At 71.4% G+C, this 111,119-nt stretch carries 102 protein-coding genes, 4 pseudogenes and 1 riboswitch (1 of these 107 cut by a window edge); of the genes and pseudogenes, 58 read left to right on the top strand and 48 right to left on the bottom strand.

From position 1 onward, the window contains the following. The 4 genes and pseudogenes from IF54_RS44065 to IF54_RS0119015 form a co-directional block, all read left to right on the top strand. Positions 1-97, top strand: a pseudogene (locus IF54_RS44065) (MBL fold metallo-hydrolase); the annotation flags it as partial. After that, positions 88-337, top strand: a pseudogene (locus IF54_RS39660) (nuclear transport factor 2 family protein). The pseudogenes IF54_RS44065 and IF54_RS39660, both read left to right, overlap by 10 nt. A 35-nt stretch (positions 338-372) precedes the next feature. Beyond that, the gene (locus IF54_RS0119020) at positions 373-753 is read left to right on the top strand and encodes a nuclear transport factor 2 family protein (protein ID WP_030320165.1); all 381 of its coding nucleotides are present in this window, start codon (positions 373-375) and stop codon (positions 751-753) included. 68 nt (positions 754-821) lie between these two features. Next, positions 822-1,973: an ABC transporter substrate-binding protein gene (locus tag IF54_RS0119015; protein ID WP_030320164.1), complete on the top strand. Its 1,152-nt coding sequence runs from the start codon at positions 822-824 to the stop codon at positions 1,971-1,973. 449 nt (positions 1,974-2,422) lie between these two features. On the opposite strand, the gene IF54_RS0119010 is transcribed toward IF54_RS0119015, so the two are convergent. Together IF54_RS0119010 and IF54_RS0119005 are read right to left on the bottom strand one after the other, a co-directional pair. Continuing rightward, a complete protein-coding gene (locus tag IF54_RS0119010; RefSeq protein ID WP_030320163.1) occupies positions 2,423-4,945 on the bottom strand; it encodes an FtsX-like permease family protein in 2,523 nt (840 codons plus the stop codon). Next, positions 4,939-5,682, bottom strand: coding sequence for an ABC transporter ATP-binding protein (locus IF54_RS0119005; RefSeq protein ID WP_030320162.1), 744 nt, complete (start codon positions 5,680-5,682; stop codon positions 4,939-4,941). Before IF54_RS0119005 ends, IF54_RS0119010 begins: the two co-directional genes overlap by 7 nt. Positions 5,683-5,962: 280 nt before the next feature. Here IF54_RS0119005 and IF54_RS0119000 point away from each other — a divergent pair, with 280 nt between their 5' ends. From IF54_RS0119000 to IF54_RS41265, 5 genes and pseudogenes are all read left to right on the top strand, one after another. Beyond that, positions 5,963-7,240 carry a sensor histidine kinase gene (locus tag IF54_RS0119000; RefSeq protein ID WP_030320159.1) on the top strand — a complete coding sequence of 426 codons (1,278 nt, stop codon included), beginning with the start codon at positions 5,963-5,965 and terminating at the stop codon, positions 7,238-7,240. A gap of 17 nt (positions 7,241-7,257) precedes the next feature. Beyond that, positions 7,258-7,872 carry a response regulator transcription factor gene (locus tag IF54_RS0118995; RefSeq protein ID WP_234439009.1) on the top strand — a complete coding sequence of 205 codons (615 nt, stop codon included), beginning with the start codon at positions 7,258-7,260 and terminating at the stop codon, positions 7,870-7,872. 256 nt (positions 7,873-8,128) lie between these two features. Next, positions 8,129-9,610: a DUF2252 domain-containing protein gene (locus IF54_RS0118990; protein ID WP_078852031.1), complete on the top strand. Its 1,482-nt coding sequence runs from the start codon at positions 8,129-8,131 to the stop codon at positions 9,608-9,610. Positions 9,611-9,787: 177 nt separating this feature from the next. Beyond that, positions 9,788-10,603 carry a J domain-containing protein gene (locus tag IF54_RS0118985; RefSeq protein ID WP_030320151.1) on the top strand — a complete coding sequence of 272 codons (816 nt, stop codon included), beginning with the start codon at positions 9,788-9,790 and terminating at the stop codon, positions 10,601-10,603. Positions 10,604-10,659: 56 nt separating this feature from the next. Continuing rightward, a pseudogene (locus IF54_RS41265) lies at positions 10,660-10,980 on the top strand (rhodanese-like domain-containing protein); the annotation flags it as partial. A gap of 213 nt (positions 10,981-11,193) precedes the next feature. On the opposite strand, the gene IF54_RS0118980 reads toward IF54_RS41265, so the two are convergent. Continuing rightward, entirely contained in the window at positions 11,194-12,342 is a 1,149-nt protein-coding gene (locus IF54_RS0118980) for an acyl-CoA dehydrogenase family protein (protein ID WP_030320148.1), read from the bottom strand. Between the two features lie 359 nt (positions 12,343-12,701). Here IF54_RS0118980 and IF54_RS0118975 point away from each other — a divergent pair, with 359 nt between their 5' ends. The 3 genes from IF54_RS0118975 to IF54_RS0118965 are packed head-to-tail and all read left to right on the top strand — an operon-like array spanning position 12,702 to position 15,666. Then, positions 12,702-13,535, top strand: coding sequence for a DUF5819 family protein (locus IF54_RS0118975; RefSeq protein ID WP_030320146.1), 834 nt, complete (start codon positions 12,702-12,704; stop codon positions 13,533-13,535). Then, a complete protein-coding gene (locus tag IF54_RS0118970) occupies positions 13,532-14,914 on the top strand; it encodes an HTTM domain-containing protein (protein ID WP_030320144.1) in 1,383 nt (460 codons plus the stop codon). Before IF54_RS0118975 ends, IF54_RS0118970 begins: the two co-directional genes overlap by 4 nt. After that, positions 14,911-15,666, top strand: coding sequence for a TrmH family RNA methyltransferase (locus tag IF54_RS0118965; RefSeq protein WP_030320143.1), 756 nt, complete (start codon positions 14,911-14,913; stop codon positions 15,664-15,666). The genes IF54_RS0118970 and IF54_RS0118965 overlap by 4 nt, the downstream gene beginning before the upstream one ends. A 28-nt stretch (positions 15,667-15,694) precedes the next feature. Here the strand turns inward: IF54_RS0118965 and paaN are convergent, their stop codons facing one another. Further along, a complete protein-coding gene (gene paaN, locus IF54_RS0118960) occupies positions 15,695-17,386 on the bottom strand; it encodes a phenylacetic acid degradation protein PaaN (protein ID WP_030320142.1) in 1,692 nt (563 codons plus the stop codon). A gap of 159 nt (positions 17,387-17,545) precedes the next feature. Between paaN and IF54_RS0118955 the strand changes: the two genes are divergently transcribed. Genes IF54_RS0118955 through IF54_RS0118945 form a run of 3 tightly spaced genes read left to right on the top strand, consistent with a single transcriptional unit; the run spans position 17,546 to position 20,035 of the window. Further along, positions 17,546-19,063 (top strand): 3-hydroxyacyl-CoA dehydrogenase, encoded by a 1,518-nt coding sequence (locus IF54_RS0118955; RefSeq protein WP_030320141.1) that lies wholly within the window; start codon positions 17,546-17,548, stop codon positions 19,061-19,063. Continuing rightward, positions 19,060-19,650: a TetR/AcrR family transcriptional regulator gene (locus IF54_RS0118950; protein WP_030320139.1), complete on the top strand. Its 591-nt coding sequence runs from the start codon at positions 19,060-19,062 to the stop codon at positions 19,648-19,650. The genes IF54_RS0118955 and IF54_RS0118950 overlap by 4 nt, the downstream gene beginning before the upstream one ends. Before the next feature lie 4 nt (positions 19,651-19,654). Further along, positions 19,655-20,035 (top strand): SMI1/KNR4 family protein, encoded by a 381-nt coding sequence (locus IF54_RS0118945; RefSeq protein ID WP_030320133.1) that lies wholly within the window; start codon positions 19,655-19,657, stop codon positions 20,033-20,035. A 3-nt stretch (positions 20,036-20,038) separates the two neighbouring features. Here the strand turns inward: IF54_RS0118945 and IF54_RS0118940 are convergent, their stop codons facing one another. Then, positions 20,039-20,524 carry an Lrp/AsnC family transcriptional regulator gene (locus IF54_RS0118940; RefSeq protein WP_020134256.1) on the bottom strand — a complete coding sequence of 162 codons (486 nt, stop codon included), beginning with the start codon at positions 20,522-20,524 and terminating at the stop codon, positions 20,039-20,041. Between the two features lie 190 nt (positions 20,525-20,714). Here IF54_RS0118940 and pdhA (IF54_RS0118935) point away from each other — a divergent pair, with 190 nt between their 5' ends. The 6 genes from pdhA (IF54_RS0118935) (at position 20,715) to IF54_RS0118910 (ending at position 27,849) form a co-directional block, all read left to right on the top strand. Then, positions 20,715-21,860, top strand: coding sequence for a pyruvate dehydrogenase (acetyl-transferring) E1 component subunit alpha (gene pdhA / locus IF54_RS0118935; RefSeq protein ID WP_030320131.1), 1,146 nt, complete (start codon positions 20,715-20,717; stop codon positions 21,858-21,860). Further along, positions 21,857-22,861, top strand: coding sequence for an alpha-ketoacid dehydrogenase subunit beta (locus IF54_RS0118930; RefSeq protein WP_030320129.1), 1,005 nt, complete (start codon positions 21,857-21,859; stop codon positions 22,859-22,861). The genes pdhA (IF54_RS0118935) and IF54_RS0118930 overlap by 4 nt, the downstream gene beginning before the upstream one ends. Then, a complete protein-coding gene (locus IF54_RS0118925) occupies positions 22,861-24,225 on the top strand; it encodes a dihydrolipoamide acetyltransferase family protein (RefSeq protein ID WP_030320128.1) in 1,365 nt (454 codons plus the stop codon). The genes IF54_RS0118930 and IF54_RS0118925 overlap by 1 nt, the downstream gene beginning before the upstream one ends. Before the next feature lie 152 nt (positions 24,226-24,377). After that, positions 24,378-25,325 carry an NTP transferase domain-containing protein gene (locus IF54_RS0118920; protein ID WP_030320127.1) on the top strand — a complete coding sequence of 316 codons (948 nt, stop codon included), beginning with the start codon at positions 24,378-24,380 and terminating at the stop codon, positions 25,323-25,325. Beyond that, complete coding sequence (locus tag IF54_RS0118915) at positions 25,322-26,746, top strand: molybdopterin molybdotransferase MoeA (protein ID WP_030320126.1); 1,425 nt, start codon at positions 25,322-25,324, stop codon at positions 26,744-26,746. Before IF54_RS0118920 ends, IF54_RS0118915 begins: the two co-directional genes overlap by 4 nt. Then, positions 26,743-27,849, top strand: a complete 1,107-nt coding sequence (locus IF54_RS0118910) for a potassium channel family protein (RefSeq protein WP_030320124.1) — start codon at positions 26,743-26,745, stop codon at positions 27,847-27,849. Before IF54_RS0118915 ends, IF54_RS0118910 begins: the two co-directional genes overlap by 4 nt. A gap of 26 nt (positions 27,850-27,875) precedes the next feature. Here the strand turns inward: IF54_RS0118910 and IF54_RS0118905 are convergent, their stop codons facing one another. Next, positions 27,876-28,733 (bottom strand): ABC transporter permease, encoded by an 858-nt coding sequence (locus IF54_RS0118905; protein ID WP_030320122.1) that lies wholly within the window; start codon positions 28,731-28,733, stop codon positions 27,876-27,878. Then, positions 28,730-29,728, bottom strand: coding sequence for an ATP-binding cassette domain-containing protein (locus tag IF54_RS0118900; protein ID WP_030320121.1), 999 nt, complete (start codon positions 29,726-29,728; stop codon positions 28,730-28,732). The genes IF54_RS0118905 and IF54_RS0118900 overlap by 4 nt, the downstream gene beginning before the upstream one ends. A 195-nt stretch (positions 29,729-29,923) precedes the next feature. Between IF54_RS0118900 and IF54_RS0118895 the strand changes: the two genes are divergently transcribed. Then, positions 29,924-30,904, top strand: coding sequence for an NAD(P)H-quinone oxidoreductase (locus IF54_RS0118895; RefSeq protein WP_030320120.1), 981 nt, complete (start codon positions 29,924-29,926; stop codon positions 30,902-30,904). A gap of 115 nt (positions 30,905-31,019) precedes the next feature. Here IF54_RS0118895 and IF54_RS0118890 read toward each other — a convergent pair whose 3' ends face one another. Then, the gene (locus IF54_RS0118890; RefSeq protein ID WP_030320118.1) at positions 31,020-31,721 is read right to left on the bottom strand and encodes a hypothetical protein; all 702 of its coding nucleotides are present in this window, start codon (positions 31,719-31,721) and stop codon (positions 31,020-31,022) included. A gap of 136 nt (positions 31,722-31,857) precedes the next feature. On the opposite strand from IF54_RS0118890, the gene IF54_RS0118885 reads away from it, so the two are divergent. Then, entirely contained in the window at positions 31,858-32,400 is a 543-nt protein-coding gene (locus IF54_RS0118885; protein WP_030320117.1) for a bacterial proteasome activator family protein, read from the top strand. Between the two features lie 398 nt (positions 32,401-32,798). Further along, positions 32,799-34,367: a protein kinase domain-containing protein gene (locus IF54_RS0118880; RefSeq protein WP_030320115.1), complete on the top strand. Its 1,569-nt coding sequence runs from the start codon at positions 32,799-32,801 to the stop codon at positions 34,365-34,367. A 103-nt stretch (positions 34,368-34,470) separates the two neighbouring features. Here the strand turns inward: IF54_RS0118880 and IF54_RS0118875 are convergent, their stop codons facing one another. Then, on the bottom strand, positions 34,471-35,490 hold the full coding sequence (locus IF54_RS0118875; RefSeq protein WP_030320109.1) for a phosphotransferase: 1,020 nt from the start codon (positions 35,488-35,490) through the stop codon (positions 34,471-34,473). A gap of 499 nt (positions 35,491-35,989) precedes the next feature. Between IF54_RS0118875 and pdhA (IF54_RS0118870) the strand changes: the two genes are divergently transcribed. From pdhA (IF54_RS0118870) to IF54_RS0118860, 3 genes are read left to right on the top strand one after another with little or no spacing between them, the layout of a single operon-like run. Next, on the top strand, positions 35,990-37,138 hold the full coding sequence (gene pdhA, locus IF54_RS0118870; RefSeq protein ID WP_030320107.1) for a pyruvate dehydrogenase (acetyl-transferring) E1 component subunit alpha: 1,149 nt from the start codon (positions 35,990-35,992) through the stop codon (positions 37,136-37,138). A gap of 2 nt (positions 37,139-37,140) precedes the next feature. Beyond that, entirely contained in the window at positions 37,141-38,121 is a 981-nt protein-coding gene (locus tag IF54_RS0118865) for an alpha-ketoacid dehydrogenase subunit beta (RefSeq protein WP_030320104.1), read from the top strand. 10 nt (positions 38,122-38,131) lie between these two features. After that, complete coding sequence (locus IF54_RS0118860) at positions 38,132-39,574, top strand: dihydrolipoamide acetyltransferase family protein (RefSeq protein WP_030320102.1); 1,443 nt, start codon at positions 38,132-38,134, stop codon at positions 39,572-39,574. Between the two features lie 93 nt (positions 39,575-39,667). On the opposite strand, the gene IF54_RS0118855 is transcribed toward IF54_RS0118860, so the two are convergent. Both IF54_RS0118855 and IF54_RS0118850 read right to left on the bottom strand, forming a co-directional pair. Then, on the bottom strand, positions 39,668-40,645 hold the full coding sequence (locus tag IF54_RS0118855; protein ID WP_030320100.1) for a Bro-N domain-containing protein: 978 nt from the start codon (positions 40,643-40,645) through the stop codon (positions 39,668-39,670). A 167-nt stretch (positions 40,646-40,812) separates the two neighbouring features. Then, positions 40,813-41,649, bottom strand: a complete 837-nt coding sequence (locus tag IF54_RS0118850) for a D-alanyl-D-alanine carboxypeptidase family protein (RefSeq protein WP_234021575.1) — start codon at positions 41,647-41,649, stop codon at positions 40,813-40,815. A 279-nt stretch (positions 41,650-41,928) separates the two neighbouring features. Here IF54_RS0118850 and IF54_RS0118845 point away from each other — a divergent pair, with 279 nt between their 5' ends. Next, positions 41,929-42,579, top strand: coding sequence for a GntR family transcriptional regulator (locus IF54_RS0118845; RefSeq protein ID WP_030320095.1), 651 nt, complete (start codon positions 41,929-41,931; stop codon positions 42,577-42,579). Then, positions 42,576-43,874, top strand: coding sequence for an MFS transporter (locus IF54_RS0118840; RefSeq protein WP_030320091.1), 1,299 nt, complete (start codon positions 42,576-42,578; stop codon positions 43,872-43,874). The genes IF54_RS0118845 and IF54_RS0118840 overlap by 4 nt, the downstream gene beginning before the upstream one ends. 5 nt (positions 43,875-43,879) lie before the next feature. Here IF54_RS0118840 and IF54_RS0118835 read toward each other — a convergent pair whose 3' ends face one another. Together IF54_RS0118835 and IF54_RS0118830 are read right to left on the bottom strand one after the other, a co-directional pair. After that, the gene (locus IF54_RS0118835; RefSeq protein WP_030320089.1) at positions 43,880-44,659 is read right to left on the bottom strand and encodes an SAM-dependent methyltransferase; all 780 of its coding nucleotides are present in this window, start codon (positions 44,657-44,659) and stop codon (positions 43,880-43,882) included. Between the two features lie 78 nt (positions 44,660-44,737). Then, positions 44,738-45,562, bottom strand: a complete 825-nt coding sequence (locus tag IF54_RS0118830; RefSeq protein ID WP_030320087.1) for a maleylpyruvate isomerase family mycothiol-dependent enzyme — start codon at positions 45,560-45,562, stop codon at positions 44,738-44,740. Positions 45,563-45,744: 182 nt separating this feature from the next. Between IF54_RS0118830 and IF54_RS0118825 the strand changes: the two genes are divergently transcribed. After that, positions 45,745-46,518: a carbon-nitrogen family hydrolase gene (locus IF54_RS0118825; protein WP_030320086.1), complete on the top strand. Its 774-nt coding sequence runs from the start codon at positions 45,745-45,747 to the stop codon at positions 46,516-46,518. A 33-nt stretch (positions 46,519-46,551) separates the two neighbouring features. Here the strand turns inward: IF54_RS0118825 and IF54_RS0118820 are convergent, their stop codons facing one another. The 8 genes and pseudogenes from IF54_RS0118820 to IF54_RS0118785 all read right to left on the bottom strand — a co-directional run bounded on the left by IF54_RS0118820 (position 46,552) and on the right by IF54_RS0118785 (position 53,862). Further along, positions 46,552-47,049, bottom strand: a complete 498-nt coding sequence (locus tag IF54_RS0118820) for an LURP-one-related/scramblase family protein (RefSeq protein WP_030320085.1) — start codon at positions 47,047-47,049, stop codon at positions 46,552-46,554. After that, positions 47,046-47,376 (bottom strand): annotated as a pseudogene (locus IF54_RS43425) (AraC family transcriptional regulator); the annotation flags it as partial. The pseudogene IF54_RS43425 and the gene IF54_RS0118820, both read right to left, overlap by 4 nt. A 182-nt stretch (positions 47,377-47,558) precedes the next feature. Further along, positions 47,559-47,717: a hypothetical protein gene (locus IF54_RS43030; RefSeq protein ID WP_162952070.1), complete on the bottom strand. Its 159-nt coding sequence runs from the start codon at positions 47,715-47,717 to the stop codon at positions 47,559-47,561. An 18-nt stretch (positions 47,718-47,735) separates the two neighbouring features. After that, positions 47,736-48,776 (bottom strand): glycosyltransferase family 2 protein, encoded by a 1,041-nt coding sequence (locus IF54_RS0118805; protein WP_030320082.1) that lies wholly within the window; start codon positions 48,774-48,776, stop codon positions 47,736-47,738. Positions 48,777-49,073: 297 nt separating this feature from the next. Further along, positions 49,074-49,322: a DUF6458 family protein gene (locus tag IF54_RS0118800; protein ID WP_020134285.1), complete on the bottom strand. Its 249-nt coding sequence runs from the start codon at positions 49,320-49,322 to the stop codon at positions 49,074-49,076. Between the two features lie 88 nt (positions 49,323-49,410). Next, positions 49,411-50,703, bottom strand: a complete 1,293-nt coding sequence (locus IF54_RS0118795; RefSeq protein WP_030320081.1) for a M18 family aminopeptidase — start codon at positions 50,701-50,703, stop codon at positions 49,411-49,413. A 348-nt stretch (positions 50,704-51,051) separates the two neighbouring features. Continuing rightward, entirely contained in the window at positions 51,052-52,878 is a 1,827-nt protein-coding gene (locus tag IF54_RS0118790; RefSeq protein ID WP_030320080.1) for an acyl-CoA dehydrogenase, read from the bottom strand. A gap of 129 nt (positions 52,879-53,007) precedes the next feature. Then, positions 53,008-53,862 carry an intradiol ring-cleavage dioxygenase gene (locus IF54_RS0118785; protein ID WP_030320079.1) on the bottom strand — a complete coding sequence of 285 codons (855 nt, stop codon included), beginning with the start codon at positions 53,860-53,862 and terminating at the stop codon, positions 53,008-53,010. A gap of 119 nt (positions 53,863-53,981) precedes the next feature. Between IF54_RS0118785 and IF54_RS0118780 the strand changes: the two genes are divergently transcribed. Then, a complete protein-coding gene (locus IF54_RS0118780; protein WP_030320077.1) occupies positions 53,982-54,458 on the top strand; it encodes an SseB family protein in 477 nt (158 codons plus the stop codon). Positions 54,459-54,468: 10 nt separating this feature from the next. Here IF54_RS0118780 and IF54_RS0118775 read toward each other — a convergent pair whose 3' ends face one another. Then, a complete protein-coding gene (locus IF54_RS0118775; protein ID WP_030320075.1) occupies positions 54,469-55,206 on the bottom strand; it encodes a TetR/AcrR family transcriptional regulator C-terminal domain-containing protein in 738 nt (245 codons plus the stop codon). Positions 55,207-55,386: 180 nt separating this feature from the next. Here IF54_RS0118775 and IF54_RS0118770 point away from each other — a divergent pair, with 180 nt between their 5' ends. Next, positions 55,387-56,886 carry an MFS transporter gene (locus tag IF54_RS0118770; protein WP_030320073.1) on the top strand — a complete coding sequence of 500 codons (1,500 nt, stop codon included), beginning with the start codon at positions 55,387-55,389 and terminating at the stop codon, positions 56,884-56,886. Positions 56,887-57,006: 120 nt separating this feature from the next. Then, a complete protein-coding gene (locus IF54_RS0118765; protein ID WP_030320071.1) occupies positions 57,007-57,978 on the top strand; it encodes a pirin family protein in 972 nt (323 codons plus the stop codon). Positions 57,979-58,121: 143 nt separating this feature from the next. On the opposite strand, the gene IF54_RS0118760 is transcribed toward IF54_RS0118765, so the two are convergent. Next, on the bottom strand, positions 58,122-60,281 hold the full coding sequence (locus tag IF54_RS0118760) for a SpoIIE family protein phosphatase (RefSeq protein WP_030320069.1): 2,160 nt from the start codon (positions 60,279-60,281) through the stop codon (positions 58,122-58,124). A gap of 156 nt (positions 60,282-60,437) precedes the next feature. On the opposite strand from IF54_RS0118760, the gene aspS reads away from it, so the two are divergent. Beyond that, positions 60,438-62,201 (top strand): aspartate--tRNA ligase, encoded by a 1,764-nt coding sequence (gene aspS / locus IF54_RS0118755; protein WP_030320067.1) that lies wholly within the window; start codon positions 60,438-60,440, stop codon positions 62,199-62,201. Positions 62,202-62,360: 159 nt separating this feature from the next. Next, positions 62,361-63,338 carry a dioxygenase gene (locus IF54_RS0118750; RefSeq protein WP_030320061.1) on the top strand — a complete coding sequence of 326 codons (978 nt, stop codon included), beginning with the start codon at positions 62,361-62,363 and terminating at the stop codon, positions 63,336-63,338. 65 nt (positions 63,339-63,403) lie between these two features. Here IF54_RS0118750 and IF54_RS0118745 read toward each other — a convergent pair whose 3' ends face one another. From IF54_RS0118745 to IF54_RS0118735, 3 genes are all read right to left on the bottom strand, one after another. Further along, the gene (locus IF54_RS0118745) at positions 63,404-63,880 is read right to left on the bottom strand and encodes a hypothetical protein (protein WP_030320059.1); all 477 of its coding nucleotides are present in this window, start codon (positions 63,878-63,880) and stop codon (positions 63,404-63,406) included. Between the two features lie 85 nt (positions 63,881-63,965). Then, positions 63,966-65,681 carry a methionine--tRNA ligase gene (gene metG / locus IF54_RS0118740; RefSeq protein WP_030320058.1) on the bottom strand — a complete coding sequence of 572 codons (1,716 nt, stop codon included), beginning with the start codon at positions 65,679-65,681 and terminating at the stop codon, positions 63,966-63,968. A 152-nt stretch (positions 65,682-65,833) separates the two neighbouring features. After that, a complete protein-coding gene (locus IF54_RS0118735) occupies positions 65,834-67,525 on the bottom strand; it encodes a VWA domain-containing protein (protein ID WP_030320056.1) in 1,692 nt (563 codons plus the stop codon). A 271-nt stretch (positions 67,526-67,796) separates the two neighbouring features. Between IF54_RS0118735 and IF54_RS0118730 the strand changes: the two genes are divergently transcribed. Then, complete coding sequence (locus IF54_RS0118730) at positions 67,797-69,836, top strand: PhoX family protein (RefSeq protein ID WP_030320054.1); 2,040 nt, start codon at positions 67,797-67,799, stop codon at positions 69,834-69,836. Positions 69,837-69,850: 14 nt separating this feature from the next. On the opposite strand, the gene IF54_RS0118725 is transcribed toward IF54_RS0118730, so the two are convergent. Beyond that, the gene (locus IF54_RS0118725; protein ID WP_030320051.1) at positions 69,851-70,807 is read right to left on the bottom strand and encodes a LysR family transcriptional regulator; all 957 of its coding nucleotides are present in this window, start codon (positions 70,805-70,807) and stop codon (positions 69,851-69,853) included. Between the two features lie 150 nt (positions 70,808-70,957). Here IF54_RS0118725 and snpA point away from each other — a divergent pair, with 150 nt between their 5' ends. Beyond that, positions 70,958-71,620 (top strand): snapalysin, encoded by a 663-nt coding sequence (gene snpA / locus IF54_RS0118720; protein WP_030320049.1) that lies wholly within the window; start codon positions 70,958-70,960, stop codon positions 71,618-71,620. Between the two features lie 123 nt (positions 71,621-71,743). On the opposite strand, the gene IF54_RS0118715 is transcribed toward snpA, so the two are convergent. From IF54_RS0118715 to IF54_RS0118705, 3 genes are read right to left on the bottom strand one after another with little or no spacing between them, the layout of a single operon-like run. Continuing rightward, positions 71,744-73,669 (bottom strand): FUSC family protein, encoded by a 1,926-nt coding sequence (locus IF54_RS0118715; RefSeq protein ID WP_030320047.1) that lies wholly within the window; start codon positions 73,667-73,669, stop codon positions 71,744-71,746. 45 nt (positions 73,670-73,714) lie between these two features. Then, a complete protein-coding gene (locus IF54_RS0118710) occupies positions 73,715-74,662 on the bottom strand; it encodes an endonuclease/exonuclease/phosphatase family protein (RefSeq protein ID WP_030320044.1) in 948 nt (315 codons plus the stop codon). Between the two features lie 10 nt (positions 74,663-74,672). Continuing rightward, positions 74,673-75,428, bottom strand: coding sequence for an alpha/beta fold hydrolase (locus IF54_RS0118705; RefSeq protein WP_030320043.1), 756 nt, complete (start codon positions 75,426-75,428; stop codon positions 74,673-74,675). Between the two features lie 82 nt (positions 75,429-75,510). Here IF54_RS0118705 and IF54_RS0118700 point away from each other — a divergent pair, with 82 nt between their 5' ends. Further along, positions 75,511-76,839: a PLP-dependent aminotransferase family protein gene (locus IF54_RS0118700; RefSeq protein WP_030320041.1), complete on the top strand. Its 1,329-nt coding sequence runs from the start codon at positions 75,511-75,513 to the stop codon at positions 76,837-76,839. Here IF54_RS0118700 and IF54_RS0118695 read toward each other — a convergent pair. Further along, on the bottom strand, positions 76,748-77,575 hold the full coding sequence (locus IF54_RS0118695; protein ID WP_030320039.1) for a hypothetical protein: 828 nt from the start codon (positions 77,573-77,575) through the stop codon (positions 76,748-76,750). The genes IF54_RS0118700 and IF54_RS0118695 overlap by 92 nt on opposite strands. 177 nt (positions 77,576-77,752) lie before the next feature. Between IF54_RS0118695 and IF54_RS0118690 the strand changes: the two genes are divergently transcribed. Continuing rightward, complete coding sequence (locus IF54_RS0118690) at positions 77,753-78,274, top strand: SH3 domain-containing protein (RefSeq protein ID WP_030320038.1); 522 nt, start codon at positions 77,753-77,755, stop codon at positions 78,272-78,274. A gap of 83 nt (positions 78,275-78,357) precedes the next feature. On the opposite strand, the gene IF54_RS0118685 is transcribed toward IF54_RS0118690, so the two are convergent. Next, positions 78,358-78,786 carry a hypothetical protein gene (locus tag IF54_RS0118685; protein WP_030320035.1) on the bottom strand — a complete coding sequence of 143 codons (429 nt, stop codon included), beginning with the start codon at positions 78,784-78,786 and terminating at the stop codon, positions 78,358-78,360. A 168-nt stretch (positions 78,787-78,954) separates the two neighbouring features. Here IF54_RS0118685 and IF54_RS0118680 point away from each other — a divergent pair, with 168 nt between their 5' ends. Next, entirely contained in the window at positions 78,955-80,505 is a 1,551-nt protein-coding gene (locus IF54_RS0118680; RefSeq protein WP_030320034.1) for a hypothetical protein, read from the top strand. Here the strand turns inward: IF54_RS0118680 and IF54_RS0118675 are convergent. After that, positions 80,502-81,737 carry an amidohydrolase gene (locus tag IF54_RS0118675; RefSeq protein WP_030320032.1) on the bottom strand — a complete coding sequence of 412 codons (1,236 nt, stop codon included), beginning with the start codon at positions 81,735-81,737 and terminating at the stop codon, positions 80,502-80,504. The genes IF54_RS0118680 and IF54_RS0118675 overlap by 4 nt on opposite strands. A 134-nt stretch (positions 81,738-81,871) precedes the next feature. Here IF54_RS0118675 and IF54_RS0118670 point away from each other — a divergent pair, with 134 nt between their 5' ends. Next, positions 81,872-82,423 carry a tellurite resistance TerB family protein gene (locus IF54_RS0118670; RefSeq protein ID WP_030320030.1) on the top strand — a complete coding sequence of 184 codons (552 nt, stop codon included), beginning with the start codon at positions 81,872-81,874 and terminating at the stop codon, positions 82,421-82,423. 90 nt (positions 82,424-82,513) lie between these two features. Here the strand turns inward: IF54_RS0118670 and IF54_RS0118665 are convergent, their stop codons facing one another. Further along, complete coding sequence (locus tag IF54_RS0118665; RefSeq protein ID WP_030320028.1) at positions 82,514-82,711, bottom strand: hypothetical protein; 198 nt, start codon at positions 82,709-82,711, stop codon at positions 82,514-82,516. 123 nt (positions 82,712-82,834) lie between these two features. Here IF54_RS0118665 and IF54_RS0118660 point away from each other — a divergent pair, with 123 nt between their 5' ends. Further along, on the top strand, positions 82,835-84,181 hold the full coding sequence (locus IF54_RS0118660; protein ID WP_030320025.1) for a helix-turn-helix domain-containing protein: 1,347 nt from the start codon (positions 82,835-82,837) through the stop codon (positions 84,179-84,181). A 683-nt stretch (positions 84,182-84,864) separates the two neighbouring features. Here the strand turns inward: IF54_RS0118660 and IF54_RS0118655 are convergent. Together IF54_RS0118655 and IF54_RS0118650 are read right to left on the bottom strand one after the other, a co-directional pair. After that, positions 84,865-85,641: a hypothetical protein gene (locus IF54_RS0118655; protein WP_030320023.1), complete on the bottom strand. Its 777-nt coding sequence runs from the start codon at positions 85,639-85,641 to the stop codon at positions 84,865-84,867. Positions 85,642-85,963: 322 nt separating this feature from the next. Beyond that, the gene (locus tag IF54_RS0118650) at positions 85,964-86,401 is read right to left on the bottom strand and encodes a DUF6578 domain-containing protein (RefSeq protein WP_030320018.1); all 438 of its coding nucleotides are present in this window, start codon (positions 86,399-86,401) and stop codon (positions 85,964-85,966) included. A gap of 91 nt (positions 86,402-86,492) precedes the next feature. On the opposite strand from IF54_RS0118650, the gene IF54_RS0118645 reads away from it, so the two are divergent. Together IF54_RS0118645 and IF54_RS42715 are read left to right on the top strand one after the other, a co-directional pair. Next, complete coding sequence (locus tag IF54_RS0118645; protein ID WP_030320017.1) at positions 86,493-86,759, top strand: DUF6959 family protein; 267 nt, start codon at positions 86,493-86,495, stop codon at positions 86,757-86,759. Between the two features lie 373 nt (positions 86,760-87,132). Then, positions 87,133-89,472, top strand: a complete 2,340-nt coding sequence (locus IF54_RS42715) for a hypothetical protein (RefSeq protein WP_159002154.1) — start codon at positions 87,133-87,135, stop codon at positions 89,470-89,472. Positions 89,473-89,691: 219 nt separating this feature from the next. Here the strand turns inward: IF54_RS42715 and IF54_RS43415 are convergent, their stop codons facing one another. Together IF54_RS43415 and IF54_RS0118630 are read right to left on the bottom strand one after the other, a co-directional pair. Continuing rightward, positions 89,692-89,877, bottom strand: coding sequence for a methyltransferase domain-containing protein (locus IF54_RS43415; protein WP_234439008.1), 186 nt, complete (start codon positions 89,875-89,877; stop codon positions 89,692-89,694). Positions 89,878-90,187: 310 nt separating this feature from the next. Next, the gene (locus tag IF54_RS0118630) at positions 90,188-90,649 is read right to left on the bottom strand and encodes a hypothetical protein (protein WP_420790387.1); all 462 of its coding nucleotides are present in this window, start codon (positions 90,647-90,649) and stop codon (positions 90,188-90,190) included. A 171-nt stretch (positions 90,650-90,820) separates the two neighbouring features. Here IF54_RS0118630 and IF54_RS0118625 point away from each other — a divergent pair, with 171 nt between their 5' ends. Continuing rightward, entirely contained in the window at positions 90,821-92,077 is a 1,257-nt protein-coding gene (locus IF54_RS0118625; protein ID WP_030320010.1) for a sensor histidine kinase, read from the top strand. Next, the gene (locus IF54_RS0118620) at positions 92,065-92,715 is read left to right on the top strand and encodes a response regulator transcription factor (RefSeq protein WP_030320009.1); all 651 of its coding nucleotides are present in this window, start codon (positions 92,065-92,067) and stop codon (positions 92,713-92,715) included. The genes IF54_RS0118625 and IF54_RS0118620 overlap by 13 nt, the downstream gene beginning before the upstream one ends. A gap of 126 nt (positions 92,716-92,841) precedes the next feature. Here IF54_RS0118620 and IF54_RS0118615 read toward each other — a convergent pair whose 3' ends face one another. Further along, positions 92,842-93,735, bottom strand: coding sequence for a MerR family transcriptional regulator (locus IF54_RS0118615; RefSeq protein WP_030320008.1), 894 nt, complete (start codon positions 93,733-93,735; stop codon positions 92,842-92,844). A 97-nt stretch (positions 93,736-93,832) separates the two neighbouring features. Between IF54_RS0118615 and IF54_RS0118610 the strand changes: the two genes are divergently transcribed. From IF54_RS0118610 to IF54_RS0118600, 3 genes are all read left to right on the top strand, one after another. Continuing rightward, complete coding sequence (locus IF54_RS0118610) at positions 93,833-94,390, top strand: hypothetical protein (RefSeq protein ID WP_159002152.1); 558 nt, start codon at positions 93,833-93,835, stop codon at positions 94,388-94,390. Between the two features lie 240 nt (positions 94,391-94,630). After that, positions 94,631-95,866, top strand: coding sequence for a threonine--tRNA ligase (gene thrS, locus IF54_RS0118605; protein ID WP_030319999.1), 1,236 nt, complete (start codon positions 94,631-94,633; stop codon positions 95,864-95,866). Between the two features lie 67 nt (positions 95,867-95,933). Then, positions 95,934-96,896: a nucleoside hydrolase gene (locus tag IF54_RS0118600; protein WP_030319998.1), complete on the top strand. Its 963-nt coding sequence runs from the start codon at positions 95,934-95,936 to the stop codon at positions 96,894-96,896. 28 nt (positions 96,897-96,924) lie between these two features. On the opposite strand, the gene IF54_RS0118595 is transcribed toward IF54_RS0118600, so the two are convergent. Then, complete coding sequence (locus tag IF54_RS0118595) at positions 96,925-98,049, bottom strand: HoxN/HupN/NixA family nickel/cobalt transporter (protein WP_030319997.1); 1,125 nt, start codon at positions 98,047-98,049, stop codon at positions 96,925-96,927. A gap of 26 nt (positions 98,050-98,075) precedes the next feature. Next, a riboswitch (cobalamin riboswitch) is annotated at positions 98,076-98,265 on the bottom strand. 81 nt (positions 98,266-98,346) lie between these two features. On the opposite strand from IF54_RS0118595, the gene IF54_RS0118590 reads away from it, so the two are divergent. After that, on the top strand, positions 98,347-98,694 hold the full coding sequence (locus IF54_RS0118590; RefSeq protein ID WP_020134325.1) for an ArsR/SmtB family transcription factor: 348 nt from the start codon (positions 98,347-98,349) through the stop codon (positions 98,692-98,694). 59 nt (positions 98,695-98,753) lie between these two features. Here IF54_RS0118590 and IF54_RS0118585 read toward each other — a convergent pair whose 3' ends face one another. From IF54_RS0118585 to IF54_RS0118575, 3 genes are all read right to left on the bottom strand, one after another. Then, a complete protein-coding gene (locus IF54_RS0118585) occupies positions 98,754-98,972 on the bottom strand; it encodes a hypothetical protein (protein WP_030319995.1) in 219 nt (72 codons plus the stop codon). A 44-nt stretch (positions 98,973-99,016) separates the two neighbouring features. Beyond that, positions 99,017-99,232, bottom strand: coding sequence for a hypothetical protein (locus tag IF54_RS0118580; protein WP_030319992.1), 216 nt, complete (start codon positions 99,230-99,232; stop codon positions 99,017-99,019). 121 nt (positions 99,233-99,353) lie between these two features. Beyond that, positions 99,354-100,298 carry an LAETG motif-containing sortase-dependent surface protein gene (locus tag IF54_RS0118575; protein WP_030319990.1) on the bottom strand — a complete coding sequence of 315 codons (945 nt, stop codon included), beginning with the start codon at positions 100,296-100,298 and terminating at the stop codon, positions 99,354-99,356. Between the two features lie 308 nt (positions 100,299-100,606). Here IF54_RS0118575 and IF54_RS0118570 point away from each other — a divergent pair, with 308 nt between their 5' ends. Then, positions 100,607-102,274, top strand: coding sequence for a glycoside hydrolase family 13 protein (locus IF54_RS0118570; RefSeq protein WP_030319988.1), 1,668 nt, complete (start codon positions 100,607-100,609; stop codon positions 102,272-102,274). Here IF54_RS0118570 and IF54_RS0118565 read toward each other — a convergent pair. Next, a complete protein-coding gene (locus tag IF54_RS0118565; protein WP_030319986.1) occupies positions 102,271-103,035 on the bottom strand; it encodes a DUF4142 domain-containing protein in 765 nt (254 codons plus the stop codon). The genes IF54_RS0118570 and IF54_RS0118565 overlap by 4 nt on opposite strands. Before the next feature lie 212 nt (positions 103,036-103,247). Between IF54_RS0118565 and IF54_RS0118560 the strand changes: the two genes are divergently transcribed. Beyond that, positions 103,248-103,922 (top strand): DUF6445 family protein, encoded by a 675-nt coding sequence (locus IF54_RS0118560; RefSeq protein ID WP_030319984.1) that lies wholly within the window; start codon positions 103,248-103,250, stop codon positions 103,920-103,922. Between the two features lie 50 nt (positions 103,923-103,972). Here the strand turns inward: IF54_RS0118560 and IF54_RS0118555 are convergent, their stop codons facing one another. After that, the gene (locus IF54_RS0118555; protein ID WP_030319982.1) at positions 103,973-104,461 is read right to left on the bottom strand and encodes a hypothetical protein; all 489 of its coding nucleotides are present in this window, start codon (positions 104,459-104,461) and stop codon (positions 103,973-103,975) included. A gap of 149 nt (positions 104,462-104,610) precedes the next feature. Here IF54_RS0118555 and IF54_RS0118550 point away from each other — a divergent pair, with 149 nt between their 5' ends. Next, positions 104,611-105,093 (top strand): DUF7144 family membrane protein, encoded by a 483-nt coding sequence (locus tag IF54_RS0118550; protein WP_030319980.1) that lies wholly within the window; start codon positions 104,611-104,613, stop codon positions 105,091-105,093. 143 nt (positions 105,094-105,236) lie between these two features. On the opposite strand, the gene IF54_RS0118545 is transcribed toward IF54_RS0118550, so the two are convergent. Then, complete coding sequence (locus tag IF54_RS0118545; RefSeq protein WP_030319977.1) at positions 105,237-105,608, bottom strand: DUF6479 family protein; 372 nt, start codon at positions 105,606-105,608, stop codon at positions 105,237-105,239. A gap of 157 nt (positions 105,609-105,765) precedes the next feature. Between IF54_RS0118545 and IF54_RS0118540 the strand changes: the two genes are divergently transcribed. Further along, a complete protein-coding gene (locus IF54_RS0118540) occupies positions 105,766-106,416 on the top strand; it encodes a DUF4328 domain-containing protein (protein WP_030319975.1) in 651 nt (216 codons plus the stop codon). Between the two features lie 110 nt (positions 106,417-106,526). Next, the gene (locus IF54_RS0118535; protein WP_030319972.1) at positions 106,527-107,621 is read left to right on the top strand and encodes a sugar ABC transporter substrate-binding protein; all 1,095 of its coding nucleotides are present in this window, start codon (positions 106,527-106,529) and stop codon (positions 107,619-107,621) included. A 7-nt stretch (positions 107,622-107,628) separates the two neighbouring features. On the opposite strand, the gene IF54_RS43025 is transcribed toward IF54_RS0118535, so the two are convergent. After that, complete coding sequence (locus IF54_RS43025; RefSeq protein WP_199821222.1) at positions 107,629-107,787, bottom strand: hypothetical protein; 159 nt, start codon at positions 107,785-107,787, stop codon at positions 107,629-107,631. Between the two features lie 199 nt (positions 107,788-107,986). Between IF54_RS43025 and IF54_RS0118525 the strand changes: the two genes are divergently transcribed. From IF54_RS0118525 to IF54_RS0118515, 3 genes are all read left to right on the top strand, one after another. Then, positions 107,987-109,189 carry a sensor histidine kinase gene (locus tag IF54_RS0118525; protein WP_030319970.1) on the top strand — a complete coding sequence of 401 codons (1,203 nt, stop codon included), beginning with the start codon at positions 107,987-107,989 and terminating at the stop codon, positions 109,187-109,189. A gap of 111 nt (positions 109,190-109,300) precedes the next feature. Further along, complete coding sequence (locus tag IF54_RS0118520) at positions 109,301-109,960, top strand: response regulator transcription factor (RefSeq protein WP_030319968.1); 660 nt, start codon at positions 109,301-109,303, stop codon at positions 109,958-109,960. 106 nt (positions 109,961-110,066) lie between these two features. Next, positions 110,067-110,969 (top strand): CPBP family intramembrane glutamic endopeptidase, encoded by a 903-nt coding sequence (locus tag IF54_RS0118515; RefSeq protein ID WP_037820185.1) that lies wholly within the window; start codon positions 110,067-110,069, stop codon positions 110,967-110,969. 33 nt (positions 110,970-111,002) lie between these two features. Here the strand turns inward: IF54_RS0118515 and IF54_RS0118510 are convergent, their stop codons facing one another. Further along, on the bottom strand, positions 111,003-111,119 hold the 3' portion of the coding sequence (locus IF54_RS0118510; protein ID WP_030319963.1) for a hypothetical protein. Its footprint extends 243 nt past the window's final position; the window shows 117 of its 360 coding nt (coding positions 244-360); the start codon falls outside the window, past its right edge; it ends in the stop codon at positions 111,003-111,005.

Here is a 111,119-nt window from a genome sequence, read left to right as displayed (position 1 = left end):
GAACGACGCCCTGGTCAAGCGGTACCCGGACAACGGCATGCTGATCGCCGCCCAGATCGGCTCGAAGGTCGCCAAGGGCGAGATGAAGTGGGGCTGACCGTGAGCGAGTTCGACTCGTCGACGGCTCCCGCCGACGTCGTCCGCCGCCAGTACCTGGCCTCCGCCGCCGGCGACCTGGACGCCCTGCGCGCCACCCTCGCCCCCGACGTGGAGTGGACGGAGCGGCAAAGCCATCGACGTGCGCGTGGCCCACCACTTCGTCGTACGGGGCGGACTCATCGTCCGCTTCGAACAGTTCGTCGACACCGCACTCGTCCGCGAGGCCATGAACGACTGATTCGTACCGCACCCACCGTGAGCCAGGAGACAGACATGTCCGCTGCGGACAACAAGGCACTCGTGACCGCCTTCTACGAGCAGGCATTCAACGACTACCAGCCCGAGGCCGCCGCCACCGCACACCTCGGCGAGAGCTACACCCAGCACAACCCCGAGGCGCAGGACGGCCCGGCAGCCTTCGTCGGCTATGTGCACTGGCTGCGCGGGCAGTTCCCCGACCTGCGCCTGGACATCAAGCGTGTGATCGCCGAAGGGGACTTGGTGGTCACCCACAGCAACCTGCACCTCAAGCCCGGCGACCGGGGCATGGCCGTCGCGGACTTCTGGCGCGTCGCCGACGGAAAGATCGTCGAGCACTGGGACGTGATCCAGGAGGTGCCCGAGAAGAGCGCCAACGACAACACCATGTTCTGACCCCCCCCCACAGCAGCACCACACGGACAACCGAACAGAACAGAACGGACAGAGAGGCTCCCCCCACCATGACCAGCCTTCCCAGCCGACGCCGCCTGCTTGCCACCGGAGCGGGCGCCGCTCTCGGTCTCGGTGTCGCCGCTGCTTCCGTCACCCCCGCTCAGGCCGCCACCGGCCAGGCTTCTGCGGGCCGCGTGGCGACGGGCGGCGCCGAGGAGAAGCGCACTCTTGACGAGCTCTACCAGGCAGCCCTCGCGGAGGGCGGCAAGCTCGTGCTCTACGCCGGTGGTGACATCTCCAGCCAGGCGGACGGGATCCGCAACGGCTTCAAGAGCCGGTTCCCGGGCATCGACCTGACGGTGGTCGTCGACTACAGCAAGTATCACGACGTCCGCGTCGACAACCAGTTCGCGACCGACACCCTGATACCCGACGTCGTACAGCTCCAGACCGTGCAGGACTTCGTGCGCTGGAAGGAGCAGGGCCGCCTGCTCGCCTACAAGCCGGCCGGCTTCTCCAAGCTCTACGCTCCCTTCAAGGACCCGCACGGCGCGTGGGTCGCCGTCCAGGTCAGTGCCTTCAGCTACATGTACGGTCCCGCCGCGGTCGGCTCCGACATCCCCAGCGGTCCGCTCGACCTGGCCGACGCCCGCTGGAAGGGGAAGATCGCCTCCTCCTACCCGCACGACGACGACGCGGTCCTCTACCTCTACACCCTCTACGTGGAGAAGTACGGCTGGGACTGGCTCGCTCGACTGGCCACCCAGGACCTTCAGTTCGCCCGCGGCAGCTACACCCCGAGCGCGGCCGTCACCAGCGGCCAGAAGGCCATCGGCATCGGCGGCTCCGGTGCGCCGCTGTCCACCGGGCCGGTCAAGTGGGTGCTGCCCGAGGAGGCGCCGTTCATGTCCTGGGGACAGCGGGCCGCGATCCTCAAGCAGGCCAAGAACCCCACCGCCGCCAAGCTGTACCTGAACTGGCGGCTCTCCGTCGAGCAGCAGAAGGCCGCCACCAACGGCTGGTCGGTCCGCACCGATGTCACCCCGCCGACCGGGCTGAAGCCCGTCTGGGAGTACCCCAACGGCAACCTCGACGGCTTCCCCAAGTTCATGGCCGACCGCGCGGCGATCGAGCGCTGGAAGCAGACCTTCGCCCTGTACTTCGGTGAGGTGAAGGGCGACCCCTCACCGGGCTGGCTCGGCCTGCACCCCGGAGCCTGACCGCCGACCGGTGCCGCCCGGCCCCGCCTCCCCGCGCGATGGGCCGGCGGCCCGGCAATTCCTGGCCTCCCTACAGGCGACGGACAGACTCAGCGACTCGGGCCCGGCCGACGCTCCTCCCGGGGCCGGTGGGCCGGTGGGCCGGTGGGCCGATGGGCCGGTTCTGGTCGGCGTCGGCGGCAAGGCGGTCAGGAAGGCTGGGCGGCTCCTGCCGTAGTCGTCGGCCTGGGTAGGGGGAAAATCGGCCCGAGAGCGCGGGAACGATCTCCGTGGGTGCTGGTGTATGCCCTGACCAGCCCATTCCGTCGGTTCCCCACCAGGAAGCCCTTCAGGTCCTGGACCCGAGGAGCTTCTTGTTGTGCCTGTTCGGGGGCTGGGTGGCGGTGGGGGTCACGGTGTGAGGTCCCTCACGGGCGGGCTGCTCTTGAGCGCCGGGGCCGGTCAGGGGGTCAGTCGCGCATGCCGGCCAGTTCCACCGCCCGGCGCCGCATGGCCAGCGCGGCGGGGGCGAGGGAGCACACCACCGCGAGTACGGCGCACGCGCCCACGCTCGCTCCCAGTTCCGCCCACGGCAGCCGCACCGGGCTTCGCACCGACAGCAGACCCAGTGCGCTCCACAGGCCCGCCAGATTGAGCCCGGTGACCAGGAGTCCGAGCACTCCGCCGACGGCGACGACCATGAGTGCCTCCCCGGCGACCAGCCTCAGCACCTGCCACCGGGTGGCCCCGGCCAGCCGCAGGAGGGCCAGGTCGCGCACCCGGTCGGCGGTCGCCATGACCATGGTGTTGGCCAGGGAGATCCCGGTGTAGAGCAGGGCGATGCCGAGGACCAGGGCGAAGCCGTAGCGAGTGGTTCGGTCGGTCCCGGTCCCTGCCCTGGCCCCGGTCCCGGGGTAACTGGCCTGTATCCACTGGTCCTTGGTGAAGACGTGTCCGCCTGCCTTCGTCAGCGCGGCGGCCACGGCGGCCGGGTCGGCGCCCTCGGCGAGCGAGACGTCCACCCGGTCGACGCTCGCGCCGGGGGCGTTGGCGGGGGTGACCCAGACTCCGTTGTTGCCGGTGCCGGTCGTCATCACCGCGGCGATCCGCAGCGACTTCTTCGTGCCGTTCCCGAGCCACACGTCCACGCGCTGCCCGACGGTGTGCTTCTCCCACTCCTCGTTGACGATGATCGAGTCGTCGTCGAGGTCGCTCACCTTCCCGGCGGCCAGCGGCAGACGGACGGTCCTCGCCAGCGGTCCCGCGTCGGCCCCGCGGGCCTCGGACTTGATGAGGGCGACACCGTCCTCCAGGACGTACACGGCACTCGACGAGGTGGCCGAGACCTCGGCGCCCCCGACCGCTTGGAGCTGCTTCACGGTGGCCGTGTCGAACCCGGCGCCCCCGGACGGGGTGACGACGAACGAGGCGGCCGTCTGCTCGCGGGTCTCGGTGGCCCTGGCCGCGTTCAGGGTGGCCGTGGCGCCCAGCAGCGAGCCCGCGAGAGCGACGGTGACCAGGACGGGCGCGGCGACGGCGGCCGTACGGCGGATGCCCGTGGCCGCGTTCTCCCGCACCAGCATCCCGCCCGCACCGGGCAGTTGGGCAGGCAGCCAGGCGATCAGCCGGGTGAGCGGACGGACCAGGACCGGCGCGAGCAGCGCGACCGCGGTGATCAGCAGCATGGGACGGCTGACGTAGGTCTTGCGGTGCAGCAGCTCGCCCGGGTCGGAGAAGAGGGCCAGACCCAGCGTCACGGCCGCGGTCAGCAGCAGGCCCGCCCCGAACAGACGGCGGCCCCACGTCATCGCCTCGGTGTCCGCGGACGCCTCACGCAGCGCCTGGGTGGGCCCGGTGCGGCCGGCCCGCCAGGACGCGGCGATCACGCCGAGCAGCGCGACGAGCAGCCCGGTCCAGAACGCCAAGTGGTACGGCCAGGTGACGTCGCCGATGGTGAACCAGGCGGGTGCGAGGCCGCCGTCGACGACCCGGGCGGCGAGCTTCGGGGCGCCGTACGCACCAAGCACACAGCCCGCCGCCGACGCCGTCACACCGACCGTCAGGGCCTCCGCGAACACCATCCTCCGGACCTGGCCGGGCGTGGCCCCCGCGGTGCGCAGCAGGCCGAACTCCCGGCGCCGCTGGGCTACCGCGAAGGCGAACGTGGACGCCACCACGAACACGGACACGAAGGCGGTGACCCCGCCCGCGGTGCCGAACAGGGCGTTCATCGCGGTGAGTGCCTCGCGGTCGCGGTCCGGGTCGGCGTCGGCGAGCCGGCGGTCGGTGCCGGTGAGGACCTGGAGATCCTGGGGGCCCTGGAGGTCCCGGGGGTTTTGGAGGTCCCGGGGGTTTTGGAGGAGGTCTTGGCCGCCTACGGCCGCGCGCACGTCCGCCGGGTCCGCCTTCACCACCAGCTGGATGCTCCTCGGCGACAGTTCGGCGGCGCGGGCGTCGGTGTAGAAGACGGCGTTCTCGAAGCCGCGCGAGGCGAGGGTGCCGACGACCGTCACGGTTCCCCGGTCGGTCTCGACCCGCTGACCCGGCCGCGCCCAGCCGCCCGTGACGACGACCTCGTCGGCGGCTCGGGGAGCACGGCCCGCGCCGATCGCGTACGGGGCGAAGGCGGCCGTGGACCAGGGGTGGCCGACCAGGTCGCCGGGGCCCGTCGCCGCCCGCACGGCGAACGCCCGGTCCTCGACGACGGTGCCGAGCCGCCGCAGCTTCGCCACGGTCGCCCCGGGGATCGCGCGCGGGTGGACGAGTTTCTGGGTGCGGTCGCCGATCGGGGTCGGTACGGACAGGGTGTCCTGCCCCCGGACGACGACCGGCGCCGCTGCGAACCGCTCAGGCTGCCGCTCGGGCGCGTTGAGGGAGGAGGCGAGGGCCAGGCCCATCACGGCGAGCAGGGCGACACCCAGCGAGAGCGCGACGAAGCTGCCGACGAAGGTGACCCAGCGGGTGCGCAGGGTGTGCAGGGCGACCCTCAGCACGGCACGGCCTCCAGCCTGGTCATACGGGCCGCGATGGCGTCCGCGCTCGCGCCGGGCAGCTCGCCGTTGACGCGGCCGTCGACGAGGAAGATCACGCGGTCCGCACAGGAGGCGGCCACCGGATCGTGGGTGACCATGATGATCGTCTGCCCCTCGCGATCGACCATGGCGCGAAGCAAAGTCAGCACCTCACGGCTGGTCCGCGAGTCCAGGGCGCCGGTCGGCTCGTCGGCGAACAGGACGTCGGGGCGGGTGATCAGGGCACGGGCCAGGGCGACGCGCTGCTGCTGGCCACCGGACAGCTCGGTCGGCCGGTGCCGGGCACGGTCGCCTAGACCGACCTGCCGGAGCACCTCACGGACCCGGGACTTCGCGACCCGCTTGCCGGCCAGCCGCACCGGCAGGGCGACGTTCTGCTCGGCGGTCAGCGCGGGCAGCAGGTTGAACGCCTGGAACACGAACCCGATGCGCTCGCGCCGCAGCAGCGTCAGCCTGGTCTCGCTGAGTCCGGTCAGCTCGGTGCCGCCCACCGTGACCGAACCGGAGGTGGGGCGGTCCAGGCCCGCGGCGCACTGGAGGAGGGTCGACTTGCCGGAGCCGGAGGGGCCCATCACGGCGGTGAAGGTGCCGCGCGGGAAGGAGAGGGAGACCTGGTCGAGGGCGGTGACGGCGCTGTCGCCCGCCTTGTGGCTCCTGCTGACGGAGCGCAGCCGGACGGCATGGTCGTTGTGGTTCATCTGTCCCCACTTGGTGGCGGAATGGTCGGGGCGGGCGTAGTCGTGGCGGCCTCGTCCGTGGGCATGGCTGGTGCGGGTGATCGGGGCGGCCATGGCCGGTGCGGGACGGGCTGATCCGTGGCTCCACGAAACCGCGCTGGGCTACCGCCACGCAGTGCGGCAGGGGCGAGAGTCGGGGTAGGGCAGGGCCTACCCCCGGCCCGCCCCCTGGCCCCATGGCCCAGGCACCGACCGCCCTCCTACGGTGATGCGCATGCACCCTCGCAACGTGTGGCGGGCCATGTCCCGGCCGGGCTTCCTGCTGTCGGCCTGGCCGTGGCTCGCGGCCGGATATCTGCTGAGCGGCGCGGTCGCCGGCGTCCTCGCCCTGGTCGGCCTGGTGACGCTGGCAGCAGTCGGCGGTGTGCTGGCCGTGATCCTGGTCGGGCTGCCACTGCTGCTCGTGCTCGCGCTCGTCGGCCTCCCGGTGGGCCGGGTCGAGCGGCGCAGGCTGCGCCTGGTCGACCGGGACCCGGTGCCCGACCCCCACCGGGTACCGGCCGCCCCGGGACTGCGTCCATGGCTCAGGACCCGGCTCAGGGAGCAGATCACCTGGCGCGAACTCGCGTACACCGTGCTGCTCGCGGCCCTGCTGTGGCCGCTGGACGCCCTGGTGGTCACGGTCGCGCTGCTCGTTCCCCTCTCCATGGCCGTCACCCCGCTCCTCATGGCCACGATCGGGGACGGCCACGAGACGAAGGTGCTCAAGCAGTGGACGGTCACCACCTGGCCGACCGCGTTCGGGGTCGCCGTCCTCGGTGTGCTGCTGCTGGCACTCGGCGCCTACGCCCTGGGCGCCGCGGCCGTCGCCCGGGCCGGACTGACCCGGCTGCTGATCGCCGACCGGGACGACCTGGTCGCCCGGGTGGTCGAACTGAGCCGTTCCCGGGTGCGGTTGGTGGACGCCTTCGAGGCGGAGCGCCGGCGCATCGAACGCGACCTGCACGACGGCGCCCAGCAACGCCTGGTCGCCCTGACGATGACCCTCGGTCTGGCCCGCCTCGACGCCCCGCCGGGAGCGCTCGCCGACCAGCTCGCCAAGGCCCACGGCGAGGCGGGCCAGGCCCTCGCCGCACTCCGCGAGCTCATCCACGGCATCCATCCGAAGGTCCTCGCGGACTACGGCATCGAGGCCGCCGTCGCCGATGCGGCGGACCGTTCCGTGGTCCCGGTGGACGTGGACCTCCGCCTTCCGGGACGGTTCGACCAGGCGGTGGAGGCGGCTGCCTACTTCGTGGTCTGCGAGGCCCTCGCCAACATCGCCAGGCACAGCGGGGCGAGCCGCGCCGAGGTGCGCGGCGGGTACACGGCCGGCCGGCTGCTGCTGGAGGTCCGGGACGACGGCCGCGGCGGCGCCGACGCCTCGGCGGGCAGCGGACTGACCGGACTCGCGGACCGGGTGTCGGTCCTCGATGGCAGACTCTCGCTGTCCAGCCCGCCGGGCGGACCGACCCTGCTGCGTGTGGAGTTCCCTTGCGAGGCGACCGAGTTGAGCGAGGCGGCCGATCGCTTCGCGTAGTCCTGGCCGAGGACAGCGTGCTGCTGCGCGAGGGCCTCACCGGCCTGCTCCACCGCTGCGGCCACGAGGTCGTCGCGGCCGTCGGTGACGCGCGTGCGCTGATCGCGGCGGTCGAGGAGCACGCCCCGGACATCGTCGTCACCGACGTCCGGATGCCGCCCGGCTTCCAGGACGAGGGTCTGCACGCGGCGGTCCGCCTGCGCGAGAGCCGCCCCGCCCTGCCGGTGCTGGTGCTCAGCCAGTACGTGCAGCGCACTTACGCCTCCGAACTCCTCGACTCCGGCGACGGCACCGGCATCGGCTACCTGCTCAAGGACCGGGTCGGCCAGGTCGAGGAGTTCGTCGACGCCCTTTCCGAGGTGGCGGCCGGCGGCACCGTGGTCGATCCCGAAGTCGTACGGCAGCTGCTGCGCCGCCGCCGCGATCCGCTGGAGCGGCTCACCCCGCGCGAGCGGGAGGTCCTCGCGCTGATGGCGGAGGGCAAGTCGAACGGGGCCATCGCCCGCGAACTGGTGGTCTCCGACGCGGCGGTCGGCAAGCACATCGGGGGCATCCTGACCAAGCTGGACCTGCCACCGGCGGACGAGACGCATCGCCGGGTACTGGCCGTACTGGCGTATTTGCGGGCGTGACAGGGCCGGCGCGTGCCATGCCGGGCGTGACAGGGCCGACGCGTGCCATGCCGGACGTGACAGGGCCGACGCGTGCCACGCCGGACGTATGGACCCACGGCCAGGCTGTGGACAAGGTGCGTGGACAGTCACCCGGTTGTCCACAGGGTCTGACGCGTTTCGGCCGGTGGCTGTACGGTCTGCACGAGTTGATGATCCTGACGCGCGGACCGGACGGCGGACCGGCGCGGAGCAAGGTGCGGGGGAGGCGGTCGGGATGACCGAGACCGGTGCGGGGGCGCGGGACGGGGCAGCGGCGGAGTCCGCAGGGAGTGCTGCCGCAGGGAGTGTGTCGGTCGGGAGTGCGGCGCGGCGGCCTGTCGTGCGCGGGTTCGCCCGGTGGCCCGCGGAACCGCACAAGGACTCGCCCAAGAAGCAGGGCAAGGCGCTGCGCGAGAGCGTCCCGCGCAGCGCTCATGCCGCGCTCGACCTCGACATCTCACGTCCGGGCGCGGTCGACGCGGTCGAGGAGTCCAGCCGTGGCCGCATCCCCGAGCTCACCCCGCTGCGAGTCGGACGGATGGCGGCGACACCGTTCGCCTTCCTGCGCGGCTCGGCGGGCCTCATGGCCTACGACCTCGCCCGCACCCCGATGACCAGGATCGGCGCCCAGATCTGCGGCGACGCCCACGCGGCCAACTTCGGTCTGTACGGCGACGCCCGCGGCGGACTGGTCATCGACCTGAACGACTTCGACGAGACGGTGCACGGTCCCTGGGAGTGGGACCTCAAGCGGCTCGCCGCGTCCCTGGTCCTCGCGGGCCGGGAGACCGGCGCCGACGAGGACACCTGCCGCGCGGCGGCCCACGGCGCGGTCGGCGCGTACCGGCGCACCATGCGGCTGCTGGCCAAGCTGCCGGTGCTGGACGCGTGGAACGCCATCGCGGACGAGGAACTCGTCTCCCACACCGACGCCCACGACCTCGTCGGCACCCTGGAGCGCGTCTCGGAGAAGGCGCGGGCCAACACCAGCGGGCGCTTCGCGGCCAAGTCGACCGAGCCGACCGAGGACGGCGGCCGGCGGTTCGTGGACGCGCCGCCGGTGCTGCGCCGGGTGCCCGACGCGGAGGCCGCGGCGGTGGCCACGTCCCTCGAGCACTACCTGAGCACCCTCTCCGAGGACCGCCTGCCGCTGCTGGCCCGGCACGCGGTGCACGACGTGGCGTTCCGAGTCGTCGGTACGGGCAGCGTGGGCACCCGCTCCTACGTAGTCCTGCTCCTCGACCACCGCGGCGAACCGCTGGTCCTCCAGGTCAAGGAGGCCAGGCCCTCGGCCCTCGTGCCCCACCTGGTCACCGCGGGCTTCGAGGTCCCGGAGGCCGATCACGAGGGCCGCCGGGTGGTACTGGGCCAGAAGCGGATGCAGGTCGTCAGCGACAACCTGCTGGGCTGGACGACCGTCGAGGGCCGCCCCTTCCAGGTCCGCCAGTTCCGCAACCGCAAGGGCAGCGTCGACCCGGCCGCCCTTTCCGCCGACCAGGTGGACGACTACGGCCGCATGACCGGCGCCCTCCTGGCCCGCGCCCACTCCCACAGCGTCGACCCCCGCCTGGTCTCCGGCTACTGCGGCAAGAACGACGAACTCGACGAGGCGATCGCCACGTTCGCCGTCACCTACGCGGACCGCACGGAAGCGGACCACGGCGACCTGGTGACGGGGATCCGGTCCGGAAGGGTGGCGGCGGAGACGGGGGTGTGAGGAGACGGCGGCTTATCGAGACGGCCGGGCTGCACCCACTGAGGGGCGCGGGGCTGCATCGATCTCCGGCTCCGCCGGGCGGGCGCGACCAGCCCCCACCGTCCCGCACCCGCCCGCCAACCTGCCCCGGCCCCCCGGTTGGCGCCCGCCTCGCGCCCACACCGTTACGCTGTCCGGATGACGTCCCCGGAACCCGACGGCACAACCGCCGCAGGCACAGGCACCGCGCGGCTGGAGCGAGCCGTCCGGGCCGCCGAGCAGGCGCTCATCGAGTACGAGATCGCGGTGGAGACCTTCCGCATCGAGGTCGAGAACTTCTCCCGCCTGCACCACCAGCGGCTCGGCCCGGTCTACGCCCGCCTCGACGATCTGGAAGCGCGGATCGCCGAGGCCCGGGCCGCCCGTACCGGCGATCCCGAGGATCTGCGCAAGGCGGAGGAGGCCCGCGCCCGGGTGCTGCCGATGCCCGGGGTGGAAGAGCTGTTCCACGGCTGGATGGACGGGGAGGGCCTCTTCCCGGAGGCCGCCGCCATGCTCACCGACCAGCCGGTGCGGCCTCCGCAGCGGGTGCGCCCCAGCGACGAGGTCCGCAAGCTCTACCGCGAGCTGGCCCGCAAGGCCCACCCGGACCTCGCCCAGGACGACACCGAGCGGGCCCGGCGCGAGGAGTTCATCACCCGGGTCAACGGGGCCTACTCCCGCGGCGACGAGGCTCTCCTGCGGGAACTGTCCGAGGAGTGGGCTGCCGGGCCGAAGCTCCCGGAGCAGGGGCCCACGCCCAGCGAGGAGCTCTATGCCCGCCTCGAATGGCTCTCCCAGCGCAAGGAAATGCTGTCCGTGGTCGCGCGGGAGCTGGAGGAGAGCGCGATCGGCTCGATGCTCCGGATGGCACCGGACGACCCCGACCAGCTTCTCGAGGAGATCGCCGAGCAGCTCCTGGCCGACGTGTCCGCGCGCGAGGCGGAGCTCGCGGAGCTGCTCGCGCAGGAGTGACCGGCAGGGCTCCGAGCGCGTCGGGTAGCGTCGGCACCATGAATTTCGGTGGTGGTGTGCCCACGGTCCAGGTCACGGACCTCAAGGACGACGATTTCCTGCTGGACGTCCGCGAGGACGACGAATGGCAGGCGGGACATGCCGAAGGGGCCCTGCACATCCCCATCAGCGAGTTCGTGGCCCGCTACGGCGAGCTGACCGAGGCCGCCCCGCAGGACGGCCGGGTGCACGTGATCTGCCGTTCCGGCGGGCGTTCGGCCCAGGTCACCATGTACCTGGCCCAGCAGGGCATCGACGCCGTGAACGTCGACGGCGGCATGCAGCTGTGGGCCGAGACCGGCCGCCCCGTGGTGACGGACGACGGCCGGCCGGGCTTCGGGGCGGCGGGTCAGTTCGCCTGCCGCGAGGGTGGCGGCCGACACCACGCGCGTCCAGCGGGGGCCGCCCCGGGCCGCCCACCAGACGCAGACGCATCCCCCGACGGTGAGCACGAGGATGCCGGACAGGGCGAGCAGCATCATGCTCGGCCTCCTTCGGTCGGAGCGGTCCGTCATCCTCTCAGTCGCCGATCAAGGCCCCCTCGGTTTCACCTATCCCAGGGAATGCGCCGCCAGCAGGTCCCCCAGCGCCTCCTCGTGAGCCGCCGCCGGGCCCAGGGACAGTTCCAGATGCTTGGCCCAGGCGTGGTACCGGTGCAGCGGGTAGTCGACGTCCGCGCCGAAGCCGCCGTGCAGGTGCTGTGCCGTCTGCACCACCCGCCGTACCCCCTCCGAGGCCCAGATCTTCGCCACGGCGACGTCACCCGAGACCGGCAGCACACCGCGCGCCCCGGAGGAGAGCCGCCACGCGGCCTGCCACAGCGTGACCTCCATCGCGCGCAGGTCGATGTACCGGTCGGCGGCCTGCACGGCGACGGCCTGGAAGGTGGCGACCGGGAACCCGAACTGCTCGCGCCCGCTGGTGTATTCGCTGCTCATCCGCAGCACCCGCTCGCCCAGACCGAGCGCCAGCGCACAGGTCCCCGTGGTCAGCAGGTCCCGCAGCCACTCCCACGCCCCCTCCGCGTCGATCACGTCCCGCGCGCCGATCCGCACCGAGTCCAGCCGCAGCTCGCCCAGCCGCTCCCCGCTGGTGGAGAACTGCTCGCCGAGCGCGACCCCGTCATGGTCCCGGGGCACCAGCGCGAGGACGGTCCGGTCCGCGGCGGTGTGCGCGGGGACGACGACGAAGTCCGCGTCGTACACCCACGGCACCGCCGTCTGCACCCCGTCCAGGACCCAGTCGGCACCCTCGCCTCTGTCCTCCCCCTGCCGAGCGGTGACGGCGAGTTCGGCGGGGTCGTGTCCCGTGCGGCCGCTCGCGGCGACGGTCAGCACGACCTCTCCGCGCCCGGCCCGCTCCAGCAGGTCCGCCCTCAACTCCTGGCCGCCGTAAGCCTGTACGGCGGCCAGGGCCGCGCTGTTCTCCAGCAGCGGCACCCGTGCCAGCACCTTCGCCGACTCGCGCAGCACCAGGCAGAGCGCGACCGCGTCCAGGCCCGCCCCGCCGTGCTCCTCCGCCACCAGCAGGCTCAGCAGGTCCGCGTCGGCGAGCCTCGCCCACAGCGCGCGGTCGAACTCGTCGGCCACGGCGCCCGTGGTGAGGGCCGGGGACGGCACCGCGTCCGGTGCGACGTCGGCGAACACCCCCCGTGCCGCCTCGGCCGCCGCCTGCTGCTCCTCGCTGAAGGTGAAGTCCACGGTCCCTGTCCTTCCGACGGGTCGGCAGATCGGGTCAGCTGATCTGACGGTCCGTCAAGATAGAACAGGTTCTAGAAGAAGGGAACGGTCGGCGGGCCCGCGGGCGGAGCGGATGCCGACCGATCGTTCGGTTCATGTGATCCATGGTGGGCGAGGCGCCGTAAGGTGTCCACCGCTGTGGAAAACCCTCGGCCGTCCCCTGTGGAAAACCGGACCGGAAGTGAGGACGGCCACGCCGGGGGCTTTCGACAAGGGCTGTGCGGGGCGGTCGGGCCTGAGTACCGTGCCGGTGCGAGCCACCGCGGCGCCCCACGGGCCCGGGTGGCCGCGGAACGAACCGGAATCGGGAACGGGGCGGAATGGACGCGCACGACAGAGGCTCGACCCCCCGGCACGACGACCCGGGCACCCCGACCGATCCGGCCCCCAGCCCTGAAGCGAGCGCTGCGAGCGAACCGGCCGAACCCCCCGGGTCCACGCCCGCCCCCGCCCCCGCGCGCACCGCGATACCCACCCCCCTTCCGGCGTCCCCCGACCCCGACCCCCGCGCCGGCGTGGCCGCCCTCTCACTCCGCCACCAGATCGGGGTCGCCCTGGCGCTCGCCCTCGTCGCCATCGCCGTCTGTGTGCACATCGGGATGGTGTTCCTGCACGTCGCGCCGGTGAACACGGTGACCAGACAGCACGGCGGGGCGGTCGACGACTGGATCTACCCGGAGTTCGAGCAGAACTGGAAGCTGTTCGCCCCCAACCCGTTGCAGCAGAACGTCGCGGTGCAGGTGAGGGCCCGGATCCGCGGGGCGGACGGGGGCAGCCGTACGACGGGCTGGTACGACCTGTCCGCCCAGGACGGCCGGGCCATCGACGGCAATCTGCTGCCCAGCCACACCCAGCAGAACGAGCTGCGCCGTTCCTGGGACCTCTTCGTCGCCACCCACGACGCGAACAACCGTCCGATCGGGCTGCGCGGCTCCCTGTCCGAGGCGTATCTGCGGCGCATCGCGGTGCTCCGCATGGGGCGCGAGGACGCCCTCGCGCGCGGTGACGTGCTCGTGAGCGTCCAGGTGCGCTCCCGGACCTCCAACGTCCCGCCGCCGAAGTGGAGCGACGAGAAGGTCTCGGTGCAGCCGGTCTTCCGGGAGCTGTCCTGGTGGCCCGTGACGGCCGACGACACCGAGGGGAGCCTCCGGTGAACCGATTCGTCCTCGGGGTGTCGAACGCGATCGCCCGGGTCACCGAGGCCGCCCTCGGTCCCTACCAGAGCGCGATGATCCGCATCGGCTTCAGCGCGACCTGGCTGCTCTTCCTGCTGCGTGAGCTCCCGCACCGCCAGGAGCTGTACGGCCCCGACGGCCCCTGGAGCTGGAACCTCGCCGAACAGCTGGTCTCGGCCAACGGCGCGTTCAGTGCCCTGATGTGGTCGGACGGACAGCTCTGGTTCGAGACCGTCTATGTGCTCGCTGTCCTGTCGAGCCTCCTGCTGCTGCTCGGCTGGCACACCCGTGCGATGTCCGTGCTGTTCATGGTCGGGGTGCTCTCGCTCCAGAACCGCAGTGTCTTCATGGGCGACGGCGGGGACAACGTCCTGCACCTGATGTCGATCTACCTGGTCCTCACCCGCTGCGGCCAGGTCTGGTCGCTCGACGAGCGGCGGGCCCGGCGCACCCGCGAGGCACGCGCGCGTGGGGAGCACGTCGCCGACCGGGCCGGGCCGGCCCTGTGGGGCGTCCTCGGGCTCGTGCTGGTGTCGGTGACCCTCCTGGGCAGACTCGACGGCGATCCGGTGATGCCGGTGCTGCTGTGGGTCCTGTGGCTTGCGCAGGCCCTGTGGTGGGCCGTCGGACGCTTCGGGCGGTCCGGTCAGTCGCGGATCATGCTCGACGTCATCGGCAACATCGTCCACAACGGCGCGCTGCTCGTGATCATGGCCGAGGCCTGTCTGATCTACGCGACCGCGGGCTGGTACAAGATCCAGGGCTCCCGCTGGCAGGACGGCACCGCCGTCTACTACCCGCTGCACCTGGAGTCCTTCTCGCCCTGGCCCGCCCTCGCCGACCTGCTGTCGGCCAACGGCCTCATGGTGATGCTGGTGACGTACGGCACGGTCGCCGTCCAGGTCGCCTTTCCCTTCACCCTGTTCAACCGCCGGGTCAAGAACGTCCTGCTGGCGGCGATGATCACCGAGCACGCGGTGATCGCGGTCGTCCTCGGCCTGCCGTTCTTCTCGCTGGCGATGATCGCCGCCGACTCGGTCTTCCTGCCGACGCCGTTCCTGCGCCGCCTCGGCGGGGGAGCCGCACGCGTGCGTGGCCGACTGCGCGCCCGGGTCCGGAAGCGGCTCGCGGGCGGCGCGGACGCCCCGCTGCCGCGACCACCGAAGCAGCGCACACCGGGCGAACCGGGGCCCGCCGACAGCGTCCCCCCGCAGGAGGCATGCGAAGGCGGCGTCCCGCCGCAGCAGGCCGGTGGCGACAGTGTCCGTCCGCAGCCGGCCGACGGCGACGGCGACGGTGGTCCGGGGCGGGAGAACCCCGAGAACCCCGATGCCACGCACGTAGGCTTCCCCGCATGACCGGTACCGATCCGCTGAGCCTGTGGCGCCGGCTCGCCGACACCTGCGTCCTGCTCGACGGCTTCCACGCCCTCAAGCACGCGCTGCGCTTCGGGGCCGAGGTCCCGGTGGCCGTCACCGCCGACCGCGGTGCCGCGCTCGCCCTGGCCGACGAGCTCGCTCCGGACGTACGGCCGTCCCTGGACGCGCTGCTGACGGAGGTCCCGGAGGCGTCGTACCGGACGCTCGTGCCGCGCCCGCACCCCACCGCGGTGGCGGCCCTGGCCGTACGGCCGTCCCGGGCCGCGCACCTCGAACAGCTGGCGCGCACCCCGCGCACCGCCCCCGTGGTGGTCCTGGACCAGCCCCGCAACCTCGGCAACGCGGGAGCCGTGATCCGCCTGGCCGCCGGTTTCGGGGCGACCGGTGTGGTCACCACGGGCCCGCTCGACCCCTGGCATCCGACGGTCGTGCGCGGCGGGGCGGGACTGCACTTCGCGACCGCCGTGGAGCGTCTGACGGCAGCCGAACTGCCGCCGGGGCCGCTGTTCGCGCTGGATCCCGAGGGCGACGACATCCGGGGCCTGAAGCTCCCGGACGACGCCGTCCTCGCCTTCGGCTCGGAGCGCAGCGGGCTGTCACCCGACGTACGCGCGCGTGCCGATCATCTGGTGGCCCTTCCGATGCGCCCGCAGGTCTCCAGCTACAACCTGGCCACGAGTGTGGCGATGACGCTCTACCACTGGAGCCTCGGGAGGCCCGGCCCTTCCTGAGCCCGGCCCTTCCTGAGCCCGGCCCTTCCTAGGCCTCCCGGCGCACCTCGACGACCCGGAACCGGTTCGCGACGAACGCGCCGTCGCACAGCGCGGAGTTCGCCGCCGGGTTTCCGCCGGAGCCGTGGAAGTCGGAGAACGCCGCCGTCTGGTTGACGTACACCCCGCCGACGAGGTTCAGCGACAGCTGTGCCGCCTCCTCCAGGCAGACCTCCTGGACGGCCTGCTCGACCTCCTCGTCGGTGGTGTAGGCGCCCACCGTCATCGCGCCCTTCTCGCGGATCGTCCGGCGCAGCAGCTCGACCCCGTCCGCGGCCGAGTCGACCGCCACGGCGAAGGACACCGGGCCGAAGCACTCGCTCATGTAGGCGGCCTCGTCGTCCGGCTTGGCGCCGTCCAGCTTGACGAGGACGGGGGTGCGCACGACCGCGCCCGGGAACTCCGGGTTGGTGACCTCGCGGGAGGCGAGGGCGACCTCGCCGAGCCCCGCCGCGGCCTCCACGCGTGCCTTCACGTCGGGGTTGACGATCGCCCCCAGCAGGGCGTTGGCGCGTGCGTCGTCGCCGAGGAGGCCGTCGACCGCGCGGGCGATGTCGGCGACCACCTCGTCGTAGGTCTTGGGGCCCTCGTCGGTGCGGATGCCGTCGCGGGGGATCAGGAGGTTCTGCGGGGTGGTGCACATCTGGCCGCTGTAGAGGGACAGCGAGAAGGCCAGGTTGGCGAGCATGCCCTTGTAGTCGCCGGCCGACTCGACGAACACCGAGTTGACGCCGGCCTTCTCGGTGTAGACCTGCGCCTGGCGGGCGTTGGCCTCCAGCCAGTCGCCGAACTCCGTCGAGCCGGTGTAGTCGATGATCCGGATCTCCGGTCGGGTGGCGAGGGTCTTCGCGATGCCCTCGCCGGGGCGTTCGGCGGCGAGCGCGACCAGGTTCGGGTCGAAGCCCGCCTCGGCGAGCACGGAGCGCGCCACCTGGACGGTGAGCGCGAGCGGCAGCACCGCGCGCGGGTGCGGCTTGACCAGGACGGCGTTGCCGGTGGCGAGGGAGGCGAACAGGCCCGGGTAGCCGTTCCAGGTCGGGAAGGTGTTGCAGCCGATGACCAGGCCGATGCCGCGCGGGACCGGCGTGAAGGCCTTGGTGAGCGCGAGCGGGTCGCGCTTGCCCTGCGGCTTGGTCCACTCCGCGGTGTCGGGGGTGCGGACCTGCTCCACGTACGCGTACGCCACCGCTTCCAGGCCGCGGTCCTGCGCGTGCGGGCCGCCCGCCTGGAACGCCATCATGAACGCCTGGCCGCTGGTGTGCATGACCGCGTGCGCGAACTCGTGGGTCCGGTCGCTGATCCGCTTGAGGATCTCGAGACACACCACCGCGCGGATCTCCGCGCCCGCGTCGCGCCAGGCCTTCTGGCCCGCCTTCATCGCGGGCAGCAGCACGTCCAGGTCCGCGTGCGGGTACTCGACGCCCAGCTCGATGCCGTACGGCGACACCTCGCCGCCCACCCAGTCGTCGGTGCCGGGCTGGCCGAGGTCGAGGCGGCTGCCGAGGAGGGCGTCGAAGGCGGCCTTGCCCGCGGCCATGTCGAGGCTGCCGTTCTCCCCGTAGGCCTTGGGGTGCTCCGGGTGCGGGGACCAGTACGCGCGGGTGCGGATCGCCTCCAGTGCCTGGTCGAGGGTGGGCCGGTGCGCGGCGATCAGCTCGTGGGCGGTCAGTTCGGCGGCCATGCGGGACCAACTCCTCGTCTTTCGAACTCTTCGTCGAGTCCATGACCTGGGCAGAACATGGGCAGGAAGGGCCGGACAGAGCTAGAGTAACCGAACGATCGGTCGGGACAAGGGGGTCCGCCGCATCTGTGGAAAACCCCGTGCGGGAGGATCGCGCACATGACAGGACTCGACCTCAGCAGCCCCGTGGCCGTCGTCGGCACCGGCACCATGGGCCAGGGCATCGCCCAGGTCGCGCTGGTCGCCGGGCACCCCGTGCGGCTCCACGACGCCGTCCCCGGCCGGGCCCGCGCGGCGGCCGACGCGATCGTCGCCCGCCTGGACCGGCTCGTCGAGAAGGGCCGGCTCAGTGCCGCCGACCGCGACGCCGCCCGCACCCGCCTGGTGGCCGCCGAGCATCTCGCCGACCTCGCGGACTGCACCCTGGTCGTCGAGGCCGTCCTGGAGCGCCTGGACGTCAAGCAGGAGCTGTTCCGCGCGCTCGAGGACGTCGTCGACGAGGACTGTCTGCTCGCCACCAACACCTCGTCCCTGTCGGTGACGGCCATCGGCGGCGCCCTGCGCCACCCGGGCCGGTTCGTGGGCCTGCACTTCTTCAACCCGGCGCCGCTGCTGCCGCTGGTCGAGGTCGTCTCCGGGTTCGCCACCGACGTCTCCTCGGCCACGCGCGCGTACGAGACGGCCCGCGCCTGGGGCAAGACACCGGTCGCCTGCGCCGACACCCCCGGCTTCATCGTCAACCGCATCGCGCGGCCCTTCTACGCCGAGGCGTTCGCGGTCCACGAGGCCCAGGGCGCGGAGCCCGCCACCATCGACGCGGTGCTGCGCGAGTGCGGCGGCTTCAAGATGGGCGCCTTCGAGCTGACCGACCTGATCGGGCAGGACGTCAACGAGTCGGTCACGCACTCGGTGTGGCGCGCCTTCTTCCAGGACGTGCGCTTCACGCCCTCCCTGGCCCAGCAGCGCCTGGTCGAGTCGGGCCGGCTCGGCCGCAAGAGCGGCCGGGGCTGGTACGACTACGCGGAGGGCGCCGAGCGCGACGAGCCGCACACCGCGGAGCGGGCCCCCGCGCCCGCCTACGTCGTCGTCGAGGGCGACCTGGGCCCCGCGTCCGAGCTGCTCGCGCTGATCCGCGAGGCGGGCATCCCGGTCCGTGAGGACGAGGAGGACCACGGCACCCGGCTGGTCCTGCCGAGCGGCGGACAGCTCGCGCTCGCCGACGGGCAGACCTCGGTGGAGTTCCGGGACGTCGTCTACTTCGACCTCGCGCTGGACTACCGCAAGGCCACCCGCATCGCCCTGTCCGCCTCCCAGGACACCGCCCAGCAGACCCTCTCCGAGGCCGTGGGGCTCTTCCAGGCGCTCGGCAAGGACGTCAGCGTCATCGGGGACGTACCCGGCATGATCGTCGCCCGCACGGTCGCCCGGATCGTGGACCTCGCGCACGACGCCGTCGCCAAGGGCGTGGCCACCGAGGAGGACATCGACACCGCGATGCGGCTCGGGGTGAACTACCCGCTCGGCCCCTTCGAGTGGAGCCGCAGGCTCGGCCGCAACTGGGCCTACAGCCTCCTCGACGACCTGCACCTGCGCGACCCCTCGGGGCGGTACGCGCCCTCGCTCGCGCTGTACCGGCACGCCTACGCCTCCGACAAGCGGGAGGGCAGCACCTCATGACGACCGCCAAGCGGGACACGTACACCCCCGAGACGCTGCTGTCCGTCGCCGTCCAGGTCTTCATCGAGCGCGGCTACGACGGCACCTCCATGGAGCACCTCTCCAAGGCCGCGGGCATCTCCAAGTCGTCGATCTACCACCACGTGACCGGCAAGGAGGAACTGCTGCGGCGGGCTGTCAGCCGGGCCCTGGACGGCCTGTTCGGCATCCTCGACGAGGAGCACGCGCGCGTGGGCCGTGCCTCGGACCGCCTCGAGTACGTCGTGCGGCGCATGGTCGAGGTGCTGATCGCCGAGCTGCCCTACGTCACCCTGCTGCTGCGCGTGCGCGGCAACACCGGCACCGAGCGCTGGGCGCTGGAGCGCCGCCGGGACTTCGACCACCGGGTCGCCGAGCTGCTGAAGGCGGCGGCCGCGGACGGCGACGTGCGCGACGACGTCGAGGTGCGGCTCGCGACCCGCCTGGTCTTCGGGATGATCAACTCCATCGTGGAGTGGTACCGCCCCGACGGGCGCGGCATGAACGAACGCGAGGTGGCGGACGCGGTGGCCCAGTTGATCTTCGGGGGACTGCGGAGGGCCGGCTGACCGCATGAGTGCCGACGACCTCCTCGCGAGAGCCGAGCGCCGCTTCGGCGTCCGGTTCCCGCAGGACTACCGGGACTTCCTGGCGGCGGAGGGGAGCATGAGCCGTTTCGTCCCTCCCGCGGGCGACTTCCTCGTGATCGGCCCCGTCGAGGACCTGGTCCCCGTGAACGAGGCCGGCGAGATCCAGGACCGGTTCCCCGGCGGGGTCGTCATCGGCGGGGACGGGGGCCGGGAGCTGCTCACCTACGACTTCCGGCAGGAGCCGCCGGGGCTTGTCCTGCTCGACATCTCGGCCCCGGACTGGTCGTCCGCCCTTCCCCAGGCGAGCTCGCTGTCCGGGCTGCTCGCGCGGTTCCCCGTCGCCGGATGGGGCTTCGGCGCCTGAGCGTCAGCCCTGCGGCTCCAGGTCCTCCTCCTCGAAGACCAGCAGGGTGCGGGTGCTCAGCACCTCCGGGATGGCCTGGAGCCGGGTGAGGACCAGCTCGCGCAGGGATCTGTTGTCCGGGGTGTGGACGAGCAGCAGCACATCGAAGTCGCCGCCGACCAGGGCGATGTGGGAAGCCCCGGGCAGCTGTCTGAGCTGCTCGCGGACCGTGCGCCAGGAGTTCTGGACGATCTTCAGGGTGATGTACGCCGAGGTGCCCTGGCCGGCCCGCTCGTGGTTGACGCGGGCTCCGAAACCGCGGATGACGCCGTCCTCGACGAGACGGTTGATACGGGCGTAGGCGTTGGCGCGGGAGACGTGCACCCGTTCGGCGACCGACCTTATCGACGCGCGGCCGTCCGCCTGGAGCATCTGGAGGATGTCCTGATCGATGGCGTCGAGCGGACGAGGGGGTGAAAGGGGGACCCCGTCCTCCGGGCTTTCGGCCATTTGTTCAGGTGTCATGTCCCCCCGCCTCCCTAGCATGGACGTACTGCGTCCATCTCAGGCTGTGGAGAACCGTTTGTCCACAGCCTGAGGGGCCCTGTAGCCAAAATGTGCCGACGACCGAACAATCGGTAGGTGAGGCGCCTCACACCCGTGCAGCGCCCGAAGCCGTCTCCCACGAGGAGGTGCCGTCATGACGGTCATGGAGCAGCGGGGCGCGTACCGGCCATCGCCGCCGCCCGCCTGGCAGCCCCGCACGGACCCCGCGCCCCTGCTGCCCGACCCGGAGCCCCACCGCGTCCTCGGCACCGACGCGGCCGCCGAGGCCGACCCGGCCCTGCTGCGCCGCCTGCACGCCCAGCTGGTCCGCGGCCGCCGCTACAACACGCAGGCGACCGCCCTCACCAAGCAGGGCCGTCTCGCCGTCTACCCCTCCAGCACCGGCCAGGAGGCCTGCGAGGTGGCCGCCGCGCTCGCGCTGGAGGACCGCGACTGGCTCTTCCCCAGCTACCGCGACACCCTCGCCGCCGTCGCCCGGGGCCTCGACCCCGTCCAGGCGCTCACGCTCCTGCGCGGCGACTGGCACACCGGCTACGACCCGCGCGAACACCGTGTGGCCCCCCTGTGCACCCCGCTCGCCACCCAGCTCCCGCACGCCGTCGGCCTCGCCCACGCGGCCCGCCTCAAGGGCGACGACGTGGTCGCGCTCGCCATGGTCGGCGACGGCGGCACCAGCGAGGGCGACTTCCACGAGGCGCTGAACTTCGCCGCCGTCTGGCAGGCCCCGGTGGTCTTCCTGGTCCAGAACAACGGCTTCGCGATCTCCGTCCCGCTCGCCAAGCAGACCGCGGCCCCGTCGCTGGCCCACAAGGCCGTCGGCTACGGCATGCCGGGCCGGCTGGTCGACGGCAACGACGCGGTCGCCGTCCACGAGGTCCTCACCGCCGCCGTACGCCACGCGCGCGCGGGCGGCGGACCCACCCTGGTCGAGGCGATCACCTACCGCGTGGACGCCCACACCAACGCCGACGACGCGACCCGCTACCGCGGCGACGCCGAGGTCGAGACCTGGCGCGGACACGACCCGATCGCCCTCCTGGAGCACGAACTGACCGAGCGCGGGCTGATCGACGAGGCCGGCCTGGAAGCCGTGCGCCAGGACGCCGAGGTCTTCGCCGCCGCGCTGCGCGACGGCATGAACCAGGACCCGGTCCTCGACCCCATGGACCTCTTCGCCCACGTCTACGCCGAGCCCACCCCGCAACTGCGTGAACAGCAGGCCCAGTTGCGCGCCGAGCTGGACGCCGAGCACGACTCCCACGGGGGTGCGCACCGATGACCACCGTCGCCCTCAAACCGGCCACGATGGCGCAGGCCCTCACGCGCGCGCTGCGCGACGCGATGGCGGCCGACCCGACCGTGCACGTCATGGGTGAGGACGTCGGCACCCTCGGCGGGGTCTTCCGGGTCACCGACGGACTCGCCAAGGAGTTCGGCGAGGACCGCTGCACGGACACCCCGCTCGCCGAGGCCGGCATCCTCGGCACCGCGGTCGGCATGGCGATGTACGGCCTGCGCCCGGTCGTGGAGATGCAGTTCGACGCCTTCGCCTACCCGGCGTTCGAGCAGCTGATCAGCCATGTGGCGAAGATGCGCAACCGCACCCGCGGCGCGATGCCGCTCCCGATCACCATCCGGGTCCCCTACGGCGGCGGCATCGGCGGCGTCGAGCACCACAGCGACTCCTCCGAGGCGTACTACATGGCGACCCCCGGCCTCCAGATCGTCACCCCCGCGACCGTCGCCGACGCCTACGGACTGCTGCGCGCGGCGATCGCCTCCGACGACCCCGTCGTCGTCCTGGAGCCCAAGCGCCTGTACTGGTCCAAGGACACCTGGAACCCGGAAGACCCGCAGCCCGTCGAACCCATCGGCCGCGCGGTGGTGCGGCGCCCGGGCCGCAGCGCCACCCTCATCACCTACGGCCCGTCCGTGCCCGTGTGCCTCGAAGCCGCCGAGGCCGCGCGCGAGGAGGGCTGGGACCTCGAAGTGGTCGACCTGCGCTCCCTGGTGCCGTTCGACGACGACACCGTCGCGGCCTCCGTACGGCGGACCGGGCGTGCCGTCGTCGTGCACGAGTCGGGCGGGTTCGGCGGACCGGGCGGGGAGATCGCGGCCAGGGTCACCGAGCGCTGCTTCCACCATCTGGAGGCGCCGGTGCTGCGCGTGGCCGGGTTCGACATCCCCTACCCGCCGCCGATGCTGGAGCGTCACCACCTGCCCGGCGTCGACCGGATCCTGGACGCGGTGGGACGGCTGCAATGGGAGGCGGAGAACTGATGGCGCAGGTGCTGGAGTTCAAACTGCCCGACCTCGGCGAGGGCCTGACCGAGGCGGAGATCGTCCGCTGGCTGGTCGAGGTCGGCGACGTCGTCGCGGTCGACCAGCCGGTCGTCGAGGTGGAGACCGCCAAGGCGATGGTCGACGTCCCCTGCCCCTACGCGGGCGTCGTCACGGCCCGCTACGGCGAGGAGGGCAGCGAGCTTCCCGTCGGAGCGCCGCTGATCACGGTGGCCGTGGGAGCGCCGGCCTCCGGCGGCCCGGCCGAGGTCCCGCAGACCGAGGCCCCCAGGGCCGAGGGCTCGGGGAACGTCCTCGTCGGCTACGGCACCTCGGACGCCCCCGCGCGCCGGCGCAGGGTGCGGCGGGAGCAGCAGGTCCTCACACCGGTGAACGGTCGGCCGGCACCGGAAGCCCCCGAGGCCAGCCAGCCGGCACCGGAAGCCCGCAGAGCGGTCGAGGGTCCCGTCGCCGTGATCTCGCCGCTCGTCCGCCGCCTCGCCCGCGAGAACGGCCTCGACCTGAGGGCACTCACCGGCTCCGGCCCCGACGGACTGATCCTGCGGGCCGACGTCGAGGACGCCCTGCGGACCGCCGCGACACCGGCACCGGCCACCACCGCCGCACCACCGGCACCGGTCACCACCGCGGCGACGGCCACCGCGGCAGCCCCCGCCGGCACCCGCGTCCCCCTCAAGGGCGTGCGGGGCGCGGTCGCCGACAAGCTCTCCCGCAGCCGGACCGAGATCCCCGACGCCACCTGCTGGGTGGATGCCGACGCGACGGAACTCATGCGGGCCCGCACCGCGATGAACGCCGCCGGGGGGCCGAAGATCTCCCTGATCGCGCTGCTCGCCCGGATCTGCACCGCCGCCCTCGTCCGGTTCCCCGAGCTCAACTCCACCGTCGACACGGCCGCCCGGGAGATCGTGCGGCTGGACGCCGTCCACCTCGGGTTCGCCGCCCAGACCGAGCGGGGCCTGGTCGTGCCGGTCGTGAAGGACGCGCACGGCCGGGACGCCGAGGCACTGTCCGCGGAGTTCGCCCGGCTCACCGAGGCCGCCCGCACCGGCAGTCTCACCCCGGCCGAACTCACCGGCGGCACCTTCACGTTGAACAACTACGGCGTGTTCGGCGTCGACGGCTCCACGCCGATCATCAACCACCCCGAGGCGGCCATGCTCGGCGTCGGCCGGATCGTCCCCAAGCCGTGGGTGCACGAGGGCGAACTGGCGGTGCGTCAGGTCGTCCAGCTCTCGCTCACCTTCGACCACCGGGTCTGCGACGGCGGCACGGCGGGCGGCTTCCTGCGGTACGTGGCCGACTGCGTGGAACAGCCCGCGGTCCTGCTGCGCACCCTGTGAGCGGGGGCCTTCCGCCCACCCCGTGAGCTCGGCCCGCCCACCCGGTGAGTGGGGCCCGCACTCCCAAGTGAGTGCGGCCCGGCGGCCGTACACGCGGATCACGGCGCCGCCCGATCGTTCCCTGTGATCGCGGCGGCACGCATACTCGGGGGGTGACCGCGCACGAGCCCCCGGACGCCCAGGACCCCCAAGGCACACCGGGCACCCCCGGGACCGCAGCCGCCTACGACGTGGTCGTGCTCGCCGGGGGCGCCGCCCGGCGGCTCGGCGGCGCCGACAAGCCCGGTGTGCGGGTGGGCGGACGGGCCTTGCTCGACCGGGTCCTCGCCGCCTGCGCCGACGCCCGCACCACCGTCGTCGTCGCCGATCCCCGCCCCACGCTCCGGGACATCACCTGGGCCCGCGAGGACCCGCCCGGCGGCGGCCCGCTCGCCGCCCTCGACGCCGGTCTGCGGCACACCAGCGCCCGGCACGTCCTCGTGCTCTCCGCGGACCTGCCCTTCCTCCAGGAGGGCGCCGTCCGGCTGCTGCTGACCGTCCTGCGCACGGGGGGCGCCGACGGCGCACTGCTCACCGACGCCGACGGCCGCGACCAGCCGCTGGTGGCCGCGTACCGCGCACCCTCGCTGCGCCATGAACTCGCCGCGCTCACCAAGGAGCACGGCACCCTTGCCGGCCTCCCCCTGCGCCGGCTGACCGGCGCGCTCGACCTCACCCGCGTCCCCGACCCCGTCGCGTCCTTCGACTGCGACACCTGGGACGACATCGCCACCGCCAGGGCACGCATCAGGGAGCATGAGCACGTGTTGGATGAATGGATTTCCGCAGTCAAGGACGAGCTGGGCATCGACCTCGAGGTCGACACCGGGGTGCTGCTCGACCTCGCACGGGACGCCGCGCATGGCGTGGCCAGGCCCGCGGCCCCGCTGACCACCTTCCTCGTCGGCTACGCGGCCGCACAGGCGGGAGGTGACCCCGAGGCGGTCGCCGAGGCCTCCCGCAAGGCCGCCGCCCTGGCCGTGCGCTGGGCCGAGGAGAGCGAAAAGGACACCGACGCCACGCCAGGCGCCGCCCCCGGCACCCGCCCGGACGCCGGATGACCGCCCGGTCCCTGCGCACCGGAGAGAACACCGGGCCCGCCGAGGACGCCGACGAGCTCGACGTCGAGGAGGCGCTGGCCCTCGTGAGGAACGACCGCGCCCCGGGCGACCACCCGCCCGCGGCGGGCGGCACACCCGCCGGGCCCGGGCCGCGGCACACGCCGGGACACGGGGACCGCCCGCCGACCGCACACCGCCCCGACGCCCACCACAAGGCCACCCCGTGGCCGGAGGCCCGCGCCACCGCCGCCCGGGCCGCCCGCGCGGTCACCCGTGGCGCCCGCCGCGCCCCCGTGTCCGTACGGCTCGACGACGCCCTCGGCCTCACCCTGGCCGCCCCCCTTGACGCCCTCACCGACCTCCCCTCCTTCGACACCTCCGCCATGGACGGCTGGGCGGTCTCCGGACCCGGCCCCTGGTCCGTACGGGACGAGGGAGTCCTGGCCGGACACGCCGAGCCGACCCCCCTGGCCGACGGCGAGGCGGCCCGGATCGCCACCGGCGCCCGCATCCCGGCGGAGACCACCGGCGTCCTGCGCAGCGAGCACGGACAGCTGGACGAGAAGGGCCGACTGCACGCGACCCGCGATGTGGCGCACGGCCAGGACATCCGCCCGCGCGGCCAGGAGTGCCGCAGCGGCGACCAGCTCCTCCCGCCCGGCACCCTCGTCACCCCGGCCGTCCTGGGCCTGGCCGCTGCCGCCGGCTACGACACCCTCACCGCCGTCCCCCGCCCCCGCGTCGACGTCCTCGTCCTCGGCGACGAACTGCTCACCGAGGGCACCCCGCGGGGCGGCCTGATCCGGGACGCCCTCGGCCCGATGCTGCCGCCCTGGCTGCGTGCCCTCGGTGCCGAGGTGACCGCCGTTCGGCGGCTCGGCGACTCCGCGGAGGCCCTGCACCAGGCGGTCAGCGGTTCCACGGCCGACGTGATCGTCACGACCGGCGGCACCGCGGCCGGCCCCGTCGACCACGTCCACCCCACCCTGGATCGCATCGGCGCCGAGCTCCTGGTCGACGGGGTGAAGGTGCGTCCGGGCCACCCCATGCTGCTGGCCCGCACCAAGGAGAACCAGCACCTCGTCGGGCTGCCCGGCAACCCCCTGGCGGCCGTCTCCGGCCTGCTCACGCTCGCCGAGCCGCTGCTGCGCACCCTGGCCGCACGGCCGGCCCCGGAGCCGTACACGCTGCCCCTGCGGGACGAGGCGCACGGCCACCCGTACGACACCAGGCTCGTGCCGGTCGTCCTGCGTGGGGACAGCGCGGTCCCGCTGCACTACAACGGTCCGGCCATGCTGCGGGGCATCGCGGCCGCCGACGCCCTGGCCGTCGTACCGCCCGGGGGCGCGCGGCCGGGGCAGGAGGCCGAACTGCTCGATCTGCCCTGGGCGTCCGCCGGAATCGGGGTGTGTTTCACGTGAAACTTCCGGGCCATGACGCCATCGCGCGCCAGGCGGACGAGCATCTCGTGACCCACAAGGTGAAGCTGCCGCGCAAGGTGGTGGAACATCCGTTCCGCCAGGTCGCCAAGCGGGTGCTGATGGCCCTGCTGGTGCTCACGGCGACCGCCCTGATCGTCTACCTCGACCGCGACGGCTACAACGACAACTCCGACCGGTCCGTCGACTTCCTCGACTCCTGGTACTACGCGACCGTCACGCTCTCCACGACCGGATACGGCGACATCACCCCGGTCAGCGACGCCGCCCGGCTCACCAACATCTTCGTCATCACGCCCCTGCGGGTGCTGTTCCTGATCATCCTGGTCGGCACCACGCTGGAGGTTCTCACCGAACGCACCCGGGAGGCATGGCGACTCGACCGCTGGAGGTCCACCTTGCGCGACCACACCGTAGTGATCGGCTTCGGAACCAAGGGGCGTTCCGCGATCCAGACCGTCTGCGCGACGGGCCTGAAGAAGGAGCAGGTCGTGGTGGTCGACCCCAGTGGAAAGGCCATCGAGGCCGCGACCGCCGAAGGCTACGCCGGGGTGATAGGGGATGCGACCCGCAGCGAGGTGCTGAAACGGGCCGAGGTGCACAGGGCCCGGAAGATCATCATCGCCACCCAGCGGGACGACACGGCGGTCCTGGTGACGCTGACGGCCCGACAGCTCAACAAGGCCGCGAAGATCGTGGCCGCGGTGCGCGAGGAGGAGAACGCGCCGCTGCTCAAGCAGTCCGGGGCCGACGCGGTCATCACCAGCGCCAGCGCGGCCGGCCGTCTCCTCGGTCTGTCGGTGCTCAGTCCCGCGGCCGGCATGGTGATGGAGGACCTGATCCATCAGGGCAGCGGGCTCGACATCGTGGAACGGCCGGTCATAAAGGCCGAGGTGGGCCTGACGGCACGGCAGACGGACGACCTGGTGGTGAGCGTGCTGCGCGGGCACCGGGTGCTCGGTTACGACGATCCGGCCGTCGGGACGCTGGAACTGACGGACCGGCTGATCACCATCGTGCGGGTGTCGCCGGGGGCCCAGGTGGCCCCCGATGCGCGCCCGCTGCCCCCGATGCCGTCCAGCTGATCACCGGCGGCAGGTCTTCGGGCTGGTCACTTGCGGTTGTACAGGCGCATGGTGACCGGCCCGAAGACCGCGACGAACAGGCCCGCCCACCCCAGCGACCAGGCGATCTCGTCGGCGGGCCAGTCGCCCGCCATCAGTTCGCGCACCGCCGAGGACAGATGGGTGATGGGGCTGTTGTTGACGAAGGCCTGGAGCCAGCCCGGCATGGTCCTCGGGTCGACGAAGACGTTGGACAGGAAGGTCAGCGGGAAGATCACCATCATGCTGACGCCCATCACCGACTTCTCGGTGCGCAGCAGCAGCCCGAACATCGTCCAGATCCACGAGAACGCGAACGAGAAGACGACGAGGAGCGCGATCCCGGCGAGCACACCGCCGACCCCGCCGTCCGGGCGGTAGCCGAGGATCACTCCCACGGTGAGCATCACGACCGACGCAATGGTGTAGCGCAGGGCGTCGCCGAGGAGATAGCCGACCATCGTCGACGGCCGCCAGATGGGCAGCGAGCGGAACCGGTCGAAGACGCCCTTCTCGATGTCGGTGTTGACCGAGACACCGGTGTACATCGTGATCATCACGACCGACATGACGAGGATGCCGGGCAGCAGGAACTGGATGTACTCCTCCGGGGAGCCGGCCAGAGCGCCCCCGAACAGGTACGTGTACATCAGCACCATCATGATCGGGAAGGCGGTGACGTCGAAGAGCTGCTCCGGCACGTGCTTGATCTTGAGGATCGCCCGCCAGCCGAAGGTCAGCGAGGCCGACAGGGCGCTCGGGCGCGGCGGTCGCTCCCCGGTGACCAGCAGCGCGGCCAGCGACTCGGCGCTGACGGGTGCGAGGTCCTTCGCTGCCTTGTCGTGAGGCTGGGTCACGGTGCTCATGCCGCCATCTCCTCGGCGTCGGTGTCGTCGGTGGGGTGTCCGGTGAGGGCGAGGAACACCTCGTCCAGGCTGGGCTGGCCCAGCGAGAAGTTGTCGACGGTGATGCCGGTGCGGGCCAGTTCCGCCAGGGCCCGCGAGGCCTGCTCGGCGGCCGTGTCTCCGGTCGCCGAACCGAGCCGGGCCGACAGCGCGACCGGGTCCGGTTCCAGTTGCACCCGGGCGTCCAGGGCCCGCCGCAGGATCTCCGCCGCCTCGGGGCGCCGCCCGCTCTCGCGCAGGCGCAGATGGACGGTCCCGGCGCCCACGGACGCCTTCAGCTCGCCCTTGGTGCCCTCGGCGATCACCCTGCCGTGGTCGATGACGGCGATCCGGGAAGCCAGCTGGTCGGCCTCGTCCAGGTACTGCGTGGTCAGCAGGACGGTGGTGCCCTGGGCGACGACCGCGCGCACGATGTCCCAGACCTGGTTGCGGGAGCGCGGGTCGAGCCCGGTGGTGGGCTCGTCGAGGAAGAGCAGGTCAGGGGTGTTGAGGATGGACGCGGCGATGTCGATACGGCGCCGCATGCCGCCCGAGTAGTGCTTGACCTGCTTGGTCGCGGCCTCCGACAGCCCGAACGCCTCCAGCAGCCGGCCGGCGCGCTCACGGGCGGCCTTCTTGTGGTGTCCGAGGAGTCGGCCCAGCAGGACCAGGTTCTCGGTGCCGGTGAGGTCCTCGTCGACGGAGGCGTACTGGCCGGTGAGACTGACCCGGCCGCGGACCTCGTCGGCCTCGCGGACGACGTCGTGGCCGAAGACATGGGCCTCGCCGCCGTCCGGCCGCAGCAGGGTGGCGAGCATCTTCACGGTCGTGGTCTTGCCGGCGCCGTTCGGGCCGAGGACGCCGTAGACCGTGCCGGCCGGCACCGCCAGGTCGACTCCGTCGACGGCCCTGGTGTCACCGAACGTCTTCACGAGGCCCGCGGTCTCGATCGCCAGGGCTGACGTGTGCTGGCTCATGGGGCGGGTTCCTTCCGCGTGCTTGGCTACGCATGGGGAGACCTTTACCGTCGCGGAAACTCATCGGTGACAGGGGATTTTCGGAGCGGGCGCCAACCGGGGTGCCCTGGCGGGTTGTCGGGCGGGCGCGGCGCCGTTGTGGCTGGTCGCGCAGTTCCCCGCGCCCCTCAGGTGGGTGCAGGTAGCGTCGGTTACATGTATGCGATCACGATTCCTGAACCCGGTGGGCCCGAGGCGCTGGTGTGGAGCGAGGTTTCCGATCCTGTCGCCGGCGAAGGTGAGGTGCTGGTCGATGTGGTGGCCGGGGCCGTCAACCGTGCCGACATCCTCCAGCGCCAGGGCTTCTACGACCCGCCGCCCGGCGCCTCCCCCTACCCCGGCCTGGAGTGCTCAGGGCGCATCGCCGCACTCGGCCCCGGGGTCTCCGGCTGGGCCGTCGGCGACGAGGTGTGCGCCCTGCTCGGGGGCGGCGGCTACGCCGAGAAGGTCGCCGTACCGGCCGGGCAGCTGCTGCCGGTGCCCAAGGGCCTCGACGTGACGCGGGCGGCCGCGCTGCCGGAGGTGGTCTGCACGGTCTGGTCGAACGTGTTCATGGTCGCCCACCTGCGCCCCGGCGAGACGCTCCTCGTGCACGGCGGCTCCAGCGGCATCGGCACGATGGCGATCCAGCTCGCGAAGGCCGTGGGCGCCAAGGTCGCGGTGACGGCGGGCACGCGGGCCAAGCTGGACCGCTGTGCCGAACTCGGCGCGGACATCCTGATCAACTACCGGGAGCAGGACTTCGTCGAGGAGATCAAGAAGGCGACCGACGGTGCCGGGGCCGACGTCATCCTCGACAACATGGGCGCCAAGTACCTCGACCGCAACATCCAGGCGCTCGCCGTCAACGGACGGCTCGCGATCATCGGCATGCAGGGCGGCATCAAGGGCGAACTGAACATCGCCGCGCTGCTGAACAAGCGGGCCGCGATCAGCGCGACCTCGCTGCGGGCCCGGCCGACGTCCGAGAAGACGGCGATCGTGGCGGCCGTACGCGAGCATGTGTGGCCCCTGCTGGACGCCGGGCACGTGCGTCCCGTCGTCGACCGGGAACTGCCGATGAGCGACGCGGCCGCCGCCCACCGGGTCGTCGAGGAGAGCGGCCACATCGGCAAGGTACTGCTGGTCACGCCCTGAACGCAGGCCCCATGGTCACGTCCTGATCGCAGGCCCCATGGTCACGTCCTGACCGCAGGTCCTGCTGGTCACGCCCCTGACCGCGGGTCCCCTGGTCGCGTACCGACCGCAGGTCCTAAGCGCGGCGCAGCCGAAGGGCGAACAGGGCGAGGCCGATCCCCAGACCGATCAGCACCAGCCCCGTGCCGAGCGGCAGGATGAACACCTTGGCCGCGGTCCGTGCCGCACCGCGCGGCGCGGCCGCGGCGGTCGCGCGCGGCGGCTCCGACACGGCGGTGAGGTCACCGTCATCGGTGCCGCTCCCGGTGGAGTCGGTGCCGTCCTCTGTGGCGTCGGTGGAGTCGTCGTCCTCCGGCGGAGGCTCCTCCCGCCGCCCGGGCCGCTCCCGCCCCTCGCCGGCCCGGCTGCCGGCCCGGGAGGGGGTGGCGGCGGACGGGGCGGGTGCGAGAGAGGGCGAGGGGGAGGCGCGGTGGGGGCCGTGGGCCTGGGGGGAGTCGGCGGGGTGTGAGGGGTGCGGGCTGTTCCTCGGCTCGTGGTCCGCGGGCGGAGCCGACGCCGTGTGTGAGGGGGCGGCGCTCGGGCCGGGCACAGCCGTGCCCGCCGCCCGTCGATGAACCGGCCCGTGAGTCGGCGCGGAGAGCCCCGGGGACGGCCGCTGCAAGGCGCCCGGCGAGGTCCCGCCGACGGCGGACAGCAGGGGCCGGGGCCCGGCTTCGTACGGCTGGATCGTGCCCGCGGGCCATCCCCCGGACGGCAGGACGGCCGTGCTCGACCCCACCACGAGCGCCAGTACCGTCGCGTGCAGCCAGGGAGTCACGGGACAAGACTGACATTCAGGTCGCTGACCGGCATTCCGGGCGAGGCGCAGGTGTCGATCCGCAGCCGGAACGGTGGATCAGCCCGCACCGGGGGCACCCCACCGGAGAGATGTACGGGTGCGAGAGAATGGCCGCATGGAGATGCCGAGGAACGAAGGTTCGCCGGAAGCCCCCCAGATCCTGGTCGTGGGTCAGGACGGGATGGCACTGGGCGGCGGGGGTGACGAAGACTCCCGCGAGGTTCCGGTCACGGAGATGGTCGAGCAGCCCGCGAAGGTCATGCGGATCGGCAGCATGATCAAGCAGCTGCTCGAAGAGGTGCGCGCGGCTCCCCTCGACGAGGCCAGCCGGGCCCGCCTCAAGGAGATCCACTCCAGCTCGGTGAAGGAGCTGGAGGACGGCCTGGCCCCGGAGCTCGTGGAGGAGCTGGAGCGGCTCTCCCTGCCCTTCAACGAGGACGCGACCCCGAGCGACGCGGAACTGCGCATCGCACAGGCCCAGTTGGTGGGCTGGCTGGAGGGCCTCTTCCACGGGATCCAGACCACCCTGTTCGCCCAGCAGATGGCCGCGCGGGCCCAGCTGGAGTCGATGCGCCGCGCCCTCCCGCCGGGCGTCGGCGGCCACGAGGAGGGCGGTGACCCGCGCGCGGGCGGCCGCTCGGGCGGACCGTACCTGTAGACGCGGACCGTATCCCCAGACGTCGTACGACCAGGGGCCCGGCAGCGTCGGCTGCCGGGCCCTTCCTGTCAGGTCGGGCGCCGGAAGCGCTCGTTCGGGTTCTTCTTCCGTGACCTTGGACACGGCGTGCGACCCGTGACACGGCCCGTCGGCCCGTCGGACGCGGTGCCCGTTCCGTGACCGTACGGGAAAGATGGGTCGCGCGGGCGTTACAGGTGGCCCACCACCGGTACACAGGATTTGCACGCCGAGACGTAGTACAGGTTTGATGACCGGTCCGTCTCGGGCCGGCCCCCGGGCTCATCCCGGACCGGCGGCTTGCGCGAAGGCTGTAGCGTGGCCGACGGAGACCGTAACAACACCGCGCGCACCGCGGGCAGAAACGACGGCGAGGACCGATGGCACAGCAGCAGCGCGCTCAGGGCCCGTCCGACCCCGAGGCGACTGGCGGCGGAATGTCAGATGCGCCGGAGCTGTGGGGTAACGGCGGACTGGTCGGGGACGGCCGGTACCGGCTGACCCGCAGACTCGGCCGGGGCGGGATGGCCGAGGTGTTCGCGGCCGAGGACGTACGGCTCGGACGCACCGTGGCGGTCAAGCTGCTCCGCGCCGACCTCGCCGAGGACCCGACCTCCAAGGCCCGCTTCACGCGCGAGGCCCAGTCCGTGGCAGGCCTCAACCACCACGCGATCGTCGCCGTGTACGACTCCGGCGAGGACTACGTGGGCGGCCAGTCCGTGCCGTACATCGTCATGGAGATCGTCGAGGGACGGACGATCCGCGACCTGCTGCTCAACGCCGAGGCGCCCGGGCCCGAGCAGGCCCTGATCATCGTCTCCGGGGTCCTGGAGGCGCTCGCCTACTCGCACCAGCACGGCATCGTGCACCGCGACATCAAGCCGGCGAACGTGATCATCACGCACAACGGCGCGGTCAAGGTGATGGACTTCGGCATCGCCCGCGCCCTGCACGGCGCGTCCACCACGATGACGCAGACCGGCATGGTCATGGGCACCCCGCAGTACCTCTCCCCCGAGCAGGCCCTCGGCAAGGCCGTCGACCACCGCTCTGACCTGTACGCGACGGGCTGTCTCCTCTACGAACTCCTCGCCCTCAGGCCCCCCTTCACCGGCGAGACCCCGCTGTCCGTCGTCTACCAGCACGTCCAGGACATCCCGACGCCCCCCTCCCAGGTCTCCCAGTCGGTCCCACCGGAGCTCGACGGCCTGGTCATGCGCTCGCTCGCCAAGGAGCCGGACGACCGTTTCCAGACGGCCGAGGAGATGCGCGGGCTCGTCCAGTACGGCCTCCAGATGCTGTACGACCAGGGCGGCCACACCGGCACCTGGAACACCGGCCCCGTGACGGCGCACGACGGTCGCGGCACGCCCCCCGCGGGCTTCGCGAGCACCAGCGTGCTGCCGCACCCCGGCGCCGCCTCCGGCACCACCCAGATCCCGCAGCCGATCCTGCCGGGCGGCTACGGCGGCGGGGACGACGGCGGCTTCGAGGGCCACGGCAACCGGGGCAGCGGCCGCGGCAAGCTGTGGATACTGGCCGTCCTCGCGGTGATCGCGGTCGCGGCGGGTGTCGCGCTGGCGCTCAACGGCGGCGGCAAGGGCAGCGGCGGCACCGAGACCAGTCCGACGGCGACCACCTCGAAGTCCACCGACGACCAGTCGGCCAGCGAGACGCCCAGCGAGACGCAGACGGACGACTCGACCGACACGTCCACGGACGACAGCGGCTCGGGCGGCTCCAACTACACGCCCTCCTACACCCCGTCGTACACGCGCTCCTACTCCCCGTCTCCCACGCCCACCGAGCCGACGGCGACGGCGACGGAGCCCACGGAGACGGCGGAGCCGACGGAGACGGCGACGGCCGGTCCCACGGTGACGGGTGATCCGACGGGCGGCGGCGGTCTCGTGGGCGGCGGGGGCGGCGACGGAGGCGGCGACTCCTGATCCGCTGAAGTCCTCCACGCGCGCGTGGGTCCATGAACGGACCCACGCGCGCGTGCCGTTGACGGGCCGTAAGCCGTAAGCCGTAAGCCTTACGACGCCGACCTCAGCCGGCGAACGCGTCGTACACCGCGTCGTACTCCCGCGTCCACCACACGACCAGCGCGGAGGCCGCCGGGAACTGGGGGTCCGCGCGGGTGTCCCCGCGCTCGTAGTGCCAGCGCAGCATCCAGAAGTCGTTGAGGCGCTCCCACCACACCCGGTGCACGGCCGCCGCGAGTTCCGAGGGCGTGGCTCCCGCCGTGCGCCGGTACGCGCGCGCGTACGCCCGTACCTTCGGCAGGTCGAGGGCTCCCGCCGGCCGTACGAAGAAGATCGCGGCGGCGCGTACGGCCTCCTCGGCGCGGGGCTTCACACCGAGCCGGTCCCAGTCGACGATCGCGGCGGGCGCGTCGCCCCGGTAGAGCAGGTTGAAGGGGTGGAAGTCCCCGTGCACCCACCCCACGGGGCCGCCGTGCGGAGGCCGCCGCCCCACATGCTGTTCCAGCAGGGTCCGCCGCTCCAGCAGCCGGTGCCGGGCCAGCTCGTCGAAGGAGTCGGCGGGCCGGTGCCGGCGTACGCGCGCGAGGAGGTCGTCGATGACGGTGAAGGTCACCTCGGGGTCGGCGGCGAGGGAGGAGGCAGGGGCGGCGCGGTGGGCCGGTGCGGCGCGGCCGGTCGGCATCACGCGCTCCAGGCTCGCGTGCACCACCCCCAGCAGCGCCCCCAGGCGCCCGCACTGGACGGGGGTGAGCTGGGCGCCGTGGCGGTGGCGGCCGTCGATCCAGGGGTGCAGGGCGTAGGCGTGGCCGCCGACGACCGCGACCGTGCGGCCGTCGTGGGCGGGCAGCGGCGGGGCCACCGGGACGCCGAGGTCGGCCAGGCGCTGGGTGGCCCGGTGCTGGCGGGCGATGGCCTCCGGGGCGGCGGTCTCGGGGTCGAAGTGGTGCTTGAGGAAGTAGCGGCCGCGAGTCGTGCACAACCGGTAGCCGCGGTTCAGCAGCCCCTGGTCGACGGGGTCGCAGGTGAGGGCGGATCCGGCGGAGTACCGGCGGAGGAGAGCGCCCAGCGGGGGCGCGTGAGACACCGGGGGTGGTACAGAAGAGCGCGGCACGCGCCAGATGCTAGGGCACGGGACACCGCGCTGAGCTGGGCGTTGTCACACACAGTCATATTCGTTCAGGGTGGGCACAGGAAGTGACGCTCCAGGCCGCGTGCGGCCGTCCTGATGGAATTCCCCGATTTACACCCCTTCGCGCACTCCGGAAGTCGGACACGGAAAGTCTTCCGGTGACCTGGGTAGACGGGATAACGTGCCGTTGCTCCGGCCTCCTGCAAGGCTGTGACCAGCGCCCCTTCGGCCCTTTCCCGATTTACTTGGAAATCCAAGCAAAATCGCAGGTCAAAGGGGGTTTCACAGAAATGTGGAGCACTGGGTAACGTGATTCTTGCAGGGCGCTCGCCGGGGCACCTGTCACGCCTGTTCCGGCCGAGTGGCACCCACCCCGTGGCACGGGAGTCGGGAACAGGTGAGCCGCACTGGTACACCCGGCAACCCCGGGGGCCGGACCGACGGAGGAGCACACGTGACCGTGGAGAGCACTGCCGCGCGCAAGCCGCGACGCAGCGCCGGGACGAGGAAGTCCCCGAGCACCAAGCCCGAACTGGTTCAGCTGCTGACGCCCGAGGGCAAGCGCGTCAAGAACGTCGCGTACGACAAGTACGTCGCCGACATCACCCCCGAAGAGCTCCGCGGCCTCTATCGCGACATGGTGCTCACCCGTCGCTTCGACGCCGAGGCCACCTCCCTCCAGCGCCAGGGCGAGCTGGGCCTGTGGGCCTCGCTGCTCGGCCAGGAGGCCGCCCAGATCGGCTCCGGCCGCGCGCTGCGCGACGACGACTACGTCTTCCCCACCTACCGCGAGCACGGCGTCGCCTGGTGCCGCGGGGTCGACCCGACCAACCTGCTCGGCATGTTCCGGGGTGTGAACAACGGCGGTTGGGACCCCAACAGCAACAACTTCCACCTCTACACGATCGTCATCGGCTCCCAGACGCTGCACGCCACCGGCTACGCGATGGGCGTTGCCAAGGACGGCGCGGACAGCGCCGTGATCGCGTACTTCGGCGACGGCGCCTCCAGCCAGGGCGACGTGGCGGAATCGTTCACCTTCTCCGCGGTCTACAACGCCCCGGTCGTGTTCTTCTGCCAGAACAACCAGTGGGCCATCTCCGAGCCGACCGAGAAGCAGACCCGCGTCCCGCTCTACCAGCGCGCGCAGGGCTTCGGCTTCCCGGGCGTCCGGGTCGACGGCAACGACGTCCTCGCCTCCCTGGCCGTCACCAAGTGGGCCCTGGAGCGGGCCCGCGCGGGTGAGGGGCCGACGCTCGTCGAGGCGTACACCTACCGCATGGGCGCCCACACCACCTCCGACGACCCCAGCAAGTACCGGGCCGACGAGGAGCGCGAGGCCTGGGAGGCGAAGGACCCCATCCTGCGCCTGCGCCGGTACCTGGAGTCCTCAAACCACGCGGACGAGGGATTCTTCGCGGAACTGGAGACCGAGTCCGAGGCGTTGGGCAGGCGAGTGCGTGAGGTGGTGCGGGCGATGCCGGATCCGGACCGTTTCGCGATCTTCGAGCACGCGTACGCGGACGGGCATGCGCTCGTCGACGAGGAGCGGGCCGCGTTCGCCGCCTACCAGGCGTCGTTCGCGGATGGGGAAGGGGCCTGATCATGGCAGCGGAAAAGATGGCTCTGGCCAAGGCGATCAACGAATCGCTGCGGCGTGCCCTGGACACCGACCCGAAGGTCCTCGTCATGGGCGAGGACGTCGGCAAGCTCGGCGGTGTGTTCCGGGTGACCGACGGGCTTCAGAAGGACTTCGGTGAGGACCGGGTCATCGACACCCCGCTCGCCGAGTCGGGCATCGTCGGCACCGCGATCGGCCTGGCCCTGCGCGGCTACCGCCCGGTGGTGGAGATCCAGTTCGACGGCTTCGTCTTCCCGGCCTACGACCAGATCGTCACCCAGCTGGCCAAGATGCACGCGCGCTCGCTGGGCAAGGTCAAGATGCCGGTCGTCGTCCGCATCCCCTACGGCGGCGGCATCGGCGCGGTCGAGCACCACTCGGAGTCGCCCGAGGCGCTGTTCGCGCATGTGGCGGGCCTGAAGGTGGTCTCGCCGTCCAACGCCTCGGACGCCTACTGGATGATGCAGCAGGCCATCCAGAGCGACGACCCGGTGATCTTCTTCGAACCCAAGCGGCGGTACTGGGACAAGGGCGAGGTCAACACCGAGGCCATCCCCGGGCCCCTGCACAAGGCGCAGGTCGTGCGCGAGGGCACCGATCTGACGCTGGTCGCCTACGGCCCGATGGTGAAGCTGTGCCAGGAGGTGGCCGACGCGGCCGCCGAGGAGGGCAGGTCGCTGGAGGTCGTGGACCTCAGGTCGGTCTCGCCGCTGGACTTCGACTCGATCCAGGCGTCGGTGGAGAAGACCCGCCGTCTGGTGGTGGTGCACGAGGCACCGGTGTTCTTCGGCTCGGGCGCGGAGATCGCGGCCCGGATCACCGAGCGCTGCTTCTACCACCTGGAGGCGCCGGTGCTGCGGGTGGGCGGTTACCACGCCCCGTATCCGCCGGCGCGGCTGGAGGAGGAGTACCTGCCCGGCCTGGACCGGGTGCTGGACGCCGTCGACCGCGCTCTGGCGTACTGAGGAGAGGGTCGTGACGACGATGACGGATGCGTCCGTACGCGAGTTCAAGATGCCCGACGTGGGCGAGGGCCTGACCGAGGCCGAGATCCTGACCTGGTACGTCAAGCCCGGCGACACCGTGACCGACGGTCAGGTGGTGTGCGAGGTGGAGACGGCCAAGGCGGCCGTCGAACTGCCCATCCCCTACGACGGGGTGGTGCGCGAACTGCGCTTCCCCGCGGGCACCACGGTGGACGTGGGCACGGCGATCATCGCGGTCGACGTGGCGGGTGGGGCACCCACGGCCGCGGAGCCCGTGGTCGCGGAGCCTGTGGTCGCGGAGCCCGCGGCTGCCGAGGCCGCTCCGGCGGAGAAGGAGCCCAAGCCGGCGGGTTCGGGCCGTCAACCGGTCCTGGTCGGTTACGGCGTGGCCACCTCCTCCACCAAGCGCCGCCCCCGCAAGGGCCCCGAGGTCCCCTTCCAGCAGGCCCCGGCGGTCGTGGCGGTCCAGACCGAGCTGAACGGCCACGCTCCGGCGCCCACCGCCCCGGCTGCCGGGCAGTCCCGTCCGCTGGCCAAACCGCCGGTGCGCAAGCTGGCCAAGGACCTGGGCGTCGACCTCGCCACGGTGATCCCGTCCGGCCCGGACGGCATCATCACGCGTGAGGACGTGCACGCGGCGGTCACGCCGACGGAGGTGCCCGCGCCCGCGCCGGTGACGCAGGCCCCGGCTCAGGTGGTCCCTGCGGCGCCCGCCGCCTCCTACGACGCGGCCCGTGAGACCCGTGTCCCGGTCAAGGGCGTGCGCAAGGCGACGGCCGCGGCGATGGTCGGTTCCGCGTTCACCGCCCCGCACGTCACCGAGTTCGTGACGGTGGACGTCACCCGGACCCTCAAGCTTGTCGAGGAACTCAAGCAGGACAAGGACCTCCAGGGCCTCAGGGTCAACCCGCTGCTGCTGATCGCGAAGGCCCTGCTGGTCGCGATCAAGCGCCACCCGGACATCAACGCCTCCTGGGACGAGGCGAACCAGGAGATCGTGGTCAAGCACTACGTCAACCTGGGCATCGCCGCGGCCACTCCGCGCGGCCTGATCGTCCCGAACATCAAGGACGCCCACGCCAAGACGCTGCCGCAGCTGGCGGAGTCGCTGGGCGAGCTGGTGGCCACGGCCAAGGAGGGCAGGACCTCTCCGGCCGCGATGCAGGGCGGCACCGTCACCATCACCAACGTCGGCGTCTTCGGCGTCGACACCGGCACGCCGATCCTGCCGCCCGGCGAGTCCGCGATCCTCGCCGTCGGCTCGATCAAACTCCAGCCGTGGGTCCACAAGGGCAAGGTCAAGCCCCGCCAGGTCACCACACTGGCCTTGAGCTTCGACCACCGCCTGGTAGACGGCGAGTTGGGCTCCAAGGTCCTGGCCGACGTGGCAGCAATCCTGGAACAACCGAAGAAACTGATTACCTGGGCGTGACCTGTCCTGAGTGGGTCAGGTTGTTCAAGGGTGAAGGGACGGCCGCAACTTCGGATTGCGACCGCCCCTTCATCCATTTCTCCGCAGGGTGGCTCACGACCGGTTGAGCACGTACACCGGAGCGCCGGCCTCCGTAGCTCCCTGAGAGCGAATGCAGGCGTGCTTGCGCAGGAGCCGCAGGCATTCGTTGACGCGATGCACGGACAATCCGGTTCGGGCGGCGATAGCTTCGAGCGGCTGCCGCAGCTCACCCTCCTCCACGAGCACCGGCGCGATGACGACGGCCACGGTCCAGACGTCCTCGGTCACGGACAACCGCCGCCGCCAGTCGGCCAGGACGGATTCGGTGGTCGGCGGTGCGGACAAGTCCGGGGTGTGTGAAGGCTGTTCGAGAGCAAGGGCGTCGAGCCGGTCCGCGATGCGCTCCATGGCCAGGGCGATGGCCTGCTGGGCGGCGAGAGTGGCCCGCTGCGTCTCGAGCATTTCTCGCTGTGACTCCACGATCGCCTCTTGCAGCGCGATCGACTTGTGTTGGGCGACTGCGAGTTGTTCGTCCGCCTGGAGATTGCGTTCCTCGAGCCGGACGATGGCCTCGGCGACCTGTTCCGGCATCGCGTAGGCGATGGGGGCTCCCGGCTCGGAAGGCTGCACCTCGGCTTCTTCGAGGGTGTAGGAGCCCTCTCGCTGGACGGTCTCGATCACTTCGGCTGCCCACTGTTTGAAGGGGGCGCACTCCGGCTTGGTACAGGCGTTGACGAGCAGGATCAGCCCCTGGAGAGAGATGACGTTCAGGTCTCGCCGCCACTCTCTACCTGCGGGAACGCTGAGACCGTAAGCTCCAGTTACGGTCTCAAGAATCTCTCGATGCTCGTCAGGCACATGGTCGGCGAGAGCCTGCCGAGAGTTCGTATGCCCCAGTTGCCTGCACACATCCACCGCCGGAAACCAATGGTTCCCGTCCGGCATGGTCAGCCTCCGGATCCGGTGTCCGGTCGCCGCGTAGACGAAGTCGCCGACGTCGATCGCGTCCTGCTTCTTGCCCGCCTCGGGCCGCTTGCTGGGTTCGTTCACGTGAACCACCTCCGCAGCGGAACCTAGGGCGAAGGAATGCGAATATGCCAATTTACGTATTGATGTTCACCAATGCGAGGTAAAAACCCCTGATTTCGCTTGCGTGAAGACAAGGCGAAGGGGCCCGCCGTATATCCCGTGGCGGGCCCCCTCGTCAGCTGTGGGTGTCAGCCGGCCGTTGCGAAGCCGTAGTTGAGGAGCTTCTTCGCGTCCGCCTCGCGCTGGGCGATCGAGGTGGAGGCGAGGACCGTGCCGATGATGGTCTTGCCGTTGCGGGTGGCGGCGAAGACGAGGCAGTACTTGGCCTCGGGGCCGGAGCCGGTCTTCACGCCGATGGTGCCGCTGTAGCTGCTGAGCAGGCCGTTGGTGTTGGTCCAGGCGGCCATCGTGCGGGTGGAGCCCGTCTTGGTGATCGTCTTCGCGGTGTACTTCTTCGTCTTCACGATCGTGCGGAACGTGGAGTTCTTCATCGCGCTGCTGGCGATCTTCGTCAGGTCGCGCGGCGTCGAGTAGTTGTTGCCGTTGCCGATGCCGTCGAACGAGTCGAACTTGGTGTTGCGCAGGCCGAGGTCCGTGGCGGCCTTGTTCATCTTGCCGATGAACGACTTCACGCGCGCGGCACGAGTCGAGCCGGAGCCGTAGGTGTCGGCGAGCGCGTACGCGGCGTCGCAGCCCGACGGCAGCATCAGCCCGTACAGCAGCTGACGGACGGTCACCTTGTCGCCGACGATGAGGTGGGCCTGCGAGGCGTTGTTCGCGACGACGTAGTCGCTGTACGCCTTCTGGATCGTGACCTTCTTGTCCAGGTTCAGGTTCGACTGCGCGAGCACGACCTTCGCGGTCATGATCTTGGTCGTGGACCCCGTGGAACGCTTGGTGTCGGCCGCCTTGGTGTACAGCGTCTTCGCGGTCGAGTTGTTCATGACGTAGCCGCCCTTGGCCACGATCGAGGGCGCGGTGGCGGCCTGCGCCGGCACTGCGGCCAGGGCGCCGGTGGCGAGCATGGCGCCGGCGGTGACGCTGACCGCGGCGGCGCGGCGGAGACGGCTGCCCTTGGTGCCGGTGATGGCGGTAATCAACTGGAATACCCCGATTGTGTTGAATGCCCCTGAGGTGCGGCCGAGTTGGAGGGGAAGAAAGGGGGCCGCACGCATGAGACACGTATCTAGCACGAATGGTTGTGGGGTGAAGCGGTCAGGGGTGTCTTCTGTGACACCGTTGGTACACAGGTCCGCATCGTGGACGGATATTCCATGCGTACGTGTTGTATCTAAGCTGTAGGCATGAGCTTGGCAGTGAAACAGCCTCCCGCCGCCGACCGCGTCTACACCCACGTCAAGCAAGGTGTGCTGGACCGCCGTTACGAGGGTGGGAGTCTGCTCACCGAGGGCGAGCTCGCCGAGGCCGTCGGGGTTTCTCGTACTCCCGTGCGAGAAGCGCTGCTGCGGCTCGAGGTCGAAGGGCTGATCAAGCTTTACCCGAAAAAGGGAGCGCTGGTCCTGCCCGTCTCCGCGCAGGAGATCGCGGACGTCGTCGAGACCCGCCAGCTGGTCGAGACGCACGCCGTCCGCAAGGCCGTTCCGGCCTCCCCGCAGCTCATCGCCCGGCTGGAGGAACTGCTCGCCCAGCAGAAGGCGCAGGCCGCCGCCGGGGACCTGGCCGGCGCGGCCGTCACCGACCGCTGTTTCCACGCCGAGATCGTCCGCAGCGGCGGCAACGAGATCCTCAACCGGCTCTACGACCAGCTCCGCGACCGTCAGCTCAGGATGGGGGTCGCCGTCATGCACGCCCACCCGGACCGCATCACCAAGACCCTCGCCGAGCACGAGCAGATCCTGCGGGCCCTGCGCTCCGGCGACACGGAGGCGGTCACGGGCCTGATCCACGGGCACGTCGAGTGGTTCTCCCACCTGGCGCGGGGGGAGGTGCGATGAGCCGCCCCGCGGTTCTTCCGGGCGATCCTCCGGGCGGCAGGCGCGCGATGGCCGTCTGGGGCATCGGCGTCTCCGTGTACTTCGTCGCGGTCATCTTCCGTACGTCCCTCGGGGTCGCCGGCCTCGACGCGGCCGACCGCTTCCATGTGAACGCCTCGGCCCTGTCGACCTTCTCGATCCTCCAACTCCTCGTCTACGCGGGCATGCAGATACCCGTGGGCCTGCTCGTGGACCGGCTCGGCACCAAGAAGGTGCTCACCCTGGGCGTGGTGCTGTTCACCGCGGGACAGCTCGGCTTCGCGTTCTCCCCGTCGTACGGCACCGCGCTCGCCTCGCGCGCCCTGCTCGGCTGTGGCGACGCGATGACCTTCATCAGCGTGCTGCGGCTGGGCACCCGCTGGTTCCCGGCGCGGCGCGGGCCCCTGGTCGCCCAGCTCGCCGGCCTCGCGGGCATGGCGGGCAACCTGGTCTCCACGCTGGTCCTGGCGCGGCTGCTGCACGGGGTCGGCTGGACGGCCGCGTTCGCGGGCAGCGCGCTCGCCGGAGTCGTCGTGCTCGTCCTGCTGCTGCTCTTCCTCAAGGACCATCCCGAGGGCCAGGAGCCGGAGCCCTTCCCGCACCGCGGGGCGGCCTACGTACGGCGTCAGATCGCCGCGTCCTGGCGCGAGCCCGGCACCCGGCTCGGCCTGTGGGTGCACTTCACGACCCAGTTCCCGGCGATGGTGTTCCTGCTGCTGTGGGGCCTGCCGTTCCTCGTCGAGGCACAGGGGCTGTCCCGGGCGACGGCGGGTGAACTGCTCACCCTCGTCGTGCTGTCCAACATGGTCGTCGGTCTCGTCTACGGCCAGGTCGTCGCCCGGCACCACGAGGCGCGGCTGCCGCTCGCGCTCGGCACGGTGGGCGTGACGGCGCTGCTGTGGGCGGCCACGCTGGCCTACCCCGGCGAGCGCGCGCCGATGTGGCTGCTGATCGTGCTGTGCGTGGTGCTCGGTTCCTGCGGACCGGCCTCGATGCTCGGCTTCGACTTCGCGCGCCCGGCGAACCCGCCGGAACGGCAGGGCACCGCGTCCGGCATCACGAACATGGGCGGCTTCCTCGCGTCGATGACCACCCTGCTCGCCGTGGGGGTGCTGCTGGACGCGACCGGCGAGAACTACAGCGTCGCCTTCTCCTCCGTCTTCGTCCTCCAGGCCCTCGGCGTCACCCAGATCCTGCGGCTGCGCGGGCGGGCGGCGCGACGGGAACGCGAACGGCTGGTGGCGAGCCGCGTGGAGACGGTGCACGTACCCGCCTGAGCGGGTCAGCGCACGGGGACGAGCGTGAGGTACGCCAGTCCCAGCAGGCCCCGGTAGGCCGACCACTGGGCGCGGTGCCGGTCGAGGCGCTCGCGGGTCGCCGCCGCCAGCGGATGGTCACCGTGATCTGCGAGCCACACCTCGGCGTCCGCCTGGTAGCCGGACTCGAACTCCTCCCACTCGTCCAGGCTCGCCGTCTCCGTCCACTCGGGCCGGAACCCGGCCGCCACGGCGAGGTCGACGAGGGACGCGAGCGCGGGCTGATCGTCCACGGAGGCACCCGGCCACATGCCGGACAGCTCGGCCGACGTGGGCGTGCGCTGCCAGAAGGTCTCACCGAGCAGCACACGGCCGCCGTCACGGACCAGCCGGCGCAGTTCCCGCAGGGCCGCGGGCAGATGGTGCGGCGGCTCCTCAGCAGTGAGGGCGTGACTCGAACCGACGCACAGGACCAGGTCGGCGGGCCCTCGCGAGGACCCCACGGCGGACTCCTCCACGAACGCCATCCGGCCCGCGAGTCCCCGCGCCTCGGCGGCGGCCCGCCCGCGGTCCAGGTCCTGCGCGTTGACGTCCACCCCGGTTCCCGTGGCGCCGGGCACGGCCGCGAGCAACCGCAGCGTCAACTCGCCCCAGCCGCAGCCGAGATCCAGCACGCTCGTCGGCTCCGCGAGCGCGAGGCGCCGTACGAGAGAGTCCGCCCGGGGCTCGGAGAGCGGGCCGTGGAAGGTCAGCCGGGTGAGCCGGGGCGGGCCGTCGGTCGCCGTGTCGTGCCGTGTGTCGTCCATGGCCGCACGCTAACGACCGGGCTCGCCCCACGACATCGAATATCGGCCCGGGCCGGTGAGCGGACCCAGGCCTGTCCGCTACTGCGTGACCGTGAAGTTCCGCAGGATCGCCCCCGTCAGTTCCGGGTCGCCCTCCGCCTTCACCCGGTCCGCCACCGCCTCCGGGGTCACGCGGCCGCAGGCCAGGCGGACGTAGGTCTCCCAGTCGAGAGTGAGGGTGGCGGCCGGGCCGAGGGCGGGGGCGGTCTCCAGGGTGCCGCGGCCCTGGATGTCGACGCGGATGGTCCGCAGGAACTCGACGGGACCGTGGATGTCGAAGACGATCGCCGAGCTGCGGGGGGCGTCGGCCTTGACGGCCACCACGTCGGGCAGCGCGTCGAGGAGGACGTCACGGGCGACATGGGCGCCGGGGGAGTCGAGGTTGCCGGGCCGGCCGAGGGCGGTGCGCAGGTCCTGTTCGTGCACCCAGACGTCGAAGGCGTGCCGGCGCATGGACTCCGCGAGCGTCAGTTCGGTTCCCAGCGGTCCGCGCACCTTGGTGCCGGGGTCGCGGGACTCGTTCCGCAGCTGTCGGTTGCGGCGGATGACGACGTACTCCAGCTCGGAGGTCATCTCCGGCGCGGTGTGGTGGCGGCGGACGTCGACCTGCATCTCCATGTACCGCTGGATGTCGTTGGTGACGTGGTACAGGTCGCGCGGGAGGGTGTGGATGGGGCGCGGGTCGCCGAGCATCTCGCAGTCCAGGCCGATCACATGAGACACCACGTCCCTGACGGACCAGCCCGGGCAGGGGGTACGGCGGTTCCACTCGCCCTCCACCAGCGGGGTCACCAGCTCGGATATCGCTTCGATGGAATGGGTCCAGGCGTCGGCGTAGGGCTGGAGGGTGGGATGCAGACTCACGGAACGGGACCCCTCGGCGGTCGGAGCACGGGCTGGTGATGGCGTCGTTGCCAGTGGAGGCGGTGGCTGTCGGCGGGTGTCTTGGAACGCTAAGTTACGCTGCTGTGAGGCACCCCGGCAGTGCTTTCGTGTGACGATCGTAGGCCCGTAAGGGACGGCTCGAATGCCAGGACGGTGGTAGTGTGCGCGCCTCTCTGATCCAGATCGCCGTGGATGAGCACGAATCGGTCGAATCCCGTCGCGGGCGGGTGGCCGCGCTCGTGCGGGACCAGGCCGGTGCCGATCTCGTCGTGCTGCCGGAGCTGTGGACCACGGGGGCGTTCGCCTTCGAGGAGTTCGGGCACGCGGCCGAGCCGCTGGAAGGGCCGACGTACGAGTCGATGGCGAAGGCGGCGAGCGACACGGGCGTGTGGCTGCACGCGGGCTCGATCCCCGAGCGGGACCCCGACGGCACCCTCTACAACACCTCCCTCGTCTTCTCCCCCTCCGGTGAACTGGCCGCCGGCTACCGCAAGATCCACCGCTTCGGCTTCGACAAGGGCGAGGCCGTGCTGATGGGCCGGGGCGAGGACCTGGTGACGGTCCGGCTGCCCGGCACGACCGTCGGTGTGGCCACCTGCTACGACCTCCGTTTCCCCGAACTCTTCCGCGGTCTCGTCGACGCGGGCGCCGAGACCCTGGTGATCCCGGCGGGCTGGCCGGAGCGCCGCCGGGCGCACTGGACGCTGCTGGCCCAGGCGCGGGCGGTCGAGAACCAGGCGTTCGTGCTCGCCTGTGGAACGGCCGGGACGCACGCGGGAGTTCCGCAGGCCGGTCACTCGATCGTGGTGGATCCGTGGGGCGAGGTGCTGGCCGAGGCGGGCGCCGACGAGGAGGTCCTCACCGTGGAGTTCGACCCCGGCAAGGTGGCCGCGACCCGGGAGCAGTTCCCGGCCCTGAAGGACCGGGTGCTCTGATCCCGGGGCGCCGACAGACGCTGGGGCCGGGGTTCAGTCGTCCTCCCGCTCCTTCTCCGCGAGGTGGATCACGCACACCGCCACCGCGATGAGCAGCGCCGGGTCCGCGTCCTCCCGGACGATGTCGACGCCGTAGGTCTCGCGGACGTGCAGCCACCGCCGCGAGACCACCGCGAGCAGCTCACCGTCGTACTCGACGGCGAACTCCCGGTCGAGGATCTTGCCGCTGACGTCGAGTTCGGTGCGGCCGTCGGCGAGCGCCACCCGGTAGTGGTTGCGCAGCAGCGACAGCCGCTTGCGGCGGATCGTGGCCAGCGGCTCGCCGTCCCGCTCGATCAGCATGGTGTCGCGCAGGGCGAACATCTTCTGGCGGATGTCGATCAGGACCCGCCCCTGGGTGTCCTTCAGCTCGAAGGTGTCCCGCAGCCGCATGGCCTTGCCGTCGACCAGGAACACTTTGTTTCCGTGGTCGTCCTCGATCCAGTAGTCCTCACCGAAGCCGAGGAGCCGGTCGCGCACGAGAAATCTCATGTCCTTACCGCTTCCCCGCTGCCCGGCCCGAAACGCCGCCGGTAGGCCGACGGGCTGAGTCCCGTCTCGCGGCGCACGCGCGCCCGGAGGTTGGCCGCCGTGCCGAGACCGCACTGGCGGCCACCAGGTCGAGCCGCTCCTTCCCGCGTTCGATGAGCCGGCAGGCGAGCGCCACCCTCCCCGACTTCCTTGAGGGCGTGGGGGACCTCCATCGCCGTCAGCCGGGCGAGCGGCACCCTCCCCGGCTGGCACTGGAAGCGCCGGTGCAGGGTGGCGGGGGAGTCGGCCGCGCGGTCCGCAGAGGTCTGCCACCGTCAGGGCACCTCCACGGTCGGCGACCGTCACGACGAAATCCCGTCGCATGTGGAGGTGACGACGGGTCAGGCGCTGGGGTGACGGCAGGCCTGCCGGTTCCGGCGGCTTCGTCGGGGGCGTTGAACGACGGCGCGGGTGCGGGGGACGCATCTCCCCCGCACCCGCGCCGCGAGCACCGCCGGCGCGGTACCCGGCTACCGCCGGCGCGGGGCCAGCTTGAACAGCGCGACGCCCGCCGCGACCAGCGTCGTGGCGGCCACCAGCATCGCCATGCTGTTCAGCCACATCCCGGTCGCGGCCAGCGTGGCGCCTCCGGCCCCGGTCGTGCCGGCGCCGATCACTCGTCCGTACATCGTGTCTCTCCTAGAGGGTTATGTTGCGACCCACTTCTCCTCGCTGCGGCGCAACAGCCCCCACAGCGAGGTGAAGTAGACGGCGTGCTGGAACAGGTCGTAGAGCATCTCGGGGATCATCAGCGCCGCGACCAGCACCGCGCGGGGCCCCGCCCGCCGTACCGAGACCGTCTTCTCGACCAGGAAGATCAGCCCGATCGCGGTCCAGAAGGGCGAGAAGCCGGGCCAGCCGTACAGCGTGGTGTACGTGACCATGTAGGTGAGGTAGACGAGGAAGGACAGCGCGCCGAAGCCCATCAGGAACTGCTGCATGAAGTAACGGGCGGTGACACGTGTCCAGCCGTAGTCGCGCAGGTTCTCCAGGGCTCCGCGCTGCCACCGCAGCCGCTGGTGCCAGAGCTTGCCCAGGGTGGGCATGACCTCGGTGGTGACCTCGCAGCCGGCCGGGGACATGGCCCGGTAGCCGAGGGTCTTGACCGCCTTGGTCATCTCGTCGTCCTCGGTGAGCGAGGCGAGGCTGTAGTAGGCGTTGCCGCCGCCGAGTACCCCGCCGCGGCGGGCGGCGCGCACCTCGCGCAGGACGCGGGCGCGGAACATGGTGCCGGTGCCGGTGAGCACCTGGGCCTTGCCGCCGGTGCGTTCCAGTTCCCAGGCGTAGCGGTGGAACTCCATGCGCTGGAGCAGTCCGAGGAGGCCGCCGCCCTCCTCGCCGTAGAAGACCCCGCCGACGGCGCCGACCTTGCGGTTGAAGGTGCGGATGGCCGTCTCGCTGAACCAGGGGTTGAGGACGGTGTCGGCGTCCTGCACCAACAGCAGGTCGCGGTCCTCGAGATGGGGCAGTACCCAGGCGATGGCCTGGTTGAGGGCGCCGGCCTTCTTGTGGGTGTTGCCCTGGGTGGCGAAGACCTGTGCGCCGTGCGCGACGGCGATCTCGGCGGTGGCGTCGGTGCAGTTGTCGGCGACCACGACGATCAGGTCGGGGCGGCGGGTCTGCTGCCACAGGCCCTGGATCGCGTCGGCGATGCGGTCCTGTTCGTTGTGGGCCGGTATCAGCACCACCAGGCGCAGCGGGCCGTCGAGTTCCTCGGGGGCGGCGTGCGCACGCCGGGCGGCGTGCCGACGGGGGCGCGGGGGGGCTCGCGGCGGGGGCCGCGAGCGTCGTCGCAGGGTGATGCACGGGGAGCCCCCGGGTGTGCTGATGGGCCACGCCCGGCTACTGCCAACCCCCCGGGCTCTACAGAGCCTCAGCATTCACTATTTCCACACAAGCGGACAAGACAACCGTGATTACGGATTGCTCACGGTTGTCTGTCGTCGCCCTGTGCGTCCTGCGTTGTCCTGTCTTACATGCCTGTCTTACACGCCGTATCCGTCGGAGTAGCCGTCGCGGCGTCCGTGCGGCTCCTCGACGACGGTCTGCGTGGTGGGGGGAACCACCACGCGCCGCCGCCGGGCGATGCTGCTGAACGTCGTCACGCCGATCAGCCCCACGATCATGAGGATCACACCGACCAGATCGAGGTTGACCCCCTGCATGTGCCAGTCGGTGGCGAACGTGAGGATTGCTCCCACGGCGATGAGGATGATGCATCCGCCGAGGCCCATGAGTGTCGCCTCCCTGTCCGGTCCGGTCGTTCCGGTCCGGAACCCCGGGTACCCCCACTTTCGGCGAATACCCGTCGGGGAGTCCGAACTACCCTTCGAGGAACGCCACTAGGGCGTTGGCCAGCAGGTGCGGGTCGTCCGCGCCGCACAGCTCCCTGACGCTGTGCATCGAGAGGATCGCCACGCCGATGTCGACTGTCTTGATGCCGTGCCGGGCCGCGGTGATCGGGCCGATCGTGGTGCCGCAGGGCATGGAGTTGTTGGAGACGAAGGACTGGAACGGCACCCCCGCCTTCTCGCAGGCCGCGGCCCACACCGCCCGGCCCGAACCGTCCGTGGCGTAGCGGTTGTTGACGTTGACCTTGAGGATCGGACCGCCGTTGACCCGCGGGTGGTGCGTCGGGTCGTGCCGCTCGGCGTAGTTGGGGTGCACCGCGTGCCCGGTGTCGGAGGACAGACAGACCGTCCCCGCGAAGGCCCGCGCCCGGTCCTCGTACGATCCGCCGCGCGCGAACACCGAGCGCTCGAGGACCCCGCCGAGCAGCGGCCCGTCCGCGCCGGTGTCCGACTGCGAGCCGTTCTCCTCGTGGTCGAAGGCGGCGAGGACCGGGATGTACGGCAGTTCACCGGAGGACACCGCGGCCAGGGCGGCCACGCCCGCGTGCACGGACAGCAGGTTGTCCATCCGGGGGCCTGCCACCAGCTCGTTGTCCCGGCCCAGGTAGGCCGGTGCCTCCACGGAGTGCGTCATCAGGTCCCAGCCGGTCACCTCGCCCGCACCGAGCCCCAGTTCCTCCTCCAGGAACGCGATCAGGTCACCGTCGCGCACATCGTCGCCGAGTCCCCAGATGGGCTGGAGGTGCCGCTGCTTGTCGAGCTTGAGGCCGTCCGAGGACACCGCGCGGTCCAGGTGGATGGCGAGCTGCGGCACCCGCAGCAGCGGGCGGTCCACGTTCACCAGCCGCGTCGAGCCGTCCCGCAGGGTCAGCCGGCCGGCCAGCCCCAGGTCGCGGTCGAGCCAGGAGTTCATCAGGGGGCCGCCGTAGATCTCGACGGCGACCTGGCGCCAGCCGTGCGCCCCGCTGTCCGGCAGCGGCTTGACCCGCAGGTTCGGGGAGTCGGTGTGGGCGCCGACGATGCGGTACGGCGTGTGGGGCGCCGCGCCCTCGGGGACGTACCAGGCGATGATCGCGCCGCCGCGCAGCACGTACTTGCCGCCGCTCGACCCCTCCCAGGCGTCCGTCTCCGAGACCTGGCGGAAACCTGCCTTCTCCAGCCGCTCGGCGGCGTTCGCCACGGCGTGGTACGGCGTGGGGCTCGCCGCCAGGAAGGACATGAGGTCGTCGGTGTGGCCGCGGTCGAGGCGGTGGGGTGCGCTCATGGGGTTCACCTTAACGACGTACGAGGACCACTCCCGAGCGATCGGAACGGGCCCTCGCGAGGACTGAGTACAGCTGTACGGGTGTGTCCTAGAACGTGGCCCTGCGGGGGTGGGGGCGGGGCGGCGAAGTACTCGGGGGCGGGGCCTTGTCGGGGTGGCGATGTGGTCGGGGCGGGGTTCGCGGCGGCGGCGCGACCCCGTCGGAAGGGGAGCGGAGCCTCGCCGGGACGCGCCCCCGGCCTCGCCGCAACGGGACCCTGACCCCGCCGAGATGGAAACCCGGTCCCACGAACGAGCCGCGCCCCGGTCGGAACCGGAGCGCGGCCTCGTCGGACTGGGACGGTCGGGTCAGAACGCCGCCTCGTCCAGGTTCATCAGGTCCAGCTCGACGCCCTCGGCGATCTTGCGGGCCAGGGTGACGCCGGGCAGGACGTTGGCCGCGAAGAACTTCGCCGCCGCGATCTTGCCGGTGTAGAACGCCCTGTCCTTGGCCGCGGCCGTCTCCAGCTTCTCGGCGGCGATCGCGGCGCCCTTGAGGAGCAGGTAGCCGACGACCACGTCACCGGAGGCCATCAGCAGGCGGGTGGTGTTGAGGCCCACCTTGTAGATGTTCTTGACGTCCTGCTCGGTGGCCGCGAGGTCGGTCAGCATCAGACCGACGATGGCCTCCAGCTCCACGGCCGCCTTGGCCAGCTGCTCACGGGCGCCCGCGAGCTCCTCGCCGCCCGTGCCGACCGCCAGGAACTTCTTGATGTCCTCGGCGAGGGAGTTCAGGGCCGCGCCCTGGTTGCGGACGATCTTCCGGAAGAAGAAGTCCTGGCCCTGGATCGCGGTCGTGCCCTCGTACAGGGTGTCGATCTTGGCGTCCCGGATGTACTGCTCGATCGGGTACTCCTGGAGGAAGCCGGAGCCGCCGAAGGTCTGGAGCGACTGGGCGAGCTGCTCGTAGCCCTTCTCCGAGCCGTAGCCCTTGACGATCGGGAGCAGCAGGTCGTTCAGCGCCTCCAGCGCCTTGACGTCCTCGCCCGCCGCCTCCTTGACCTGGATCTCGTCCTGGATCGAGGCGGTGTAGAGCACCAGCGCGCGCATGCCCTCCGCGTACGCCTTCTGCGTCATCAGCGAGCGGCGCACGTCCGGGTGGTGCGTGATGGTGACCTTGGGCGCGGTCTTGTCCATGAAGTTCGCGAGGTCGGGACCCTGGACACGCTCCTTGGCGTACTCCAGCGCGTTCAGGTAGCCCGTCGACAGCGTGGAGATCGCCTTCGTGCCGACCATCATCCGCGCGAACTCGATGATCCGGAACATCTGGCGGATGCCGTCGTGCTTGTCGCCGATCAGCCAGCCCTTGGCCGGGTGCCGGTCGCCGAAGGTCATCTCGCAGGTGTTGGAGGCCTTGAGGCCCATCTTGTGCTCGACGTTCGTCGCGTACACGCCGTTGCGCTCGCCCAGCTCGCCGGTCTCGAAGTCGAAGAGGTACTTCGGGACGAGGAAGAGGGACAGGCCCTTGGTGCCGGGTCCGGCGCCCTCGGGGCGGGCGAGGACGTAGTGGAGGATGTTCTCCTCCATGTCGTGCTCACCGGAGGTGATGAAGCGCTTCACGCCCTCGATGTGCCAGGAGCCGTCCTCCTGCTGGACCGCCTTGGTGCGGCCGGCGCCGACGTCGGAGCCCGCGTCGGGCTCGGTGAGGACCATCGTGGAGCCCCACTGCTTCTCCACGGCGACCTTGGCGATGTGCTTCTGGACCTCGTTGCCCTCCTCGAAGAGGATGCCGGCGAACGCGGGGCCCGAGGAGTACATCCAGACGGCCGGGTTGGCACCCAGGATCAGCTCGGCGAAGGCCCAGATCAGGGAGCGGGGCGAGGTGGTGCCGCCGATCTCCTCGGGCAGGCCGAGCCGCCAGTACTCGGAGTCCATGAAGGCCTTGTAGCTCTTCTTGAAGGACGCCGGGACCGGCGCGGTGTTCGTCTCGGGGTCGAAGACCGGCGGGTTGCGGTCGGCGTCCGCGAAGGACTCCGCGAGCTCGTTCTCGGAGAGGCGGGTCAGCTCCTCCAGGATGCTCTTCGCGGTCTCGACGTCCATCTCCGCGAACGGACCCGTGCCGTACAGCTTGTCGCGCCCGAGTACTTCGAAGAGGTTGAACTCGATGTCGCGGAGATTGGACTTGTAGTGCCCCATGGCGATGGCTCCGTCAAGAGATCGGCGAGGCACCTGGTTCCTCGCGCCCGTACACATACCAACAAGTAGCTACGATGATGCTACCCGTCGGTAATAAGTCGCAACCCCGATCCGGCCATCTGTGAGGAGTCACACCGCGACGGTCAGCGAGGCGGTGTACCCCTCCGCCACGCTTCCCCTCACCGTCGCGAGCTGCCGGTCGTGACCGTCCCGGAAGACGCTGTCCGTCGCCAGGGACAGCCGGCGCAGGTTGGGCACGCTCGCCCCGTACCCCTCGGTCGCGTACACCGTGTCGCACACGTCCTCGGGGAACGCGAGCTGGGAAGTGCCGGCGATCGCGGTGGCGCTCACGGCGTCCCGGAGGCTGCCGTAGACCTCGAAGTGGACGTGCGGCCAGCGGCCCGGATAACAGCCCGGGAAGACGCTGGTGAAGGTGACCTGCCCCTTCTCGTCGGTCTCCTGGACGCCCCGCAGGTAGTTCTCCCCCGTCAGGCCCTCCGTATAGAGGGAGTAGCCGCCCTCCCGGTCGCAGTGCCACACATAGACGGCGGCCCCCTTCCGCGGGGTCCCGCAGCCAGAGGCCACCTCCACCACCGTGAGCGTCAGTGTCAGGGGCACGCCCCCGGCGGTGCCGCCCGCGGAAGCGCCGAAGCTGCCGGTGATGTCCCTGCGGACGACCCCGCTCTCCTTCAGCACGTTCACCCCGTTCGAGCCGTCGCCGGGGTAGGGCCCTGCGGTCTCCTCGGGGACGGCGGCGCAGGAGGTGCCCGTGCCCGTGGCCGTGTCCGTTCCCGCGCCCGCTCCTGCGGCCGACGGTGATGTCACGGCCTCAGGAGAGGAGGAACCGGTGCAGCCCACCAGGGGCAGCAGGCCCGCCCCCGTCCCGGCCATGAGCCGGATCATCCGTCGGCGGGCGAGCACGGGAAGGTCGTAGGAGAGCCCCCGGTCGTGCTCGTGCATGTCGTCATCGCGCTGTCGGCCCATGCCTCGACGCTACGAGCCACCGCCACCGGAAACCCAGGGCCGGCCGCTGTCAGGTCACTGTCGGTTTCCGGGGCCGGTAGCTGCCCGCCGCCCCCGCCCCCCTCGGTACGCTTACGCCCATGTACGGCTACGACCAGAACGCTGGTGCCCAGCAGCAGTACGGCGTCCCGCCCCAGCAGCCCATGGCCGGCGGTGCGGGCGGCTACGGCCAGCAGCCGCCGCTGTACCCCGAGCCGTCCCCGCCCTCCCTCGCGGACGCGGTGCGTGCCTTCACCACCGGGCAGATGGCGGCCGAGGACTTCCAGCAGGTCTTCGCCACGTCCAAGGTCTACTGCCCGCGCGGCGACAACCCCGGGTTCCTCGCCCTGCACAACACCCAGCAGCCGGTGATCCCCATGTTCACCACGCTGAAGGAACTGCGCAGGTACGCGGGCAAGGAGTCCAAGTACTTCGTGATCACCGGCGCGGAGGTCCTCGACCTGCTGCCCACCGGGTACGGCTTCGTCCTCGACATGGAGGGCGAGCACCGGATCGTGTTCGACGCGAAGGCCGTGGAGCAGATGGTCGACTTCGCGATGCGGAGGATGTACGGGTAGCGACGCGTGTTCAGGAAGCTGGTGCCTCCAGGCGCAGTGCCAGGCCGTCCAGGACGAGGTCCAGGGCGGCCTTGAACTTGGCGTCCCTGAGGGCCGCCGGGTCCGTGGTCGCCGCCTGCTCCGTCTCGGCGTGGCCCCGGGCCAGGTGGCTGTGGGGGGCCGTGGCCTGCTGGACCGCCGGCAGGAGGCGGGCGATCAGGCCGGACTCCGAGTCACCGGAGCGGGCCACCGTGGTGAGCCAGGCCGCTTCCGTGGTGCTCATGCCGATCACGTACGACAGCACCGCGTCGATCGCCGTCCCAGGGGCCTGGAATCCCGCGGCCGTGAAAAGGGCCGCCAGCCGCTCCGAATAGGACATGAGGTTGGGGCCGAGGTAGGCGAGGCCTGCCTGGCCCAGGACCGGGGGCAGCCAAGGGTGCCGTAGAGCCGTCGTACGGAAGGATCGGGCCGCTTCCGTGACGGCCGCGCGCCAGTCGGGGCTGTCCGCCGACGGGACGTGGATCTCCGCGGCGACCTCGTCCACCGCCAGCTCCATCAGCTCGTCCTTCGTGGCCACGTGCCGATAGAGGGACGCGGCACCCGCGTTCAGCCGGGTGGCCAGTTTGCGCATGCTCAGCGCCTCGACGCCCTCTGCGTCCAGCATGACGATCGCCTCGCGCACGATCGCGGCACGGCTGAGCGCGGGCTGGTCGGACTCCCGCTGGGGACGAGCCCAGACGGAGGGGATGGGGCTCGGCTTCGTCGACATCTGGCTCCTTCGGGTTCCTCCGGGACTCCGGCCCGCTTTCGTGGCGCATTCGGCGCAACCGACCTGTGCGTACGTCGTTCGCGTCGAGCGTACATCAATCAACCATTGCGAACAGTGTTCCGTTGTGCGTACAGTGTTCGCACCGAAGGAACGGTGTTCACGAAGCCGGAGGGGACAGTCATGGACGCCTTGGAGATCTCGAACGCACGCGATCCACGCCGCTGGTGGATCCTGGTCGTGCTCTGCCTGAGCAGCCTTGTGCTGGTCGTCGACAGCATGGCGCTGACCGTCGCGGTGCCCGTGATGAGCGAGGAGATCGGGGCGAGCGCCCAGGACACCCAGTGGATCCTGGACTCCTACATCCTCGTCTTCGCCGGCCTTCTGCTCACCTCCGGCAGCCTCGGCGACCGCTTCGGGCGCCGCAAGGTGATGCTGATCGGGCTCCTGCTCTTCGGAGCCGCCTCCCTGGCGGCGACATGGTGCACCACCCCCGGCGAGGTGATAGCCGTCCGGGTCGCGATGGGCGTCGGCGGCGCGTTGATCATGCCTTCCACGCTCTCGATCCTCATCACCGTCTTCGCCGAGGACGAACGCGGCAAGGCCATGGCGGCCTGGAGCTCGGTGGCCATGCTCGGCCTGGTCGGCAGCCCCGTCCTCGGCGGCGTCCTCATCGACCACTTCTCCTGGCAGTCGATCTTCTTCCTCAACGTGCCGGTGGTCGTCCTCGCACTCGTCGCCGGGTTGACCCTGATGCCGGAGTCCAAGGCGCCCTGGCAGAAGGCCGACCCGCTGGGCGCGGTCCTCTCGGCGGCCGGCATGACCGCACTGGTCTGGTGGATCATCGAACTCCCGCAGCACGGCCCGTGGACCGCGGCCCTGTTGCTCGCCCTCGTGTCCCTGACCGGCTTCGTCATCTGGGAGAACACCACCCGGTCCCCCATGGTCCCGCTCGTCCTCTTCAAGCACCGCGACTTCAGCGGCGGCTCGCTGTCCCTGGCCCTGGTCCAGATCGGCAACGGCGGTCTGCTGCTCGTCCTCACCCAGTACCTCCAGTTCGTACTCGGCTACTCGCCCGTCAAGGCAGGCCTGGCCTTCCTGCCGCTCGCCGTCACGGCCCTGCTCGGCAACGGCGTCGGGGTCAAGCTCGCAGCGAAGTACGGCAACCGGGCGGTGATGCTGGCGGGCATGCTGGTGATGGTGGCCTGCTTCGCCCTGCTGACCACGGTCTCGGTGGACTCCGGCTTCACCGTCCCGGCGGTGGCGCTGGGCCTGCTCGGCCTCGGTGCGGGCCTGTCGATGCCGGCGGCGGTGGCCGCGCTGATGGGCACCATCCCCGCCGACAAGGCGGGCGTCGGCTCGGCCCTGAACGACACCGTCCAGCAGGCGGGAACCGCACTGGGCGTCGCCATCCTCGGGTCGCTGCTGTCGAGCGGGTTCGTCGAGCGGATGCCGGAAGGGGCGCCGGAGCAGGCGAGGCACTCGATAGCCGGAGCGGTGGGCCTGAGGGACCCGGGCCTGGTGGCGGCGGCCCGCGAGGCCTTCACCGACTCGATGTCCATGACCTTCGCGGTCAGCGCGATCGGCGTCCTGGCGGCGGCACTGCTGGCGACGTTGGTGATGCGGGGTGGGCGACGGACACAGGAAGAGCCGGCGGATCAGGAACCGGAGCTCGTCGCCTGACCTCTTCAGGGAGTGCGAGCTCCTGGAGAAGCCCGGAGGGAATGCCCTCCGGGCTTTTGCCGTTAGAGGTGGCAGAAAGTTCAACGCTCAACTAAACTCGAACCACAAGGAGGTACCGACATGCCCGCAGTGACTGTCGACAACCCGCTGACCCTGCCGCGCGTGGCCGCGACGGCGGACGCGGTCGCCCGTCCCGTCCTCGGCGTGACGACCGCGCCGAGTGGTTTCGAGGGTGAGGGATTCCCGGTGCGCCGGGCGTTCGCCGGGATCCATTACCGGCACCTGGATCCGTTCATCATGATGGACCAGATGGGTGAGGTGGAGTACGCGCCCGGCGAGCCCAAGGGGACCCCGTGGCACCCGCACCGCGGCTTCGAGACCGTCACCTACATCATCGACGGGATCTTCGACCACCAGGACAGCCAGGGCGGTGGCGGCACCATCACCAACGGCGACACCCAGTGGATGACGGCCGGTTCGGGTCTCCTCCACATCGAGGCTCCGCCGGAGTCCCTCGTGATGTCCGGAGGACTCTTCCACGGCCTCCAGCTGTGGGTGAACCTGCCGGCCAAGGACAAGATGATGGCACCGCGGTACCAGGACATCCGCGGCGGCAACGTGCAGCTTCTGTCCACCCCCGACGGCGGTGCGCTGCTGCGTGTCATCGCGGGTGAACTGGACGGCCACCAGGGCCCCGGCATCACGCACACCCCGATCACGATGATCCACGCGACGCTGGCGCCGGGCGCGGAGATCACCCTGCCCTGGCGTGAGGACTTCAACGGTCTGGCGTACGTCCTGGCGGGCCGCGGCAGCGTCGGTGCCGAGCGTCGCCCGATCCACCTGGGCCAGACGGCGGTCTTCGGTGCCGGTGGTTCCCTCACGGTCCGCGCGGACGAGAAGCAGGACTCCCACACGCCGGACATGGAGGTCGTCCTCCTGGGCGGACAGCCGATCCGTGAACCGATGGCGCACTACGGCCCGTTCGTCATGAACACCCGCGAGGAACTCCAGCAGGCGTTCGACGACTTCCAGAAGGGCCGCCTGGGGACGATCCCGGCCGTGCACGGGATGTCCGAGGGCGGGCTGTAAGTCCGGTACGGCACGACATCACCCGATGCCGCACCTTGGTTTTGCGGCATCGGGCTTGTTCTGTGTACGGGCTGCCGTGCTACGGCAGGACGAAGAACGGAGCGCCGTCCCCGATCGGGCGTCAGCCCCGTGCACACGGCGATCTATTGGGCCGAGGACGCGTCCTGCGGCTCATGGAGTTCGAACCAGATCGTCTTGCCCTCGCCGCGAGGGTCGACGCCCCACAGGTCGGCGAGGAGTTCGATCAGCATCAGGCCGCGGCCCGAGGAGGCCAGTTCGCCGGGGCGGCGCTTGTGGGGGAGGTCGTCGCTGGTGTCGGTGACCTCGACGCGCAGCCGGCGGTCGCCGGGCTCGCCGCGGACCTCGGCGACCAGCAGCGCGTCCGCGTCGGTGTGGACCAGGACGTTCGTCAGCGTCTCGGAGACCAGCAGGACCGCCGAGTCGACCTGGTCGGCGGAGGACCAGTCGTGCAGCAGCTCGCGCAGCTGGTGGCGGGCCACCGCGATCCGTTCCGGTTCCGCCTGGGCCACCGACAGCATCGAACGGCGGGATGGCGGCCGTGCCGTGGCCGTGTCGTCGTCCTGCGAGCCGTTCCGGTGCAGCAGGAGGACCGCTATGTCGTCCTCGCGGCGGTCGGCGAGCGGGCCGGTGGTGTGGTGGGAGGAAGGGCCGTGGACGGCCTGGACGAGGGCGTCGGCGAGCTCCTCCGGACCACCGTCGTGGGTCTCCAGGATCGTCCGGACGCGCTTCCAGCCGGTCTCGAAGTCATGGCCGCCGGTCTCGATCAGCCCGTCCGTGCAGAGCATCAGCGTCTCACCGGGCTGAAGGACGATCCGGGTCGTGGGGTAGTCGGCGTCCGGGTCGATGCCCAGCGGGAGGCCGACGTGCGTGGTGCGGGCCAGTACCGTGCCGTCGGCCAGGCGGATGGCCGGCTCGGGATGGCCGGCCCGGGCCACCTCCAGGGCCCCGGTGGCCGGATCGACCTCGATGTAGAGGCAGGTCGCGAACCGGGTGTCGGCGGGATCGCCGCCCTCGCCGGCGCCGTACGTCATGCCGTTGAGGAAGCGGGAGGCGCGGGAGAGGACCGCGTCGGGGCGGTGGCCCTCGGAGGCGTAGGCGCGCAGGGCGATGCGGAGCTGGCCCATCAGTCCGGCGGCCCGTACGTCATGGCCCTGGACGTCCCCGATGACCAGGGCGAAGCGGCCGCCGCCCGCACCCGTGCGGGAGGTGCCGCCGGGCAGCGGGATCATGTCGTACCAGTCGCCGCCGACCTGGAGGCCGCCGCCGGTGGGGACGTAGCGGGCGGCGACGGTCATGCCCGGTATCTCCGGGCCGAGGCTCGGGAGCATGGAGCGCTGGAGCCCGTCGGTCAGCTCGCGCTCGGACTCGGCCACACCCGCGCGCGACAGCGCCTGGGCCAGCATCCGGGCCACCGTCGTCAGCACCGAGCGCTCGTCCGGCGTGAAGGCGACCGGATAGGCGAAGCCCGCCATCCACGCGCCCATGGTGCGGCCGGCCACGGTCAGCGGCAGGAACGCCCAGGACTGGCGGTCGAAGCGCTGGGCGAGCGGCCAGGTGACCGGGTAGCGGGAGCGGTAGGCCTCGGGGCTGGAGAGATAGACGGCACGGCCGGTGCGGACGACCTCGGCGGCCGGATAGTCGGTCTCCAGGGACATGTGGGAGAAGGGGCTCTCGTCGCCGGGCTGCTGCCCGTGGTGACCGATGATCGTCAGCCGGTCGCCCTCGACGCCGAAGACGGCCAGACCGTCGGGGCTGAAGCCGGGCATGGACAGGCCCGCGGCCACCCGCAGCACCTCGGCGGTGGAGCGGGCCTCGGCCAGTGCGCGGCCCGCGTCCAGCAGGAAGGCCTCCCGGGAGCGCCGCCAGTCGCCGGTGACCGCGGTGCGTCCGGCGGGGGTGCCGGGGGTCGGCTCGGTGACCTCCTGGAGGGTGCCGATCAGCCGGAACGACTTCTTCTGCCGGTCGTACGACGGCTTGGAACGGCTGCGTACGGTACGGATCACCCGGCCCCGCTCGTCCATGATCCGGATCCGGACCTCGGCGAGGGTGTCCTCGGCGACGGCGAGGCCGACGACGCTGATGATCTCGTTCCAGTCGACCGGATGCAGCCGGGCCCGGGTCTGGGCCTCGGTGAGGGTGGCCTGCTGGGCGGGCAGGCCGAGCAGCCGGGCGGCCTCCGCGTCGACCGTGACCAGTTCGGTGGCGGTGTCCCAGTGCCACAGGCCGGTCGCGAGGGCGGTGAGGACGTCCCCCACGGCGGGCAGGGGCTCACCAGTGCGCATTGCCCCACTTTAAGAACAGGGGATCGAGGAGTGCCACTGTTGACCGAGTCGTAATGGTGGGGAGCCGGTCCTGGGTGCCCCGGTACCCTTGGGGGAGTTTCACGTGAAACAGACACGTGAGGCAGCCCCCGATCCGCGAAGGCTGGATGAACGACGATGCATCGGTACAGGTCCCACACCTGCGGCGAGCTCCGCTCCTCTGACGTCGGCACCGACGTCCGACTGAGTGGCTGGCTGCACAATCGGCGCGACCTGGGCGGCATCCTCTTCATCGATCTGCGTGATCACTACGGCATCACGCAGCTCGTCGCCCGGCCGGGCACGGAGGCCTACGAGGCGCTGGACAAGGTCTCCAAGGAGTCCACGGTCCGGATCGACGGCCGTGTCGTTTCACGTGGAACCGAGAACGTGAACCCGGACCTGCCGACCGGTGAGATCGAGGTCGAGGTCGGTGAGGTCGAGCTGCTCGGCGCGGCCGCCCCGCTGCCGTTCACGATCAACACCGAGGACGGGGTCAACGAGGAGCGGCGCCTGGAGTACCGCTTCCTCGACCTGCGTCGCGAGCGCATGCACAAGAACATCATGCTGCGCTCGTCGGTGATCGCCTCGATCCGCTCGAAGATGGTGGCTCTCGGCTTCAACGAGATGGCGACCCCGATCCTGTCCGCGACCTCCCCCGAGGGCGCTCGTGACTTCGTGGTCCCCTCCCGCCTGAACCCGGGCAAGTTCTACGCCCTCCCGCAGGCGCCGCAGCAGTTCAAGCAGCTGCTGATGATCTCCGGCTTCGACCGCTACTTCCAGATCGCGCCCTGCTTCCGTGACGAGGACGCGCGCGCGGACCGTTCGCCGGGCGAGTTCTACCAGCTCGACGTCGAGATGAGCTTCGTCGAGCAGGAGGACGTGTTCCAGCCGATCGAGCAGCTCATGACCGAGCTGTTCACGGAGTTCGGCGGCGGCCGGGAGGTCACCTCCCCCTTCCCGCGGATCCCGTTCCGCGAGGCGATGCTGAAGTACGGCTCCGACAAGCCGGACCTGCGGGCCCAGCTGGAGCTCGTTGACATCACCGACGTCTTCGAGGGCTCGGAGTTCAAGGCGTTCGCCGGCAAGCACGTGCGGGCCCTCGCGGTGCCGGACGTCTCGGCGCAGCCGCGGAAGTTCTTCGACCAGCTCGGTGACTACGCGGTCTCGCAGGGGGCCAAGGGCCTGGCCTGGGTGCGGGTCGCCGAGGACGGTTCGCTGTCCGGCCCGATCGCGAAGTTCCTCACCGAGGAGAACGTCGCCGAGCTGACCAAGCGGCTGTCGCTGGCCGCCGGTCACGCCGTGTTCTTCGGCGCGGGCGAGTTCGACGAGGTCTCGAAGATCATGGGCGCGGTCCGTGTCGAGGCCGCCAAGCGTGCCGGGCACTTCGAGGAGGGCGTGTTCCGGTTCTGCTGGATCGTCGACTTCCCGATGTACGAGAAGGACGAGGAGACGGGCGCGATCGACTTCTCGCACAACCCGTTCTCCATGCCGCAGGGTGGCCTGGAGGCCCTGGAGACCCAGGACCCGCTGGACATCCTGGGCTGGCAGTACGACATCGTCTGCAACGGCGTCGAGCTGTCCTCCGGCGCGATCCGGAACCACGAGCCGGAGATCATGCTCAAGGCCTTCGAGATCGCGGGCTACGACCGGGAGACCGTCGAGGAGAAGTTCGCGGGCATGCTGCGCGCGTTCCGCTTCGGCGCCCCGCCGCACGGCGGCATCGCCCCCGGCGTCGACCGCATCGTCATGCTGCTCGCGGACGAGCCCAACATCCGCGAGACCATTTCCTTCCCGCTCAACGGCAACGCCCAGGATCTGATGATGGGCGCGCCGACGGAGCTGGAGGAGGCCCGGCTGAGGGAGCTGCACCTGTCGGTGCGCAAGCCGCAGCCGAAGTAGACGGTGATCTGAGGGGGGTGGCCCGGAGCCGAGGTCGGTTCCGGGCCACTTCTCTGTCTGCAACCCGGCCGTCGAGAACTTCCCTGCCGGTAACTCCCTGTGGGGAACCACAGTTGGCACCCATGTCCATGACAGCGTTCTTACCTACCTTCGCTGTCCATGACGGAAAACCACCCGGAACTCCAGCAGCCGGCCCACGGGCCGAAGCACAAGAAGGACCTGACGCGGCGCAAGGTCGTCGTGGCCGGAGCGGGCGCGGCCGTGGCCGTGGGCGCCGCGGGCTCGCTCGCCGCGTCGGGTGCCTTCGCGAGCGAGACCAGCACGGCGGTCTCGGCGAGCAGCACCTCCACCGCCGCCGAGGCCTGCTACCGGCTCACCTCGGAGACCACCGAGGGGCCGTACTACATCGACGCGGACAAGATCCGCCGGGACATCACCGAGGACAAGGAGGGCATCCCCCTCACCCTCCAGCTCAAAGTGATCGACTCCGAGACCTGCAAGCCCGTCGCCAACGCCGCCGTCGACATCTGGCACTGCGACGCCCTCGGCATCTACTCGGGCTACGAGAGTCTGTCGACGGGAGGCGGGGGCGGATCTGCCCCGACCGACGCCCCCTCCGGAACTCCGACCGACGCCCCTTCGGGCACCCCGAGCGGTACGCCCACTGGTGAGCCGCCGTCCGGTGCGCCCTCAGGAGGCACCGGCGGCGGGGGCCACGAGGAACCCACCGACGACGAGCGCTATCTGCGCGGCACATGGAAGACCGACAAGCACGGCCAGGTCACCTTCAGGACGATCTTCCCGGGCTGGTACCGGGGCCGCACCGTCCACATCCACACGAAGGTCCACGTGGACGGCACCTGGACCGACGCCGGCTACGAGGGCGGACACACCTGTCACACCGGCCAGTTCTTCTTCGACGAGGAGTCCGTCCTGGCCTCCGCCGAGGTCGAGCCGTACTCCACCAGCACCACCGAGCGCACCACGCTCACCGAGGACACGATCTACGACCAGAGCGGCACCACCGGCGGCCTGCTCAAGCTGAAGTACAACAAGAAGAACATCGCCAAGGGCGTCATCGGCTCGATCACGATGGGCGTCGACCCGGACACGACGAACGACGGCACGTCCCTCTGACCCGCGCACTCACGCCGAGGCGCCTGGGACCCTGACGTCCCGGGCGCCTCCGCGTGGGCCACGGCTCAGGTGTCGTAGGTCCCGTCCCACGGGTCCGCGAAGGCGAGGCGGTCGGGGTAGAGCTCTGCCCACTGTTCGCCCTCGTCCTCGCGGATCACCAGGCCGAAGCGGACGCCCTCGCGGATGACGCTGAAGGGGCGGATCGCGATGTCCGTGTAGGAACGGCGGGGGAGGCTGCGGAGCAGGGTCGCCCGGTGCACCTGGGCGCGCGTGAGCGGCGAGGCGTCGCCGACCGGGTCGCGCTGCTGCTCCGCCCAGGTGCCGGCACACCAGATGTCCGAGTCGCGGTAATTGCCCTCCGCGTCGAAGGTGTGCAGAACCGCGAACAGGCGTTTCTGATCTTCCCAGCCTTCGTCGAGGCGGAACCCCTCGGGAAAGGCATACGTGATCGACGCCAGGAACTGACCCTCCGCATACCGCCCGATCGTCTCGGTGCGGTGCTTCGGCTCGTACGCGACAGGAATGACCCCGGGCACTGCCATGGCGCAAACCATACGGCTTGGCGCGGACACGGCGATGCCCGGGTCGGTATCCGGACGGGGCCGAAGGTCCTGGAACGGTCCGGGACTACTCCGGGGAGCCGCCGAAGCGTTCCTTGTAGTTCTCCAGGTCCTCGTCCGTCAGCTTGGCGAACAGGACCGGGGGGACCGTGAAGGGGATGCCGGGGGTGAGGGCCGTCAGGGTGCGGGCCTCGTCGGCGGAGATCCAGGTGGCGGTGTCGGAGGGCAGGGCGAAGGCCTGGCGCATGGCGGCCGAGGTCGCCGGGATGAACGGTTCCGAGACCACCGCGTAGAGGTGGATCAGGTTCATGGCCGTGCGCAGCGTCAGGGCCGCGCCGTCCTTGTCCGTCTTGATCTCCAGCCAGGGGGCCTTCTCCTCAAGGTAGGAGTTGCCCGCCGACCACAGTGCGCGCAGGGCCGCCGCGGCCTTGCGGAACTGGAGCGCCTCCATCTGCTGCTCGTACTCGGCGAGCAGACGGGCGATCTCCTCGCCCAGCTTCGCCTCCGCCGCACCGGGCTCACCGCCCGCCGGGACCTCCTCGCCGAAGCGCTTCTTGGAGAAGGACAGGACGCGGTTGACGAAGTTGCCGAGGGTGTCCGCCAGGTCCTTGTTGACCGTCGCGGTGAAGTGCTCCCAGGTGAAGGACGAGTCGTCCGACTCGGGGGCGTTCGCGATGAGGAAGTAGCGCCAGTAGTCGGCAGGCAGGATGTCGAGGGCCTGGTCGGTGAAGACGCCTCGCTTCTGGGACGTGGAGAACTTCCCGCCGTAGTACGTCAGCCAGTTGAAGGCCTTGACGTAGTCGACCTTCTTCCACGGCTCGCGTACACCCAGCTCGGTCGCCGGGAACATCACCGTGTGGAAGGGGACGTTGTCCTTCGCCATGAACTCGGTGTAGCGGACGTCGGCGTCGACGTCGTACCACCACGCCTTCCAGTCCCGGTTCTCCGGGTCGAGATCGGCCCACTCCTTCGTCGCGCCGATGTACTCGATCGGGGCGTCGAACCAGACGTAGAAGACCTTGCCCTCCGCCGCCAGCTCCGGCCAGGTGTCCGCCGGGACCGGCACGCCCCAGTCCAGGTCACGGGTGATCGCGCGGTCGTGCAGGCCTTCGTTCAGCCACTTGCGGGCGATCGAGGAGGCCAGCTGCGGCCAGTCGTCCTCGTGGCGGGAGACCCACTGCTCCACCTCGTGCTGGAGCTTGGACTGGAGGAGGAAGAGGTGCTTGGTCTCGCGGACCTCCAGGTCGGTGGAGCCGGAGATCGCCGAGCGCGGGTTGATCAGGTCGGTGGGGTCCAGGACCCGCGTGCAGTTCTCGCACTGGTCGCCGCGGGCCTTGTCGTAGCCGCAGTGGGGGCAGGTGCCCTCGACATAGCGGTCCGGGAGGAAACGGCCGTCGGTGGGGCTGTAGACCTGGCGGATCGCGCGCTCTTCGATGAAGCCGTTCTCGTTCAGGCGGCGGGCGAAGTGCTGGGTGATCTCGACGTTCTGCTCGCTGGAGCTGCGGCCGAAGTAGTCGAAGGCCAGCGCGAAGCCGTCGTAGACCGCCTTCTGCGCGTCGTGCGCCTGCGCGCAGAACTCGGCGACCGGGAGGCCCTGCTCCTTCGCGGCCAGCTCGGCCGGGGTGCCGTGCTCGTCCGTCGCGCAGATGTAGAGGACGTCGTGGCCGCGCTGGCGCAGGTAGCGGGAGTAGACGTCCGCCGGGAGCATGGACCCCACCATGTTGCCCAGGTGCTTGATCCCGTTGATGTACGGAAGGGCGCTGGTGATGAGGTGTCGAGCCATCGGGGGCTGCTCCCAGGTTGGTCGTGCGGGTGAGTCGCCAGTCGTTCGCGAGTCTTGAAATCGTATCCGACATGGGTGGGCCGCCCGCTTCCCGTTTTCGTGGGTGGGAAGGGGCGGCCGCTTGTCTCCGACGGTGGTGCGGGGCTACGGCGTCACGGGCGCCAGTTCGCCAGGATGCCCTCGTAGATCTCCGCGTCCGTGAGTTCCTTCGGGGTCTCGCCCGCGAGGAAGTGGGAGGTGTTGGGGAGCTTCAGCTTGCGGAGGTAGTCGAAGGCCTTGTTCTCCGGGTCACCGAAGGCGACGAAGGAGAAGAAGACGTTCGGGTGGGTCTTCGCCGCCTCCGTGAGGGCCTGGGTGGCGGGGGTCTTCGCGTCCGGGGCGCCGTCGGTCTGGAAGACGACCAGGGCGGGGGCGTCGGGGGCGTTCTTGGTGTGCTGTGCGAGGACTTCCTCGACGGCGGCGTGGTAGCTGGTACGGCCCATGCGGCCGAGGCCTGCGTGCAGGTCGTCGATCTTGTTCTCGTGGTCGGTGAGGGTGAGTTCGCCGGTGCCGTCGAGTTCGGTGGAGAAGAAGACGACGTGGACCGTGGACTCGGGGTCCAGGTGGGCGGCGAGTGCGAGGGTCTGCTCGCCGAGGGCCTGGGCGGAGCCGTCCTTGTAGTACGGGCGCATGCTCGCGGAGCGGTCCAGGACGAGGTACGTCCTCGCGGTGGTGCCGGTGAGGTCGTGGGCGGAGAGGGTGGCGGCGGCGGTGTCGTAGGCGCTGCGGAGGGGGGCGGGGACCGTCACCGACCGGCCTTCGGCCGGGTCGTCGTTCCCACCCGCACCACCCGTACCACTTTCGTCGTCGGCTGCGGGTGGCCCCTGTGGGGCGGTCTCGCCGTCGGCGGCCGCGGGGGCCTCCGGCTCCGGGGCGGGCTCGGGGGCGGGGTCGGGTTCCGGTTCGGGGACGACGTCGGCGACCGGTGCGGGCTCGGGCGCGGGGTCGGGTTCTACGACGGCCTCGGGCTCGGGCTCTGCGACGGCTTCCGGCTCCGGCGTGGGGGCGACGTCGGTGGCCGCCGGTTCCGGAGCGGGCTCGGGCTCGGAGGTCGCGGCTGCTACCGGCTCGGGCTCTGCGGCCTGCGGCTTTGCTTCCTCCGCTGCCGCGGGGGCGGGTTCCTCGGCCGCCCGCTCGTCCGCGGTCGTCTCGGGCTCCGCGACGGGTTCCTCGGACGCTGCCTCCTCGGCAACGGCCTCCTCAGCGACCGTGTCCTGAGGCGCAGGCTCCTCCGTCGCTGTCGCTGTCGCTGTCGCCGTCGCCGTTTCGGGCTCCGTCGGCGACTCCGTTTCCGCAGCGGCCTTCTCGGCGGCCGGCTCCTCGAGCGCGGGCTCCTCGGTTACCGCCGCCTCAGTTACCGGCGCCTCAGCCACCCGCTCCTCAGCCACCGGTGCCTCAGCTGTCTGCTCCTCGACGGCCGTCCGCTTCTCCTCGACCGCCTCGGTCACCGCCGTAGGAGCCTCCGCAACGGTCGTCTCCGGCGCCGGCGTCTCCGCGACGGCGGGCTCCGCGGTCGGCTTCACCTCGGACGCCGTCTCCGTCGCCCCCGCCGGAGGCGCCTGCTTCGGGACCGTCACGTTGTCGAACGCGGCCGAGACCAGTTCGTGCTCGGAGTCGGAGTCGGTGTCGGTGTCGGTGATCGGCGGCTCGGTGCGGGGTTCGGGGACCGTGGCCGTCGCCTCCGCCGCAGGGGCCGGCTTCGGTTCCGTCGCCTCCTGCGAAGGAACCGCACCCTCTGCCTCGGTGGCAGCGGCCTTGCGTGATCGGCCGCCGAACGCGTTCCGCAGGAGAGTGAGAATGCCCATTAGCGCAACCCTTCGCATGAGTTGAAGCCCGTCAATCCCTGGCCAGGACGGACACGTAAGGTTAGCGGCCCCGGATTGCGATCTTGGGCAGGGGCGGGTGACAGGACCGCCCCCAGTCAAGACCTACTTCCGGACGTAACCCGTGGGCGCCCTCAACTCTCCTCCGTCCACCCCGGATTCATCCACCGTTCATCGCCCCGCCCCGCTCTCGCACAGACACCCCCCTACCGTCCGTCAAGCGAGATTCAAGGGGAAGCAAGGGGAGAGCAAAGTGCGTGTACAGCTGCCGTTGATCAACGCCGTCCATGGGCGGTCCGCCCTGACCTGTCGTTTCCGGTGCGGGGACGCCTGTTCTCAGCCCGCGCCCAACACCTCCGCCAACCCGTACGTCGGCGACGTGATCGCCGCCGCGCTCAGCCGTCGTTCGGTGATGCGGGCCGCCGCCGTCGTGACCGTCGCGGCCGCCGCCGGCACCGCCGTCGCCGTTCCCGACGCCGAAGCCGCCCCGAGGAAGGGCACGCCCCACGGCAAGGCCGCCCGCGGCCTCCGGTTCGCGCCCGTCGCGCCCAACACCGCCGACACCGTGACCGTCCCGGCCGGCTACGCCCAGAACGTCGTCGTGCGCTGGGGCGAGCCCATTCTGCGCGGGGCCCCGGCCTTCGACCCGGAGCGGCAGACCGCCGCCGCCCAGGCCGGTCAGTTCGGGTACAACAACGACTTCCTCGCGCTGCTGCCCCTCCCGGGCGAGCGGGGTCGGCAGGTGCTCGTCGCCAACCACGAGTACACCGACGAGGTGCTGATGTTCCGCGGCTACGACGCCGCCAACCCCACTCGCGAGCAGGTCGAGATCGCCTGGGCCGCGCACGGACTCGGTGTCGTCGTCGTGGAGGAGAACAAGAAGAACGGCGCCCTCACCCTCGTCCCCCGGCACCCCCTCAACCGGCGCGTCACCGCCACCACCGAGTTCCGGCTGACCGGGCCCGCCGCCGGGTCCGAGCTGCTGAGGACGTCCGCCGACCCCACCGGCCGGAAGGTCCTCGGCACGCTCAACAACTGCTCCGGCGGGACCACGCCCTGGGGCACCACCCTGCACGGCGAGGAGAACTTCAACCAGTACTTCGCCAATGCCTCCCGGACCACCGACAAGCGGTACGGGATCGGGACCGGCGCCAGCGAGCGCAAGTGGGAGCGGTTCGACCGGCGGTTCGACGTGGCCCAGGAGCCCAACGAGCCCCACCGCTTCGGGTACGTCGTCGAACTCGACCCGTACGACCCGTCCTCCACGCCCCGCAAGCACACCGCGCTCGGCCGGTTCAAGCACGAGGGAGCGACCGTACGGCTGACGCACGACGGGCGGCCGGTGGTGTACTCCGGGGACGACGAGCGGTTCGACTACTTCTACAAGTTCGTCGGCAGCAAGCGGATGCGCAAGGGCGCCGGACGGGCCGTGCGGGAGCACAATCTCTCGCTGCTCGACGAGGGGACCCTGTACGTCGCCCGGCTCACCGGTGACTCCCCCGCCCTCGAGATCGACGGGACCGGGACGCTGCCCGCCGACGGGGAGTTCGACGGCGGTGGGGAGTGGATCCCGCTGGCCACGGCCACCGCCAAGGGTGCCGTGTCGCACGTCGAGGGCATGACCGCCGACGAGGTGTTCGTGTTCACGCGGCTCGCCGGGGACAAGGTCGGCGCGACGAAGATGGACCGGCCCGAGGACATCGAGCCCAACCCGCGCACCGGCAAGGTGTACGTCGCCCTGACGAACAACACCAACCGCGGTGTCGGTGCGAACGCCCCGGCCGACGAGGCCAACCCCCGCAACGCCAACAAGCACGGGCACGTCCTCGAACTCACCGAGCGGTGGAACCGGGCCGACAGCACCGAGTTCGGCTGGACGCTGTTCCTCGTCGCCGGGGACCCGGAGGATCCGGCCACCTACTTCGCCGGGTTCCCGAAGGACCACGTCAGCCCCATCTCCTGCCCGGACAACGTGGCCTTCGATCCGCACGGCAACCTGTGGATCTCCACCGACGGCAACCAGCTCGGCTCCCACGACGGCCTGTTCGGGGTCGCGACCCGGGGCGAGCGGCGCGGTGAGCTCAAGCAGTTCCTGACCGTGCCGACCGGGGCGGAGACCTGCGGTCCGCTGGTCCAGGACCGGCGGGTGCTGGTGGCCGTGCAGCACCCCGGTGAGATCAACGGGGCGACGGTCGAGAAGCCGGCGAGCACCTGGCCCGACGGCCCGGGGAAGATCGTCCGTCCGGCGGTCGTGTCGGTGTGGCGCAAGGACGGCACGGACATCGGAGTCTGATCCGGACAAGTGCCTCAGGGAACGGCCGGAACCGTCGGTCGCCGCTCCCCGCACCCCGCACCGCCCCGTTCCAGCCATTCCCGGTACGCCGGTGCCTGCCGTGCGCTCTCCCAGTACGCCTCCTCCAGCGCGGGACGGACCCCGTCCAGGTCCGTCTCGGTGCGGGCCGCCAGGAGGAGCCGTACGCCGAGCGGGTCGCCGTGCAGCCGTCGTACCGCCATGTCGGGGCGGGGCACCCGGGTGGGCTGGCAGACGGTGACGACCTCGCCGGTGGCGACCAGGGCGTCAGCTGTGTGGTAATCACCGTGCAGGACAGCGGGGCTGACGCCCGCCGCGCGGAACATCCGCTGCACGGCGTCCCATTCGCCGTCGACCGTGGGGTCGATCATCCAGCGGTCCCCGGCCAGGTCGGCGAGGGTGACCACGGGCTTCGCGGCCGCCGGATGGTCCGCAGGCAAGGACACGAACTGCGGCTCGCGTTCGACCAGGACGCGCAGGCACAGCTCGCGCGGGATGCGCAGCGGGCAGCCCTCCACCTCGTGCACGAAGGCCACGTCGAGCTGGCCGTCGGCGACCATGCGCAGCAGCGCGTTGGGGGAGACGTTCATGTGGAGGGTGGGGTCCTGGCCGTGGGCGCGCAGCCGGCGCAGCCAGCCCGACAGGGCCCGGCTCGCGGTGGAGCCGACACGGAGTTGAGGGCCGCCCGTCGCGGCCGCGCGGGCGTCGGCCACCAGGGAGCGCATCTCGGCCAGCAGGGGGCGGGCGCGGCTGAGGACGAGCCGGCCCAGCGGGGTGGGGCGGCAGCCGGATCTGGCGCGGACGAACAGCGCGCCGCCCAGGGCCTGTTCGATCCGGCGCAGCTGGGTACTCAGCGACGGCTGGGCGACGCCCAGCTGACGGGCGGCCCGGTGCAGGCTGCCGGTGTCGGCTATGGCCACCACCGCGCGGAGGTGTCTCACCTCGAGGTCCATGCGACCGGAGGGTAAGGCGGGGGCAGGGGTTGCACCAGGGGTGGGCAACCGCGGTGATAGGACCGCGCTATCACCGGTTGGCATCATCACAGCCGCCGCACAGGCGCCGACACTCGCATCGACGACTCACCCCCCACCAAGGAGTCCTCGATGCGCAAGCACACCCATGCCCTCACCGCCACGGCGGTCGCCCTCGGTCTGGCAACGGCCGGTCTGGTCACGGCGGTTCCCGCCGCCGCGGCACCGGAGCCCGCGCCGCGGGCCGGCTACACCGCGACCACGACGACGGACACCAGCGAGGCGTTCTTCCAGGCCGTCCTCGCGTCCGTGGCCGAGAAGCGGGCCGCGAACCCGGACAGCGCCGCGGCCGTCACCGTGGTCTACGACGCCTCCCGGGCGCCCACGTTCAGCTCCCAGATAAGCCGCAGCGCCCAGATATGGAACAGCTCGGTGTCGAACGTCAGACTCCAGTCGGGGTCCGCGGCGAGCGCCGACTTCTCCTACCGGGAGGGCAACGACTCGCGCGGTTCGTACGCCTCGACCGACGGTCACGGCAGCGGCTACGTCTTCCTGGACTACCGGCAGAACCAGCAGTACGACTCCACCCGGGTCACCGCCCATGAGACGGGCCATGTGCTCGGGCTGCCGGACCACTACTCCGGTCCGTGCAGCGAGCTGATGTCGGGCGGCGGCCCCGGCACGTCCTGCACCAACGCGATTCCGAACTCCGCCGAGCGCAGCCGGGTGAACCAGCTGTGGGCCAACGGCCTGGCCGCGGCCATGGACAAGGCCCTGCACAAGTCCGACCGCTAGCCCCCGACCACCAGCCGCCACCCCCCACCCCGGTGCGGGCCGCCCACCACGAGAGGGCGGCCCGCACCGGCACGTGAGGGCGGCCCGCACCGGCATGAGGCCGGCGCGGTGCGGCGATCGGGGTCAGCGCGGTGACGTGATCGCCCGCGCCGCCGCGACCTCCTGGCGCACCGGCTCCAGCACGCTGCCCGCGGGCCCGGTGAGGTCGGTGCGGACCTCGTAGAGGGTCTCCGCCTCGCGCAGGCCGTCCGCCAACTCCCGCAGTTGCAGGGTCACCTGGCCGACCTCGGCGGACGACGGTGGCGGCGCTCCGTGGCGTACACGGACCCGTGCGGCGGTCGTGGCGTCCACGATCCGTTCCACCGCGACGACCAGCGGCCACCAGGCCGCGGCCCGCCGTCCCGTGGGCGGCGGTTCGGTCAGGGCCCGCTGGAACTCGGTGCGGACCACCGAGAGGTCGCGGTAGAGACGGCGGCGCATGCGGGCGTGCGCGGCCGGTTCGACGCCGCTGCCGAACGCGCCCTCCACATAGGCCGCAGTGTCCGCCACCGCGTCCGCCAGACGGTCGCCCACCCGGGTGTGCCAGCTCTCCGGCCACAGCAGATACCCCGCGACCAGGGCGATGGCACAGCCCATCAGGGAGTCCAGCAGGCGGGGCATCAGCAGGGCGGTGCCCTGGTGGTTGAGGATGTCCGACAGGAGCAGGATCACCGGGGTGATGGCGGCCGTCTGGTAGCCGTAGCCCCGAGGGGTGAGCGCCGGGATCAGCGGGGCGAGCAGCAGCATCACCGGTACGTCCCACCACCCGCGCGGCACCTGGGAGAGCACCGCCGCGGCGACCACCAGCCCGGCCACCGTGCCCAGCGCCCGCAGCAGCGCCCGGGAGAACACCGAGCCGAAGTCGGGCTTGAGGACGAACGTGATCGTCAGGGCCACCCAGTAGGAACGGGGGACGGGGACGATCGAGACCAGTGCCTGGGCCAGCCCGATGCACAGCGCGAGGCGGAGCCCGTAGCGCCAGGACGCCGCCGACAGGGCCACGTTGCGCGCGGCGCGGGCGGCCCGTACGCCGAGTGCGGCCGGGCGGCCGAGGCGGTCGTCGATGCCGCGCGGGTCCACGTCCGGCACGGCGACCACCTCGGCGGCGTGCCGCAGGGCGTGGTCGACGGCCCGGCTGGTCTCCGACACCGGCACGGGCAGCTTCAGGCCGATGGGGCCGGTGTAGCCGGTCTCCACCGCCCGCGCGAGGTGGCGGACCGTGTCGGGGATCTCCGGTGCCAGCGGCCGGCCGGACAGATGGGCGGCGGGGGCGGCCTCCACCACCGGCGTGATGGCATTCAACTGGGCGAGCAGCCGGGTCAGTTCGGGGCTGCGGCCGTGGTGGCGGGCGCGCCGGGCGAGGACCAGGTCGTACGACTGGTTCAGGGACTGGGTGACGGCATGCCGTGCCTCGTCGTACTCGGCGCGGCCGCAGGCGGCCATCAGCTCGGCCACCGTCCGGTAGGTGGCCGCCACCGCCGCCCGTTCCGGCACCCCGGACCTGAGCGGCCAGGCCAGCAGGGCCAGGAGCAGGACGAGCAGGCCGCCGCCGGTCATCAGCAGCGGGGCGAGCCACCAGTCGCCGGGCATCGGAAGGCCCGCGCCGACGACGGAGTTCAGCAGCAGGAGCAGACCGGAGACGGAGGCGACCGCGCCGATCGTCGAGATCATCCCGGAGACGAGCGCGACCGCGGTGACCGCGCAGACGGCGATCCAGCCCTGGCCGTACACCACGGCTCCGAGCGTGATGCCGACGGCGCCGAACAGCTGGGGGATCGCGATGTTGAGGATGCGCATGCGGTAGGCGTCGGCGGTGTCGCCGATGACTCCGGACAGGGCGCCCATGGAGGCGAGGGCGCCGTACGCGGCCTGGTCGACGGCGAGTCCGATCGCCAGTGGAAGGGACATCGCGACGGCCGCGCGTGCCACTGCGGCCCGGTTGACGGGAGCCTGCTGGGCTTGGAGGTTCCGGACCAGCCAGTCGGGCGGGGTGAGGCCGATGCGGGACATGCGCTCATTATGAACACCCAGGTCAAGCGGTCACCGGGGCACCGCTCACCCGGGCTCGTGCAGGGTGATGTCGACCAGCAGGGCGCGGTGGTCGGTGTCCGCGAGGTCCAGGAAGCGGGCGTCGCCCGCCGAGAAGGCGGCCGACACCAGGACGTGGTCGATCTGGGCCCCGATCACCGGGGCGGTGCGGGCCGGCCAGGTGGGGGTGCGGCCGGAGCCGGCGAGGCGGGCCGCGTCACGCAGCCCGGTGTCGAGGAGCGCGCGGAAGGCCGCGTGGTCCTGCGAGGCGTTGAAGTCGCCTGCCAGGACGGTGGGTTCAGTCCCCCGGGAGGCGGCGAAGTTGCGCAGGGCGCCCAACTCCCGCCGCCATGGCGCCAGCTGTCCCGGCAGGGGCGGCATCGGGTGCGCCAGTTGCAGGCGTACGGCGTGACCGTGCACGTCGGCGACGGCTCCCGGCATGCCCATGGTCGCGTGAACGGCGGGGGCGGCCCGCAGCGGGAAGCGGCTCAGGATGACGGACCCCGTGGAGCCGGCGCCCTCCACGGACCGCCGGTACGGGTACTCCCCGGCGAGGGTCTGCCGCAGGGTCGCCGAGCAACCGTAATCGCACTCCTCCACGAACACGACGTCCGGTTCCTCCCGGCGTACGGCGGCGACCAGGGCGTCGGTGGCCCGCCCGAACTCGACGTTGGAGGTGAGGACTTCCACCGTGGCGAGCACCCGGCCGCCAGGTTCGGTGTCCGTGCCGTAAGGGGCGAGGAACCAGGCCAGCAGGCCCAGGACGACGGCCGCCCAGACCGTCCCCGGCCACCAGCGGGTGAGCAGGGCGAGGGCCAGGCCGAGGCCCGTGGGCGCGAGCAGCCAGGGCAGGAAGGCGAGGAGCTGGGGGACGGGGGTGACGCCGTCGGTGTCGCCGAGGCGACAGCCGACGACCGCGCTCACGGCGGCGAGGAGCAGGGCGGCGGTCCAGATGCCGAGGCGCCGATGGGTCACCGTGCCGACCCTACGAGCGGGCGTCGACCTGCGCCAGGAACTCCCCGAGCGCGGCGTTGAACTCGGCCGGTCGCTCCAGGTTCGGCAGGTGTGCCGCGCCCTCGATCACGCACAGCCGGGACTCCGGGAGGGCCGCGTGCATCGCCTCCGCGTCGGAGACCGGCGTGTAGGTGTCGTCGGCGCCCACGACCACCAGGGCCGGGACCGTGACGCGGGGCAGCAGCTCACGGTGGTCGGAGCGGGCGGCGCGGGCGCGCAGGGCGGCCGCGGCGGACTCGGGGCGGGTGGCCGTCATCATGCCGAGGACGTGCGCCTTGACCTGGGCGGCGGCGTAGGGCGCGACCATCTTCTCCAGCACCTCCTCCGCGTACCCGGCCATGCCCTCGCGCAGCAGCCGGTCCGCCAAGGCGTGCCGGAATCGCACGCCCTCGGGGGTCTCCGCCGCCGGGAAGGTGTCGGCGAGGACCAGGCCGCGGATCCGCTCGGGGAAGAGCCGGCAGCAGTCCATGACGATCTGGCCGCCCATCGACAGGCCCGCCAGCACACAGGCCGGCACGTCCTGGTCGTCGAGCAGCTCCTCGATGTCCCGGGCGAAGTCCTCGAAGAGCCCCACGGGGTACCCGGCGGATGCGGTGCCGTAGCCGCGCAGGTCGGGGGCGAGGACACGACGGGAGGCGGAGAAGGCCTCGGTCTGCGGGCGCCACATCGTGTGGTCGAAGGGGTGACCGTGCACCAGGACCAGGGGAATCGCCGTCGTCGCCGTCATGGACCGACCGTAGGCGGCCCCCGCTTCTCGGTGCAATAAAATCTTTGCCTTCGGTGCAATCGCAGAGGGTGGGGGAGTTCGAGTGCCCGACTACCGCCGTATCGCCGACCGCATAGCCGCCGACATCACCGCCGGACGGCTCCGGCCCGGCGAACGGCTGCCCCCGCAGCGCAAGTTCGCCCGCCGGCACGGGATCGCCGCGTCCACGGCGGAGCGGGCCTACGGCGAACTCGTCCGGCGTGGCCTGGTCGTCGGGGAGGTCGGGCGCGGCACCTTCGTACGGGCCGGCCTGCCCGAGCGGCCCGGCAGGGGGCTCATCGAGGACGCCGGAGCGCCCGTCAACCTGGAGCTCAACTACCCTTCCGCACCGGGCCAGTCGGACCTGCTCGCCGGCACGCTCGCGGCCCTCCTGCGCCCCGACGCGCTGACCGAGGCCCTGCGCCCCGCGGCCGTCACCGGCACCCCGGCCGCCCGCGAGGCCACGGCCGCCCTGCTCGCCACCCCGGGCTGGCGCCCCGAGCCGGACCGGATCCTCTTCACCGGCAACGCCCGCCAGGCGGTGGCCGCCGCCCTCGCCGCGCTGGTACGGCCGGGCGGCCGGGTCGGGGTCGAGGAGCTGACCTACCCGGTGATCAAGGAGATCGCGGCCCGACTCGGCATCACCCTGGTCCCGCTCGCCACCGACGAGGACGGCCCGCTCCCGGACGCCGTCGCCGCCGCCCACCGCACGGCTCCCCTGTCGGCCCTCTACGTCCAGCCGACCCTGCACAACCCGACCTCCGCGACCATGGGCACCGAGCGCAGGCGGCAACTCGCGGGTACGGTCACCGCCTTGGACATCCCCGTCGTGGAGGACCGCATCTGGTCGTTCCTCGCCCAGGCCGACGACCCGCTCGCCGCCCTCGCCCCCGAACACACCCTGGTCGTCGACGGGCTCTCCAAGCGGGTCGCGCCGGGGCTCACGGTCGGCTTCCTCGTCGTCCCCCGGCCGCTCACCGAGACGGTGGCCGACGCCGTCCGCTCCGGCGGCTGGAGCGCGGGCCGGTTCGCGCTGGAGGCGGGGACGGGGTGGATGGCCGACGGGACCGTGGCACGGCTGGTCGCGGCGAAACGGGCCGACGCGGCGCACCGGCAACGGCTGCTCGCCGCCTGCCTGGACGGGTTCGCCGTACGGTCCGATCCGCGCGCCTACTACGCCTGGTGGCGGCTCCCCGCGCCCTGGCGGGCGGAGACCTTCACGGCCGCCGCCGCGGCGCTCGGCATCGCCCTGACGCCCGGACCGTCCTTCGCCGTCGGCCCGCACCGCACCCCGGACGCGGTCAGGCTCGGGCTCGGGTCGGCTCCGGTGCCGGATCTGGAACGGGCGCTGCGGACCCTCGCCGGGCTCGCGGCGAGCCGTAGCGACCGGTGATCCAGCAGGTCAGGGCCACCACCAGACCGACGGTCACCAGCAGCCAGGACACCGTGCGGAGGGTGGCCGTCAGCGCGTCGTAGACGGCGCCCGCGGCCGGGCGGTGGACCGGGTCCGGCAGGTCGGTGATCGTGAGGTGGCGGCCCACGGCGACGGCGAGACCGAGCAGCGCGCCGCCGAGCGCGGTGCCGAGTGCGGTCGCGGTGAGGGCGCGGCGGCGGCAGGCCGCGACCGCGATCCCGCTGACGGCGAGGACGGCGGCCGTGACGGGCAGCCAGAAACCGGCGACTTCGAGCACGTCGTAGCCCTTCCTCAGGCGGTCGAGTTCGGCGGCCGGGAGCACGGCCACCTTGGCCCGGGGCAGGACCTCGGACAGGTGTCCCGGGGCCAGTCGGCGTCCCACCTCGGCCAGGTCGACGGTCACCTCGCGCCGGCTGTCGTCGTGCAGCGCGCTCCACACGGCGTCGTGGACGGCCCGGTTGCCGGCGTCCCACGCGGCGGGGAAGGCCGGGGTGCGGGCGAAGTCGTGCACGAAGGGCCGCAGCGGTGCGTCGACCTCGTCCTCCATCGCGCCCCGTACGGCGGGGTCGGCGGCCAGCGGTGCCATCGCGGTGACGTACCGGCCCGGATCGGCGAGGCCGTACGCCGCCCAGGCCGCCAGCGCGCCGAACGGCACCAGAAGACAGGCCACGGCGATCAGGGCGGCCGACAGGGCGCCACGGACACGGGGGGTCACCCCTCCAGGCAAGACCGCCGAAGGCGACCGCGCGAGCCGTGGAGCTGCGGATTAGGCCCTCCGGTGGAGGGTTCACCCGAACGGGTGTCTCATGGATCAAGAGGGAACCGGGAAATCCGGGGAAATCCGGGGGAAGTGGGGGACATCGGGGGGCATCGGGGAGAAGGAGGCCGATCCATGCACCGCACCCCTACGGCCCTGCGGACCCTGGCCGTGGCCCTGCTCACCGGCGCGACGCTCGCCGTCCCGGCGGCGGGCACCTTCGCCGCGGCAGCCCCGCCCACGCACGCCGAAGGCCACGGTCGAGGCGGTCCGATCTGGGGCACCATCGTCTCCCGCACCGCACTCAACGTGCGGGACGCGCCCACCACGCACTCCGCGGTCGTCGACCGGCTCGCACCGGGCAGTCGGGACCGCATCGAGTGCATGGTCCGCGGACAGAGCGTCAACGGCAACCCGTACTGGTACTGGTTCACCGGGGCCGAGGGCTGGGTCAGCGCCGCGTTCGTCGACACCGCGGGACGTCCCGTGCCGGCCTGCGCGGACCCGTGTCCGCAGTGGAAGAACGACACCTGGAACAACGCCGACTGGAGCGACCCGGACTGGAACGCCGGTTCCGACACGTGGGCGGATTCCGGGACCGTGTCCTTCAGCTTCTCGGGCTCCTGGACCTGGACCGTGACCGGATCGTCGGGATGAGGGAAAGGTCCTCGGGATGAGGGAAAGGTGGGCCCCCTGGCCGGTCTCCCGGCCAGGGGGCCCACCGCTGTTCCCGGACCCTCTCAGCGGATCCGGTTCCCCTCGGCGTCCTCGTGGGTGTAGTAGCGGTAGAAGAACACGACGAAGATGCCCGCCGCGACCGCGAGCCCCAGCGCCACCGAGCGCAGCACGCTCTCCCCGGTCTGGCTGTACAGGAACCCGACGGCCGCGCCGGCGAAACCGGACTTCACGGCCGAGTGGAGCTCTCGCTTCAGCAGCGGGGCGAAGGTCGCCACGGCCAGGCACAGCACGATGAACGCGAGCGCCGTCACACACCCGAACAGGACGTTCCAGCCGGTGATCGGCCCGCCGTCCCTGCGGTTGGCCGCCGCCCAGTAGCCGTAGACCAGCCCCAGGGCCACGGGGATGCCGTACCGGGCCGCGCGATGGACCTTCGGGCTGAACACGTCGGGTGTCCGGGCGAAACCGCCCGCGGGTGCCGCATGAGCCATGAGAGCACTCCTCTCTCCGCCCCCCGGTATGCCCCTGCCTTCCAGAGCACACCTGGAGAGGGTCCCTGGCAAGTCGAAAGGGGCGTTTGCCGTCCCGGGAACTGCCCTTGCCTGCCGCAGCGGTTACCGTGCTGCGGTAAGTGATCGACGGGGGATGGGGAGGGAACGATGCCCGGGACCGTGCTGCTGCTCGCCGCCTCACCGGTGGGCAAGAGCTGTCTGGTGGACGCGGCGTCCGTGCTTCCCGTCCTCGCCGCGGTGCCGCCCGCCGTGCTCTCCGGCACCGACACCGCCAACGTCGTCGAACTCGCCGACCCCCTGGAACCGCAGGCCGTCCTGACCCGGCTGCGTGCCGTCGCGGCCACGCCCGGTCCGCTCACCGTGTTCGTCGCCGGCCAGCTCGCCCTGGACCGGCGCCAGCATCTGCCCCACCTCGCGCTGGCCCGCACCACGCCGGCCACGGTCCGCTACACCGCGCTGCCCTGGCAGTGGATCCGCGAGGAGTTCCGGCTGCGGACGCCGGGTTCGACGACGCTCTTCCTCGATCTGCACGCCGACGCGGAGACCTGGGGATGGCTGCGGACGCACGCCCTCGACTCCGGGCGCAACAACGCGGTGTACGGGCGGATCGCGCCCCCGCCGTCCCGCCGCAAGGTCGCTGTGCCGGCGTACATGAAGACGATCGCGACGATCCTCCGCAGCGGTCACCGCCCGGCGGAACCGGACCTCCACCAACAGGCCTTCGGCCGCCTGGGCAGCGAGGCGTACGGCGACATCGTGCTGACGGTGCCGTCGGTGCCGGTGGCGGCGCCTGGCAGGGTGCCGCCGGGGCGGGGGGTGACGGGGGTTTGGCCGGGGGCGCCGGTTCAGGGGGGTGCCTCGGCGCAGGGTGCAGTGCCGGTTGCGCCGGTGGGGTCGGTTCAGCCGGCGGTGCCGGCGCAGGGTGTGGTGTCGGTTCCGGGGGGCGCTTCGGTCCCTTCGGTCGCCTCGGTCGCCTCGGTCCCTTCGGTCCCTTCGGTTCAGGTGGGGGGCCCGGAGCAGGGGGTGGTTGCGGCCCAGCGGGTGGCTCCGGCGTCGGGGGTGGCCCCGGCTCAGCGGGTGGCTCCGGCGTCGGGGGTGGCCCCGGCTCAGGGGGTGGCTCCAACTCAGGAGTTGGTGCCGGCTCATGGTGCGGCTCCGGCTCAGCAGGGTGCCCCGGCCCAGGAGTCCCCCCGTACCCAGGACGTGCCCCCGGTTCCGCGGTTCGCCCCCGCTCGGCAGGTCGTTCCCGGTCGGTCCTCCGGGGCGGCGGAGTCCGTGGATCCCCACGCCTACATCGCCGCCGCCGTGCAGGAGGGGCGGCATCAGGATGCCGAAGTCGTTGCCGCCGCTCATGGGGAGGCCGCCGCCCGTGACCACGGGGCCGCGTCCGAGCAGGCTCTGCACTGGGCCGAGGTACGGGCGGATCTGGCGATGTTCGCCGGGGACCCGGTGCGTAGCTGCCGGATCTGGCTGACCGTGGCCGAGGCGCGGCTCGGGGCCGGGCAGGCTGTGGACGCGGGGCCCGTGGAGACGGCCGTGGACCGTGCCCACCACCAGTGGGCGCTGGTCCGTGACGTGGAGCAGGTGCGGCAACTCGGCATCGTGCTGGCCGGGTTGCGGATGCGGGTGCCCGGACGCCGGCAGGGCGCGCTGGAGAACGTGCAGACCCAGCTGAGGAAACTCCAGATGCAGGGTTAGGCGAGCATCGCCAGCGCTCCCGAGACCAGCGTGCGCACGCCCGGCCCGACCACCGACAGGTCCGGCGCGAAGTGCGGGCTGTGGTTGCTCGGCACCGCGTCGAACTTCTCCCACAGGTCCGCGCCGGGTGCCGCCTCCCAGACGTCGGCCGGGGTGGAGGTCACGAACCAGTACGAGTAAGGGAGTTCACCGAGCGCGAGCTTCGAGAAGTCCTCGCTGCCCATCGCCGGGCCGGGGTCGAAGACGGTCACGGCGCCGAAGACCTCGCGGTGCACGGCGGCGATCCGGTGGTCGGTCTCCGGGTCGTTGACCGTGACCGGGAACGAGCCGCCGGGGATCACCTCCGGCTCGCGCGGGCAGCCCGCCGCGTGGCACTCACCCGCGGCGATCCGGCGGATCGCGGTCAGCATCCGGTCCCGGACCGCGTCCGACTGGGTGCGCAGGTTGAGGGAGATCCGGGCGGTCGACGGGATGATGTTGGGGGCCGTGCCCGCCTCGATCCGGCCGACGGTCAGCACGGCCTGCTCCCGCGGCCTGATCTCCCGGCTGACCACCGTCTGGAGCCGCGTGACGATGTAGGCGGCCGTCACCACCGGGTCGACGGTGGTCTCGGGCCGCGATCCGTGGCCGCCCCGGCCGTGCACCACGATCTCCACGTCCGTGGTCGCGGACATGATCAGGCCGGGCACGTGCGGGTACAGCCCGGCCGGCCCGGGCGCGACATGCTGGCCCAGCAGCACGTCCGGGCGCGGGACACGGTCGTAGAGCCCGTCGGCGACCATCGCGGCCGCCCCACCGCCGCTCTCCTCGGCGGGCTGGCCGACCAGCACCAGCGTCCCCGACCAGGCGTCCCTGCCGTCCGCGAGCGCCCGCGCGGCCCCCGCGAGCCATGTCACGTGCAGGTCGTGCCCGCAGGCGTGCATCACGCCGGGCGCCTGGGAGGCGTACGGCAGTCCGGTGCGCTCCTCCACCGGCAGTGCGTCCATGTCGGCGCGCAGCAGGACGGTCGGCCCGTCCCCGTTGCGCAGCACGCCCGCGATCCCGGTGCCGCCGATGCCCTCGACGGTCTCGAAACCGGCCGCTCTCAGCCGCTCGGCGAGCCGGGCCGCCGTGCGGTGCTCCCGGAACGACAGCTCGGGGTGGCGGTGCAGGTCCCGGTAGAAGTCCTCCAGGTCGGGGACCGGGAGGCCGGCGGTGAGGTCCAGCGCGGTACGGGCGGCGGGAGACGTCATGCGGGCAGCGTAGGCGGCGAGGGGGACCCCGGTCCGGGGGCGGGGAGGCCCGCCGACGTCGACTTGGTGGAACCTTTGCCTCGGTGTGTCCGTTGACGGGGTGAGATCACTCAACGAGTACCGAGGTGACGTCGATGGCACTGTTCGACCGGCTCAAGGACCAGGCCAAGAACCTCCAGCAGCAGGCCCAGGGGCGTGGCGCGACGACCGGTGGGCAGGGACACGGCGGCACGCGCGGCGGCGGTTCGCGGGCCCAGCTCGTCGGCGTGCTGAAGACGCAGCTCGGCTCTCTGAAGGCCGAGCTGAAGAGCGGTGCGTACCGGGACGCCAGCATGGCGATGTGCGCGCTGGTCGCCGCCGCCGACGGTCAGGTGGACGCGTCCGAGATGCAGCAGATGGAGTCCTTGATCCTCAGCAACGAGGTGTTGCAGAACTTCCCGCCGGAGCAGCTGCGCCAGCGTTTCCACAAGCATGTGGACCTGCTGACCCGCAATTTCCCGCAGGGCAAGGCGGAGGCGCTCCAGGAGATCGCCAAGGCGGCCAAGAAGCCCACCGAGGCCCGCGCGGTGATCCAGACCGGCATCGTGATCGCCGGTGCGGACGGCCACTTCTCCCAGGCGGAGCAGTCGATCCTGAGGGAGGCGTGCGCGACCCTGGGCCTCCAGCCCGCGGAGTTCCAGCTCTGAGGCGACCTCTCCCCGTAGTTCCAGTTCCGGGGCCACCAGTCCCCGTAGTTCCGGCTCCGAGGCCTTCCGCCGCCGGAGTTCCGGCCGGACTCATTCCGACGTGTGGCCGGTCGTGTGCCCGGTAGTGTGCGCGATGACCTGCTCGACCTGGTGCGTCCGCTCGGCCGGCTGCTCCCCCGCGGCCTTCGCCGGCCCCGCGTTCGCCGCCAGGACGAGCGTGGCCACGGCCACGACCGCGGCGGCGAAACCCCTGGTGTAGCGCGCGGTGGTGCTGGTGCGTCCGAGCACGGCGGCCTCGCAGCGGTGGCGGTGGGTGTCCTGGGGGGTGGCAGTGTATTAAGCACGCTTAATACGCCGTTTAACCTAGGGGCTGCGGGAGCCGAACGGCAAGAGGGACTCGGGGAGTTGGCCATGTCGGAGCGGGACGACCCGGGTGTCATCGGGCGACGGGTGCAGCAGTTGCGGGTCGAACGCGGCCTCACCCAGAAACAGCTGGCCGAACCGGCCTACACCCCGGCCTACATCTCCACTCTGGAGTCCGGCCGGGTACGTCCCTCAGACGACGCGCTCAGGCACCTCGCCGACCGTCTCGGCGTCGGCTTCGACGAACTCGCCACCGGCCGCCCGGCCCACCTCGTCACCGACCTGCGCCTGCGTCTGACCGAGGCCCAGCGCACCCTCGCCACCGGCGAAGCCGAGGAGTCCGCCGAGCAGTACGCCCGCCTCCTCGCCGAGGCCGACGCGCTCGACCTCGCCGACGTACGGGCCGCCGCCCTGCTCGGGCTCGGGGAGTGCGCCGTGGAGACCGGCGAACTCGGCCCCGCCCGGGAGTACTTCGAGCGCGCCGAGCAGGCCCTCGGCGACGGCGTACCCCTGCCCGCCCGGGTCCCGGCCCTGCGCGGCCGCGCCCTTGCCCACTACCTCGCCGGTGAACTCCGCTATTGCGTCTACCTGTTGGAGTCCACCCTCGACGAACTCAACCGCGGCGGCCTCCACGACCCCGACGCCCTGCTTCTCCTCTACGCCAGCGTCATCGGCCCCTACATGGACATGGGCGCCCACGCCCGCGCCGCGCAGGCCGCCGAACTCGCCCTCGCGCTCGCCCCGCAGTCCGGCGACCCCGCCCTTGTCGCCCGTATGCACCGGTCCGTCGCCCGCACCCTGCTCGCCGAGGGCCGCCTCGCGGAGGCCGACGCCTCCCTCGCCAAGGCCGCCGAGCTCTACCGCCGCCTCCAGCTCCGTACCGAGCTCGCCAACTGCCACTGGATGCGCGGCTACGTCTACGCCCAGAACGGCGAACTGGAGCGCGCCGAGGGTGAGTTGCGGCAGGCCCTCGCCATGCTCTCCGCCAAGCGGGCCGCCCTCTACTCCAGCCAGGCCGCCGTCGAACTCGCCGACGTGCTGCACCGGCGCGGCAAGTCCGAGGAGGCCGCCGCCCTGCTCCACGACGTGCTCAGCGACCTCAGCCCCGAGCGCGGGGCCCTGCACTCCGCCGCCGCCCACCGCCTGCTCGGCATCATCGCCGAGGACGCCCGCGACACCGAGGCCGCCGAGGAGCACTACGTGCGCGCCCTGAGCCTGCTGGAGCGGGCCGGCGCCGCGGGCGACCTGGCCGACCTGTGCCGCCTGCTGGGCGACCTGCTGCGTCGTACGGGACGGGTAGAGGCGGCCCTCGACGCCTACCGGACCGGCCTCGGCCACCGCACGGCCCCCGGCACCACGACCCTGGGCCCGGCACCGGCCCAGCCGCCCCTGTGAGGTCCGGCGCCCGTACCGGGTCGGTGCTGGCACAGTCCCTCTGTGACGCGGGGTCGTACGGGCAGCGTCGGAGGCCAGGGGGCGGTCGCCGCCGTCCGGACGGCGGCGACCGCCTTGGTGAGGACCGCGCGTGCGCTCGCGCGGTCCTCAGGGAAGGTCCCCGGCCCGCTCGGGACGGCGGGAGACGCCCCGGTCGGCGGCGGGCACAGGGACGGAGGCAGGGGGCTGGGTCAGGGGTCCGAGGCAGGGGTTCGCGGCAGGGGGCGGAGTCCCGACCGTGCCCGGGGCGTGTAGCTCGGAGGAGCGGGGCGCTCAAGCCGACGCGGGGCTCAGGGTACGGGCGAGGGGGGTACGGAAGAGGGCAAAACGGCTCCGGCACAGTTCGACTCGACGACGCTGTGTGGCCGCTTCCTGACCGTCACCTCCGAAGGTAATGAATCGGCATGCCGTCTGGGAAGGGCGTCCGGGGGCGGCGGACCGGTCCGGAGCGGTTGCCCTCCGTACGGCCGCCGTCGTTCCGCGATGTCCCGCCGAGCGGCGCGGCGGACGAGGTGTTCCGCCCGATCTGCTGCGCCGGTCGCGAAGAAGGAGCAGCGGCCCCTGACGGCCGTGGCCAGGGCGCCGGCCGAGCGCAGCCTCCGGCCCGGACCTGCTGGAGGGCGAGCCCCGCCGCGCCTGACCGCTCACACCTGGACCCGGCCCCGCTTCCTGACCTCCGTCAGCCGCTGCGCTCCCACCTGGAGGGCCGTCCACGTGGCGTCCGTCGTCACGTCGCCGAAACCGCCGTTCGACACCATGATCGCGTCCTCGCCGACCCGGGCGGCGGCGGCCTCCAGTGTGAGGGTGACCGGCTCGCCGTCCGGCGACTGACCGGTCAGCAGCACCCGCAGCCCCTGCCGGGAGTCCCCCGTCTCCGGCAGCTCGGCCGCGGTCACCTGCACGCCCAGCACGGCGCCCGTGGAGGTCGTGGCCGCGAACTGCCCGCACTTGCGCGGGACTCCGCTCAGCCAGGCCAGGGTCTTGTCGGTCCGGGCCGGGTCCAGGGCGAACACCTGGTAGCGCAGCTGCGCCTCGTTCCACGTGTCGTCGAGCCCGACGACCGCACGCGGTTGCGCGTCGGCCCCGAACAGGTCGTCCGCGTACAGCGCGTCGAGCAGCCGCTGGCAGTCCGGCAGCTCGGTCTTCCCCTTCAGCACCCCGTCGTGCCACGTGGCGGTGCCCTGCGTGGGCGTCCAGGGCTCCCCGAGATCGGCCTCCGTGATCAGCGCGGCCTGCGCCATCGCCTCGGTGAGGGCGGTGGAGGAGGCGGGGGAGGCCTTCGGGGACGCCGGGGCCGCGCTGGTGGGCCGGGTGATCGGCGGCTTGGGGGCGGTGGGCGGGGTGGAGAGCGCCGAACACCCGGTGGCACCGAGAAGCACGGCGAGACCGAACACGGCAGCTGGGACACGGGACGGGGTCATGCCTCCAAGTGATCACCGGGCGAGCGGGGTCACCAGCGGTCGGGGCCGTACGGGTTACGAACGGCGCGCGGCCATCCGGCCCCGCCCTTTCCGCGGCCACGACTGCGCCCCCGCCCGCGCACGAACGACACGAGCCCGACGCCCCGAGCCGCCTCCCCCGGCCGCCCCCGCTCATCACCCCTACCGGTCACCCCCGCTCCCGGGAGACGAGCTCGACCGCCGGTCACGGGCGGGTCCGACGGGTCGGGGTAGACGCCAGGCCGTGGGCGGGTGGTGCGCGGGGTGGGCTCCCGGAGGGCCGGCTCTCGGAGTGCGAGCGTGCCTACGAGGGAGACCGAGGCAGCTCGGCCGCGCTGACGTCGTCGGAGTTGCCGCCCCGCACCTGCCTGGCCGTCACCAGATATCCCGCGAAACGGACGTCGGGCCTGGCTTTCGCCCACCCGTCCGCCTCGTCGACCGGAACCAGCACGGTCGTACCGGGGACGGGACAGTTCATGGTGTCAGTGGCGCCCGGGGGCACCCCGTACCGGCAGTGCACCTCAGTGACCGACACGACCTCCACCGGAGTGGGATCCTGTCCCTCCCCCTGGCCGTGATGCTCCTCACGGAAGTCGATCTCGCGTGCACGCTCGCTGCCGACGACTTCGGCGTAGTCCTCCGGATCGACTGCCAGCAGCTTCCAGGAGACGACATCCCCCGGCGCGAAGCTCTCTCCACAGCACTGGATTTGCCAGTCGTCGATCCAGATCGTCAGCGTCATGCCGACATTGTCCGCGGGTGGGCGCGGCTGCTCAAAACCCTTTGTGGTCATCGCCGTTGCTGCCGGGTGGTGCGTCGGGTTGGATGCTGCGATGGAACGCATCGAGGTCGAGCTGTTCACGGACGGCGGCAACGACGCCGTGGTCCGCATACCCGGCAGACGGTTCCCGGGAGTCCTGGTGCAGGGCGACTCCCTTCACGTCCTCCGCAGCAGCGTGGCCGAGGTGATGGAGGCCTGCGAGCGAGGCGACCTGGCGGAGGCCCGGGACTCCGCCGGTCTTCTACTGGCGGACCTGGAGGGGCTGTTGGGGCGGTACGAGGCCGCGTTGGACGAGCACGGGATCCCGCGGCCCTACTGAACTACCGGGTGCAGGTCGATGACGGCCCGCGTGCAGGCGTAGGCGATGCCGAGCGAGATTCCGGACTCGCAGCGGGCTGGGGGAGAGTGGCGTGCCGACGCAGGTACACCAGACCCACCAGCACACGCTGGTGCGGCAGCAGCTCGCAGCGGCGCTCGCCCTCGCGGATGACGATGAGCATGCTGAGCCAGTCGACCCGGGCGTGAGGCAGATCGTGTGCGGGCAGATATGAAACCAACGCGGCTCCTGTGCCTGTGGGTTGAGACTTCGAACAACCGCAGCGGCACGGGAGCCTCGCGCGCGTTGGGCACCCCGACAGGTTCACCCGATCAGCAACCACTCTGAAAGCCCGCATCCAATCGAGAAGATGGCTATGAACGACTACCGCTCACACATCCAGTCACCAGTCCTCCGCTGGATCTGGACGTCTTGCATCGAAAGGTCTATGCAACGTCCCGACATAGCCAACTATCTTGAATTCGATTCGGAGCAACTGTCCAAGCCGAGGCTGCGTGCTCGGATGCAGGACGGCGAGATTACGGAGAGCGTCCTCCGCGACGACGTGACCTATCGAGTGCACATTCTGCCGCGTCTGACCAAGTTGAATGAGGCTCAGAACCGGCGCACGTTGCCTGTGGGACTCTCTCTGGCCCAACTGCTGCTGGTCTGGGTGGTTGCCCTGCTGTTTATCCTCATGAACGCGTTGGCGTATCCGGCTTATTCGTGGTGGGGTGCCATACTGATCAATGGCATCACGGCGGCCTTCACGTACCTGATACTGAAAGATGAGGAACGGCGCAGGGGTGTTTCTCGTTTCATTCGCGGGACCTGGCACTCCGCGCTGTATGGCTACCATTTGATGCAGTTGGCAATTGACGCAGTCATGTGGCGCTCTTCCTTTGAGGTCAAAATAGCGCAGGCGATGCGGCGAGAAATCGTGCAGATGCTCGGTCCTGAACACGACACTCTACTCGTCTTCCAGCATAATTCGGGATTGACCTATGCTCATCATTCACAATTTTGGGTCACGACCGATCTGGAGTCCGACTTTAAGCGGAAGCTTGACCAGATGGATGGTGGGGCTATCGCCATATGCGGCCCCCGTGGTGTGGGAAAATCGACGCTTCTTCGTAAGGCATGCGAGGGAACCCTGGATTCGACCGTTCAAGCCCCGAATTTTCACGTCACCGTTCAAACCCCCGCCAACTATAGGCCGGAAGAGTTTCTGGTCAGTCTTTTCCAGCAGGTTTGCCGCAGCTACCTTGCTCTGTATGGCCACCGCGCCCGAGGGCCCTTTATCGTTCGGACGCGCATCGCGGGCGTCCTCCGGCGCGTTTCGAGGGCGCTCCCTGGATGGGTGTACCTCATCCTCGGGCTTGCGGGTCTGGGGCTCGCCTTGTGGGGTCCCACACGTGACGCCTATGCGTGGGTGGCGACAGAATTCGTCGGAACCCTCACCAGCGCCTGGCATACGGTCACGGGAACCATCGTGAATTGGTGGAAACAGCATCCTTTCATAAGCAGAGTTGTATTGGTCAGTGTAAGCCTCATCCTTGTCGCACGATCCCGCGTTCTAGGTAAGCTCTTTCGCCGCCGCTATCGCCGTCATCGTGCACTGCTCGCCGAATGTAATAACTACCTCAGCCTATTGCAGTACACCCAGAATGCGAGCAACGCTACCACTCTGGGCCTGCCTGGTGTCGTCGGGGTGACGCTTGGGGGAAGTCGAACGACGGGAGTCTCCTCGCGAGCTCTTTCATATCCTGAACTAGTCAGTCACTTTTGCGGTCTCTTGACCCGTATCGGCAGCGAAGAGCGCAACTACAAATGGAAGGTATTTCTCGGAATCGACGAGTTGGATCGCCTCGGTTCCGTCGAGCAGGTGAAGTCATTCCTTGCCGAAATCAAGGCCATTTTTGCCATACCCGGCGTGTACTTCCTCCTCACCGTGTCTGAAGACATCGGAGCCGCATTCATGCAGAGAGGGATTCCAAGCCGCGACATCACGGCAAGTTCCCTCGAAGCGGTGCAGTACGTCAGCCGCCGCGACCTGTCCCAGGCCACCGAACTCCTTCAGCAGAGAGTCCCTGGCTTCCGAGATCCGTTCGTTGCCCTCGTTCATGCCCTAGCTGGCGGAATACCGCGTGACCTCATCAGATATGCTCGAAAAATGGTCGAGATTAGACATCGAATTCAGAGTGCCGCTCTTATTCCGATAGCGGCAACTCTACTCTTCGAAGAGATTTCGCAAGCTCTTTCGTCGTTTCGTCTTCTTTTGGGTGAAAGTACGCATACGGCCGAGCATGGTCGGAAGGTCCACACCCTGTACACCATTACCAACCTCATCCGGCAAGCGAATGCAACTGACCTCTACGACATCGAGCGGGTCGAGATGGCATTGGCCACGCTCATCAGCTCCAATTCCACGCTGAGTGCAAGGGCTGAAAACGCTCCGGATGTGTGGGAGGACGTATCTACCTATGCCCTCTTCGCCGTGACCCTTCTACAGGTTTTCGTCCAGTCAGAGTTCCCGCGACGCGCACGAGAGCAAGAGGAAAGAGGGCACAGTGACGGCGACCTCGACGTCCTCGCTGCAATTCGCCTAGAACTAGAAATCTCGCGCAGTAGCGCACACCTCATGACCGAGCGGTTCCGCAGCGCCTGGGACCTACGCCTCGCACCCGACCCCAACCTAGGGTCACCCCGCAGCTGAGGACCTACCGGGCTGCTCCCCTCTCACCTTGCGGGCGCGCCACAGTTTTCGTGGCCGGCTTCGGTGGGGGCGGAGCCCGCTCGCCTCCCAGAGCGGCCTACCACGCGCCAGGAATGCCGGGCTTGGGCCGCGGCGCTCGGTCAGGTGGAGGCTCGGTGGCGTCGGCGAGCCGGTGCAGCCGGCCGAAGGTCATCCAGTGCCGGTCGAAGAACTCGCCGCTCACCAACCGCCCGCTGGTGCCAGCATCCGCGCCGCCTCGCGCAGTACCCGATCCGGCTGGGGGATCCCACCGAGTGTGGTCAAGACGTATATGGCATTGAATGTCCCGTCGGCGTACGGCTGTTCACGTGCGTCCGAGAACGGGTAGGCCTGATCGTCGCCAGGCAGTCGCGCTCGGCGCAGCACAACACCCGGTTGAGCATGTCCTGCTGGACGTCGAGCACATCGAGCCGTCCCACTGGCCCGACCTGCGGGGCGATGTGCAGTGCCTGCAGGTCAGCCCCTGAGCCGATCTCTAGGATCAGCCCCCCGGCCGCGGTCGCAGTACGGCGTCAATCCGGGCAGCTGTTAGAAACGTCAACGACACGTCGAGCAGGTCGGGTTGGGCATGCGGACAGGGTGCCGTGTCGCCCATCCAGCAGACGGCGGCCAACGCGGAGCATGGTGTTCTCCGGTGGATCGATCTGCTCCGTGGCATGCGGCTGGGCGGGCGGTGTCACGCGGGTCGGTTCAGCGTTCGTAGGGCCAGTCGGGCGCACAGTGCGGCCAGCGGCAATTCGGCGCCGAGTGCCATCGTGATCGCGGTGGCGAGGTCGCCGCCCGTGGCCGCGGTCGTGGTGTCGAACCAGGCGTCCACCACCAGCAGCGTCGCGGTCGCGGCCGCTGCCAGGGCGTGCCGTCGGTCGCCGCGGGCGGCGAGGAGACCGGTGGCGATCAGGCCGAGCGCCTCCAGCGCGTCGAGCCCGACCCAGGCGACCGGCCAGTGCGTCACGGTCGCGGTGGCCGGCAGGCCGGTGGCGAGCACGTACAGCCACGGCAGCAGCGCGAGCCCGCAGACGACCAGCAGCCACCCGGCCCGCCGCATCCCCCGCGCCGGGCGCGGCTCCTCCACCTCTTCGTAGAGCGGGATGACCTCGGCACCGGCCACTTCCTCATCGTGCAGCACCAGTTGACGCATCGTCTTCCCCCGCTCCCTGCTGGATCTCTCCTTCACGTGCTCCACCCTCCGGCGCACACCAGGGCGCCGTCAGTCACGCAGGGTTCCGACCTGGGGTGGAGACAACTGCACCCCCGAACCGGGCGGAAGCGTCATGGCATGCGGATGGTCTGCGGCTTTAGCGTTTGAGGCATGCACCTCACCACGTGGCTGCGGCTGGTGGCCGGTCGGCCGTTCCGCGGGGCGGGACATCGGACCGCGCTCGTCGCCGCCGGTCTGCCGCTTCACCTCGCCATCGTGCCCCTGTGGCTCTGGCTGCTCGGCGCGATCGCGGCGTCGGCGCGCACGCCAGCCGCAGTGGCCGTGACTCCGCTGCCCGTGCTGCTCACGGTCGTGCTGGCTCCGTTGCTGACCGCCGGGCAGCGGCGGCGCTACCGGGCGCTCGTCGGCGAGGATCTCCCGCGTCCCGCCGCCAGCGGGACACCGGTGGTTCGCCGGCTGACCGGCCGGGCCCTGTGGCGGCACGTCTGCTACCACGCCGTGGTGGGGCCGCTGTTCGCCGTCCTGGACCTCGTCGTCCTCGCCGTCTGGGCCGCCGCTCTCGTGGCCGCCTCCGTCTACGTGTGGATCTGGGCGCTGCCCACGCAGTGGCGGATCACCGACCTCGGGTACACCACGCAGGCCGCATACATCACCGCCGGCGGCCTCGCCCTGCTGTGCCTCGGGCCCCGGCTGACCGGCGCCCTGGTGCGGCTGGAGACCCGGGCGGCCGAGGTCCTGCTCGGCCCCAGCCGTACGGAGAAGCTGGCCCGCCGGGTCGCCGACCTCGCCGAGAGCCGGGCCGGCGTGGTCGACGCGGCCGACGCCGAGCGGCGGCGGATCGAGCGCGACCTGCACGACGGCGCACAGCAGCGTCTGGTGGCGCTGGCCGTGAACCTGGGCCTGGCCAAAGCCACCCTCGGCGACCTGCCGGAAGACGCTCGCAGGGTGATCGACGAGGCGCACCGCGAGGCGAAGGAGGCGATCGCCGAGCTGAACGACCTGGTGCGCGGTCTGCATCCCGCCGTCCTCGAGGACCGCGGCCTCGACGCCGCGCTGTCCGGGGTCGCCGCCCGCCTCCCGATCCCGGTGCGCGTGGCGGTGGACCTGCCGCGGCGCCCCTCGCCCACGGTCGAGGCCGTCGCGTACTTCGTGGTCTCCGAAGCCCTGACGAACGTGGTCAAACACGCCCAGGCGAGCCGGGCGGACGTGACCGTCGAGCGGATCGGGGAGACACTGCTGGTGGTCGTCGCGGACGACGGGGCGGGCGGCGCGGATCTCGCCGTGGCCGGCGGCACCGGGCTCGCCGGGCTGGCCCAGCGCGTCGCGTCCGTCGACGGCACGTTCTCCTGCCGCAGCCCCGCCGGGGGCCCGACCGTCGTCACCGTGGAGCTGCCGTGCGCGCCGTGATCGCTGAGGATTCCCTCCTGCTGCGCATCGGCGTGGTCAAGGTGCTGGAGGCGGCCGGCTTCGAGATGTGCGCGCAGGTCGCCGACGCGGAGGGGCTGTTGGCGGCGGTCGAGGAGCACCGGCCCGACATCGCCGTGGTCGACGTGCGCATGCCGCCCGGCTTCACCGACGAGGGCGTACGTGCCGCGCTGGTGATCCGTCGGCAGTACCCGCGTACCGCCGTGCTCCTGCTGTCGCAGTACGTGGAGGAGCGGTACGCCGCCGATCTGCTCGCCACGAACACCTCGGGCGTCGGCTATCTGCTCAAGCAACGGGTCGCCGACGTCGAGGAGTTCGCGGAGGCGGTGCGCAGAGTGGCGGCCGGGGGGACCGCGCTCGACCCGCAGGTGGTCGCGCAGCTGCTGGTGCGCCGGCACAGCGATCCGCTCGACCGGCTGACACCGCGCGAGCGGGAGGTGCTGGAGCTGATGGCGGGCGGCCGGTCCAACTCCGGGATCGCCGCCGAGCTGGTGGTGAGCGAGAGCGCGGTCGCCAAGCACATCAACAGCATCTTCACCAAGCTCGACCTGCCCAGGGCCGACGCCGACCACCGCCGTGTGCTGGCGGTGCTGCGCTTCCTGGGCGTTGCGGCGGCGTAGGGGGGCGACCACGCCCTCTTGCCCGGTCGCCCACGGTGCTGAGCAGCTGTCGGTGGAGGCTGCGGCGCCTTCGAGTGAAATCGGCGTCGGCTCGCGAGGTGGCGCAGGCCGAGGTGAAGAGATCGGTCAGGACCGGGTCACCGGTGTCTGGAGTTCCGTCACCCAGTCGTCGCGGTTCTCCGGGCATTCCAGGTTGATCTCGCGGGGGTAGCCGGTCGACTCGTAGGCGTTGGCGTCGATCCAGCGGGCCAGAGCCTGGGCGGTGGGGAGCACGGTGTCCATCGAGCCGCGGTGCACGATGGTCGCCGCCTCGTCGAGGGACGGCAGGTCGAGGATCCGGAAGGTGCCGTCCTGGAGGGGTGTGCCGTCCGGGAGTTGGGTGCCGTCGTGGAGGGCGGTGCCGTCGTGGAGCGGGGCGGAGACCTGGAGCGGGGCGGAGACCTGGACGGCGGCGTGGACGCTGATCCTGCCTCCGCCCTCCGCCGCGTCCTCGTAGTACGCGATGCCGGGGCCGGTGGGCGTGATGCCCGCCGCGTCCAGGCGCCGGAACAGCTCGTCGTAGAGCGGTGCGATGACCGGGCCGATGTCCTCGGGCTCGAAACTCGCCGCCGTCGCGGTCAGTTCCGCCACCCGGACGGCAGGGACGCTCTTGATGACAACGTCGTTCGTGGGCATGTGCCCCTCGCTCTCGATGGCCCGGAGCCTCGCCTCGACCTGCACCAGCCGTGCCGCCGCGGCCGCCATCGCGGTCTCCAGTTCGGCCCGCCGCAGCCGCAGCATGCCGCGCAGTTCCTCGGGACCGACCTTCTCGTCCACGATGTCCCGCACCTGCTGGAGAGTGAATCCGAGGTCCTTGAGCGCGATGATCCGGTTGAGACGGGCGAGCTGGGCGGCGGTGTAGTGCCGGTAGCCGCTGGCGGGGTCGACGTGAGCCGGTCGCAGCAGTCCGGTCGCGTCGTAGTGACGCAGCATCCGGACCGAGACGCGGCCGTGCCGGGCGAAGTCTCCGATGGTGAACATGATGTCTCCGAGCTGACCGCCTGACACGGTGTGAGGGTCAAGAAGCTACTTGGTCCGCCGGGGAGGGGCTGGTCCCCGTGCGTGACAGGATTTCGCCGTGACTCCTACGCCCCGCCCCGCCGAGACCGTGGCGACCGATGCCGGGATGCTCGCTCTGTGGGATCCGGAGAGCTTCACCGACGTCGTGGACCATGAGACGTGGAACCTCCGGCTCGGGGCGGACGAGGACGTCCGGCGCCACATCAGGGCGGGCTCCCTGGTGCCCATCAACATCCGCAACGACGGTGCCTTCGCGGTCCTGGTGCGCTTCGGCGGCCCCGACCGGCCTGCCCAGCTGACGGAACGGGAGCGTGCGCACGGGCTGCTCAGCTCGGACGCCTACCTTTTCTCCTCGTCGGGGCGGCTGTGGCTCAGTGGTATCGAGGCGGTGGGTGCGCAGGCGTGGCCCGAGATCGTTCAGTTCGAGCTGCCCGCGGGGCGGTACTCGGTGGTGATCCACCTGATCGCCTGGGAGGACGAGGTCTGCGGCGTCGACGACGACGGGACTCCCTCGGCCACCGCACTGCCCGACTTCGTCGTCCTCGTCGCGCCGGCCAGCCCAGGGCAGGACGTGTTCCGGACGGACGTGGAGACCTTCGACCCGCCCGGCGGCTGAGACAAGGCAAGGACCATTCGACCCGCCTGGCAATTGAGGCAAAAACCCCTCGCCCCGCTCCTCCGCCACCCCCTACCCTCGCCCCATGCAGCGCGCCCAAGCACTCCCGTCCATCACGACGACGCCGGATCACCCCCGGCGCGCTGCCAGCTGACGCAGTCCGAAGCCCCGGGGCGAGTGCCCCGGGGTTCTGCCGTGACCGTCGGGTTCCCTCGCCCCCTGTGAGTGAGGGAGAAACCCATGCACGACCACCGCCGGCTCGGCCGAGAGCTCGGTCTGTTCGACACCGACCCGCTGATGGGCGCGGGGCTGCCGTACTGGTTGCCCGACGGGGCCGTCTTACGGCATCTGCTGGAGGAGTACGTCCGGGAGGTCGAGCGGGAGGCCGGGTACCGGCACGTGTACTCGCCCGTGCTCGGCAAGCGGGAGCTGTACGAGATCTCCGGGCACTGGGACCACTACAGCGACGACATGTTCCCGCCCATGCGGATGGGAGGCGGCGAGGGGGAGGAGGTCGTGCTGCGGCCCAGTCTCTGCCCGCACCATGCCCTCATCTACCGGTCCCGGTCGCACAGTTACCGCGAACTTCCGCTGCGGATCGCCGAGTTGGGGGCCATGTACCGCTCCGAGCCGTCCGGCGTGCTCGGCGGTCTCACCCGCGTGCGGTCCATCCAGCTCAACGACGCCCACATCTTCTGCACCCCCGACCAGGCCGTGGCCGAGGCCCGCGCCGCCCTCGGGCTCATCCGGCGGGCCTACGACGACCTCGGCATCCGGGCCACCCGGTACCGGCTCTCCCTGCCGGGCGGCGGCCAGGACGGCCGGGGCAAGTACGTTCCCGACCCGGAGCTGTGGCGCCGTGCCACCGGTCTGCTCGAGGAGGTCCTGGACGGGGTCGACCACGAGGCCGTCGAGGGCGAGGCCGCCTTCTACGGGCCCAAGATCGACGTCCAGGTCACCGACCCCGCCGGCCGTGAGTCCACCCTCTCCACCGTCCAGATCGACTTCCACCAGCCCGAGCGCTTCGGCCTTCGGTACATCGGCAGCGACGGGAGGAAACACCGGCCGGTGATGGTCCACCGCAGCATCATCGGGAGTGTGGAGCGAGCCGTCGCCCATCTCGTCGAGGCGCACGCCGGTGCCTTTCCCGTCTGGCTCGCGCCCGTGCAGCTCGCGGTGCTGCCGGTGGGCGACGGGCAGGAGGAGCAGGCCCTCGACGTCGTACGGCGGGCCCGGGCGCGCGGTGTCCGGGCCGAGCTGTCCGGCTGCGGCGGCGGGACCCTCGGTGCCCGGGTCCGTGCCGCGCGGCTCGTGCCGTACCTGGCGGTGATCGGGGAGCGGGAGGCCGACGGCGACCGTGCGGCCGTGCGGCTGCGGGACGGGCGCAGGCCCGGAGCCGTGCCCGTGGCCGAGCTGCTGGGGCGGATCGGCGCACGGGCCGCTGATCGCGGGGCCGAACTCTGGGCGGCTGCGTAAGGTCGGTCCCGTACGCCGGCACACGTCAGCGACGTACACGTACGCCAGTGAGGGAAAGGACCCCGCCGTGACCGGTCAGCCCATTCCGGTGATCATCGACTGCGACACCGGTGTCGACGACGCCCTGGCCCTGCTGTTCGCCGTACGGCATCCCGGCATCGACCTGCGCGCGGTCACCTGTGTCGCCGGGAACACCGACGTGGACGGCGTGGTCCGCAACACCCTGACCGTGCTGGAGCAGGCCGGAGCCGGGGACATCCCGGTCGCCCGGGGTGCCGAGCGGCCGCTGATCGAGCCGGTGCGCACCGCGCAGCACGTGCACGGGCTCGACGGGATGGGCGACCTGGGGCTGCCCGCGCCGACCCGGGTGGCGGTGGACGTGGACGCGGTGACCCTCCTCCGGCGGGAGATCCTCGCCTCGCCCCGGCCGGTCACCCTGATCCCCACCGCGCCGCTCACCAACATCGCGCTGCTGCTGCGCACCCACCCCGAGGTGGTGCGCAACATCGAGCGGATCGTGTTCATGGGCGGGGCGGTGGCGACCGGGAACGCCACGCCGGTCGCGGAGTTCAACGTCTGGCACGACCCCGAGGCGGCCGCCGTCCTGCTCACCGCGGGCGTGCCGATCACGATGTACGGCCTCGACGTCTTCGAGCGGGTCGTCGTCCCCGCCGCCGACGTGCAGCGGCTGCGGGCGAGCGCGGAGCCCAGTCTGCGCATGGCCGGTGCACTGCTCGCCCACCGTGACCCGGCCAGTACCGGCGACCCCACGCCCACCGGCGGGCTCGGCGACGCGGGCGCGGTCTGCGCGGTCGTCGACCCCGACGGGCTGACCACCGAACTCCTCCCGGTGGAGGTGAGCCTGGCCCCGGGCCCGACCCGCGGCCAGACCGTCGTCGACCGCCGTCGCCGCCCCGGAGAGTCCGAGATCCACGACGGGGAGCGCGAAGTGACCCTGGTGGACGTCGGGTTGGGCGTGGACGTGGAGCGGTACGTGAAGCTGTGGCTGACGGCGGTGGAGGGGGTGTGAGCCCGCTGGGCTGGGTGAGCCCGCCGGGTCAGGAACTGCCCACGCTCCAGCGCTGCTCCACCTTCGCCAGCCGCCAGTAAGCGATCGCCGCCGCCCACACCACTACGAACAGGCCGACGATGACGTAACCGACGTTGTCGAGGTCGATCTCGGCGATCCAGGTGGTGAGGTCGTCGGTGAGGTCGAACTTGTCGTGCAGGACACCGACCAGCTCGATGGTGCCGATGAAGAAGGCGACCGCGATGGACAGGCCGGTGATGGCGAGGTTGTAGAACACCTTGCGCACCGGGTTGGAGAAGGCCCACTGGTAGGCGAAGTTCATGAAGGTGCCGTCGAGGGTGTCGAACAGGCTCATGCCGGCGGCGAAGAGCAGGGGCAGGCAGAGGATCGCGTACCAGGGGAGCCCGGCGGCCGCGCCCGAACCGGCCATCACCATCAGCGTGACCTCGGTCGCGGTGTCGAAACCGAGACCGAAGAGGAAGCCCAGCGGGAACATCTGCCCCGGCCGGGTGATGGACTTGGTGAGCCGCCCGAGGATCCGGTTCATGAACCCCCGGGAGTCCAGGTGCTGTTCCAGCTGCTTGTCGTCGTACGACCCCGACCGCATCGCCCGGAAGACCTTCAGGATGCCCACCAGGGCCACCAGGTTGAGGGCGGCGATGAGATAGAGGAAGGTGCCGGAGATCGTCGTACCGAGGAACCCGAGCACCTGGTGGGTGCTGGAACCCTCGTTCATCACCTTGCCGGCCAGCTGGGTGCCGCCCGCGATGAGCGTGGCGAGCACGACGACGACGCTGGAGTGCCCGAGCGCGAACCAGAACCCCACGGACACCGGCCGCTTGCCGTCGGCCATCAGCTTGCGGGTGGTGTTGTCGATCGCGGCGATGTGGTCGGCGTCGAAGGCGTGCCGCATGCCCAGGGTGTAGGCGGTGATGCCGAGTCCGACGCCGAAGGCCTTGGTGCCGACCTCGTAGTGGGCGGGGACGACGAGCAGGAAGAGGATGCCGAACGCGACGACGTGCAGGGCGGTGATCACCGCGAGCAGTCCCGCGGTCTTGACGGTGTCCTCGCGCCGCCAGCGGAAGCCGGTGGGGGCACCGGTACCGGCACCGGTCGTGGGGGGCGTGGCCTTGGACAGGGCAGGCTCGGTCATACGGTCAGCTCCAACACCTCGTGGATCAGTTCCTGACGTGCCGTGGCCGGTCTCCTGGCTTACGGGTCGTGCGTGTCCGCGCCTGCCTTCCCAGTCGTACGACCAGTGGCTTCGACGGCACGGACACTTCCCGATCACAGTGGCGAGGGCCGCGCCGGTCTGGACCTTTGAGGGGTCGTCACCGGCTTCCCGAGCACCACGGCCCGCCCACCGTAGGGGGTGCCGGCCTCCCCTGCATAGCTGCGCACCTGCGCAGGTATGGAAGATCACACAGGGGCGCCTGCGAGGATGAGCCCCATGCACCTCGTCCCGGCCGACCGAGCCGACCGCCGCACCATCGACGGACACCGGGTGTGCGACGCCATCGCCGCGATCGGCGACCCGGACGACGTCCGCACCTGGTCCGACCGTTTCGCCCTCCTCGCCGACCCCAACCGCCTCTCCCTCCTCCTCGCCCTGCACCGCACCGGCCCGCTCGCGGTTTCCGACCTCGCGATCGCCACGGGCATGAACGACCCGGCCGTCTCGCAGGCGCTACGGCTGCTGCGCGCGGCCGGGGTGGTGGCGGGGGAGAAGGAGGGGCGGGTGGTGCGGTACCGGGTCGTGGACGAGGCGGTACGGGGGTTGTTGAAGCAGGTGTCCTAGGAAGCGATGTCGTAGGAAGCAGGTGTCCTGGAGGGGCGGCCGGAACCGGCCGCCCCGCCTCACTCCTCCGGTCCCCACCGTTCCGGGCCCACGCCGCGCCAGTCGATCCAGCTCGACTGGGCGACCTCCGCCGCGTCGATCTCCAGGCCCGCTCGGCGGAGGAATTCGGCCACGTCGGCCAGGTTGTGGGCGAGGCCCAGGATCTCGCCGTCCACGCGTACGCGGCGGCCGCCGGTGGGGGACGGCGGATGGACGATCACTCGGATCGGGCCGGACATGTCTTCAGGATCGTCCGCGGTGTACGGTCCCGCACTTCGGTCCGTCATCGGTCGGGCCGTCCCCTCGCCTGGTCGCGCAGCTCCCACCACTCCGCGGGGCGTGGGCGCCGGCGCTCCCAGTGGGGATGGAAGAACAGCTCGGTCGACAGCCGGTAAAGGCGTCGGCGCAGCTCGGTGCGGCCGGGGTGCTCGGCGAGGCGCCGGTACGTGGCACTCCACTCCAGCTGAGTCCGGGCGAGGTCGTCGGGGAACGATCGCATGACCGAATTCAATCATGTGTTCGATTTTCTGGGCCAGGGTCGCCGGAACCGTCTCGCCCCGAACACGCCAAAGGGGCCGCCCGCACCGTGAACCGGTGGGACGACCCCTTCGGAGGATGGGTCAGGAGCGCGTGGCCTTGCGGCGACGCGTCGCCAGGACGATGCCCGCGCCACCCGCGAGCAGCACCGCCGCGCCGCCCGCGATCAGCGGCGTGTTGCTGCTGGCGCCGGTCTCGGCGAGGTTGTCGCCGCCGCCACCGTTCGGGGTGGGGGCGCCCGGGGTCGACGTGGACTCCGAGGCCGACGGGGTCGGAGAGTCCGTGCCCGGGGTCTCGGACGCCGGAGGCGTGCTCTCGGAGGCCGGCGGGGTGGACTCCGAGGCCGGCGGGGTCGACTCCGAGGCCGGCGGAGTGGTCTCCGAGGCCGGCGGGGTCGCCGGAGGCGTGGTCTCGGTGGTCGTGCAGTCCTTCGTGCCGCCGTTCCAGGCCGCGATCAGCTTGTCCTTGATGACCGGGTGGTCCGGGCCCTTGGGGAGGTCGCCGTGCGGGAAGCCGTCCTTGGCGTCGAGCTTGCCGTCGAACTTCGTGTTGCCGCGGTAGAGGTCGACCTGACCGAAGCAGCCCGCGTCGGGGATCGCGACGTCGAGGGTGTCGACGGCGCCGGCCTTGACGGTCACGCTGTCGAAGTCGTGGAAGACCTGCTCGCCGGAGGTGGCGAACGTCGGGCCGTGCGCGAGGTAGGACGCGAGGGAGGCGGTGCACGTGGTGGCGTCGCCCGCGGCGCGGACCTTGACGTGGACCTTGCCGTCGTCGCCCGGCTTGAGGTTCTGGTCGTCGACCTTGACCGAGGCGAAGAAGTTCTTGCCGTCGAGGGAGAACTCGCAGCGGTCGGTCTCGGTCTTCGAGCCGGCGCCCGTGCCTGGCTTGTAGTGTCCGCCGTCTCCCCAGCCCTTGCCGCCGGGGCAGTCGGAGGCCGAGGCGACGGAGGCGAGGGCGGCGGAGAAGGCGAGCGTCGCGGCGCCCGTCCCCAGCAGACGCCGAAGGGTGACACGTCTCGCTATGGACATACGTATCCCGTCAGGATGAGAGTGAGTGATCACAGGAAGCATCAGAGACACTGGGCTCATTGGTCACATGCGCCACGGTGTTCACACATCGTGGTTCTCCGGCTGAATGCTGTCAACCTGCGGTGATACAAGGCCCGTTCGAAAGCCGTCACAATTTCGACACACCGGGAATGATCGACTCCGGTAAAGCCCGGGTTGAATTTCCGGCGAGTGGACAGATATCCCCTTTGTCGCCCAATTTGTCGTCCACCGGATCGCCTGCGCGAATTCGCCATCGCACGGAATGCCCGCACATCAGAGGAGCCCGCGTGATCTCCCGCACCACCACGCCCGACCTCTCCGGCAAGGACCCCGACTGGTGGCGGCAGGCCGTCGTCTACCAGGTCTATCCCCGCAGCTTCGCCGACGCGGACGGCGACGGCCTCGGGGACATCAGAGGCGTCACCGAACGCCTCGGCCACCTGGCCGCCCTCGGCGCCGACGCCCTGTGGCTGAGCCCCTTCTACCCCTCCGAACTCGCCGACGGCGGCTACGACGTGGCCGACTACCGGGACGTCGACCCGCGCCTGGGCAGCCTCGACGACTTCGACGCCATGGTCGCCGAGGCCCACCGGCTCGGCCTGAAAGTGATCGTCGATCTTGTCCCGAACCACACCTCCCGTCGGCACGTCTGGTTCGAGGAGGCCCTTGCGGCGGCACCCGGCTCCGCCGCCCGCGCGCGGTACGTCTTCAGGGACGGCCGCGGCGCGCACGGCGAACTCCCGCCGACCGACTGGCAGTCGGTCTTCGGCGGCAGCGCCTGGCAGCGGGTGCCGGACGGGCAGTGGTACCTGCATCTGTTCGCCCCCGAGCAGCCCGACCTCGACTGGTCCCACGAGGAGGTCCGCGAGGACTTCCGCACCACCCTGCGGTTCTGGTCCGACCGCGGGGTCGACGGCTTCCGGGTGGACGTGGCCCACGCCCTGGTCAAGGACCTCACCGAGCCGCTGCGCGACCTCGGCGACCTGCCCGGCGTCGCCGAGGAGGCCCTGGACCGCCTGCCGCCGGGCAGCCACCCCTACTGGGACCGCGACGAGGTCCACGAGATCTACCGCGACTGGCGCACGATCCTCGACTCCTACACCCCGCCCCGCACGGCCGTCGCCGAGGCCTGGGTGCCGGGCGCCCGCCGCGCGCTGTACGCCCGCGCCGACGAACTCGGCCAGGCCTTCAACTTCGAGTACCTCCAGACCCCGTGGGACGCCGACGCGCTGCGCCAGGTCATCACCGACTCCCTGGCCACCGCGCGCGCGGCGCACGCCTCGGCGACCTGGGTGCTCTCCAACCACGACGTCGTACGGCACGCCTCCCGCCTGGTGCTGCCGCCGGGCACCGACGAGAACGCCTGGCTGCTGGCCGGCGGCCAGGCGCCCGCGATCGACCTCGCCCAGGGGCTGCGACGCGCTCGCGCGGCGACGCTGCTCATGCTGGCGCTGCCGGGATCGTCGTACGTCTACCAGGGCGAGGAACTCGGCCTGCCCGAGGTCGCCGACCTGCCCTTCGAGGTGCTCCAGGACCCGATCTGGGAGCAGACCGGACGGGTGCGCAAGGGGCGCGACGGATGCCGGGTGCCGCTGCCGTGGACCACGACCGGGCCGTCGTACGGCTTCGGGGCGGGCGGTGCCTGGCTGCCGCAGCCGGAGTGGTTCGCCGAGTACGCTGTCGAGGCCCAGAACGGCACGGAGGGCTCCACGCTGGAGCTGTACCGCACCGCCCTGCGACTGCGCCGCAAACTCCTCCAGGGAGAGGACCTGACCTGGGCGGACACCGCCCCGGCCGGGGTGCTGGACTTCGTCCGGCACGAGGGCTGGCGGTGTGTCACCAATCTGTCGGAGACCGCGGTCCCGCTTCCCGAAGGGGAAGTACTGCTCGCCAGCAGCCCGTTGGGGAACGGGCTGCTGGGACCGGACACCACGGTCTGGCTCGGCCAGGGCTAACCCACCGTCGGTGAGGCGCCCGCGGCCGGGGCGGCGCCGCCGCCGTTCGCGTTGTTCTCGCCCGGGATCCCGAGCGGGGTGGACGTCGGGTTCGGCGGCGGGGTCAGCACCACCATCGGCGCGCCCGGCTGCGGGGCCGGCGGCGTGAGGTCGGTGGCGGGCAGCTTCGGCGGGGTGGTCTGCATGAACAGGGCCTGGTCGAAGTTGACGAAGCCGGTCTTCTCCATGACCGTCATGTGGTCGAGCACCGTGTCGTTGGCCATGTCGGCCAGCGAGCGCACCAGGGAGTTCTTGGTGGTGGAGCGGATCTTCGCGATCGCGTTGAAGATCGAGCCGTGCGTCACGCGCAGGATGTTGGCGAAGTTCGAGTCGAACTGCTGGCCGGAGCTGGAGTCGATCGTGTTCACGAAGCCGACCTGCTGCGGGCTCGCCACGTTCGGGATGGTGATGTTGAGCATCGGGGCGATCTTGCGGCAGGCTGCGTCGAGGGCCGCGTGTCCGTCGATGAGGTGCTTTCCGGCCTCCTTCACCTCCGGGGTCGTCCCCTTCTGCTGGGCGATCTGACCCAGCGGGTACTCCCACAGACCGGCCGCCCGCACCTTGACGACGAAGTCGCGGTCCTGCTCGGTCAGCGGCCCCCACTGCGTCTGCGCGATGATTCTGTCCTGTGCGGTGGCCGCCTGGCTGACACCCAGCATGGACGGGTACGCGAGCGCGCCCAGGGTCAGCGTGAGGGCTCCGCCTACGAACAGCGTTCCCATCGCGTTGCGCGAGAGTGGCACCGTGCCTCCTGCCCGATCGGTGACCCTGCCGGCAGCCGGGTCGAACGCACAGGAGTACGCACACGGGGGCGCCGGTGTTCAGCGGCTCTTCCCCGGTTGACCCTTCGTTGACCAGTTCACGGGTGACTCACGGGGAAGTCCGGGGCAAATCACGGGAGAGAGTCGGCGGGCTCCGCGCCTAGATTCGCTGCATGTCCATGCCACGACAGCGGTCGCTGCCCGTCCTGCCCTACCGCAAGCCCACCAAGGGCCGCGACTACTGGGTCCTCGACGACGTGCTCCCGGACGTCGACGCCGTACGGGAACGCTGTCTCGCCAAGGACGACTGGGTGAAGGGACATCCGTACACCTCGGAGACGTGGCCCGGACTGCGGACCATGCCCGGACTCGAACCCGCCGAACTCGCCCGGGTGGAGGGGCTGGTGCGCAAGGCCACCGGCGCCCCGAAGCTCTGGGTGCAGCAGGCGCCCGGCGGCGGCACCCTCAACCACAACTGCGTGCAGGTCGTGGGGGAGGGCGAGAGCGAGCCCCGGCCGCACACCGACTCCCGGGCGCTGTGCCGGTACGCCGCCGTGCTGTACCTGAACCCGGGTGTCCCCAAGGACTGCGGCACGAGCTTCTACCGGCAGTCCATGCCGGGCGGCCGGCTCGGCGGCAACGTGGTGCAGGCCCCGCACAACAACCTCGTCGAGGCCCTCGGCACGCGGTTCGTCGCGCCGGACGCCTTCGAGGAGGACGTACGGGTGCCGCACAAGTACAACCGGCTGCTGCTGTACAACGCCAACCTCGTGCACAGCGCGACCGGTTACTTCGGCGGGACGCTGGCGGAGAAGCGGATGACGGCGGTGTTCTTCTGGATGGCGTGAACTGACGGGGTTTCAGGGTTTCAGGGTTCTGGCGGTTCCAGTGGGTGTTTCTAGTAGCGGACCGCCCGCGACACCTTCGCCGCCGCCTTCCCGGACAGGGCGTGCGTGCTGCGTGCGGTCGCGCTGCCCGTGCCGCCCGCCGGGACGTCCGACACCGTCACCACGACCACGTCGAGCAGCTTGCCGTCCTGGCCGGTGAAGTCGACCTGGACGGCGAAGGACTTCGCCGAGTCCGCGCGGTTGGTCGCGGTGACCTCCACCGTCGTACGTCCGTCGGCGGCCGTCGTGGGGGAGGCGAGGCGTACGTCGTCCTTGGCGTCGACGCCGTTCTTGATGTCGTCGAAGCGCCGGCCCGCCTCCGCCGTGGCCGACGACACGGCGTCCCCGGCCCGGGAGGCGGCCGAGGAGGCGGCCGAGGCGACCTTGCTCGCCACGGAGGACGGGCTGTCGCCGTCGGAGCAGGCGGTGAGGCCGGTGAGGCCGGTGAGTCCGGTGAGGGCCAGGGCCGCCAGCAGCGCGGGCGTCGTCCAGCGGGTCATCTCGCCTCCCAGGATGCGGTTCCTCCAGTGAAGGGCCGCTGCCGTACGGCCGCACGCCCGACGTCACCCGAATGGCCCACCCCCGTGGTGGGCGCTCGCGTTGCGCCGGATGGTCGAAGCACCTCGATCACGAAAGGTGGAACACGGCCATGACACAGCAACCGCACGCCACCGAGCCGTCCGCCGGCGGGCAGCAGCAAGCGTCGGCGGGCACGTCCGCGACCGCGCCGGGCCCCGGGTTCACGCCCACCGAGGCCGCGTGGGCCTCCGGCGGGGTCGTCTTCGCCGGTGTGCTGATGCTGATGAACGGCGTCCTCGCGATCTTCCAGGGCATATCCCTGCTCGCCGAGGACGACGTGTGGGCCCGGGTCGGCGACTACGTCTACAAGGTCAGCCTCACCGGCTGGGGCGTGATCCTGCTCTGCCTGGGCGTGGTCGCCGCCGTCACCGGCGCGTTCATCCTCCGGGGCGCCGGGTGGGCCCGGATGACCGGTATCTTCCTGGCCTCCCTGAGCATGCTCGCCCAGTTCCTGTTCCTGCCCTACGCCCCGGTCTGGTCGGTCATCATGATCGGCCTCGACTTCTTCGTGATCTGGGCGCTGGCGGTGTACAGGCCGGCCATGCGGGGCTGACGGGGCGCATGCGCTGGGCCGGGCCCGACGGATCGTTCCCGGCGGGTCCCGGCCGCAGCGCGGCGGCACCGGACCGCAAGCTCCGGACAGCCCGCCCCACCCCTCACCTGCCGAACTCGACAGGGACCGGGACGCGAGTCACGTCATACGTGGCCGAGGCCGCCGCTGCCGAAGCCTCCGCTGGAGCCGGGCAGCCAGCGTTTGCGGTGCTGGTCCTTTCCTCGTCGGGTTCCCGAGTGGTGGAGCTGGTGGGGCAGGAGCCGTTCCTGCCCGTCCGTGGCGTCCGACAGCTCGTCCGGTTCCCGCATCTCCCGGAGTTCGCGGACGGGGCCCGTCTCCGGAAGGCGGGGCTGGTCCTCCAGGCGTGGCCGCGGCGATTCGCGGTCCTGGACCCGCATGCCGAACTGCACCGCCCACACCAGTGCACCGGCGATGAACAGGCCACCTACAAAGGCGGCGATCACGTTGAGTACTCCGCTCGACGTGGCCGCCAGGACAAACGTCGTCGTACTCATAGTCCGATTATCGCCGATTCGGCCCGAATGGGTAGCGACAGGCAGCGACAGGATCGAGTTCCCGCTCGCTCCGCCCCCCGCCGAGCAGACCTCCGTGAACCGTTTCCAGGGTGCGCAACGATGAGAGGGTGAACCGATCTTCTCCCCGGGGGACCACATGAACGAGAACGCCGTCCGACCCGCCCTCCGCCCCGCGCGCGGCTCCGCCCGGCTCGCCGTCGCCGGGCTCGGGCTCGCCGGTGCCGCCTGGGCGCTGCGGGCCGTGTGGCAGGTCCGGCTCGCCATGGCGGGGGAGCCCGCTTCCGGGCCGCCGGACCAGGGCGAGGGCCGGCACCGCCCGCTGAACGCGCTGGAGAACTCGTACCACCTGGTCAGCGCGGTCGGCGACCTCCTCGTCCTGCTCTGCGCGGCCCTGTTCATCGGCTGGCTGTGGCGCATGCGGGACAACGCACGCGCCCTGTCCGGCGAGCCGCCCCGCTACGCCGGCATCTGGGTCTACGCCTCGTGGATCGTCCCGGTCGTGAACCTGTGGTTCCCGCGCGGCATCGTCGCCGACATCCACCACAAGAGCGCCCCGGGCCGCAAGCTGCCCGCCGTCGTGAACGTGTGGTGGGCGCTGTGGCTGGTCGGCCTGGTCGCCGGTGTCGGGCTGACGTACGACGACAGCACCGACGAGATCATCGCCCGCGCCTACCACGGGGTGACCGGGCTGCTGCTCGCCGACCTCGCCGTCGTCGGCGCGGCCGTCGCCGCCGTCCTGATGGTGCGCACGCTCACCGACACACAACATGCGCACATCGGCGCCTAGTTGCGGACACCGAGTGGTGATCCCTTGAAGGAAGACGGCAGGGCGTTTGATCGGGGGAGAGGGCACCTACTGTTGCGCCTACGTGACAGCCCCCCACCCCCAGGATCGCCATGCGTACCGTCCCCTCCGTCGTGGCCGTCTGCGCGTCGGCCCTTCTGCTCAGCTCCTGCGGAGTCGTCGGCAGTGACACCGCGGTGACCCCCAAGAAGGGCGACGACATCACCCTGGGGCTGCTCCTGCCCGACCGGGACACCAGCCGCTTCGACCGGTTCGACTACCCCCTCATCAAGCGGGAGGTGGCGACCCTCACCCACAACAAGGGCAAGGTCAGTTACGCCAACGCCGGGGCGAGCGCGAAGCGGCAGAGCGAGCAGTTCCAGCAGATGGTCGCCGACAAGGTGGACGTGATCCTGGTGGACGCGGTCGACGCCGCGGCCATCGAACCGTCCGTCCGGAAGGCGAAGGACGCGGGCATCCCCGTCATCGCCTACGACCGTCTCGCCCAGGGCCCGATCGACGCCTACGTCTCGCACGACAACGAACTCGTCGGCGAGGTGCAGGGCCGGTCCATCGTCCAGGCGCTCGGCGACAAGGCCGAGTCCAGCAAGATCGTCATGATGAACGGTTCGCCCGCCGACCCCAACACCGCCCTGTTCGAGAAGGGCGCCCACAGCGAGCTCGACGGCAAGGTCGTCATAGCCAAGCAGTACGACACCCGCGAGTGGCTGCCGTCGGTGGCCAAGGCCCACATGAAGGAGGCGATCGCCTCCGTCGGCCTGAACAACATCGCCGCGGTCTACTCGGCCAACGACGACATGGCGGGCGCGGTCATCGACGAGCTCAAGGAGGCGGGAGCGACCAGGATCCCGCCCGTGACCGGGCAGGACGCCACCCTGGCCGCCGTGCAGCGGGTGGTGTCGGGCGAGCAGTACATGACCGTGTACAAGTCGTTCCTGCTGGAGGCCACCAACGCGGCGCAGATCGCGGTCTACAAGATCCAGGGCCGCGACCTCCAGTTCGACGCCCTGATCCGCGACAAGGTCAACAGCCCCACCCAGAACGACATCCCGTCGCTGCTGGTGCCGGTGGTCGCCCTGACCAAGGACAACATCGAGCAGACGGTCATCAAGGACGGCGTCTACACCGCACAGCAGATCTGCACCGCCCCGTACGCGGGGGACTGCGCGGCCATCGGCCTCAAGTAGCCGTTCCTCAGGGGCCGGTGCGCACCCGGCGGACGACCAGGGCGGTGGCCGTCAGCGCGGTGACCGTGCCGAAGGCCAGGTGGACGGTGGTGTCGGCCGGGGTGAAGGACGCGATCGCGTTGCCCAGCACGCTGAGGACGAGCAGGGGCCACAGGACGAGGTTCACGGGGCACTCCAGGGTTTCGGTGGGTCTCGGTGGGTGTCGGTGGTCCCGACGCCGACGACGCTACGAGCCGGCACCCCGTCCGGCCGATCCCGCCCGCCGCCCGGTCCGGGGTACAGCAGGCTGTACTTTCCCGCTCCCGGCCGTGCGGTGAACTCTCCTTCCGCCTAGGGTCGTTGTCCTCCAGCCAGAGGAGGTTCCCATGGCCACCGCCGACCTGAAGGGCCTGGTCGTGGGCACCGCGACGACCGCGGCCGCCGCCCTCGGCCAGCTGGTCTCCGGACTCGGTACGGCCACCCTCGCGCCGTTCGTGCTCCTGTGGCTGGCGCTGCCCAAAGGGGTGCGGGTGCTGCACGCCCTGGCGGACATGGAGCGCGCCCGGCTCGCCCGCTGGGGCCCCGAGGTCATCGCCCCTGCCCGGCCGCCCGCGCGGCTGAGGGCCGCCCTCACCGACCCCACCACCCGGCGCGAACTCCGCTGGCTGCTGCGTCATCTGGCGGTGGGGCTGCCGCTGGGCATGCTCGGTTTCGTGCTGCCGCTGCTCGCCGTACGGGACACCGCTTTTCCGCTGTACTGGCGGCTCGCTCCCACGGACGCGACCGCCACCTCCATCGGGATCGGTGTCGCGCACTCCTGGCCGGACGCCCTCGCCGTGTGCCTGCTCGGCGTCGGCTGGATCGCCATCATCCTGGGGCTCACCCCCGCCCTGGCCCGCCTCCAGGCGAGCCCGGGACGCCGGCTCCTGTCCGCAGGGCCCGACGCCGACCTCTCCCTGCGGGTCGCCGAGCTGACCGCCACCCGGGCCGCCGCGCTGGACGCCCACGCCGCCGAACTACGGCGCATCGAGCGGTCGTTGCACGACGGCACCCAGAACCGGATCGTCACGGTGACCGTGCTGCTCGGGGCCGCCCGCAGAATGGTCGCCCGCGATCCGGCCGGCGCCGACGAGCTCCTGGAGCGCGCCCAGTCCGCCGCCGAACAGGCGCTGGCGGAACTGCGGACCGTCTCCCGCTCCATCCTGCCGCCGGTGCTCGCGGACCGGGGCCTCGCGGGGGCGCTCACCGGACTCGCCGCCGAGAGCCCGGTGCCGTGCACCCTCGACGTGGAGCTGCCACGGCGGTGCGCGGCCTCCACCGAGGCCACCGCGTACTTCGTCGTCGCGGAGGCGCTCACCAACATCGCCAAGCACAGCGGCGCGTCCCGGGCCACCGTCACGGTCCGCGCCCCGGGCCCACGGCTCCTGCTGCGGGTCACGGACGACGGCCGGGGCGGCGCCGACGAGCACGGCGGCTCCGGACTCGCCGGCATCCGGCGCCGGGTGGCCGCCCACGACGGCAGCCTCCGGCTGACCAGCCCGGCCGGCGGTCCGACGGTGGTGGAGGTGGAGCTGCCGTGCGGGACGTGAGCGGCCGCACGGCCGTACGCGAGCTGTCCGAAGGCCGTACGTGAGCGGCCCGAGGCCGTACAGGAGAGCGCTCGGCCGGAGCGCTCCCATGACCCCGGAGGTGGACCTGCCATGCGGATCGTGATCGCCGAGGACGATCCCCTGCTGCGCGAGGGCCTCGCCCTGCTGCTGCGCGCCGAGGGACTGGACGTGGTCGCCACGGCCGACACCGCCGACGGCGCGCTCGACGCCATCGACGCGCACGAACCGGACGTGGCCATCCTCGACGTACGGATGCCGCCCACGCACACCGACGAGGGGGTCCGCGCGGCCGTCGAGGCCCGGCGGCGCAGGCCCGGCCTCGCCGTCCTCGTGCTCTCCGCCTACGTCGAGCAGAGCTTCGCCACCGAGCTGCTGACCGGGGGCGTCGGCGGGCTGGGCTATCTGCTCAAGGAACGGGTCGGCCGGGTCGAGGAGTTCCTCGACGCGCTGCACCGGGTCGCGTCCGGGGGCACCGCGATCGACCCCGAGGTCGTCGCCCAGCTGTTCACCCGGTCCCACCAGGACGCCCGGCTTGCCCGGCTCAGCCCGCGCGAGAAGGACGTCCTCGCCCTGATGGCCGAGGGACTGGGCAACAGCGCTGTCGCGGAGCGGCTGTTCGTGACCGACGGGGCCGTGCACAAGCACATCCGCAGCATCTTCGCCAAGCTCGACCTGGCGCCGACCGACCAGGTGGACCGGCGGGTGGCGGCGGTGCTGCGATACCTGGAGGACGCGCGCCGGACCCGCTGAAGTACAGCCTGCTGTACGGGGATTCGGGGCGTGCGCGGCAATGATCCGGGGGCGCCGCGCTGGTGTGCTGGAGACATCACATCAGCCCCCGACGAAGGGATCCGCGGTGAGTGTCCAAGCCCCCGTCACCCTCGAGAACCGTCCGGTTCCGCACGAGCCCGCAGGGCTGCGCGGAAGCATCCGGCGCAACCCACTGACCTGGTTCTTCACCCTGGCCTTCGCCCTGAGCTGGGCCGCCTGGACGCCGTACGTCCTGTCCCGCAACGGCCTCGACGTCTGGCAGTTCACCTTCCCCGGCGGGCGCGCGGGCAGCCAGCTCACCGGCGTCCTGCCCGGCGCCTACCTCGGCCCGATCGCCTCGGCGCTCCTCGTCACCGGGATCACCGAAGGACGCGCGGGCCTGCGGACCTGGCGGCGCCGGATGCTGCGGTTCAAGGTCAGCTGGCGCTGGTACCTGGTGGTGCTGCTCTCCGTGCCGGCCGCCCTGACCGTCGCCTCCGCCGTGCTCGTCGGCCGCGGTCCCGCGCTGCCGTCCGCGATGATCCTCGCCGCGTACCTGCCGGGACTGCTGATCCAGATGATCACCACCGGGCTCGCGGAGGAGCCGGGGTGGCGGGAGTTCGCCATGCCGCGGATGCAGAAGCGCCACGGTCCCCTGATCGCGACCCTCGTCGTCGGCGTGCTGTGGGGCTGCTGGCACCTGCCGCTGTTCCTGACCGAGTGGGGTGGCGGGCCGCACGTGTCCTGGACCGTGCCGGTGCAGTTCGTCGTGATGACGATCGCCTTCAGCTTCGTGATGACGTGGGTGTTCAACCGGTCCGGCGAGAGCATGCCGCTGGTCATGCTGCTGCACACCGGCGTCAACAACTACCTCTCGATCGCCTGGACGGACATGTTCCCCTCGCTGTCCGAGCACGACGGGGCGCGGGCCCTGCTGCTCGCGGCGACGGCGGCGGCGCTGGTCCTGCTGATCGCGACACGGGGGCGGCTGGGACTGCCCAGGCGGTGATCCGAGGTGCTCTGCGGATATGAACGGGCTCCCTCAGTCGGTCCCGGCACCGGTCCCGGACGCGAACCGGAGCGAGATGCGCCGCAGGACCTCCGCGGCGGAGGTGTCGGTGCGGCCCTCGTCATGGACCTCGGCCAGCTGGACGAAGGC

Origin of the sequence: Streptomyces sp. NRRL B-3229 (assembly GCF_000719505.1) — a bacterium.
GTDB classification, from domain to species: Bacteria; Actinomycetota; Actinomycetes; order Streptomycetales; family Streptomycetaceae; genus Streptomyces; species Streptomyces griseorubiginosus.
This window is presented reverse-complemented; position numbering and strand designations above follow the sequence as displayed.

What these genes read in the sequence shown, in the direction of transcription:
- IF54_RS0119020 (WP_030320165.1), top strand. Translation starts at nt 373, where the DNA reads ATGTCCGCTGCGGACAACAAGGCACTCGTGACCGCCTTCTACGAGCAG.
- IF54_RS0119015 (WP_030320164.1), top strand. Translation starts at nt 822, where the DNA reads ATGACCAGCCTTCCCAGCCGACGCCGCCTGCTTGCCACCGGAGCGGGC.
- IF54_RS0119005 (WP_030320162.1), bottom strand. Translation starts at nt 5,682, where the DNA reads ATGAACCACAACGACCATGCCGTCCGGCTGCGCTCCGTCAGCAGGAGC.
- IF54_RS0119000 (WP_030320159.1), top strand. Translation starts at nt 5,963, where the DNA reads ATGTCCCGGCCGGGCTTCCTGCTGTCGGCCTGGCCGTGGCTCGCGGCC.
- IF54_RS0118990 (WP_078852031.1), top strand. Translation starts at nt 8,129, where the DNA reads ATGACCGAGACCGGTGCGGGGGCGCGGGACGGGGCAGCGGCGGAGTCC.
- IF54_RS0118985 (WP_030320151.1), top strand. Translation starts at nt 9,788, where the DNA reads ATGACGTCCCCGGAACCCGACGGCACAACCGCCGCAGGCACAGGCACC.
- IF54_RS0118975 (WP_030320146.1), top strand. Translation starts at nt 12,702, where the DNA reads ATGGACGCGCACGACAGAGGCTCGACCCCCCGGCACGACGACCCGGGC.
- IF54_RS0118965 (WP_030320143.1), top strand. Translation starts at nt 14,911, where the DNA reads ATGACCGGTACCGATCCGCTGAGCCTGTGGCGCCGGCTCGCCGACACC.
- paaN (WP_030320142.1), bottom strand. Translation starts at nt 17,386, where the DNA reads ATGGCCGCCGAACTGACCGCCCACGAGCTGATCGCCGCGCACCGGCCC.
- IF54_RS0118955 (WP_030320141.1), top strand. Translation starts at nt 17,546, where the DNA reads ATGACAGGACTCGACCTCAGCAGCCCCGTGGCCGTCGTCGGCACCGGC.
- IF54_RS0118950 (WP_030320139.1), top strand. Translation starts at nt 19,060, where the DNA reads ATGACGACCGCCAAGCGGGACACGTACACCCCCGAGACGCTGCTGTCC.
- IF54_RS0118945 (WP_030320133.1), top strand. Translation starts at nt 19,655, where the DNA reads ATGAGTGCCGACGACCTCCTCGCGAGAGCCGAGCGCCGCTTCGGCGTC.
- IF54_RS0118940 (WP_020134256.1), bottom strand. Translation starts at nt 20,524, where the DNA reads ATGGCCGAAAGCCCGGAGGACGGGGTCCCCCTTTCACCCCCTCGTCCG.
- pdhA (WP_030320131.1), top strand. Translation starts at nt 20,715, where the DNA reads ATGACGGTCATGGAGCAGCGGGGCGCGTACCGGCCATCGCCGCCGCCC.
- IF54_RS0118930 (WP_030320129.1), top strand. Translation starts at nt 21,857, where the DNA reads ATGACCACCGTCGCCCTCAAACCGGCCACGATGGCGCAGGCCCTCACG.
- IF54_RS0118925 (WP_030320128.1), top strand. Translation starts at nt 22,861, where the DNA reads ATGGCGCAGGTGCTGGAGTTCAAACTGCCCGACCTCGGCGAGGGCCTG.
- IF54_RS0118915 (WP_030320126.1), top strand. Translation starts at nt 25,322, where the DNA reads ATGACCGCCCGGTCCCTGCGCACCGGAGAGAACACCGGGCCCGCCGAG.
- IF54_RS0118905 (WP_030320122.1), bottom strand. Translation starts at nt 28,733, where the DNA reads ATGAGCACCGTGACCCAGCCTCACGACAAGGCAGCGAAGGACCTCGCA.
- IF54_RS0118900 (WP_030320121.1), bottom strand. Translation starts at nt 29,728, where the DNA reads ATGAGCCAGCACACGTCAGCCCTGGCGATCGAGACCGCGGGCCTCGTG.
- IF54_RS0118895 (WP_030320120.1), top strand. Translation starts at nt 29,924, where the DNA reads ATGTATGCGATCACGATTCCTGAACCCGGTGGGCCCGAGGCGCTGGTG.
- IF54_RS0118885 (WP_030320117.1), top strand. Translation starts at nt 31,858, where the DNA reads ATGGAGATGCCGAGGAACGAAGGTTCGCCGGAAGCCCCCCAGATCCTG.
- IF54_RS0118880 (WP_030320115.1), top strand. Translation starts at nt 32,799, where the DNA reads ATGGCACAGCAGCAGCGCGCTCAGGGCCCGTCCGACCCCGAGGCGACT.
- IF54_RS0118865 (WP_030320104.1), top strand. Translation starts at nt 37,141, where the DNA reads ATGGCAGCGGAAAAGATGGCTCTGGCCAAGGCGATCAACGAATCGCTG.
- IF54_RS0118850 (WP_234021575.1), bottom strand. Translation starts at nt 41,649, where the DNA reads ATGCTCGCCACCGGCGCCCTGGCCGCAGTGCCGGCGCAGGCCGCCACC.
- IF54_RS0118845 (WP_030320095.1), top strand. Translation starts at nt 41,929, where the DNA reads ATGAGCTTGGCAGTGAAACAGCCTCCCGCCGCCGACCGCGTCTACACC.
- IF54_RS0118840 (WP_030320091.1), top strand. Translation starts at nt 42,576, where the DNA reads ATGAGCCGCCCCGCGGTTCTTCCGGGCGATCCTCCGGGCGGCAGGCGC.
- IF54_RS0118835 (WP_030320089.1), bottom strand. Translation starts at nt 44,659, where the DNA reads ATGGACGACACACGGCACGACACGGCGACCGACGGCCCGCCCCGGCTC.
- IF54_RS0118820 (WP_030320085.1), bottom strand. Translation starts at nt 47,049, where the DNA reads ATGAGATTTCTCGTGCGCGACCGGCTCCTCGGCTTCGGTGAGGACTAC.
- IF54_RS43030 (WP_162952070.1), bottom strand. Translation starts at nt 47,717, where the DNA reads ATGTACGGACGAGTGATCGGCGCCGGCACGACCGGGGCCGGAGGCGCC.
- IF54_RS0118800 (WP_020134285.1), bottom strand. Translation starts at nt 49,322, where the DNA reads ATGGGCCTCGGCGGATGCATCATCCTCATCGCCGTGGGAGCAATCCTC.
- IF54_RS0118795 (WP_030320081.1), bottom strand. Translation starts at nt 50,703, where the DNA reads ATGAGCGCACCCCACCGCCTCGACCGCGGCCACACCGACGACCTCATG.
- IF54_RS0118790 (WP_030320080.1), bottom strand. Translation starts at nt 52,878, where the DNA reads ATGGGGCACTACAAGTCCAATCTCCGCGACATCGAGTTCAACCTCTTC.
- IF54_RS0118785 (WP_030320079.1), bottom strand. Translation starts at nt 53,862, where the DNA reads ATGGGCCGACAGCGCGATGACGACATGCACGAGCACGACCGGGGGCTC.
- IF54_RS0118780 (WP_030320077.1), top strand. Translation starts at nt 53,982, where the DNA reads ATGTACGGCTACGACCAGAACGCTGGTGCCCAGCAGCAGTACGGCGTC.
- IF54_RS0118775 (WP_030320075.1), bottom strand. Translation starts at nt 55,206, where the DNA reads ATGTCGACGAAGCCGAGCCCCATCCCCTCCGTCTGGGCTCGTCCCCAG.
- IF54_RS0118770 (WP_030320073.1), top strand. Translation starts at nt 55,387, where the DNA reads ATGGACGCCTTGGAGATCTCGAACGCACGCGATCCACGCCGCTGGTGG.
- IF54_RS0118765 (WP_030320071.1), top strand. Translation starts at nt 57,007, where the DNA reads ATGCCCGCAGTGACTGTCGACAACCCGCTGACCCTGCCGCGCGTGGCC.
- IF54_RS0118760 (WP_030320069.1), bottom strand. Translation starts at nt 60,281, where the DNA reads ATGCGCACTGGTGAGCCCCTGCCCGCCGTGGGGGACGTCCTCACCGCC.
- aspS (WP_030320067.1), top strand. Translation starts at nt 60,438, where the DNA reads ATGCATCGGTACAGGTCCCACACCTGCGGCGAGCTCCGCTCCTCTGAC.
- IF54_RS0118750 (WP_030320061.1), top strand. Translation starts at nt 62,361, where the DNA reads ATGACGGAAAACCACCCGGAACTCCAGCAGCCGGCCCACGGGCCGAAG.
- IF54_RS0118745 (WP_030320059.1), bottom strand. Translation starts at nt 63,880, where the DNA reads ATGGCAGTGCCCGGGGTCATTCCTGTCGCGTACGAGCCGAAGCACCGC.
- metG (WP_030320058.1), bottom strand. Translation starts at nt 65,681, where the DNA reads ATGGCTCGACACCTCATCACCAGCGCCCTTCCGTACATCAACGGGATC.
- IF54_RS0118735 (WP_030320056.1), bottom strand. Translation starts at nt 67,525, where the DNA reads ATGGGCATTCTCACTCTCCTGCGGAACGCGTTCGGCGGCCGATCACGC.
- IF54_RS0118725 (WP_030320051.1), bottom strand. Translation starts at nt 70,807, where the DNA reads ATGGACCTCGAGGTGAGACACCTCCGCGCGGTGGTGGCCATAGCCGAC.
- snpA (WP_030320049.1), top strand. Translation starts at nt 70,958, where the DNA reads ATGCGCAAGCACACCCATGCCCTCACCGCCACGGCGGTCGCCCTCGGT.
- IF54_RS0118715 (WP_030320047.1), bottom strand. Translation starts at nt 73,669, where the DNA reads ATGTCCCGCATCGGCCTCACCCCGCCCGACTGGCTGGTCCGGAACCTC.
- IF54_RS0118705 (WP_030320043.1), bottom strand. Translation starts at nt 75,428, where the DNA reads ATGACGGCGACGACGGCGATTCCCCTGGTCCTGGTGCACGGTCACCCC.
- IF54_RS0118690 (WP_030320038.1), top strand. Translation starts at nt 77,753, where the DNA reads ATGCACCGCACCCCTACGGCCCTGCGGACCCTGGCCGTGGCCCTGCTC.
- IF54_RS0118685 (WP_030320035.1), bottom strand. Translation starts at nt 78,786, where the DNA reads ATGGCTCATGCGGCACCCGCGGGCGGTTTCGCCCGGACACCCGACGTG.
- IF54_RS0118680 (WP_030320034.1), top strand. Translation starts at nt 78,955, where the DNA reads ATGCCCGGGACCGTGCTGCTGCTCGCCGCCTCACCGGTGGGCAAGAGC.
- IF54_RS0118675 (WP_030320032.1), bottom strand. Translation starts at nt 81,737, where the DNA reads ATGACGTCTCCCGCCGCCCGTACCGCGCTGGACCTCACCGCCGGCCTC.
- IF54_RS0118670 (WP_030320030.1), top strand. Translation starts at nt 81,872, where the DNA reads ATGGCACTGTTCGACCGGCTCAAGGACCAGGCCAAGAACCTCCAGCAG.
- IF54_RS0118660 (WP_030320025.1), top strand. Translation starts at nt 82,835, where the DNA reads ATGTCGGAGCGGGACGACCCGGGTGTCATCGGGCGACGGGTGCAGCAG.
- IF54_RS0118655 (WP_030320023.1), bottom strand. Translation starts at nt 85,641, where the DNA reads ATGACCCCGTCCCGTGTCCCAGCTGCCGTGTTCGGTCTCGCCGTGCTT.
- IF54_RS0118650 (WP_030320018.1), bottom strand. Translation starts at nt 86,401, where the DNA reads ATGACGCTGACGATCTGGATCGACGACTGGCAAATCCAGTGCTGTGGA.
- IF54_RS0118645 (WP_030320017.1), top strand. Translation starts at nt 86,493, where the DNA reads ATGGAACGCATCGAGGTCGAGCTGTTCACGGACGGCGGCAACGACGCC.
- IF54_RS42715 (WP_159002154.1), top strand. Translation starts at nt 87,133, where the DNA reads ATGAACGACTACCGCTCACACATCCAGTCACCAGTCCTCCGCTGGATC.
- IF54_RS0118630 (WP_420790387.1), bottom strand. Translation starts at nt 90,649, where the DNA reads ATGCGTCAACTGGTGCTGCACGATGAGGAAGTGGCCGGTGCCGAGGTC.
- IF54_RS0118625 (WP_030320010.1), top strand. Translation starts at nt 90,821, where the DNA reads ATGCACCTCACCACGTGGCTGCGGCTGGTGGCCGGTCGGCCGTTCCGC.
- IF54_RS0118615 (WP_030320008.1), bottom strand. Translation starts at nt 93,735, where the DNA reads ATGTTCACCATCGGAGACTTCGCCCGGCACGGCCGCGTCTCGGTCCGG.
- thrS (WP_030319999.1), top strand. Translation starts at nt 94,631, where the DNA reads ATGCACGACCACCGCCGGCTCGGCCGAGAGCTCGGTCTGTTCGACACC.
- IF54_RS0118595 (WP_030319997.1), bottom strand. Translation starts at nt 98,049, where the DNA reads ATGACCGAGCCTGCCCTGTCCAAGGCCACGCCCCCCACGACCGGTGCC.
- IF54_RS0118590 (WP_020134325.1), top strand. Translation starts at nt 98,347, where the DNA reads ATGCACCTCGTCCCGGCCGACCGAGCCGACCGCCGCACCATCGACGGA.
- IF54_RS0118585 (WP_030319995.1), bottom strand. Translation starts at nt 98,972, where the DNA reads ATGTCCGGCCCGATCCGAGTGATCGTCCATCCGCCGTCCCCCACCGGC.
- IF54_RS0118580 (WP_030319992.1), bottom strand. Translation starts at nt 99,232, where the DNA reads ATGCGATCGTTCCCCGACGACCTCGCCCGGACTCAGCTGGAGTGGAGT.
- IF54_RS0118575 (WP_030319990.1), bottom strand. Translation starts at nt 100,298, where the DNA reads ATGTCCATAGCGAGACGTGTCACCCTTCGGCGTCTGCTGGGGACGGGC.
- IF54_RS0118565 (WP_030319986.1), bottom strand. Translation starts at nt 103,035, where the DNA reads ATGGGAACGCTGTTCGTAGGCGGAGCCCTCACGCTGACCCTGGGCGCG.
- IF54_RS0118560 (WP_030319984.1), top strand. Translation starts at nt 103,248, where the DNA reads ATGTCCATGCCACGACAGCGGTCGCTGCCCGTCCTGCCCTACCGCAAG.
- IF54_RS0118555 (WP_030319982.1), bottom strand. Translation starts at nt 104,461, where the DNA reads ATGACCCGCTGGACGACGCCCGCGCTGCTGGCGGCCCTGGCCCTCACC.
- IF54_RS0118550 (WP_030319980.1), top strand. Translation starts at nt 104,611, where the DNA reads ATGACACAGCAACCGCACGCCACCGAGCCGTCCGCCGGCGGGCAGCAG.
- IF54_RS0118545 (WP_030319977.1), bottom strand. Translation starts at nt 105,608, where the DNA reads ATGAGTACGACGACGTTTGTCCTGGCGGCCACGTCGAGCGGAGTACTC.
- IF54_RS0118540 (WP_030319975.1), top strand. Translation starts at nt 105,766, where the DNA reads ATGAACGAGAACGCCGTCCGACCCGCCCTCCGCCCCGCGCGCGGCTCC.
- IF54_RS0118535 (WP_030319972.1), top strand. Translation starts at nt 106,527, where the DNA reads ATGCGTACCGTCCCCTCCGTCGTGGCCGTCTGCGCGTCGGCCCTTCTG.
- IF54_RS0118525 (WP_030319970.1), top strand. Translation starts at nt 107,987, where the DNA reads ATGGCCACCGCCGACCTGAAGGGCCTGGTCGTGGGCACCGCGACGACC.
- IF54_RS0118520 (WP_030319968.1), top strand. Translation starts at nt 109,301, where the DNA reads ATGCGGATCGTGATCGCCGAGGACGATCCCCTGCTGCGCGAGGGCCTC.